Raw genomic sequence first — 113,567 nt, forward strand, 5'->3', positions numbered from 1 at the left:
CTGCAGCCCGCGCCAGACGCTCAGCCTCGCCAAAATTGCCGACCTGGCTCCGGTTCTTAACGAGCTTCCGTAAGGCCGACGTGTCGCCCGCATCCGCCGCAGCCCGCGCCAGACGCTCAGCACCGACTGCATCCCCAGCTCTTTCACACGATTGAGCTAAGGTCACCAACGCTAGAGCGTTGCCAGCATTGGCCGCCTTGCGTGCTATGAGCTCAGCCTCCTCATAATCTGCAGCCTGTGCCCGCAACTTCGCCAAACTAGGCAGCGCCGCGGCGTCGCCGGCTCTTGCGGCCAAGCGGTAGAGCCTCTCGGCATCGTGCAGGTCTCCAGCCTCCTCACGTAACCAAGCCAGACTTCGTAGCGCTGTCGTATCGCCTGCGTCAGCAGCCATGCGGTAAAGCCGCTCCGCACCCTCAAGATCCCCAGCTTGCCCACGTAACCAAGCCAGACTTCGTAGCGCTGTCGTATCGCCTGCGTCAGCAGCCATGCGGTAAAGCCGCTCCGCACCCTCAAGATCCCCAGCCTTCTCACGAGACCAAGCCAGAGTTCGCAGAGCCGAAGCATTGCCAACATCAGCGGCCGTCCGTGCAAGCCGTTCCGCCCCCTCTGTGTCGTCTCTACGCTCACGCGCCTCTACAAGGTCGATCAGCAGTGCAGCGTCACCTGTAGCGGCGACTACACGAACCAATTGCTCCACTTCTTTGTGCTTCCCTGCACGCTCACGCGACCAAGCAAGATCCCCAAGGGCCAATATGTGCCCGGCATCGGCTGCCTTGCGAGCAAGACGCTCCGCGTCATCGTGATCCCCAGCCTGCTCGCGCAATCTAGCTAAGCGCAGCAGCGCTGAAGTGTTACCGGTATCCGCGCCAACACAAGCGAGCCTCTCTGCCGCTTCTCCATCCCCCATGAGCTCATGCGCTTCGACTAACTCCGCCAGGAGCGTGGCGTCTCCAGCTTCGGCGGCTGCGCCAGCCAGTCGGTCTACCTCCTCGCTATCTCCGGCCTGCGCTCGTAGTCGGGCCAGGTGCAGAAATGCCGACCTATCGCCGGATTGAGTAGCTCGATGCCACAGAGCGAAAGCGTGGCGATACCGAGCCCGACTGCGTGCCGCTCGTGCCAGCGACGTGTAGCTGCTTGAGGAACCAGCATGACGGATGGCTGCGTCCCAGAACTCAACTGGGGGACATATGAGACGGCGGTCCTGCGTACCATGCTGCTCTAAGTAGTCAGCAAGTCGATACCCTTGCTGGCGGACTTGATATTCTCCGCGGCGATTACCATCGCCGCGGGGGCGAACAGGCATCAAAGGAGCTGACACTCCACGACAGGATCGGTGATCGGTGAGATAGCTGAAGGCCTGCTGTACCCAATCTTCAGACAGCAGATTCCATTGCTCCTCGGAGAAATATCCGGCCGCGGCTTCCTCTAGGAATAGGCGCGACATGACAGGATCATGCCCGAGCCGGCGAGCATCCATCGCAGCGTGCAGCACCGCCTGGGACGGTACATCGGCCGCGTGATAACGCTCCAGCAGGGCCGGCCCTCCCGCTAGATATTGCGTCAGCTGCCCGGCGGGGGCTTTCCGTAGAGCTTCAGCAAGTCTCGGGTCCGATTCTGCGCCACGTGCAGCATCAGCCAATTCGCCAGTGCTGAAGGCGGCAGGAACACGCACAGCGGAACCGACCAACAATGTGCGCGCCTGAGCGTGTCGGTCGTTGTCATCACGGTCGGGGCCAGCCGTAAGAATATCCCAATACCGCGGCCATAGCGTGCCCAGGATTAGAATGGGCCCTCGTGCTTGAGTACGTAACAGGTCGCGAAGTCCAGCAGCAACCTGCTCGCCGACTGTGCTGACAGGCGTGAGCAGGTAGTGTTGAGCTTCATTTAGCCATATCACCGTGTAGGGACCAACTGCCTGCAGTTCAGCCAGCGCCGCCTCTGGTCGACCGGGATTGATCGGATGCCACAATCGCCATGGGTCCTCTAAAGCACGTACAGCTTCCCAACATGAACGCGTCTTACCAGTGGATGAACCGCCAACTAAGGTCAGTATCTGACTGGCGCCGTCTCGTGCTGCGGCGACTCGCTGCGTTAGTACATCATCATGGTTGCGCCGCACGTAATGAGGCAGCTCGTTATGGCTAATTACTGTAGTGCCTACGTCGATCGCTGGGTGCACTTCCAGATCCAAGGGACGTAGCTCCCGGATCGGCTGTCCCAGCCTAGGCAGGGCCAGTTCAGTAAGACAGCCTGCATCACGCTGATCGGCCGACCTGGAGGCAGACACGGACAGTGGTAGCGGACAGGTGAGCGGCCGCCCGCTTTGCGCATCATCATAGGCCCGTTTCCAGGCCACCATGGCGCCTAATACCAAGTCAGAAGAACCTCGCCTGTCGTCTTCCACTTTTCGACGGTAGGCCTGCAACAGAGGCTCAACCTGGGTATTCCAATCCGGCAGGCGGCTACGTCGCCCTCCGATGAGACCTTCCACGGTGCTCTGCGCGATGCCCGAGTGACGAGACAACCAGAGAGCAGACGGATTCCAAGCTGCCTCACGGGCCTGCTTCAGATACCCGATGAAGATCCTTTGGATCTCTTGGGCTGAGGGTTCCTGCATTGCCACACGCCCGCCTCTTCGCTGCTGAGATGACTGCGCCTAAGTCGCTGACCTGCATTTCCTCAAGATGAGAACCCTCCTGAAGGCTGCCTCACTCCCACTACCCCCGTTGATCACGTGATCAGATTGCACCCGGGGTTACCCCGGGTCACCCACATGCCGGGACGCCCCACATCCAAGGCCGCTGACATGGGACACATGCCAAGAACAACGTCGAGCCATAAACGCCAAACAGCCATTGCGGCAGCCATAGTAGGTACTCCAGCGGCATCATCGGTCGTTCACCCGACGCTCGCCATCGCCATCATCACCCTAGAAATATCTCTCTGTCTCCTGGTCATGGGTCTAGCACTGTTAGGGTCGGACCGCTTGAGTGAGCGCGCCTTCCGCTTGCTGCGCTGGATTGCCGACAAGCCCGAACCTCCCCGCCAACGCAAATAATGAACTGCATATGGCCCGCTTGAGGCCTAGGGCCCTTATGGTGAACGCTTAGGCAAGCGGCAGGTTGTCTCAGGCACCGCAGCGAGCAGTCAGGGGATTTCCATATCCTTGCACATGCCACCGCAACACCTCCCTCTCTCACGGAAATACGCACCTCAGTCCATACCTGCCACCATTTCAGCAGCACATGAAGCGTGCTCCAAGAATTCCGAGAATGCTTCAGATCCCGCGCCGGCCGCGCTCCTGAATGCCGCCAAGAACTCCGGATTGAAGGGTACATCCAACCCCTCCTCCGCCCAATCAATCCCGAACACAAGAGGCCCCGCTCTCAGCCATGCATCGATTTCATCGAACAACATACAGAGTTGGTCGAAGCTCATCTCACGATCTGGCACAAGGCAAAAGGTTGGATGCGTGCGAATATCCGAGAGCAATACTGACAGAGCCCCCACTTCGGGGATATGGAAGAAAATGGAGCCATGGGACTTATCGAAACCACCGTGAGAATACGGGTTCCTCCAGCGCTCGGCAGCATCGTGCAAGCGTTTACGATAGAGACTTGCGGGGTGATTGCTTGGGTCATTGAACACTCGATCGTACTTGTCAAATAGACGCATGCCTATAAAGTCAGTAACTAGTTCTTGCGCTGGATCGAAATCTGTAGCGGGCAGGACCAGGACAAAAAGATGCTCCAATAGGCTGAAGTACGCGCTCGTCATCGCAACGGTGCAGAAGAATCCTTCTGTCTCGATATCCATGCGGTCGAATATCTCAGCGAAGATGGCTGGCTCACCAGCTATACGTCCAGAAGAGCGTTCATGCTTGCTGGTCCCGTTGTATGTATCCGTGGCCATCTGCCGGAAGTACAAGTACATCCGCCGCAAGCTTGACATCTGATTTCTGACGGTTATACGCCCTGCGGCGACCTGCTGACGGCCGACATCTCGCAGCAGCTTATTTTCAAGGCAGCGTGATGCTACCGACAGCTTTGAGATTACCTCTTGGGAGAGCATCTCCGCAGACTCGCCAGATCTTTCTAATGACGCCTGAGCGATGTAGAGCCTGATCCCAAACTTCTCCTGCGTTAGAGCGCAGTCATGTCCGCGAAACTTGAACGGATACTCCCAGGCGAGTTTGTCAGATCTCCCGAGGTCGTGCGCACGAATCAGAAGTAGCATGACAAGGACAAGCGACCCGGGTACCGGAAGTCGTTCAGAAGCAATGGCAATCGCTACCGCCGACCGGCCGCCTCGCGCGAGGCCGATACGCTCGTCCGGCACTGCCTCGAAGTCGCGCAGAGGCGCCTCACACGACTTGAGTAGGTCCCTGACATTGGGGGCAGCGCCAGTGGGTGCAGGCTCGCCTGCTCGTGAACGCCTTCTAGTCATAGGGATATTATGAGGATCAGCGATCCTTTTTGCTCAAAATCACGAAGAAGCCAAGACTCTGCACAGCGCCTGCCTCACACCTAGTCGCCGCCCCATGGCCTTCTTGATGAAAGCGCTGCTGGAGAGCATCTGTGCTGAGCGAAGGCGAAGGGCACCGATGTGAGGCATCAGTGTGCTCCTAGTAGGCATCCGATTCGGCACAGCGTGCACAGTGGCTTCCCGTAAGCCCACGCGCCTGTTCGGCGCATGCTGTGATCAGGGGCGGGATCAGACCATGCTGATCGCACTGCTCCCCCACTGCCCTCCGATGACCACTCCTCAGGCGCCAGTCTGATCTCCTGTCCCAGGATCTGGTGGAAGAACCGGCCGAAGCAAGGGGCCTGAAAGCTTGATCACGTACCAGAGACGTACGGGTGTGCATCCATCGTTGATGTTATCGCTGGTCAAGAGCGTGATTCAGACCGGCCTCCGGAGCCGGGTGCGTAGGTTCGAATCCTACAGGGGGCACAAGATCTTGATCAGCGGTTCAGGCCGCTGACCAGCGCACACATCACAGATACGGGCGGGCCTCCAGTCTCACGGAGCCCCGCCCCTTCTCGTTAACGCTCGCGGGTTGTGGGCCAGGATCGGACTTCCATCGATCCCTAAACAGCGACGTGCCTCATGCGACCTGTGGCTTCCTCACACGCAATTGAGATCGGTAAGGGTCACGCCTCAGGGCCGGATCAACCAGATACTGACCGATGTCGGCGTCACGACGAGCCCGAAATGAGCCGTGATGTGCTGGCTGCGATGAGAACCCATGACCACAAGCGGCCCCTCTGCGGCGACGTGGCTGGCCGGCCGCGGAGTAGCCGAGCGCATGCTGAGCATCGGCATGCCCATCGACGACTGGGTGGAAGAAGTCGGGGCGCGACCTGGGACGGCTGAGGAATGCGAGCGCCTACGGCACGCGCCGGGCTCGACCATGGTGACGGTACAACGCATGTACTACTCGGGGGAGACGCGGGTCGAGACAGCCGACATCGTGGTACCGGCCGACCGGTTCACGCTGCTCTACAGCGGCATGATGGGACGCGCCTCCGGCCGCGACAAGCCATCGGTCGAGGAGAACGCCTAACCCTGTCTGGCGCCCCGGCTCCCCGGGAATCGGGGCGACCAGGTGCATGCGTGGAGTGCTGGGACACGCGCCGACATGGGCACCGTGAAAGAGTCCTTGCGGCTGAGCCGTCGATACGATCTGTAGCGACGAGCTTTCCTTGGTATTGAGGGACCGGTGTTGCGCTGGACCGAGGAGTCAATCTGTCACCGCCGGATTGCCGCAACCATCAGGGACAGGCGACCCGCTCGACGTTGCATGCGAGATCTGGACGTTCGGCCTGAACGGTGTCACGTGCCCGGACGCCGGAGACCGCCAAGTCGACGGACGACACGAGCGCGGCTGGCGGCCAGTTCCCCGCGACGCCATCCGACTCGTGCGTGGGTTGCCGATCAGCATGAACAAGTGGCGGGCCTGTCCTCCGGCATCACCGGGAAGAGTACTAGCGCACTAGGCTAAAAGATGTATCTTGACATCGCCTCGCTGTCAGAAATATGTAGATCGGCCATCGACATGAAATGTCGAGGACTCTCCAAGAGTTGCCGCTCGAACGGGACGTTAACAAGCTGAGCGGCAACGGAGATTGTCCGCAGAACCCTGTCTATTCCCTCACTTTCCCCGCCTTCCTCTATCTCGCCTTCTTCATCCTCCCATTCCTGTGCTGAGCGATCTACGGGCAGGAGATTTGCGGCCATCAACTGAGGCAGTAAAATGTCAGGAGAGCTACCCTCCCTCCCCTCTGGATCCATGATATGAAAGCCGCAGACAAGAGTCCCGTTGTCCACGTATGCGAACTTTGGTGACCCGATGATGAAGTAAACGATTATGGCAATACAGGTATCCAGGGACAGCAGGGCGGCAATCTTCTTCATATATCCCGCATGTCCCCCGCGTTCGAGCATTATTGAGCCATTCCCAGCCTCATATAGGCTTGCAATGAAGAGCTGATCTTCATCTTCCACGTCAATGATCTGCGCACTGGGAGAAGAAACCAGCGCATCCTTGACCACGTCAGCAGGCTTGTCGGCGATGAAGGTGAGACAGAAGCCCTCAATCCAGCAGTGGCTGAACTCATCTGCGAACCATCGATAGTTGCCACCGGCCACCGGCCACCTCACCTCTGATTAAAGTCGGATATGCTGGAAGTTCCGCACCTTGACACGTTACTTCCAGCATATCGCAAGTGCGACTATAGCGACTCGATTGGCCTCTCAGTCGCCATTAGCAGAAAAGGATAGACCGCTCTTATAGAGCCACAGCGTATCATTGTCCAGAATTCGTTCATTTCCGAGCCAAACACCCAGACGGCCGATCCCCATCAGCCGTTCTGTTGACCGTCGATTACCAGAACCGACCAGTTGTTCGAAAGCTTTCCATTGCCAAGCGCGGACACGGCTCCAGAAGACTGCCAGGTCGGCGTGGATCCACGTTCCGTGGCGGCTCGCCCTCCGTGGACCGTGATCGATGTCGAGTGGGACCGTCTTCAGTCGCGCAGGCCCACCACGGGCACGGCTGCCAGTACAGGCTGATCCGCCATGGGCGTCCGGCTGCCCTTGGTCACGATGCCTGCCTCCGCGCAGGGTCGCCCATCTTCCCGAGCAGTACGCCATGCGCGTGTTCTCAACTCGGAAGACGCCAGTGGCAGACCTCGCCGTTGATGCACAACTCAGTTGTCGTGTCGCGAGGGTTCGGCGGCTTGACGGACACCTTTTCACCCCACCCCTGGTACTGGGTGTCGACGGAGAAGGTTCTGCCCACCAATTCATCAAGGCCGCCGGCGAGGGTGTACCTGCTCTGCACTCTGCTGATCGATCCCGTCGGGGTGAGCGTGAGGGTGTAGGAGACTTTCGTACCGACGAGGCCCCACGAACCCTGGGTGGAATGGCCGAACCAGACGGAGCGAGCCTTGCCGAGCTGCTTGAAGGTGATCACGCCGGTGACGCTGGTCCCGTTCCTGTGGCCGTTCTTCAGCAGGGCCGCCACGGTGGCCGGCTCTGTCGGATTGAGAAGCTGCTCATCGTATCCGAGCAGCTCGGTGTGCCAGAGGTACAACCGGTGAGAGTTCTCCCACCAGACCTTGCCGTCTTTCAGCCACTTCCCGATGAGCCCACCGGACTGGTAGCTGGTGCCGCCGGGCTCGTGATTGAAACCAATGCCGCGTTCGGTTCCATGAGCGCCTCCGGTCGTGGTGACGTCCAACGCCTTGACGCCTCCGTTGGGCGCGTTGAATTCGAAGGCGCCTTCACGTCGGCGTTCAGTGACTTTCTTCGTGCCCTTCGAGACGATGGCAGTTTCGGTGAAACGCACGCCGTGTCCGCTTGCCAGAACGCTTTTCAGTGCCTGGACGGGATCTCGGGAGACTTCTCGCTCCGAGGAAGCCTGGGCTGGAGCAATCCCTGCCAGCAGAGCACCGCAGGCCACCAACGTCATGAGCGTGTTTCTCATGATGAAGAGAATGCCTCCATCAGGACACGCGCGGAACACGGACCGGATGCGACTGCCGAAACGCGACGGGGATGCTGGTGGACGTGCTGGGTTCGGGGCGCCGATCGCCTTGAGGTCTTGCCCTTCTCCGCAAAGCGGGACACAGCGGGAGGTCCATGTCAGTATGACCATGGGTCCCCTCCGAGGAGTGTCCGATGTGTGACGATGCGTTGCTTCCTGGCCCTGTATCCGCTGCCCTGGCTGACTACCGCGCGCTCCGTGACGCGCACGGTCCCTGTTGGGGCGAACCGTCTCTGTCCTACGTCGTCCAGGCATGGGCGACCGTCTTCCTCGACCGCCGCTACGACTTCTACAACACCGGCCTGCGCCAGCTGGCCGGACGCCACCCCGACGTGCCCCCCGCCGAGCTGGAGGATCACCTCGGCGAGGTGGACCCCGACCGGGTGGTGCGTGACGCGCTCGCCGGCGACGTCGTGGACAACCTGCCCGTGCTGCGCCTGACGCCCGGCGGCTGCGCGGTGGAGGCAGTCACGCGCATCGTGCTGGAGGGCGAGCCGTTCCGTACGGCGTTGTTGCTCGACTCCAGCCGGGACGAACCGGTCACCGTGCTCGTGGACGGCACCCGGTACACGGTGGAGGCGCGCGGGGCCAAGGTGGTCGAGGTCGCCGAGTCCGTCGTCGTCGACGGGCGGGCGGTCGACCTGGCGCCGCTGAGCAGGCGGGTGGCGGCGGCCGGTGTGCGATTGCGCGCGGGGTTCCCGTGCCGGTGGAGCGTGACGAGCGCGAACGGCCAGGGCTGGTACCCCGGCGGCGCGCCGCCCAAGCTGGACGCGCACCGCCGGCCGTTCTTCCACGGCGACGACCTCGTGGTCCCCGTCCCCGCCGAGCCCGTCACCGTGACCGTGGCCAGGGGGATGGAGTACGGCACCGCCGACGTGACCATCACTCCGCAGGCCGGCGCGGAGACGCTGGTGGAGCTGGCGCCCGAACGGCTGTACGACGCGGCCGCCCGCGGCTGGTACGGCGGCGACCTGCACGTGCACCTCAACTGGATGGGCGAGGAGCCCGCGGCGCCCGAACTGGCCGCCGCCGCGCAGCTCGGCGAGGACCTCCACGTGCTCAACCTGGTGGCGGGCAACGTGGCGAGCGAGCGCGTCTACGACGTGGAGGCGCTGGAGCAGTGGGTGGGCAAGGATTTGCCGTGGTCCGACGCCCGGCACGTGGCCAGGATCGGCGTCGAGTACCGCAACGACGTGCTCGGCCACTGCACGGCGTTCGGGCTGCGCGGGCTGCCGGGCCGCTACCACACGGGCTTCGGCGGCACGGCCGACTGGCCGCCCAACGCGGCGGCGTGCGAGGAGCTGAGTGCGCTCGGCGGGATCGTCTCCTACGGTCACCCGTTCCACACCGCGTTCGGCGACGACGACCCGCCGGACGTCGTACTCGATCGCGGGCGGTCCTGCGCGGCCAGGGAGATCGTGGCCGACGCCGCGCTGGGCCTGATCGACTCCCTTGACGTGCTCAACCACTCCTCCGTCCTGGCCACGGCGGCCGTGTACCGCCGTCTCATCGGCGCGGGCAACATGCTGGCGGTGACGGCGGGGACCGACGCCGTGCTGTCCTTCTGCCGCCGCGGCACCGCCTCCGCCCCGCCCGGCTGGGAGCGGGTGTACGCCAACGTCGCCGGCCCCCTCACCGCCGAGTCCTACGCCGAGGCGATCCAGCTCGGGCGTACGTTCGCCACCACCGGGCCGTGGCTGGAGCTCACGGTGGACGGGCACGGCCCCGGCGACACGCTGGAGCTGCCGCCGGGCCAGGAGGTGGAGATCGTGGTCTCCACGATCGGGCCGGAGGTCGAGGAACTGGAGATCCGCACCGCTGCCGGCGTGCTCGCGCAGGGGCCACCCGGGCGGCTGGTCGCCACGCTGACGGCGGACGAACCGACGTACGTGGTGGCTGTGGCGACCGGCGGGCCGCATCCGCGCTCCCAGCACCGGCGCGGCGCCTACGCCCACACCAGCCCCGTGTACCTGGACGTCGCCGGCGGCCACGTGGCCAGGGAGGCGGACGTGCGCTGGTGCCTGGCCTGGCTGGACCGGCTGGAGTCGATCCTGCGCGAGTCCGGCCGCTTCGACACCCCCGCCCAGGTGGACGACCACCTGGCCCTGTACGAGCGAGCCAGACAGGTCTACCGCAACCGCCTGCCCTGACGTCGCCTCTCAGGAACACGCCCGGCGGTCGCAGAGGCGGGTGTCACCTCGGCATCCTGGCGGTGACCGCTTCGAGCGCCTTCCCGGCCGCGATGAGCTCCTTCATGGACGTGATGAAGAGGTCACCGTTCTCGTCCCCCAGGCCCTTACGGCAGTTCCGGCCTCCGTTGCCGGCCTGGGTGATGAACGTCCGCCAGAAAACCTGGGTCGCGGGGTCGGGGGCGGCGAAGTAGCGGCCCGCGTCTCGGGCGATCTCCTCCATGTGAGCGCACAGGGGGCCGAAGATCGCCTGGTCGACGGAGCCGCGCCCGGTCTGGGCGGCGTCGTTCAGGCTCTTGGAGAGACGTGCGACATCGGCCCTGTAACGTTCGCGGAGATCCCATCCGCCGTGCGCCCACCAGGCCTTCACCTGCAGCTGCCGGATCTCGGCGGACGCCGCCGCATCGTCGAGGCCCACCACCCGCTGGACCTGGGACAGGGTGGCAGGTCCTGGCGATTCCTGCTGTGCGGCCGCCACGAGGGGTGCCGTCACGGCCGCCGCGCAGAGCACGACCGTGCCGGCCCGCCGCGCGACGAGCCGGCCGCTCGGCCGCGGGCCGGGAGGGAGCTCGCGCGGAGGGAGCTCGCGGGCAGGGAGCTCGCGGGCAGGGAGCTCGCGGGGCGCGCTTCGGGTCTGGGACCGCAGCCTCCGGGCCACCGACACGATGCCGGCCGCGATGCCGGCCACGATGCCGGCCGTCAGGACGGCGGCAACCGCGGCGAGCACGAGAACGTACCCCATGATGTTCTGCACGAGCGTCCAAGCAGGGTCCGGCAGCCAGTGGCAGCGCACCGCCATCGTGTTGAGCGGCGGGAAACAGCCGTCCGCGGCGGCGAGCACGAAGCGGCCGGCCAGGCCGCCCAACGCCACGACCTCGGCGGTGATCAGCGCGACGAGCAGCCGGTAGCGGTCCGCCGCAACGCTCGCGACGGCGGCTGCCGCCGCGGCCGCAGCCACCAGGGCCACGAGCGTCCACGCCTGGTAGACCAGGGCGTAGAGGCCTCCCCGTTCCGCCGGCGGAGGCTGCCAGGTGTGCATGTATCCCATCACGATGGCCACGGCGGTCCAGCCCGTCAGCACCCCCAGCAGGACGACCGACAGCAGCCGCCACCGGGGCGGCACCCCCTCGTCCGGCGCCTCCCACCGGCCGGGGTCGGGCAAGGAGCCGAGCGTCCACAAGGGTGGAGCGGTGGCCGGGCGGAACGTCCAGGTGAGCAGGGGCACCGCCCACAGGGCCATGACCGCGGAGAGGACGAGTGGCGTGTCGAGGCTGGTCAGGACCGGCCACACCGCGCCGATCGCGGACTGCACGGCCGGATGCTCGGCCGGCGAGGCGCCGTACAGGTCCCGCAGGATCAGGCGCATCCCGGCGGGGTCGACCGTTCCGGTGCTCGCCAGCAGCGCGCCTTCGCTCTGCCACCACACGTACCACGAGAACAGCACCAGCCACGCGGCCGCGAGCCCCAGCAGCATGGCCGGCCGGATCGTACGCCCCGGCCAGGCCCTGACCCACAGTTCGGCGCATTGGGCGGTCCACCAGGCGAAGGCCACCCCGGCGCACAACACCAGCGCCAGAACCAACGGGTGGTCCGGCAACCACCGCAGGACCGTCATCCGGTTCAGCACCAGTTCGCCGGCCACTCCACCGGCTCCCAGCCACAGCCCCGCGCGCACACCGGACGGCGCACGACGCCCGGTCAGCACCGCGTGGACCACGGCACGCCACAGCGCGATCCCGGCCACGCCGGTGACCAGACCCGCCACCAGCAGGGCCGGCAGCCGGCCCATCCAGGTGCCGCTCGCGACGAGCGGCAGGTAGTCCGCCACCTGGACGTCGATGAGCGGAGCGGCGGCCCCGGTCAGGAACATGGGCAGCGCCTGCACGCCGAACAGCGCCGCCGGGTCGGTGACGGCGTCCCGGCGCAGCGTCCAGCGCGGGTGCATGCGCCACAGCTCGGCGAAGGAGCCGAGCGCCCGCCGCAGCCGGCCCGTGGCGGGGGCAGGCGCCGTGAACGCCAGGGAGCGCAGGTCGGCGCCCCAGCGCGTGGCGGCGAGGTCGGCGTGGATCTCCCGGCTGCGCAGCACGTCCGAGCGGGCGAGATAGACCAGGAGGATCATGCAGACCGGCAGCAGCAGGCTCCGGGTGGTGAACGCCGTCTCGCCGGGCCAGAACGGCGACCGCGCGGAGGCAGGGATCGCCGTGAGGTACCAGACGACGTACGGGATGAGCACGAGGACGACGAACACCCGCCACACGACGACGGTGGCGTAGGTGATGGTGAGGTCGCGGTTGCGGATGTGGGCGAACTCGTGCATCGCCCTCGCGCGGAAGCCGTCGGGATCGGTGGTCCTGCGGGCGAGCAGCCCGCCGTGCAGGCACACGATCGGGCGGCGGTCGCTGCCGAACACCACGGCGTCGGTCGTGACCGCCGTCGGGTCCACGACGATCCTCGGCACGCGGGCCAGGCCGGCCACGGCGGCGAGCTCCGCCATCCTGCGCCCGATCTCGCCGTCGTGGTCGATCGTGTCCAGCGGTACGAGGCGGCGCCGCCGGATCTTCCAGTGCGGCAGGCACCGGAACAGCGCCACGGCCACCGCCGCCACCAGGACGAGCCCCAGAAGGGGCAGCCACCAGGGCGCCGCGGGCTCGTAGCGATCGACGCAGGCCCAGTAGGCGTCGTGGGACGCGATGATCCGCGCGGAGACGGCCCGGTCGGTGCCCCGGGTGGGATCGCCGCCGGCGGCGAGCAGACAGCCGTATCCGTAGCCGCCGTAGTATCCGCGGGCCACGATCTGCATCATCGAACCGCTGCTCACCAGCAGCAGAGTCAGCAGCAGCACGAAACGCACGGTCGTGCCCGCGCCCATCGCCCGCTCGTCGATCCGCGGGGCGGAGGCCGTGGCCCGCATCACTGGTTCTTCGTCAGCGGGGCGCCGTCGTCAGGGCCGTCCGGTTCAGGTGCGGCCAGTGCGAGCCTGCCCACCACGGCGTCGGCGATGAGCCGGGCGCGACTGTCATCGAGCCCGTGCTCCACAGCGGTCTCCAGCACCCTGCGGTGGACCTGGGCGAGCTCGTCACGGGACAGGTCAGGGACGAAGACGGCCGCTGCCGGCCTTCGGAAGACCTTGCGCAGCACGGTCTTGGTTCGCGCCGCCGCGCCGTCCACGGCGGCGGTCCCCGCCCGCCGGGCGGCCTCGTCGATCACGAGCCACACCACCGGAGTCACCAGGGCCGCGATCTCGCCCAGGCCGAAACCCAACGGCTCACGCCGGGTGCCCCGCCGGCCCAGCCGCCGGATCACGAGGCCGTCGTCGAGCCCGGCCAGCCCGTCCACGAGCAGGAGTTCCTCCGGGGCGGTCGCCGCCACCACATCGCGCACGACGTCGCGGACCCTGGTCGTCGCCGCCCTGCTCGTAGGACCGCCGTTGCCGGGCGAAGCCGTTCCAGGATTCATGACGCCCCTCTCCGCATCGCGTTCTGTGACGCACTCGCCACGCTGTGCAGGATCTCCATCCTCACGGAAGGAGTTCGGGCGATGGAGGTGAACGCGGAAAACGGCATGAATGACGTGTCCGGGAACGGCTCCCTCGTCAGGGCGTCATTCGCGCAGGAAGGCCAGGAGGGAGGCGGCGAGTTCGTCCGGGGCCTCTTCGGCCACGTGGTGGCCGCTGTCGATCGGGTGGCCGGTCACGTCGTCGGCCCAGGTGCGCCAGATCGCCAGCGGGTCGCCGTACAGGTCCTCCATGTCGTCCTTGGACGTCCAGAGGAACAGGGTGGGGCAGGTGAGGCGGCGGGAGGCGGCACGGTCGGCGTCGTCGGCCGCGCGGTCCACGGTCAGGCCGGCGCGGTAGTCCTCGCACATCGCGTGGACGGTCGCCGGGTCGTGGATGGCCCGGCGGTAGTCCTCGTACGCCTCCTGGCCCATCTGCTCGGCGCTGCCCTGGTACCAGGCGTCGGGGTCGGCGTTGATGACGCGTTCGGCGGGTTTGGCGGTCTGGCCGAGGAAGAACCAGTGCCACCAGGCCGCCGCGAAGCGGGCGTCGGCCCTGGCCAGCGCCTCGCCGATGGGGATGCCGTCCATCACGACCAGGCGGGTGACGGCGTCCGGGTGGTCGGCGGCCACGCGGTGGGCGACGTAGGCGCCGCGGTCGTGGCCGGCGACGGCGAAGCGTTCGTGGCCCAGCGAGCGCATGAGGGCGACCATGTCGCGGGCCATGGCGCGTTTGGAGTAGGGGGCGTGGTCGGGGGTGGTGGGCGGCTTGCCGGAGCGGCCGTACCCGCGCAGATCGGGGCAGACCACCGTGTGGTGGGGGGCCAGGAGGGGCGCGACGCGGTGCCAGGTCGCGTGGGTGCGGGGGTGGCCGTGGAGCAGCAGGAGGGGCGTGCCGGTGCCGCCGTACCGGACGAACAGCTCGGTCTCGCCTACGTCGATCATGCCGGCCGTGAAGTCGTCGAACATCGGCCCCCTCTACCCGGGACCGTCTTGGATCAACACCGGCGTTCCGCCGCATCAAGGGACGTTCTAGGATCGGGCCATGCCTTTGACCGTGGACGACGTCGACCGGTTCGTGGCCGCCAGACCCCGCCTGGAGGCCATCGCCTACCGCCTGCTCGGCTCGGCCGCGGAGGCCGAGGACGCCGTGCAGGAGACGTTCCTGCGCTGGCAGTCCGCCGACGCCGGCCACATCGAGGTGCCCGAGGCGTGGCTGACGAAGGTGCTCACCAACCTGTGCCTCAACCAGCTCGGCTCGGCGCGGGCCCGCCGCGAGACCTACGTCGGGGAATGGCTGCCCGAGCCGCTGCTCGCCGGCGACCCGATGCTCGGCCCGGCCGAGACCGCCGAGCAGCGTGAGTCGGTCTCGTACGCCGTCCTCACGCTGATGGAACGCCTGTCCCCCAGCGAGCGGGCGGTCTACGTGCTGCGGGCCGCCTTCGACCACTCCCACCGGGAGATCGCCGAGATCCTCGACATCACCGAGTCGGCCAGCCAGCAGATCTTCCACCGCGCCAAGAAGCACGTCGCCGACGGCCGGGCCCGCACCGAGGTCGACGAGGCCGCCGCCCGGCGGATCGTCGAGGAGTTCCTGGCCGCCGCCACCAGCGGGCAGACCGAGCCGCTGGTACGCCTGCTCACCGAGGACGCCGTCGCGATCGGCGACGGCGGCGGGAAGGTCCCGGCCCGCGCCAAGGCGTTCGTGGGCGCCGTCGCGGTCGCCAAGTTCCTGTGGGGCCTGGTCAAGCCCGGCAAGGCCAAGCGGGCCATCATCGGCGGCTCGCCCGAGATCTACCCCTGGACGGCCAACGGCGAGCCGGCCGTCGTCGCCGTCCTGGACGGCCGGGTCGTCTGCGTCATGTGCCTGGAGGTCACCGCGGAGGGCATCGCCGCGTTCCGCAACCAGGTCAACCCCGACAAGCTGGACCGCGCGACCGCGCGCTGGGCGGCCAGCGACCACGGGGAGCCGGTGTTCAGAGCCTTCTGAGACGCGGTGTGACACGGTGTGACGCGCTTCACACCGTGATCCTGTCAGGAAAGCGCGGGCCGTCCGGTTCAGGTGGCGAACCCGCGTCAGACAGGAGCGAGGAAATGCAGCACCGCATCATCGTCCTCGGAGCCGGCTACACCGGAGCCGTCGCCGCCGGCCGCCTGGCCAGGCAGCTGAGCCGCGAGGACGTCGCCATCACCCTCGTCAACGCCGAGCCCGACTTCGTGGAGCGCGTCCGGCTGCACCAGGTGGCGACCGGGCAGGACCTCAGGCCCAGGCCGTTCCGCGAGATGTTCGCCGGCACCGGCGTCGAGCTGCGGCTCGGGACGGTCACCGGCCTCGACGCCGACCGCGGGACCGTCACCGTCACCGGCGCGGACGGCGCCGAGGAGCTGGCCTACGACACGCTGGTCTACGCGCTCGGCAGCGGCTGGAACGCCGAGGGCGTGCCCGGGACCGCCGAGCACGCCTACGACATCGCCGGCCGGCCGGGGGCGCTGCGGCTGCGCGAGCGGCTGGCCCGGCTCGACGCCGGTCAGCGCGTGGTCGTCGTCGGCGGCGGGCTCACCGGGCTGGAGGCCGCGGCCGAGATCGCCGAGGCCCGTCCCGACCTCGACGTCGCTCTCGCCGCCCGCGGCGCTCTGGGCGACTGGCTCTCGCCGAAGGGCCGCGCGCACGTGCGCAAGGTCCTGGACGGTCTCGGGGTGAGCGTGCACGAGCACACGGTCGTCACCGGGGTCGAGGCCGACCGCGTCACCACCGACGGCGAGCCCATCCCGGCCGAGGTGACCGTCTGGACGGCCGGCTTCGCCGTGCACCCGATCGCGCGCGCGACCACCCTGGAGGTCGCCGGCACCGGCCAGATCGTGGTCGACGGGACCATGCGCTCGGTCTCGCACCTGAACGTGTACGCCGTCGGCGACGCCGCCATGGCGATGGGCCCCGGCGGCAAGCCGCTGCGCATGTCGTGCGCGTCGGGCATCCCGACCGCCTGTCTGGCCGCCGACTCGATCGCGGCCCGGCTGACCGGCGGGAAACTGCCGAACACCACGCCGCACTACTTCAACCAGTGCGTCTCGCTGGGCCGGGGCAACGGCCTGATCCAGTTCGTCACCGCCGACGACCGCGCCCTGCCCAGGGTGCTGACCGGGCGGGTCGCCGCCGTCTACAAGGAGCTGATCTGCAAGAGCGCCGCCTGGGGCGTCGCCAACCCGATGATGGGCAAGCCGGCCCGGCGGCGCCGCGTCGTCCGCCCGAACGCCCCGGCCGGCCCCGCCGCCGCCAGGGCGCGTGCGTGACGACGGACGGCCCGGCGCACCCGGCGGCGGGCCCCCGTCAGGGGGTCGTGAGCACGACGAGCTGCCGGGTCGCTCGGGTCATCGCCACGTAACGGTCGACAGCGCCCTCGACGCCCCCGCCGCCCCCGCCGCCCTCGCCGCCCTCGCCGAACCGGTCCGGATCGACCAGGACGACCAGGTCGAACTCCAGCCCCTTCGACAGCTCCGGCGTCAGCGACCGGACCCGGGGCCGCTCCCGGAAGGCCGGGTCCCCGATCACGCAGGCGATCCCCTCGGGGTTCGCGGCGAGCCAGGCGTCGAGGATCGCGTCCAGCTCGGCGACCGGCCCGCGCGTGACCGGGATGCCGCTCTCCCGGATGGAGACCGGCACGTTGGCGTCCGGCAGGGCGGCCCTGATGACCGGCTCGGCCTCGGCCATGATCTCCGCCGGGGTCCGGTAGTTGACGCTCAGGCCGGCCAGCTCGACACGGTCGATGCCGACCCGGGCGAGCCGTTCCGCCCACGACTCGGTGAACCCGTGCCTGGCCTGGGCGCGGTCGCCGACGATGGTGAAGCTCCTGGACGGGCAGCGCAGCAGCAACATCTGCCATTCCGCGTCGGTCAGCTCCTGGGCCTCGTCCACGACGACGTGCGCGAACGGCCCGGCGAGCAGGTCCGGCTCGACGGTGGGCAGCTCCGACTCGTCCACCAGGTTGCGCTGGAGGTCCGCCCGGCGGAGCTGGGTCACCAGGCCCTCGCCGTCGTCGTCGGCCTCGATCAGGTTGTCGACGACCTGGGCCATGCGCTCGCGCTGGACGGCCAAGGCGGCCTCCTGCCGGCGCTGCCGGCGGGACGCCTCCGGGTCGCCGAGGCGCTGGCGGGCCGCGTCCAGGAGCGGCAGGTCGGAGACCGTCCAGGACTGCGCGTCGGCGCGCTGGAGCCGCCGGATCTCCTCCGGGGCGAGCCAGGGGGCGCACAGCCGCAGGTAGGCGGGGACCGTCCACAGGTCGCCGACGAGGTCGGCGGGCTCGATCAGCGGCCAGGCGCGGTTGAAGGCGGCCAGCAGCTCCCGGTTCCCCCGCAGCGACCTGCGCAGCAGCTCCGGCGAGACGACGTCCTCGCCGTGCCGGTCGTGCGGGTCGTGCTTGTCGTGCTTGTCGTGCTTGTCGATGAGGATCGTGAGCAGTTCCTCCCAGATCTGGTCGCGGGCCTCGTTGTGCGGGGTGCCGGGGTCGGGGGCCTGGAACGCCTCGATCCAGTCCTCGGCGCTCAGCCAGACGTCCGACCAGTGCGTGCTGACCGTCATGCCCTTCGCGGGCGGGTTCTCGTAGAACCGGACGGCCGGCTCGATCGCCTTCACCATGTCGGCGGACGCCTTCAGCCGCGCCACCTCCGGGTCCCGCTCGGGGGCCGCCGCCGCCCCCTCGGGCACGAGGTCGCGCAGGGTGCAGGTCCGCACGCCGTCCTCCCCCAGGCTGGGCAGCACGTCGGCGACGTAGGCCAGGTAGGGCTGGTGCGGGCCGACGAACAGCACGCCGCCCTTGTTGTGGCCGAGCCGGGGGTCGGAGTAGAGCAGGTAGGCCGAGCGGTGGAGGGCGACGACGGTCTTGCCGGTGCCGGGGCCGCCGTCCACGACGAGGGCGCCGCGGGAGCCGGCCCGGATGATGGCGTCCTGGTCGGCCTGGATGGTGCCGAGCACGTCGCGCATCCTGGACGAACGGTTGCCGCCGAGGCTGGCGATGAAGGCGGACTGGTCGTCGAGCGCGGCGTGGCCGTCGAAGCCGTCGGGGGTGAACACCTCGTCCCAGTAGTCGCTGATCCGGCCGCGGGTCCAGCGGTACCGGCGGCGGCTGGCCAGGCCCATGGGGTTGGCGTGGGTGGCGCCGAAGAACGGCTCGGCCGCGGGCGAACGCCAGTCGAGCAGCAGGCGGCGGCCGTCTTTGTCGGTGAGGCCGAGCCGTCCGATGTACACCGGTTCGGGGTGGTCGGCGGTGACCATGTGGCCGAGGCACAGGTCCAGGCCGAAGCGGCGCAGCGTCCGCAGGCGGGCGGACAGGCGGTGGATCTCCAGGTCGCGGTCGAGCGCCTGCCGGCCCTTGCCGCCGGGGGCCATGCGTTCGGCGTCGAGGCGGGCGGACAGGTCGGCGATCGACTGCTCCAGGCTCTCGGCGAGGGCCGCGAAGTGTCGCTCGTCGACGGCGATCAGCGCCGGGTCGGCCTTGGCGGCGAGGTTGCCGGGCAGGTCGAACACGCCGGTGGTCAGGGGATTCATGTATGTGGCTCCGCAACGAGGTCGGTCTTCGCGTGGCAAGGCTTCTGGCCTCGGCGGACGATTCTGCGCCACGACGGGGGTCTTGCCGCAAGCCCCCCGGTGCGCTATACGTTAAGAGTGGAAAGGAGTAGAAGCTCCTTTTTCTGCCACTTTGCTCCGCGACACAGGCCCTGCCCCGGCGATGCCGGCTTCGCTTCGCGGTCCAGGCTTCGCTTCCCGGTCCAGGCTTCGCTTCCCGGCACGGCGGAACCGGGGTGACCCGCCCGTGACGGGCGGATCACCGGTCGAGCGTCACCAGTCGCCGTCGCCGCCCTCGTCCTCGTCGCCCTCGAAGATCTCCTCGACGATCTCGCCCGCCACCAGGCCGCCGACCACGCCGGCGGCGCCGGCCGCGGCCACCGCGCCCCAGCCCGGCCCGCCGTGGTGCTGCTCGTGATGGCCGTAACCATGGTGACCGTGGTGGTCGCCGTACCCGTGGTCGCCGTGGCCGTGGTGGTCACCGTGCCCGAAGCCGCCGTGGGCGTGCGCGGCCAGGCCGGACAGCCAGCGGTCGAGCTCGGCGGCCCAGTCCGTCTGCAGGGCGTCGGCGTGGCTGACGGTGAAGCGGCCGATCGCGTCGCCGGAGTAGCGGCCGGCCCGCTTGTCGGCCTCCAGGACCACCTCCAGCCCCGCCGGGTCGGCCACGAAGGTCACTTCGAGCTCGCCGAGCACGCCGGCGTACCGGCCGGCCGGGTAGAACTCGATCTCCTGGTAGAACGGCAGCTCCTGGCGCACGCCGTACAGGCGGCCGGCCTCCAGGTCGGCGGACTTGAACGCGAAGCCGAGCTGCAGCAGCGCCTCCAGGATGCGCAGCTGGGAGGGCAGCGGCTCGACCGCGACCTCGTCGAGGTCGCCCTTGTCGACCGCCTTGGCGATGGCGAGCTCGGTGCGCACGCCCAGCGCCATGCCGTGCAGCGGCTGCCCGCCGATCTGGCTGATCGGCGCCTCCCACGGCACGCCGAACTGGAACGGGATGGTGCGCTCCTCGCCCTGACGCAGCACGAACGGCCCCGACACCTGGACGCGGGAGAACTCCCCCGCCCCCGCGTGCTCGCCGTCGCCGTGCTCGAACTCCACGCGGGCGACCAGGCCGAGGGTGACGTGCTCGATCTCGGCGTCGAAGTCGCCGCCCTTGAGCCGCACCTCGCCGGACAGCGTGCCGCCCGGCTGGACGCGCGGTGTCGCCAGAACGGTGTCCACCGAAGGCGCGCCGACGCCGAAGGCACCCAGCATGCGTTTGAAGACCACGGCTTGTTCTCCCTGTCGAAGATCGAATGTGTGCAGCCGACCCGCACAACGATCTCCGTCCGGCCCCGGTTCCGACCATGCCGAAAACGTCATGCCGAAAACGTCTGCCGCGCAGGGGGCGGGAACGGCGGGATCCCGGAGTGCGGCGCGTTCGCCGCTCTCCGGGATCCCGGCGCGTTCCGCTCTACCGGACGCTGCGTCTGCCGTAGAGGCCCGCCGCCAGGGCCACCCCCAGACCGGCGAGGACCACCTGGATGACCAGTTCGATCCAGTCGATGCCGCGCGTGTCCGCGACGCCGACCGCGGCGGCGATCGCGGTGCCGATGAGGGCGGCGACGATGCCGATCACGATGGTGAGCCAGATGGGGATGCTCTGACGGCCCGGCACGACCAGCCGGCCGAGGACGCCGATGACGAGCCCGATGATGAGGGCGGAGATGATGCCGGTGACTTCCACGCTTCACACTCCCGTTCTGCCGCGCCGGGTGTCGCCACCCCTCGTGGGGGAGGAGTGCCCCCGGCCTGACAGGGCCATTGCTTCCCAGCAGCATCACGAAGAAACCGCACCACTCAGCCTGATATCGGTTCATGACGGACGGGTTCCATGGAGGTGTGCCGTTCGCGGTGGTGGCGCGGGCGGCCTCGCGGTGCCTACACTGCGGGCACACCCCACGAACAGCAGACGCGAACGAACGGCGCACCGAACCCCCCTCAGGAGCCCTTTGTGACCGTCAGACGAATCGTGCTGCACGCCCTGCTCGCCGTGACGACCGCCACCGCGGTCACTGCCGCCGCTGCCGTCACGACGACCGCCGCGACGCCGGCGAACGCCACGGCCTTCACCCTCACCAGCACCGCCTTCCCCCAGGGCGGGATCATCCCGAAGGTGCACGAGTGCACCAGCGGCGGCCAGACCGACCCCGGCCGGCGCAACGAGTCACCGCCCCTGACCTGGAGCGGCGGCCCGGCGGGGACCCGCGGCTACGCCCTGGTGATGCGGGACCTCGACAACAACAACCTCATCCACTGGGTGATCTACGACATCCCGGCGGACGTGACCTCGCTGCCGCAGAACGTCGAGCACGCCTATCGTCCCGCGGCCCCCGCCGGGGCCCGGCAGATCTACTACCGCGGCAGCGCCAGCCTGTACGGCTACCAGGGGCCGTGCTCCCCCTGGTCGGTCAACACCTACCAGTTCACCGTGCACGCCCTCGACCGGGCCGCCCTGACCGAACTGGGCTCCGGTTCGTCCACGACGACCGCGGCGAGGGTGATCTCCAGCGCGTCCCTGGGGACGGCCGTGCTGTCCGGCGAGTCCTGAACGTTCAGGAGCGCCAGGTCCAGCCCGGCAGACCCGGCGCCGGCCCGGCCGGACGGCGAGGCCCGGCGGTGAGGCCCCGGGCGGGCGGCACCGCCGGGCAGTGGGCGCCGGGGGCGGGCAGGGCCAGCGTGGTCAGGTAGCGGTCCACGGCCCCGGTCAGGCAGGGGCTGCGGCCGTAGGCGCCGTGGCCCCAGCCGTCGTACGTCAGCAGCCGGGCCTCCCGGCCGATCTGGCGGGCGGTGCTCAGCGCCCACGGGTAGCCGGTCGCCGGGTCGTGCAGGCCGTTGACGAGCAGCAGCGGCGGCGTGCCCGAGACGCGCAGCCGGTGTTGCGGGTCGGGGATCGGCGTGGGCTGGCCCAGGCAGGCGACGGTGAGCGAGACCGAGATCGGGCTCATCCGCATGTCGGGCGCGATGGCCGCCAGCCGCCGCAGGTGCCGGTCGAAGGCCCGCTGGTCGCGTACGGGAAGCAGGTAGTCCTGGCAGATCACCTGCGTGACGTCGTTGAACACCTCCTGGTCAGGGCCGGGCGGCGCGAGCGGCGGCACGGCGGCGGAGCCGGCGTCGAGGTCGCGCAGGAACGTGGCCAGGCCGGCCCAGTCGGGGGCGTAGAAGGTGCTGAACGTCAGGTAGAGCAGCGTCGACGGGGTGAGCGGGCCGTCGGGCAGGCGCAGCTCGCCGCGTCCGGCCCGGGCCAGCAGGTCTTTCAGCAGCGCCCGCACGTCGCGTCCGCGCAGCACGCAGGCGGGGGCCGTCGCGCACCATGAGACGAACGCGTCGAAGGAGTCCTGGGTGGTCCAGGTGTCGGTGTCGAGCATCTCGGCGGTGCCGAGGCTGTGGTCCATGTTGCTGTCCAGGGCCAGCGCGCGGACCCGCCCGGGGAAACGTTCGGCGTAGAGCTGGCCGATGAGGGTGCCGTAGGAGATGCCGTAGAAGGTGAGGCGTTCCTCGCCGAGCGCCGCCCGCAGCGCCTCCAGGTCGCGGACGACGGACGCGCTGTCCACGTGGTCGTAGAGCGGCCCGGTACGGGCCCGGCAGTCCTGCCGGTAGCGGGCGTTGTACGCCAGCCGCCGGTCGAAGCCCGCCTGGTCGCGCGTCAGCGGGTCGGGGGCCTGCCGGGCCAGCGGCAGCGAGCAGAGCACCGGATGGCTGCGGGCGACGCCGCGCGGGTCGAAGCCGACCACGTCGAAGCGGGCCGTCAGCTCCGGGCTGAGCCGCAGGGCGTCGCGCAGGACGGCGTCCACGCCCGAGTTGCCGGGGCCGCCCGGATTGATCACCAGGGAGCCGATCCGGGCGGCGGGATCGGTGGCCGGACGCCGCGCCACGGCCAGGTCGAACGCCGGACCGCCGGGGCGGGCCCAGTCGACCGGCAGGGTGAGCCGGGCGCACTGGGCGGCCGGGTCCTCCGGGCACGGGGACCAGCCGGCGCCCGGGGTGGCGGCGGCGGGCGGTAACGGGACGAGCACGGCCACGAGGAGGGCCAGTGCCGCAAGGATCGGTCGCAGCATGAGATGTCCCATCGGGTCGGGGGGTGACACCGATCATGAGCTTCCGGCGGCTCCCCCGGTACCCCCGGGTCACGCCTTGGGATCCCCGCGGTCAGCCGAGGGCGCGGTCGAGGTTGAAGGCGGCGCTGATCAGGGCCAGGTGGGTGAACGCCTGCGGGAAGTTGCCCTGCTGCTCGCCCGTACGGCCGATCTCCTCGGCGTACAGGCCGAGGTGGTTGGCGTAGGTCAGCATCTTCTCGAAGGCCAGGCGGGCCTCCTCCACCCGGCCGGCGCGGACCAGCGCCTCGACGTACCAGAAGGAGCAGATGGAGAACGTGCCCTCCTGGCCGCGCAGGCCGTCGGGGCTGGCGTCCGGGTCGTAGCGGTAGACCAGCGAGTCGGACACCAGGTCGGCGGTGAGCGCGTCAAGCGTGGACAGCCACTTCGGGTCGGTGGGCGAGACGAACTTGGCCAGCGGCATCATCAGCAGCGCCGCGTCGAGCACGTCGCCGTCCTCGTGCTGGACGAACGCCTGCCGCACGTCGGACCAGCCGTGGGCCATGATCTGCCGGTAGAGGTCGTCGCGCGCCCGGCGCCAGTGGGGGATGTCGGCGGGCAGGCCGCGGCGGGCGGCCATGCGCATGGCGCGTTCGATGGCGACCCAGCACATCAGCCGGGAGTACAGGAACTTCTTGCGCCCGCCCCTGGTCTCCCAGACGCCCTCGTCGGGCTGGTCCCAGTTGTCGCAGACCCAGTCGACCAGGGCGCAGACGGCGTCCCAGTGGTCGCTGGAGATGGGCTTGCCCCATTTGTCGTAGAGGTAGACGGAGTCGAGCAGGGCGCCGTAGATGTCGAGCTGGAGCTGGCCGGCGGCGGCGTTGCCGACGCGTACCGGGGCCGAGCCGCGGTAGCCCTCCAGGTGGTCGAGCTGCCGTTCGGGCAGGTCGGTGCGGCCGTCGATGCCGTACATGATCTGGAGGGGGCCGTTGGGGCCGGCGGGGCACAGGCTGACGTGCCGGGTCAGGAACGACATGAACGCCTCGGCCTCGCCGGTGAAACCCAGCCGGAGCAGGGCGTAGACGCAGAAGGCGGCGTCGCGGACCCAGAGGTAGCGGTAGTCCCAGTTGCGCTCGCCGCCGATCAGCTCGGGCAGGCTGGTGGTCGGGGCGGCGACGATCGCGCCGGTCGGCGCGTACGTCAGCAGCTTGAGCGTCAGGGCCGAGCGGTGGACCATCTCCCGCCACCTGCCCCGGTAGCGGGAGGCCGACAGCCACTTGCGCCAGAACGCGACCGTGGCGGTCAGCTCCTCCTCCGCCTCGACGTGCGGGCAGCCGCGGGGCGGGATCTCGGCCTCGACCCGGTCCAGCGCGAAGACCTCCGACTCGCCCTCCACGAGGGTGAAGCACGCCCGCACGTCCCGGCCGTCGCACTCGACCGGCACGGTGGCGCTCAGCGCGAGCGTCAGGTCGGCGGACTCGAAGACGGTCAGGCCGTCGGCCTCGCGCACGACGTGCGGCTGGGCCCCGTAGCCGAAGCGGGGGGCCACCCGCGCGTGGAACGGCAGCGAGCCGCGCACGCAGAGCACCCGGCGGATCAGCCGCTGCCGGCCGCTGCCGCCCGGCTCGCCGATGATCGGCATGAAGTCCTGGATCTCGCCCACCCCGCTCTCGGTGAAGAAGCGGGTGATGAGCACGTTGGTGTCGGGGAAGTAGAACTGCTTGGTGCGCGCCGGCACGTCGGTGGCCAGCTCGAACGCCCCGCCGCGGTCGGCGTCGAGGATCGCGGCGAACACGCTGGGCGAGTCGAAGGCCGGGCAGCAGTACCAGTCGATGGTGCCGTCGGTGCCGACCAGGGCCACGCTGCGCAGATCGCCGATGAGGCCGTGCTCGGCGATCGGCAGGTAGCGGTCACCGTCTGCTCCACCCATCGCAGCAGTTCTCCCTGGTCAGGGCGGTGCTCAAACCTCGTGCCCGGCCTCCTCCAGCGCGGCCAGGCGGCGGCGGACGTGGGCGCGCTCGGGCTCGCTCCCGGCCGTCCGGAGCGCGGCGCGGTACGCCTCGGCGGCCTCGGGCAGCCGGCCGAGCCGGTGCAGCAGGTCGGCGCGGGCCAGCAGGTACGGGTGGTAGTCGCGCAACCGCCGCGCCCCGGCCGGCTCCTCCAGCAGCGCCAGCCCGGCCTCGGGCCCGTCGCGCATGGCCACGGCCGCCGCCCTGTTCAGCGCCACCACCGGGGAGGGGTCGAGCGCGAGCAGCACGTCGTACAGGGCCACGACCTGCGGCCAGTCGGTCGTGGCCAGGTCCGGGGCCTCGTCGTGCAGCGCCGCGATCGCGGCCTGGACGCCGTACGGGCCGGGCGGGCCGCCGCTGAGCGCGGTCACCACCAGCGCCGAGCCCTCCTCGATCATGGCCCGGTCCCAGAGGCCGCGGTCCTGCTCGCCGAGCAGCACCGGCTCCCCCTCGGGCCCGGTACGGGCGGCGCGCCGCGCGTGCACCAGCAGCAGCAGCGCCAGCAGCCCGGCGACCTCCCGCTCGGCGGGCAGCAGCCGGTGCAGGATCCGGGCCAGCCTGATCGCCTCCTCGGCCAGGTCGAGCCGCTGGAGGAAGGGCCCGGAGCTGGCCGCGTAGCCCTCGGTGAAGATCGAGTAGATCACCTGGAGCACGCCGGGCACCCGTTCCGGCAGCTCGTGGGCCTCCGGCACGCGGAACGGGACGCGGGCCTGCCTGATCTTCTTCTTGGCCCGGACGATGCGCTTGGCCATCGTCTGGGCCGGCACCAGGTAGGCCCGCGCCACCTCGGGGGTGGTCAGGCCGGCCAGGCAGCGCAACGTCAGCGCCCCGCGGTCCTCGGCCGGCAGCGCGGGGTGGGCGCAGGTGAAGAAGAGCCGCAGCCGTTCGTCGGGCAGGCCGCCGTCCTCGCCGGGGGGCGCTTCCGGAGCGGCCCGCTCGGCCTCCGCCGCCAGGACGGCCAGCCGGGTGGCGAGCGCCTGCTCACGTCTGAGCCGGTCGACCGCCTTGCGCCGCGCGGTGGTCATCAGCCACGCGCCCGGGTTGGGCGGCACGCCTTCGGCGGGCCAGTGCCTCAGCGCCGCCTCGACGGCGTCGGAGGTGACCTCCTCGGCGAGGTCGAGGTCGCCGAAGCGGCGGACGAGCGCGGCCAGCAGCCGGCCGCGCTCCTCACGGAAGACGGCCTCGATCTCACGCATCGAAGTCGGCGACCGGGCGCACCACCACCGAGCCGCCGCCGCGCGCACCCGGGCAGCGCACGGCCCAGTCGAGGGCGGCGTCGAGGTCGGGCACGTCGATCACGTAGAAGCCGCCCAGGACCTCGCGCGTCTCGGCGTACGGGCCGTCGGTGACGGTGGGCGTGCCGTCGGCGCTCACCCGTACGGTGGTGGCGGTCACCAGGTCGGCCAGCGACTCGCCGGAGACCAGGATGCCCGCCTCCCGGACGGACCTGTCGTAGGCCATCCACTCCTGGAAGTCGCCCGGCTCCTGCTCGTCGGAGGTGCCGGCGTTGATCAGCAGCATGTACTTCACGATGTTCCCCTTCACGGTCGGCGTACGGCGGGGCCGCCGTACGCCTTCACCACGAACGGGACCCGCCCGGATGGACACGCCACGACGATGACTTTTCCGGGTCCGTCCGGTCATTGTCACGACACGTCACATCAGGTGGACCGACGAGCGTACTGCGAGCATGTCCGGACCGTGACGTACACCTCCGTCGACCAGCACCTCAGCCCGTTTTCCGGCAGATAAGGTTGACATACGGCGTTTCGGGGGTTTCGCCGCTCACGATTCTGAGGGGGACGGGTGGCGGAGTCGTTCGGCACGATGCTGCGGAGCCTGAGACACGCCGCCGGGCTGACCATCGAGGAGCTCTCCCACGCCTCCGGCGTCAGCGTGCGCGCCATCGGCGACATGGAGCGGGGGGCCAGCCGGGGCCCGCAGCGGCGCACCGTCGAGGCCCTGGCCGAGGCGCTGCGGCTGGACGAGCCGCGGCGCACGGCGCTGTCCGACGCCGCCCGCGCCGGCCGCCCCCGCCAGGACGCCGCGCCGGGCGCCTGCGAGCCGCCCCGCGGCGTGGGCGACTTCACCGGCCGCGAACGTGAGCTGCGCCTGCTGCGCGACCTGGCCGCCCGCACGGCCGAGAACGCGCCCGCCGTCGTCGCCGCCGTCTCCGGGGCCGCCGGCATCGGCAAGACCGCCCTCGCCGTACGCGCCACCGCCCACCTGGCCGACCTGTTCCCCGACGGCCGCTTCTACCTGGACCTGCGCGGCATGGACCCGGTCCCGCTGGACCCGGGCACGGCGCTGTCCCGGCTGCTCAACGCCCTGGGCGTGGCCGAGCGGCGCATCCCGGCCGACGAGGAGGACCGCGCCGGCCAGTACCGCGCCCTGCTGCGCGGCCGGCGCTGCCTGATCGTCCTGGACAACGCCGCGCACGAGGCCCAGGTGCGCCCGCTGCTGCCGGCCGAGGGCCCGGCGATGACGCTGGTCACCGGCCGCCGCCCGCTGGCCGGGCTGGAGGGCGTGCACCAGGTGCCGCTGGCGCACCTGGCGGCCGGGGAGTCGGCCGCGCTGCTGCGCGCGATCGTCGGCGCCGAGCGCGCCGACGCCGACCCGGACGGGGTCGCGCGGGTGGCCGACCTGTGCGGGAACCTGCCGCTGGCGCTGCGCATCGCCGGGAACCGGCTGCAGAGCAGGCCCGGCTGGACCGCCGGGCACCTGGCCGCCCGCCTCGGCGACGAGGGACGCCGGGTGGAGTCGCTGGCCGCCGGCGACCTGTCGGTGGCGGCGGCCTTCGCGCTGTCGTACCGGCAGCTCTCGGCGCCCGCGCGGCGCGGCTTCCGGCGGCTGGCGCTGGCCGCCGCGCCGGACTTCGGGGTGCCGATGACGGCCGTCCTCGCCGAGCTCGGCCCGGACGAGGCCGAGGACGCCCTGGAGGAACTGGTCGATCTCGGGCTGCTGCAGTCGCCGTACCCCGGCCGCTACCGCTTCCACGACCTGGTACGGCTGTTCGCCCGCGCCCGGCTGTCCGACGAGGAGCCCATGACGGCCCAGCGGCAGGCGCGGCGGCGGATGGACGACTGGCTGCTGGAGGTCGCGACCGTCGCCGGGCGCTGGTTCGAGCCGGCCTACGGCGCGCCGCCGTCCGGGTGGAGCTCGCTGGTCGAGCTGGACAGCGCGCGGCAGGCGCAGGAATGGCTCCAGGCCGAGGGCACGGCGTGGCTGGCCGCGCTGCGGCAGGCGGCCCGCGCCGGCGAGCACGCGCGGGTCGTCGAGGTGGCCGAGGCCATGCACTGGTTCTCCGACCTGTGGATGCACTGGGGGCACTGGCCCGAGGTGTTCGAGCTGTCGTCCGGCGCGGCCCGCGAAGCGGGCGACCGTGCGCAGGAGGCGGTTCATCTCAACTACCTGTCCTGGGCGCGCACGTACTGCCAGGGCCGCCACGACGAGGGCGAGCGGACCGCGCTGCGCGCGCTGGAGCTGGCCCGCGAGGTCGGGGACGTGCGCCAGCAGGGCTGGGCCCTGACCTACGCCACCTGGGCGCTGTGGGGACGCGACGAGCGGCGCGCCACGGAGACCGGCCTGGCGCACGCGCGGCGGGCGGCGGAGTGCTTCCGGCAGGCCGGCGACCCCGAGGGGTACGCCCAGGCCATGCTCAGCGTCGGCAACGGCCTGCGCCGGCTGGGCCGCATCGAGGAGGCCGTACGGCACGGGCTGGAGCTGCTGGAACGGCTGCGCGACCCGGCGTTCGGCGGCACGCCGGTCATCGTCGCCCACGCCGTCGGGGCGGCGCTGGACCTGCTGAGTGACGGCTACTTCGCGCTCGGCCGCTGGCAGGAGGCCGCCGACCACTACCGCGAGGCCCTGGTCGAGCTGCGCAAACGCCCGATCAACCGGGCCACCGCCCAGACCCTGACGAACCTGGGCCGGGCGCTGGTCGAGCTGGGACGGCGGGAGGAGGCGCGCGAGGCGTTCCAGGAGGCCCTGGAGCTGTACGAAGCCTCCGCCGACGCCGTCCGGGCGGCCCGCGTGACCGCAGAACTCACCCGCCTGGCCCTGGCCGGGACCACGGTGACGACCCCGGAAGGCGCCCGCTGAGCGGGCCGGTCAGGGGTCCACGAACCGTTCGATGAAGGTCAGGGCGGTGCCGCAGACCTCGCGCCAGCCGCTGTCCACGGTCATCGAGTGCCCGCGCCCCGGCAGCTCGACGATCTCGGTCAGATGGTGCCGGTTGCGCGCCTGCCACAGGTAGGAGGCGTGCGCGGCGGCCCACGGGACCGTGCGGTCCAGCTCGCCGGCGACCAGCAGCAGCGGCCCCCGGTCCGGCGCGGCGCCGTCGAGGCCCCACGGGTCGGCCGCCTGCGCCGCCTGGACGGCGTACGTCTCGTACAGCCGCCTGGCCTCCTCCTCGCCGACGGCGTTGGCCACGGCGTGCCGGAAGCGCCCGTACGTGAGCGCCCCGCGGAACGGCGCCGGGCTGATCGCCACGCAGGCGCAGGCCAGCCCGCGCCCGGCCAGGATCTGCGCGACCAGGCCGCCGGCGGCGTGGCCGACCAGGGCCGGCCGGCGCGCCAGCCCGCCGATCAGCCCGGCGAAGTGCCCTGCGGCAGGCCCGGCGAACTCGCCGTCCTCGGGCCAGGCCGGGACGACGGGGACGAACCCCGCCTGCCCGAACACCTCGGCCCAGGGCTCCCAGCTCTCGGCCAGCAACCACGGGTCGTGGACGAAGACGACCGGGACCCGCCCGGTGGCGTTGGCGTGCCGCACCTGGTCGAGGTCGTAGGCGGAGGGCATGGCGCGGGCGGTCAGCTCTCGTGCAGGGCCCGGCGCAGCGTGCCGGCGGCCAGCTCGATCGCCGACCCGGCCGCGTACGTGCCGCGCAGCGCGTTGAGCATGACGAAGTCGTGGATGATGCCCTGGTAGCGGACGGCGGTCACCGGCACCCCGGCCGCGCGCAGCTTGGCGGCGTACGCCTCGCCCTCGTCGCGCAGCACGTCCGCCTCGCCGGTGATGACCAGCGCCGGCGGCAGGCCGGCCAGTTCCTCGACGGTGGCCCGCAGCGGGGAGGCGGTGATCTCGGCGCGCTCGGCCTCCGAGGTCGTGTACTGGTCCCAGAACCACTGCATGCCGTCCCGGCGCAGGAAGTAGCCCTCGGCGAACTGCCGGTAGGACTCGGTGTCGAAGGACGCGTCGGTCACCGGGTAGAACAGCACCTGCGTGCGCAGCGACAGCCCGCCGCGCCGCTTGGCCATGATGGTCAGCGCGGCGGTCATGTTGCCGCCCACGGAGTCGCCGGCCACCGCGACGCGCGTGGCGTCCAGGCCCTTGGCGGCGCCGTCGGTGACGATCCAGCGGGCGACCGTCCAGTTCTGCTCGATGGCGACCGGGTAGCGGTGCTCGGGCGACAGGTCGTACTCGGGGAAGACCACGGCGGCGCCGGCGCCGGTCGCCAGTTCGCGGACCAGCCGGTCGTGGGTGTGGGCGTTGCCGAAGACCCAGCCGGCGCCGTGGATGTAGATGATCACCGGCAGGGCGCCGGTGCTGCCGGCGGGCCGCACGATGCGGGCCCTGACCTCGCCGGTGGGGCCGCCGGGGACCGTCACCCACTCCTCGTCCACGGCGGGCAGCTCGGCGGGGCCGGACTGCACCTCGTTCACGGCCTTGCGGCCCTCCTCCGGCGGGAGCTGGAAGAGGTACGGCGGCTCGGCGGTGGCCTCGGCGAACGCCTGAGCGGCGGGTTCCAGGACGGGCTTGATCATGATCGCTCCAGGAAGGAAGGGGTGGGAAGCAGGGGGGCCGTTCCCCATCCAAGCGACGGGCCTGGGGAAAGACGAGGCGGAACCACAGGCAGAAGTACGTTTCCGCCTCGTGCGCGCGAGCCGCCCGGCGGTTGGATCGCCACCGGGGCCGACCGGTCCCTTTCGCCCCGAGAAGGAGTTTTTCCCATGACGGAGAGCACCACCCCGACGGTCGTCCTCGTGCACGGCGCGTTCGCCGACGCGGCCAGCTGGTCCGGCGTCATCGCCGAGCTGCAGCGGGACGGCGTCCCCGTGGTGGCCCCGCCGAACCCGCTGCGCGGCCTGGCCTCGGACGCGGCGTACGTCGCCTCCGTGGTGGCCCAGATCGACGGCCCGGTCGTGCTGGCAGGCCACTCGTACGGCGGCGCGATCATCACCGTGGCCGGCGCGGCGGACAACGTCGTCGGCCTCGTCTACGTCGCCGCGTACGTCCTGGAGGAGGGCGAGAGCCTGGGCGAGCTCCAGGGACGCTTCCCCGAGCCGCCGCTCGGCGCGAGCCTGCGGCAGGCCGCCTACCCGCTGGCGGACGGCGGCGCCGCCGTCGAGTTCACCATCGCCGCCGACGCCTTCCCCCAGGTCTTCGCCGCCGACGTGCCGGCCGAGGTCACCCGGGTCCTCGCGGTTGCGCAGCGGCCCCTGGCGGCCGGGGCGTTCACCGAGACGGCGGCCACGGCGGCCTGGCGGACCAGGCCGTCGTGGGCCGTCATCGCCGACGCCGACCAGGCCATCAACCCCGACGTGCAGCGGTTCGGGGCCGAGCGGGCCGGCGCGACCGCCGTGGAGCTCGCCGGCGCCTCGCACGCGGTCGCGGTGTCGCGGCCGAAGGAGGTCGCCGACGTGATCCGGGCGGCCGTCCGGGCCGGCGCCTCCTGATCGCCTCCTGACGGCCTGCCCGGCCGCCAGGAGGCCGGGCGGTCAGGACTGCTTGCCGAGGCCCTGGAAGCGGCTGTCGATGAAGTCGCCCCAGGTGGCGTTCAGCGACATCAGCTCGCCGTCCACCATCTTCCACTGGCGGGCCTTGTGCTGCGGGTAGGCGAAGAGCACCGACGACAGGCGCTCGTAGCCGGCGGGCATCGGCTTGGTGTGCACCCGGTGCGTGGACGGCCGGAACCGCCCGTCGGAGGCGCTGGTGAGCATCCGGCCGATGTTGCACAGCACGACGTCGGTCCCGGCGATCACCGGCTCGACCCAGGTGCCGTCGTGCAGCACGTACTGCAGGCCCTGGTCGGACGGGGGAAGCTGGAGGCCGAGCATCTGGATGCCGGAGTGCTCGTGGGCCAGCACCTCGCGGTCGCCGACGTCCCGGTAGTGGATCACCCGCAGGTTCGTCGCGTCGTGCGAGAGGTCCAGCTCGGGCGTGCCGGGCGGCATCATGCCCCGGACGACCTCGCCGAAGAGCGAGATCAGCCGGAAGGCGATGTCGAACACCTCGGCGGCGCGGGCGCCGAACTCCGGGAAGGCCCGCAGCACGTCACCCGCCCCGGGCGGCTGATCGCCGATCATGGCGCCGCTGACGTGGATGAACTCCTTCGGGTCGGGCACGCCGTTGGCCAGGCGCGGGATCTCCGAGTTGTACGGGAAGAACCCGTGCGTGCCGCCGACGGCGAGCTGCGGGACGACGTCGTAGGCGTAGTCGGACAGGCTCGGCCCGGTCGACCGGCAGGCCGCGGCGAACTCGTTCATCATGGCCTCGACGCGCTCGCCGATGCCGGGCACCTCCGCGGCCATGAAGCCCCATCCGGTCAGCTGCGACCTGATGGCTTCGGTGGCGGCGGCCATGTCGGCCTCGATGTCATGCAGCCTGACGACGGGGGCGCGGCCGCTGAGTTCCATGAGAGGGACGTCCATTGTCACTCCGTTTCTCGATGACCGTTCGGGGATGGTTCGTCGTACGTGCTACGTGCCGGTGCTGCTCAGGTGGCGCGGGTTGCGGACGGCGGGGTCGAGGCCGAGACGCTGGGCGACCAGGGCGACCTCGGTGCGGTTGGAGCAGTTGAACTTGACGAGCAGGTTGGAGATGTGGCGCTTGACGCCGTGGATGGAGATGCCCATCGAGCGGGCGATCTGGTGGTTGCTCATGCCGCGCAGCAGCAGCGCCAGCACCATGTGCTCGCGCTCGGTCAGGCGGCCGAGCAGGTCGGGGCCGCCCCTGGACGGGACGGGCGCGTCGCCGCGCAGCAGCCGATCGAACATGCCCGACAAGCCGGCGACATTGATCTCCTCCCACGGCAGGCGACCGGCCAGCCCGTAGCGCTGGGCGACGCAGGGGGCCGGCTCCTCCCCCTGACGCACCATGGCCAGGATCTGCGGGCGGGCCCGGCGGGGGCGTCCGCCGAGCACGTCCGGCAGCACGGCGAGCGGGATCACCGCGACGTCGAAGTCCTCGCCGGCCAGCAGCAGCCTGGCCTCCGCGCAGCTGCGCACGACCGCGACCCCGGCCACGTTCGGCACCTTCATCAGCAGCGGCGGGAGCCCGTAGAAGGAGACCTCGTCCTCGGCGAGCCAGAAGACGGACAGCCTGGAGCACCTCGCCCGGAGGCTGGAAGGGGAGGCCGGGATCGGCTGGGCGGCCTCCAGCGTGATGGCACTCATCGCATGATCCTCTCTGCGTCGGCGAACGGCGGTCGGTCGGTACGCGGCGGCGGCTCACTCAGTCGCGGCGTCTCACCAGGTGGAAGGAGAAGTCGGTGCCCCTGTGGTAGTCCTGCGAATACAGCACCGGCCGTCCGGCGCTGTCGTGGTGGGTCTGGAGGAGCAGCAGCCAGGCGCCGCCGTCCTCGTGGGTGCCGATGCGCTCGGCCTGGGCGTGGCTGAGGGTCACCGCCCGGACCTGGGCGACGGCGTAGGCGATGGTGTGGCCGTGCTCGGTGAGGAGCTGGAACAGCGAGCCGGTCCAGTCCACCTCGTCCATGGGGCGGCCGATGAGCGAGCGCGGGAACAGGTCGATGGAATACAGCAGCGCGTCGTCCCGGTGCCGGCGCAGGCGTTCCAGCCGGACGATGGCCTCGCCGGGCGGCAGTTGCAGCAGCTCGCGCTGGTGGCGGTCCGGCTCGGTGGCCACGACGTCGAGGACGGTGTTGTCGGCGGTGAACCCGCGGCTGGCCAGCATCTCGGTGACGCCTTCGAGGCGGGTGAGCGGCCGGTCCAGGCTGGGCTGCGAGGTGAGGTAGCGGCCGTCGCCGTGCCTGGCCTGGATGAGCCCCTCCTGCTCCAGGAGCTTGAACGCCTCCCTGATGCTGGTGCGCCCGACGTCGAACAGGGTCATGAGCTCGTTCTCCGACGGCAGCCTGTCACCGGGGCGCAGCCCCTGCTCGACGATCAGGGCGTGCAGCCGGTCACGGATCTGGATGGCCAGGGTGGGATGACGTCGTGTCACGCGGGTCTCTCCTGCACGGACGGACCGCGGAGCGGGGCGATGCCGAGCTCGGCGGCCGATGGGTAGCTGGGGGCACAGAACCGGCGCGTGACCGAGACGGTCGCCACCTGGCAGGCGAGCCGGACGCCGCGCTCCAGGCCCGTGCCGGCGCAGAGGGCGGCCGCCAGGGCGCCGGTGAAGGCGTCACCCGCGCCGGTGGTGTCCACAACGCGCACGCTGGGGACGCCGATCAGCATAGTGCCGCCGTCGTCGGCGATCTCGGCGCCGTGCTCGCCGCGGGTGACGACGACGGTGCGTCCCCTGGTCCGGCCGCGCAGGTCGTCCAGGTCGCCGGGGGTGTCGCCGGCCAGCGCGGCCAGCTCGCCCTCGTTGAGCACCAGCACGTCGGCGCGGGCCAGCAGCTCCTTCCCGGTGCCCTCCAGGAACGGTCCCGCCGGGCTCGGATTGAGCAGGACGCGCACGCCCGGCGGGGCCGCCGTCGCGGCGGCGTACGAGATCTCCAGCGGGATCTCCCCCTGCAACACGAGCACGGCCCCGGCGGGCAGGCCGGCGGCGACGGCGGCCGCCTGGGCGGGCGGCAGCAGGTCGGCGGCCCCCGGCCAGGTCATCACCAGCTGCCCGCCGCCCGCGTCGACGTAGACGAAGCTGCGCCCGGTCGCGACGCCGACGGCCGTGGTGCACTCGCCCACCTCGATGCCCTCGGCGCGCAGCTCGGCCAGCGCCACCGGCCGGGCGGCGTCGTCGCCGAGGCAGCCGACGAAGCGGGCGGCCGCGCCCAGCCGGGCCGCGGCGACGGCCACGTTCGCGGCCTTGCCGCCGTGCGCGGTGGCGTAGTCGGCGGCGTTGACGCTCTCGCCCGGCTCCGGCAGGTGGTCGCCGAACATGTAGAGGTCGACGATGTAGGCCCCGACCGCGACGACGGTCACGAGCCCAGCCCCAGGGCGCAGGGCGCGATGCTGTCGGCGTCGACGGTCACCCGCACGTCGGGGTGGTGGTGCGCGAAGGTCACCGGGAGCAGCACGTCCGGCTCGGTGGTGAGCAGCAGCACCCGGACGATGTACCGCTTCCAGGCGCCCCCGTCGGTGATCAGGTGCAGCCGGCGGGCGGAGAGGATCTCCGACATGCCGACGGTGATCGCCATCCGCGGGATCGCCTGCGTGTAGCCGCCGGTCACCCGGTGGGAGTGGGCCACGATCGTGTCGTCGAGCAGGGGGACGACGCGCGTGGTCGAGGCGGCGAACTCCGCGGCGGTGTACTGGTGCCAGCGCGTGGACGGCGGCTCGTTGAAGGCCAGGTGCCCCCGGTAGCCGAAGCCCGCGTAGCAGGTGTCGGCGCCGCCCTCGGCGCGCAGGCGCTCGCCGAACGCGTCGGGGTCGAACACGTCGGGGAAGACGACGTTGCCGGGGTGGGGCCGCAGGTCGGGGTCGAGGAGCTGGTAGAGGTTGCGGTCGCAGTAGCCGCGGAAGCTGAAGGGATGGGAGGGGTCCACCGGCCGGCCCTGCCAGTCGAGGAACTCGTCCATGTGGAAGGCGAAGACGTCGGCCCAGCTGATGCGCTCCTCGTTGCAGATGCGCGCCAGGATCGGGTACTGCGCCTTCGGGCCCACGGGCAGGATCCAGCGGGTGGGCTCGCCGCGCATGTTGCGGGCGCGTAACTCGTCGGCCATCTCCCGGGCCAGCCGGTAGTAGAGCTCGGTGGTGTCGGGGTAGACGGTCAGCGGGTGGCGGGCGATGGCCGCCAGTTCCTCGGCCGGCATGGACAACATCTCGTCGGTCAGCTCGGCCGACGTGCGGGGATAGGGGTAGTCGAGGTGCCTCGCGCTCGCGGTGGTCACGTCACTCCTCCTCACAAGCTGCGGGTTGCAGGAATCGGGACAGGACGTTTCGGGTGATTCGCCTGATGTCACCGTCACAGCAGGCGAGGCTGGTCACCCAGTTGACGGATCCGGCGGCGAACACCGCGCCGCCGGATCCGAGCAGTCGCAGGGTCATGTCGGCGCGTACGGCCCCCGCGCCCGAACCGGCCTCCTCGGTGGGGGGCCGGTAGTGGTGGCTGTGGCCGCCCGCGGAGGTCGCGAGCACCAGGGTGTCCGGCGGGGTGCCGAGCTCGGGCGCGGCCCGGTCGATCTCGTCCCCCGCCGCACCGCCGAGCGCGAGGCCGCAGCAGCCCACCGGGTCGGTCCCGACGCCCTCGAACACCCAGGACGCCTCCTCCCGGCGGCTGTCGGGCAGGCGGGTGTAGCCGGGGGCGGGCCCCCAGCCCTGGGCGGCGAAGCCGACGCCGAGCAGCTCCTGCGGCGCCAGGCCGCGGTGCCGCCAGAGGCCGCCGGGCTCGCCGGTGGAGGTCAGCACGTCCTCGCCGGGCTCGTCGTCCCACCAGTCGCCGACGTGGCCGCGGCGGACCTCGATGGCGTGCGGGTGACGGGGGTCGACGCCGGTCACCCAGTAGAACCCGTTGCCGCCCAGGTACATGAGCCGGCCGCCGCCGGACACGTACGCGCCGAAGGCCGCGCGTTCGGGGGCGGTGACGTACTCGGGGTGGCTGCCGGTCAGCACGACGCGGTAGGCGGACAGCAGGTCGGCGCCGCCTTCGTGCACGTCCTCGTCGGCCAGCACGTCGAAGGCGAAGCCCGCCGAGTTCAGCCAGCGCAGCAGCAGCAGGTCGGCGGCGACGTGGCGCGGCGCGCCGGTCATCCACCAGCGGTAGTCCGGGGTGAGGTTGAGCACCGGGCGGCGTCGGGAGGAGTGGGTGACGTGGCCGCCCTCGCGCCGCTGGTCGTACAGGGACAGGCCGAGCTCGCGGTGCTCGTTGAGGTAGGCGTCCACCGGGGAGAGCGTGATCACGCGGTCGGTGACCTGCCGGTAGTCGCCGAAGTACTCGGCCTCGCTGGACTGCCGGTGGTTGGCGTAGGCGAGGTAGGTGAACGTGGGCAGGACGACCGCGACCGGGTTCCTGCGCGTCGCGTCCGGGCGCAGCACCACCGGCAGCACGCACGACTGTCCCCGGGTCCGCAGGCGGACGCCGAGCACGGTGGAGCCGGCGTCCCGCGGGACGGTCAGCTCGCAGGTCACCGGCCAGCGGGCGTCGTCGAGGTCCTCCGGGCTGACCTGGAGCGCGGTGCGGGCGCCGCCGCCCGGCCCGAGGAGCCCGGCCAGCGGCCGGTTGACGGCGTTCGCGTGGCGCCCGTTGCCGCTGACGTCCGGGACGACGGGCGCGCCCGGCCCGGCGGACGGGTCCCACAGGGCCAGCAGCTCCGGGCCGAGGTGTTTGACCAGCTCGGGCCCGGTGGTCAGGTCGGTCAGCGGAACACGGCCGGGCATGGCGAGCGGGCCTTCGGTCAGCATGGGCAGGGCGATCCTGCCCGCGTACGGATGCTCGTCGCCCGCCCCGATCCGCAGCTCGCCCGACGGGGACGGCAGCGGCAGGCGGGCCCGCCCGGCGCTCACGCCCGTGGTGCGGAAGTCGTTCAGATGCAGCACGGTCATCAGCGGCGCCGCCTCCCACGCCACGGCCAGCAGCGACCACTCCCCCGCCGGGACGGCCGAGCGCAGCCGGCAGCCCATGCTCCCCGACGGCGTCAGCACGGTCGCCTCGGGCCGGCCCTCCTCGTCGAGCGCGAGCAGCAGCCGCCATCCTGCGGCGCCCAGCCGGGCCACGACCTGGCGCGGCCCGAGCCGCTTCGGCCGGATCCAGAGGGCGAGGCCGCCCCTGGCGGGCGTCGGCACCGAGGCCGCCTCCAGCCGGGAGCCGGGCCGCAGGGGCCGCGGCGCGACCGTCACCGGCACGGCCGGGGTCAGGTCGCTGTCCCGGACGAGGTCCACGAGCGCGGCGTCGGCGTCGCCGTCCGGGCCGGAGGCGTGCACGGCCAGCCGCTCGCCGGGCGCCGCGGACCAGCGGTCGGCGTACCCCATGAGGCGGGGTTCCCGGTCGACGGCCATCACGCGTCTCCTCGCCGGTAGGGGATGCCGACGTAGGCCGGCATGCGCAGCCGTTGGGCGACCACGGCCAGCACCAGCAGCGTGGTGAGGTACGGCGTGGCGTACACGAGCTGGGTGGGCACCGAGTCGGTGCCCTGGAAGACCGCGAAGGCGGCGGCGCCGAGCAGCGCCAGCGTCGCGGCCGCGCGCAGCCGCGTGCGGACGAGCGCGACCGCCGCGACCCAGGCCAGCACGGCCCCGAGCAGCAGCAGCACGTGCACCGCGCTCGCCTGGCGCAGTTGCAGCGCGTCGGCGTAACCGAACAGCAGCGCCCCCGCCGCCGTGCCGGACGGCCGCCAGTTGCCGAAGATCATGGCGGCCAGCCCGATGAAGCCCCGGCCGCCGGTCTGGCCCTCGCGGTAGACGGTCGAGGAGACGGTGACCAGGTAGGCCCCGCCGAGCCCGGCCAGCCCGCCGGAGACCAGCACGCCGTAGTACCGCATCCGCAGCACCGGGACCCCGAGCGAGTCCGCCGCCGCCGGGTGCTCGCCCGCCGACCGCAGCCGCAGCCCGAACGCGGTACGCCACAGCAGCACGAAGGTCAGCGGGACCAGCGCGACGGCGACCACGGTGAGCAGCGAGACCTCGTGCAGGAAGCCCCGCACGATCCCGGCCAGGTCGGACACCAGGAAGAACCGGCCGCGTTCCAGGGCGCCGAGCAGGTCGGCCGTGCCCCCGCCGCCCGCCAGGACGGGCACGCTGACCGTGCCGATCGACCCGCTCACCGGCGGCGACTGGGTGGCACCCGCGCCCGGCAGGCCGCTGAAGGCGATGACCGACATGAACCGGGCCACGCCCACCGCCAGGATGTTGATCGCGATGCCGCACACCACCTGGTCGACCCCGAAGGTGACGGTGACGACCGCGTGCAGCAGCCCGGCCGCGACCCCGCCGAGCGTGCCGGCCAGCACCCCGGCCCAGACGCCGAACCCGTACCCGGCCCAGGCGCCGCAGACCGTGCCGATGATCATCATGCCCTCGATGCCGAGGTTGGCGACGCCCGCCCGCTCGCTCCACAGGCCGCTCAGCCCGGCGAGCCCGATCGGGACCGCCAGCCGCAGCGCCGCCCCGACGACGCCCGACCCGGTGAGCTCGTCGGCGCCGGTGAACACCCTGACCACCGACATCGCCAGCAGCAGGACGAGCGCGGCCCGCCACCACCGGTACCGTCCCGCGCTCATGCGGTCGGCTCCAGCGCCGGGGACGCCTGCTCCCGTACGAGCCGCTCGGCCCGCCGGCGTTCCATCCGCCGCGCCACCTCGTAGGCCACCACGACGCTGAGCACGATGACGCCCTGCATGATCGTGACGATCTCCTTGGGGATGCCCTCGATGTCGAGGATCAGCGCCGACCGTTCCAGGAACCCGAAGAGCAGCGCGGCCAGCGCGATGCCCGCGGGCGTGTTGCGGCCGAGCAGGGCCACGGCGATCCCGGTGAAGCCCGCGCCGGAGGGGAAGTCCATGCCGTAGCGGTAGGTCTGGCCCAGCAGGTCGGGCAGCCCGGCCAGGCCCGCCAGGCCGCCGGAGAGCAGCATCGTGACGAGGATCATCCGGCGCGGGTCGATGCCCTGGACGCGCGCCGCCACCGGGTTCAGGCCGCCGGCCCTCAGCTCGTAGCCGTAGCGGCTGCGGGTGAGCAGCACGTGCACCGCCACCCCCAGCACGACCGCGCCCAGCGTGGCCGAGCCGAGCTGGTCGCCCGACGGCAGCGTGAGCTGCGGCAGCCGGGCCGACGGCGGCAGCTCCCGCGTCGAGCCCGAGGTGCTGCCGGCGGCGAAGACCTCGGCCAGCAGGTAGGCGACGACGGCGGTGGCGACGTAGTTCAGCAGCAGCGTGGACAGCACCTCGGAGACCCCGCGCCACACCTTGAGCACCGCGGCGATCCCCGCCCACAGCGCTCCGGCCAGCACCGCGACCAGGCAGACGAACGCCAGGTGCAGCGGGCCGGGCAGCCGCACTGCCGCCCCGGCGACCGCGGCGAACAGCGCGGCCACGTGGTACTGGCCCTCGACCCCGATGTTGAACAGCTTCATCCGGAAGGTGACGGCCACGGCGAGGGCGGCGAAGAAGTAGACGGCCGCCCGGTTCACCGCGGAGACGAGCGAGTCCGGCCGGAGCCCGAACTCCAGCATCGTCAGGTACGTCCGCCCCGGCGCGGCCCCCACCGCGGCCAGCAGCGCGGTGGCGACCGTGAGCGCGATCAGCAGCGCGAGCGCCGGGACGGCGAGCACGCCCAGCGCCTCCCGGCCCGCCGCCCGCGCCCGGCTCACCGGCTCTCCGCCGGCCTGGCGGGCACCTTGATCTCGCCCGAGACGATCCGTTTGCGCAGCTCCTCCAGCCGCGGCTGGATGTCGGCGAGCTCGCCGCCGCTGGTGGCGTAGCCGACGCCGCCCTCCTTGAGCCCGAACTCGCGCACCCCGGCGATCGGCCGCCCCGCCACCGCGTCCCGGACGATGCTCAGCACCGCGACGTCGAGCTGCTTGGTGGCGCTGGTCAGGATCACCCCGGCGAGCCCGGGATCGACCGTCTTGCGCTGGTCGACGTCGACGCCGATCGCCCACTTGCCGGCCGCCTTGGCCGCCTGGAAGACGCCGAGCCCGGACGCCCCGGCGGCGTGGTAGACGACGTCGGCGCCGCCGTCGTACATGCCGCGGGCCGCCTCCTGGGCCTTGTCGGGGGCGGAGAAGCCGCTGAAGTCGGGCGGCTGGGACATGAACACGCTGGACAGCTGGATGCCGGGTTTCACCGCGCGGGCGCCGGCCGCGTACCCGGCGAGGAACTTCTCCTGCGGCGGCGTCTGCACCCCGCCGACGAAGCCGATCTTCCCGCTGGCGGACTTGAGCGCGGCCGCCGCGCCGACCAGGTAGCTGGCCTGCTCCTCGCGGAACACCACGTTGGTGACGTTGGGCAGCTTCACGGTGGCGTCGTCGATGATGACGAACTGGGTGCGGGGGAAGGCGGGGGCGACCTTCGCCAGCGGCTGGGCGTAGAAGAAGCCGACGGCCAGCACCGGGTTGTGACCGGTCTGGGCCAGCAGCCGCAGGATCTCCTCCAGGTCGGACCCGGCGGCGTTGGGGCTGAGCTCCTTGGCCGAGACGCCCAGCTCGGCCTTCGCGCGGTCGACGCCGGCCCCCACCGAGTCGTTGAAGGATCTGTCGCCGCGCCCGCCGCGGCTGAAGGCCACGCCGACCGAGGTGGCGCCCTTCTTCTCGGCGGCGGGGCTGACGGCGGTGCAGGCGGCGAGCGAGCACAGCGCCGCGAAGAGTGCGAGGACACGGACGAGCACAGGGGCAACGGCTAATCGGGGCACTGGGGCACCTCTCAGACGGGACGCCCGCGCCCGGCGCGGGCCCTGGTGGCCTGCCTCCGCAGGCCGATCCTGGCCGGTGCGTTCCCGGCTCCAGCGACCATCATGAATAGTCGTCAGACAAGCGTCAATACTTCTCTGAGAAATCGGCCGTGGCGTGCCGTTCGAGCCACGCGGCCACCCCGTCCTCGTCGTTGGAGGCGGTCACCTCGCCCACCGCGCCGAGCACGGCGGGATGGGCGTTGGCCACCGCCACCGCGGTTCCGGCCCAGGTCAGCATGGGCAGGTCGTTCGGCATGTCGCCGAAGGCGATCACGTCCGCGCTGCCGATGCCGAGCCGGGACGCCATCGACTCCAGGGCCGCGGCCTTGGTCACGCCGGACCGCATGACCTCGCAGAACACGTCGGCCGAGATGGTGACCTCGCAGCCGGTCAGCAGGCCGCGCACGGTCTCGTAGTACTGGCGGGCGGCGCCTTCGAGCTGGACCATGAGCTTGCCGACGTCGTGCCGGTCGATCTCGTGCTCCAGGCGGGGCACCCGGCGCGCGTCGCGGGCCAGCGGCTCGGGCAGGTGGAAGGCGTCCTCCAGGAGCAGTTCGAGGCGGCACTCGGCGCCCAGGCGCACGCCGGGGAACCGGTCGCGCAGCAGCGCCAGCGTCGCGGCGAGCGGCTGCCGGTCCAGCGGGCGGTAGTCGACCACCTCCTCGCTGCCGAAGTCGAAGGTGATCGAGCCGTTGCCGCAGACGGCGACGGCCGCGTGGTCCAGGGCCGCGGCCACCGGGCGGGTGTCGCGGACCGGCCGCGCGGTCGCGATGACGAACACGTGCCCGGCGGCGCGGGCGCGGCGCACGGCGGTCCTGGTGCGCTCGGAGACCTGGCCGCGGGAGTCCAGGAGCGTCCCGTCGAGGTCGCACACGATCATCCGGCGGCTCACGGCATGACGTCCTTCCCGACGCGCGACTCGATGACGTCGAGCGCCCCGGCGGCCAGGATGCCGCCGATGGTCTCGGCCAGGCCGCGCCGGGCCGCCAGCCCCTGCACGACCACCAGGCTCTCCGTCAGGCCGGTGCCGGCCCGCCAGGACCGCTGCGGCATCGACCCGGCCACCCGCGGCAGGTCGCGCGTGGTGGTGCGCACGGTCAGCAGCACGTGGGCCGCTCCCCCGTCGACCGAGGTCAGCAGCCGCGCGACCCGCTGGATCGCGGCGCGTCTGCGGGCGTCCCGCCAGGCGGCGGGGCTCGCGACGACCTGCGGGAAGCAGGTGCGCAAGGTGGCGACGACCCGCAGGTCGTGCTCGTCCAGGGCGGAGCCGGGGCCGTCGGTCTCGATGACGGCGTCGGCCAGCTCGGGCACCTTGGCCTCCGTGGCGCCGAACGACGGGACGATCCGCACCGGCAGCGGCACGCTCTGGAAGAACTGCCGGGAGATCTTCGGGAAGCCGGTCGCGATCCGGGCCCCGGCGGGCAGGCCGGCGGCGTCCACGGCGGGATGCCCGGAGGGGACGGCGAGCACCAGCCGCCAGGGCGGCACGCACCCGCTCGCCTCGACCAGCTCGACCTTCGCGCCGGTCTCCTCGATCCAGTCGGCGCCGGTCACGCCGAAGTCGAAGACGCCTCGCTCCACGGCGAGCGGGATCTCGCGCGGCTTGTGGAAGGCCACCTCGACGCCGCCGTCGTAGGCGATGCTCGCCCGGTAGCTGCGCTCGGACGGCCGGCGCACCTCCAGCCCGGCCGCGGCGAACAGGTCGAGGACGGGACGCTCCAGGAACGTGCCCTTGGGCAGCGCGAGCGAGACCATGCAGTCCTCCTCGGAACAGGGGGACCGGCCCCCGGCGGCTGGGCGTGCGGCGCGCACCGGCAAGCGTCCCCGTCCGGCCGGGCGGCGGCAAGTGAACCATGGTGGTGGCCGAAGGTTGACTTCGATTCCTGACCGGTGTTCGCGATGATGGAAAAGGGGGGTTCACGGGAGAGGAAACGACGAGTGTCCACATGCCTGACCCTCCTGCCCGCCGTCGACGTGCGCGGCGGCCGGGCCGTCCGCCTGCTGCGCGGCGAGTCCGGGTCCGAGACCTGGTACGGCGACCCGCTCGACGCGGCGCTGGCCTGGCAGGACGCGGGCGCCGACTGGGTGCACCTGGTGGACCTCGACGCCGCCTTCGGCACCGGCTCCAACCGGGCGCGGATCGCCGAGGTCGTCGGCGCCCTGGACATCCCGGTCGAGCTGTGCGGCGGCGTGCGCGACGACGCGAGCCTGGCGGCGGCGCTGGCCACCGGCTGCGGCCGGGTGGTGCTCGGCACCGGCGCGCTGGAACGTCCGGCGTGGGTGGCGCAGGTCATCGCCCGGCACGGCGACCGGGTGGCCGTCGAGCTGGACGTCTGGGGCACCACCGTGCGCAGCCACGGCTGGACCCGCGACGCCGGCGAGCTGTACGAGACCCTGGCCCGCCTCGACGCGGCCGGCTGCGCCCGGTACGTCGTCACCGACATCGCCAGGGACGGCACCCTCGGCGGCCCCAACCTGAAGCTGCTGCGCGACGTCTGCGCCGCCACCGAGCGGCCCGTCGTGGCCTCCGGCGGCGTCTCCAGCCTGGACGACCTGCGCGCCATCTCCTCCCTGACCCCGCTGGGCGTCGAGGGCGTGGTCGTGGGCAAGGCGCTGTACGCCGGCCGGTTCACCCTGCGACAGGCCCTGGAGGCGGTACGCAAGCCGGAGCCCTAGACCGGCCGCATGGCCAGCGCGCGCAGGGCCAGCTCGACCATGCCCGAGCCGGGCGACTCGGCGGCCAGGCGGCGCAGGGCGTCGCCGTCCAGCCAGCGGGCCTCGTCGAACTTGTCGTGCTCGATCGCCGGCCGGGTCAGGTCGCCCTCGACCGTGGCCAGCACGTCGATCTCGCGCCGCAGGCGGCCGTCGCCGCCGGTCCAGTCGAAGACGTCCACCAGGCCGCCCACCCGCAGCAGCCGCCAGCCGGTCTCCTCCTCGATCTCCCTGGCCAGCGCCGCGCACAGCGTCTCGCCCCGCTCGACGTGCCCGCCGACGATGTCCCAGCAGCCGGGGAAGAGCCGCACGTGGGCCGACCGCCGTTGCAGGAACACCTCGCCGAGCGGGTTGAACAGCACGGCGCCGACCACGCAGCGCACGCCCGTGGCGGACGCCTCCCGCTGGATCGGCTCGAACTCCGCCGGATGGGGGGCGCAGGTCATGCGGTCTCCTGGTGCGCGTAGTAGGTGGCGTAGAGCGCCGCGAACGGGCCGTCGCGGCGCAGCAGCTCGTCGAAGCGGCCCTGCTCGGCGATCTCGCCGTCGTGCAGCACGAGGACGCGGTCGGCGCGCCGGATGGTGGACAGCCGGTGGGCGATCACCACGACCGTGCGCCCGGCGCACAGCCGGGCCAGCGCGTCCTGGATGCCGCGCTCGGTCAGCGGGTCGACGCTGGCGGTCGGCTCGTCCAGCAGCAGGATGTCCGGCTCGCGGACGAACATCCTGGCCAGGGCGATGAGCTGCCGCTGCCCGACCGACACGCCCTGCCCGCCGGCGGCCAGGCGGTCGTCCAGGGACATCGGCATGCTGCGGTCCCACACGCGGCGGCCGATCCGCTCGACGGCCCGTACGACGTCGTCGCGGCCGGCGCCGGGGCGGCCGTAGGCGATGTTCTCGGCGAGCGTGCCGGCGAAGATGAACGGGTGCTGCGGGACGACGCCCACCCGCCGCCGGTAGGCCCGCAGGTCGAGGGCGCGGATGTCGCGGCCGTCGACCAGCAGCTCGCCGCCCTGGAAGTCGTAGGCGCGGGCGATCAGCTTGGCCAGCGTGGACTTGCCGCCGCCGGTGTGCCCGACGACCGCCACCGTCTCGCGGGCCGCGAGGCGCACGTCGAAGTCGCGGAACACGGCGGCGCCGGAGCCGTACCGGAAGTGCAGGCCGCGCGCCTCGATCGCGCCGGTCAGCGCGGTCACCGGCGCGTTCCCGCTCTGGACGACGGCGTGGTCGCTGTCGATCAGCGCGAACACCCGCTCGGCGGCGGCCAGCCCCTGCTGGAACAGGCTCCAGAACGAGGCCGCCTGGGTGACCGGCTGCCAGAGCATGCCGAGCGCCTGGAGGGCGAAGTACCACTCGCCCGCCGAGAGCCTGCCGATCGCCGCGAAGCGCCCGCCCTGGTACAGCACGACCGCCGTGGCCAGGCCCGCCAGCAGCGTCAGGACCGGCAGGATGACCGCGTAGATGAGGCCCTGCCGGACGTAGACGCGGTACGACAGCCGGTTGACCTCGTCGAAGTCCTCGTGGACGGCCCGCTCGCGGCCGAAGCTCTTGGCGACCGCGATGCCCAGCATGGTCTCGTGCACGTTGGCGTTGACCTTGGCCATCACCCGCCGCGTGGCGGCCGCCGCCGTGCGGGCCACCCGGCGGAAGGCCAGGGCGGTGCCCAGCAGGAACGGCAGCGCCGCCAGGATGACCAGGCCGAGGCCGGGGTCGATCCAGAACACCACGCCGCCGAGCAGCACCACCAGGAAGAGCTGGCTGATCAGGTTCAGGGTGAGGGTGAGCACCGAGCCGAAGCCCTCGGTGTCGCCGGTGACCCGGCTGAGCACCTTGCCGACCGAGTTCTCGTCGTAGAAGGCGACGTCCTTGGCGAGCGCGGCGTCGGCGGCCTCGCACTGCAGCCGGTAGACCATGCCGCCCACCAGCCGCGCGGTGATCGCCTGGCGGGCCCAGTTCATCGCCCAGGCCAGCACCGCCGCCGCCACCACGAACAGGCACAGCAGCAGGCCGGGGCCGCTGCCGCCGCCGGCCTGGTCGATCAGGCGGGAGACGACGATCGGCACGGAGGCGGTCAGCAGCACCGAGCCCGCGACGAGCAGCGCCGAGCCGATCATGCCGGCGCGGTGGGCGCGCAACTGCCGCAGGATGCGGGCCAGCAGGCGGCGGTTGCCGTACACGCGGTCGTAGGCGTCGGCGTGCAGGCCCGCGAACAGGTCGCTCACGGGCGCCGCCGATCCTGGGCGTCAGCCACTGTAGATCTCCCGGTAGAGCGCGCAGCGCGCCATCAGTTCGTCGTGCGAGCCCTGGTCGACGACCCGGCCGCCGTCCAGCAGCAGGATGAGGTCGGCGCGGCGGATCTGGCCGGGGCGGTGTGAGACCAGCACCGTCGTGCGGCCCGCCGTCGCGCGCTCGATCGCCTCGGTGATCGCCGATTCGGTACGGGCGTCCACGGCGCTGGTCGCGTCGTCGAGGGTGAGGATGCGCGGCTCGGTCAGCAGGGCCCTGGCGATGGCCAGCCGCTGCCGCTGCCCGCCGGACAGCGTCGTGCCGCCCTCGTTGAGCACGGTGGCGTAGCCGTCGGCCATGCCCTGGACGAACTCGTCCGCGCACGCCTGCTTGGCGACGCGCAGGACGTCCTCGTACCCGGCGGCGTGCGGGGCGCCGAAGGCGATGTTGTCCAGCACGCTCTTGGAGAACAGGAAGATCTCCTGGTCCACGTGGCCGATCTGGCGGCGCAGCGCGCCGGGCTCCCACTCGCGCACGTCCCGCCCGTCGATCAGCACCCGGCCCTCGGTGGCGTCGTACATGCGGTTGACCAGTTTGATCAGCATGCTCTTGCCGCTGCCGGTGGGGCCGACGACGGCGAGCGTGCGGCCCGCGGGCAGGTGGAAGGAGACCTCGCGCAGGATGTCGCGGCCCTCGTGGCGCAGTGACACCCGGTCGAAGGTGATCGTGCCCTCGACGGCGGCCGTGCTGCCGCGGGTGTCCTCGCGCTCGCCGGGGGCGCCGTCGATGATCTGCCGCATGCGCGCGGCGGCCGCGAAGCCCTCCTGGATGACCGGCACGGCCTGCTCGGACATGGTGACGGGCTGCGCGAACAGCAGCAGCCAGCCGAGGTAGGTCACCACCTGGGACAGCGCCAGCTCGCCCTGCGAGTAGAGGTAGAGGGAGTGCAGGGAGCCGGTCACCATGGCCAGGGCGAAGCTCAGCGCGGGCAGGTAGACCGCCTGCGCCCGGCCGCGCCGGACGAAGGCGTCCCGGTAGGCGGCGGCGGCCGATCTCAGGGCGTGCCGCTCGAAGTCCTCCTGCGTGGCCGCCTTGACGGTGGCGATGCCCGACAGCGTGGTGGAGAAGCGTTCGTTGAGGTCGGCGAAGGTCTCGCGGGTGCGCATGACCAGCGGGTAGAGCCGGCGCAGGTGGTAGCGCAGCGCGTAGGCGAACACCAGGACCAGCACGCCGGGGGCCAGCAGCAGCCGCGGGTCCAGCGAGGCGATGAACAGGATCGGCACCAGCAGGGCCAGCACGCCGTTGGCGGCGGTGGCCGCCCCCGGGCTGAGCATGTAGTCGACGAGCCTGGCGTCGTTGATGGCGCGGGCCAGGATGTCGCCGATGCGCTGCTGGTCGTGGAAGGCCATGCGCTTGGTCAGCAGGCTGCGGTACAGCTCGTCGCGCACGTCCCGTTTGACGCGCTGGGCGACGACCTCCATCGAGCCGTTCGACAGCAGGTCGGCGACGAACCGGCCGGCCGCCAGCAGCGCGGCCGCCAGCGCCGCCACCCCGACCGCGCCGAGGTCGTGGCGCGGGCCGGTGGCCTCGGCGAACGCCGCGCCGATCTGCACGGGGACGAGCGTGGAGCACAGGCTGGCCGCCGCGGCGGCCACGGTGAACAGCAGCAGCGACAGCCGGTGCCGGCGCAGGTGACCGGCGATCCACCGGCCCACCCCGCGCGACGCGGCCGGATCAGCCGGCCCGGCCTGGTCCGGTGCGGCGGCCGGATCAGGCGACCCGGCCGGATCCCGCGACGCGACCGGCCGCCCGCCCGCGGCCGGTCGCGCCCGCTCGGTCATTCCTTCCCCTCCTCGTCGGCGGCCCGGCCTAGGCCGAGGCCCGGACGGACCCGGTCAGCAGGCCGAAGCCGTTCGTCGCGGCGGTGTTGAGCTCGGCCATCACCCGGTCGCACAGGGCGGAGGCGGCCAGCGCGTCGGAGACCGACGGCACGCCCTTGACCGCGGGACGGCCGCCCGTCTGGGGCTCGGCCGACCGCTGCGCGCAGGCGTCCACGAACGCCTGCAGCTCGGGCCCGAAGCCGCTGCGCCCCCAGCCGTGGTCCAGGTTGCGGGTGGCGTGCAGCTCCTGGCCGTACGGCACGCCGTCGGACAGTTCGAGCGTCACCCGTTCCAGCGACGGCGCGCAGTACCGGCTGCCGTCCATGCCCTGGACGGTGACGCCCACCATGAACCGCTTGACGTGGTTGCCCATGCGCAGCGTGGACAGCGAGCCGTCGTGGTGCCGCAGGAACAGGTTGATCTGGAACCGGTCGGCGTCACTGGCGATGGCGTGCGCGTCCACCTGGACGACCGGCGACGGCACGAACCAGCGGGCCAGGTCGAGGGCGTGCACCCCGTTGTGCCGGATCCACGCCTCCAGGGTGGTGTCCACCCCCCACTGCGGCGCGGACGGGTGGCGGCTGTAGAAGTCGATGGTCACCGAGCACGGCGTGGCCCGGATCTCCTCGCTCAGCTCGTGCAGCCGCTGCAGGGTCTCGGCGTAGCGGAAGTTGAAGCCCACCTGGACGTGCCGCCCGCTGCGGCGCACCACGTGCTCCAGGTCCTGGAGCGCGGGCGTGGACGGCCCGGCCGGCTTCTCGACGAAGCAGTCCACCCCGCGCTCGGCGAGCTGCCGGACCAGCAGGTAGGACGGCTCCGGCGGGACGGCCAGCACGGCGGCGTCCACCATCTCCAGGTCGAGCTCGTCCACCGAGGAGACGCAGGTCGCGCCGCCGGCCAGCGACTGCACGTCGGCGGCCAGCGACAGGTCGGGGTCGACGCAGGCCACGACCTGGTGGCCGCGGATGCGTTGCAGGAACGGGAACAGGTTCTGCTGCATCTGGCGGCCGCAGCCGACCAGGGCGAGGCGCAGGAGGTCAGCCACGGCCGGCCCCCGCGGACGCGCTCCACGCCTCGAACGCCTGCCGCACCCGGTCGCGCAGGTCGTCCCAGACGATGTCGCGGTGGGCCAGGCACACGAAGGACGGGTGCCCTTCGAGCAGCAGGATGCCGACCCCGGCCAGCTCGGCCAGCAGCGCCTCGCGACGCTCCTTGTCGCCCAGCAGCCCCACGTCGTGGTAGACGAGCTCGAACATGCCGCCGCCGAGCACCGGGCGGGCGCCCACCAGGGCCTCGACCCCGGCGTCCGCGGCGGCCGCGGTGAAGGCGGCGGCGACCTGCGTGCCGATCCGGCCGAGCTCGGTCCAGCCGTCCGGCGAGTCGCCGACGGGCTTCTCCAGGATGTCGCGGGTGGCCAGGGCCGCGTAGACGGCGATCATCTCCTTGGAGAAGGTGCCGCTCAGCCGGGCCTTCTCGGCCAGCGCGAGCAGGTCGGCGTCGCCGGCCAGGATGCTCAGCGGGGCGCCGTTGGCCAGCGCCTTGCCGATCACGATCAGGTCGGAGCCGAGGGCGTTGTCGTGGTCGTAGCCGAGGGCCGAGATCCGGCCGCCGGTCTTGGTCTCGTCGAAGACGGTGAGCAGGCCGGCCTCGCGGCACATGGCCACGGCCTGGCGCAGCACGTCGGCCGTGGTGAAGGAGGCCAGGTAGGCGTCGAAGACGAAGCAGCCCAGCCGGCCGCGGTGCCGTTCCAGCAGCTCGGCGAGCGATTCCAGGCGCAGGTCCACCCAGTTGGCCACCGGCTCGGACTCGCCGACGCCGCGCATGCCGTCGGTGTAGCGCAGCTTCTCCCGCAGCGGGGAGTGCAGCGGCTCGTGCCACTTGAGCGAGTCGGCGATCTGGGAGTCGTGCCAGCCGACGTAGCCGCTGCGGATGATGCCGAGCCGGCCGGTGCGCATCGCGGCCAGCCGGAAGGCGGCGGTGACCGCCTCGGAGGCGGTCTTGAAGAACGCGCCGCGGTCGCCGGGCCGCTCGCCGAGCAGCCGGTCGAGGTATTCCTGGTGGAACGTGGTGTAGCCCGGCAGCATGACCCCATTGCCGAGATAACCGCAGAGAATTTCGTTGAACTGGGCGTCCGCGTGACCGATTATCACTGGGCCATAACCCATGACGAAATCGATGTACGGCACGCCGTTCGCGTCGGACACCTCGCCCCGCCGCCCCCGCGAGAACAAGAGCTGCTGCCCCGCGGACCTGAACTTACGGGTGATCTTCGAGTGAGCTATGCGCTCATATTCCGACAACGATCCTCCCCCCATTGGGATTCTAATTAGGCTCGGGAATTTCAATTTCTGAAGACAGTACCGTCCGGTCGCCGGGCCCCGTCAAGTACTCTTTCTTCCAGTGCTCCAGGCGCGGACGGACGACATATCAAGACCGCGAGAGCCCCGTCAAGTGCACCTTTTTCCAGGGTCACGCCGCCTTGACAGCGAGGCGCCCGCAATATCAAGTTGTGTGGGCCATTGTCGGCGGATGGAGGCGGCGTGGATAACGGATCAGCTCCGGGAACTCCGGCCGGCCGGGGAGAGCCGGATATCGTCGGGCGCAGTAAGCGTCTGTGGCTGCTGCCCGAGGGGCGGTGCCTGGTGCAGATAATCCCCAGCCTGCGCAGTTTCACGTACCACCGTGATGAAATCGTCGAGCGCACCGGGCCGCTCCGGCTCGATTTCTACGAAAGGGCGGCGGCCCGGCTGGCCGACGCCGGCGTGCCGTGCGCGTTCCGGGAACGGGTCTCGGCCGACTCGTACGTGGCCGACTACTGCCCGGCGCCGCCGTTCGAGGTGATCGTGAAGAACCGGGCCACCGGATCGACCACCCGCAAGTACCCCGGCCTGTTCGAGGACGGCGCCCCGCTGCCGCGCCCGGTCGTGAAGTTCGACTACCGGACCGACCCCGAGGACCAGCCGATCGGCGAGGACTACCTGCGGGCGCTCGACCTGCCGGTGGAGGAGATGCGCGAGTTGTCCCTCGCTGTCAACGACGTGCTGCGGTCCTGGCTGCGCCCGCTGGAGGTGTGGGACTTCTGCCTCATCTTCGGCCGGACCGCCGACGGCGGGCTGACCGTCATCTCCGAGATCTCCCAGGACTGCATGCGCCTGCGCCACCAGGACGGCTCCCCGCTGGACAAGGACCTGTTCCGGGACGGCGTGGCGGGCGAGGAGATCGTGAACCAGTGGAGCCGCGTCCTCGATGTCATCACATGAGACCCCCGTCGCGCTGGTCACCGGCAGCAACCGGGGCAGCGGGCGGGCCATCGCCGAGGAGCTGCGCGAGCGCGGCTACCGCGTCTACTCCCTGAACCGCTCGCTCGCGGGCGAGGACTGGCTCGGCGAGCACAGGTGCGACCTGGCGGACCCGGCGCAGATCGCGGAGGCGACCGCCCAGGTGCTCGGCGCGGCCGGCCGGCTCGACGTCTGCGTGTCCAACGCGGTGGACCGGGTGCTCGACCCGATCGCCGACCTGCGCGCGGAGGACTGGGAGCGGCTGGTCGCGATCAACCTGAGCGCCTGCTTCCACCTGCTCAAAGCCGTCCTGCCGGCGTTGCGGGCCGCCGGCGGGATGTTCGTCGCCATGGGCAGCCACGCCGGGACGCGGTACTTCGAGGGCGGGGCCGCCTACAGCGCCACCAAGGCCGGGCTGAAGGCGCTGGTCGAGACGCTGCTGCTGGAGGAGCGCCGCAACGGGGTGCGCGCCTGCCTGGTCTCGCCCGGCGCCATCGCCAACCTCGACGGCGACGGCTCGCCGCACAAGATGAGCACCCGGTCGGTGGCCCGCTGCGTGGCCACCATCGTCGACTCCTGGCCGGACGACCTCGTGGTGGGCGAGATCGAGGTGCGGCCGTCGTGCCTGCCCGAGCCGCCCGTCGTCGGCATCGACCGGCTGCTGCACGTGTGACCCCCACGCCCCCGCCCGCCCCCTCGCGCCCGTCAGGAGGAACCATGATCTCGCTCGCCCTGCCGAAGGGCTCGCTGGAGCGGCGGGCCCTGGAGCTGTTCGCGACCGCGGGGCTGCCCGTACGGCGGCGCTCGGAGCGCTCCTACCGCGGCACGGTGGACCACTCCGGCGTGTCGCACGTGGCCTTCTACAAGCCGCGCGAGATCCCCCTGGTCGTCGGGGACGGCACCTTCGACCTCGGGCTGACCGGCGCCGACTGGGTGGAGGAGACCGGGGCCGAGGTCGAGGTGGTGGAGTCGTTCGACTACTCCAGGAACACCGAGCGGCCGTGGCGGCTGGTGCTCGCGGTGCCGTCCGGCCACCCCGCCCGCAGCGCCGCCGACCTCGACGACGGCGTCAGGGTGGCCACCGAGTACCCGAACATCGGCCGCCGCTTCTTCCGCGAGGCGGGACGGCGGGCCGAGGTGATCGTCTCCTACGGCGCGACCGAGGCCAAGATCCCCGAGCTGGCCGACGCCATGATGGACGTCGTGGAGACCGGCCACTCGCTGCGCCAGAACGACCTGCGCGTCATCGAGACCGTCCGGACCTGCGGCGCGCAGCTCGTCGCCAACCCGGCCGCCTACGCCGACCCGGCCAGGCGCGGCGTGATCAGGAACGTCGCCCTGCTGCTGCGCGCCGCCTGGGTGGGCCCGGCCCACGTGCTGCTGACCGTGCGCGCCCCCGCCGACCGGCTGGCCGAGGTGGTGCCCGCGATGCCGGGCCAGTCGTGGCGCGCGGGCGCCGACCTCGCGGACGGGACCATGGTCGTGCTCCAGGGCGTCCTGCCCAGACGGGAGGTGCCCGAGACGATCGACGCACTGCTGTCGGCCGGGGCGGTCAACGTCACCGAGTCGGGCATCGGCATCTTCGCCACCGGGGAAGCGGGTTGATCGGCGCCGCCGGCATGGCGAAGATCGGACGTGGGAAGCCTGACCCGCGGAGCGCAGTGCGAAGGAGACTCATGGACCCCCGGCCGGCGGCAAAGATCACGGAGGCGTCCCCCCGGCGCTCCCCCTGGCTGACGATCCTGCTCGTCTACGTCGGCGGGGTGGTCGGCGCGATGAGCCTCGGCAAGTTCTCCTCGGTCGGGCCCGCGATGGCGGCCCAGCTCGGGCTGACCCTGTCGGAGCTGGGCTGGGTGATCTCGGCGGTGGTCGGCGTCGGGGCCGCGGTCGGCCTGCCGGCGGGCTATCTCGTCCGCCGGTTCGGCACCGGGCGGTCGCTGGTCACCGGGCTGGTCCTGATCGCGGCGGCGGGCGCGGCGAGCATGGCGGCGAACGACTTCGCCTGGCTGCTCGTCGCCCGCGGCGTCGAGGGCGTCGGCTACGTCCTGGTCACCATCTCCTGCCCGGCGCTGATCCTGCGCCTGGCCCACGAGCGCGACCGGGGCACCGCCCTGTCGGTCTGGGCGACGTTCGTCCCGGTCGGGCTGGGGGCCAGCACGCTGGCCGGCGGCGCGGCCGGCGACGCGCTGGGGTGGCGCGGCTGGACCGGCCTGATCGCCGGGCTGACGCTGCTGATCGCCGTGGTCACGTGGGCGCGGCTGCCGCGCGGCGGCGCGGCGCAGGCGGCCGGGCCGGTGCCCCGGGCGGGGGCGCTGGCCTGGCCGGGCGTGCTGGCCGCGGCCTTCTGCCTGACCGCGCTGGTGACCATCCCGGTGATCGTGCTGCTGCCCACGCTGCTCATCGAGCAGTACGGCCGCTCGGCCGCCGGCGCGGGCGCGCTCACCTCGGTGATCTCGCTGCTCGGCGTGGCCGGCGGGCTGGCGGTGGGCGTCCTGCTGCGCAGGGGCGTACGGGTCGGCGTGCTGGCCCTGTCGGGCCTCCTCGTCGTGCCGGCCGCCTGGATCCTGTACGCCGGCGGCTCCGCCGGGGGCGCGCTCACCGGCGCGGGCGTCATCTCCATGGAGAACGGCTTCCTCGGCGCCCTCGTCTTCGCCGCGCTCCCCCTGGTCCTGGAGCGCCTCGACCACGCCGACGTCGGCAACGGCGTCATCGCCCAGGCCGGCAGCCTCGGCTCCCTGCTCGGCCCCCCGCTGTTCGGCCTGGTGGCCGGCGAGATCGGCTACCGGGCCCTGATCCCCGTCATCGCCGTCGGCATCGTCGCCGCCGTCGGCGCCCTGCTGCTGATCGGCCGGCGGGCGGCCCGGCCGCTCCCAGCCGCCGACTGACCCGGCGAACGGGCCGGGAGCCCGTCGCGGAGTACGCAGGAAGGTGCGACCATGCGCGGACACGACCCGCTCGACGACACCGAACAGGCCCTGCTGCCCGCCCCGGCCCGGGGCCTGGCGGTCGCGCTGCTGCTGATCGCCGTGGCGGGCGTGTCGATGGTGCTGGTGTTCGGGCCGGGCGCGCAGCCGCCGGGGCATCCGGCGGCGCCGGCCGCGCAGGTCGCGCCCGCCGGGATGCCGCCCGTCCAGTCGATCCTGCGGCTGTTCCTCGCGGTGGCGGTCATCGGCGGGCTGGCCTCGCTGGGCGGCGTCCTGGCGCGCCGGGCGGGGCAGCCGTCCGTGGTGGGGCAGATGGTGGCCGGGCTGCTGCTCGGGCCGTCCGCGCTGGGCTCGCTGGCGCCGGGGGTGTCCGCGCTGATCCTGCCCGGCTGGGTCGCGCCGCAGCTCGAACTGCTGGCCCAGGCCGGGCTGGCGATCTTCATGTTCACGGTGGGCCGGGAGTTCGACCCGGCCGCCCTCGGGCGGCAGCGCGTGGTCGTGGGGGTCGCCGCGCTGGCGATGACGGCCGTGCCGTTCGCCCTGGGGGCGGTCGCGGCGGTCCCGTTCGCCGGCGCGCTCGCCGGGCCTTCGGCGTCGGGCACGGCGTTCGTCCTGTTCGCCGGGACGGCGTTGAGCGTCACCGCGTTCCCGGTGCTGGCCAGGATCCTCCAGGAGGCCGGGCTGACCGTCACCCGGCTGGGCTCGCTGGCGATCCTGTGCGCGGGGCTGGCCGACGTGCTGGCCTGGTGCGCGCTGGCCGCGGTGATCGCCCTCGCGCACGCCGGTTCCCCGGCCGGCGTGCTGACCTCGCTCGGGCTGGCCGCCGCCCTGGTCCTCGCCGTGACCCTCGTCGTACGCCCCGCGCTCGCCGCGCTGGCGGCCCGGCACGCCGCCCGCCGGCTGCCCGCTCCGGCCGCGCTCGCGCTGGTCCTGGGCCTGATCTTCGCCCTGGCGGCGGCGACCGACGCCATCGGCGTGCACGCCATCTTCGGCGCCCTGCTGGCCGGGGTGGCCTTCCCGCGCGAGGCCCCCGTGCTCTGCGCGGTGCCCGAACGTCTCGGCTCGCTCAACCGCGCGATGTTGCTGCCGGTGTTCTTCGCCTCGATCGGGCTGCGCACCGACGTGCACCTGGCGTTCGGCCATCCGGTGGTGCTGCTGGGCGGGGCGGTGCTGCTGGTGGCCGCCGTGCTGGGCAAGCTGGGCGCGGCCGGGGTGATCGCCTGGGCGGGCGGCATGCCGGGGCGCCTGGCGCTCGGGCTCGGCGTGCTGATGAACGCCCGCGGCGTCACCGAGATCGTCGTGCTCAGCACCGGGCTCGGCATGGGGCTGATCGCGCCCGGCACGTTCACGGTGCTCGTGCTGATGGCCCTGATCACCACCATGATGACCGCGCCGGCCCTGCGCCGCCTCGGCCTCTACGCCCCCGCGCGGGCCGAGCCGCGGACGCCGCAACCGGCCTGAGCCGACCGCGGCGTCCTCATGACGGCGTCCTCATGACTGGGCCCTCATGACTGGGCCCTCATGGCGGGGTCAGTAGACCTCGCTCCGGTTGTTCACGATCTCGTCGAGCATCGAGGTGGTGTCGGAGTAGCGCCCGGCCGCCGCGCCGCCGGGCGGCAGGGCGAGGGTGGCGAAGGCGTACCTGACGGCCTCGCCGACCGTGCGCACCCCGAGCCGCCGGACGAGCGGCGAGTCGAGCCGGGTGCTCGCGTTGATCTGCCTGGCCGCCAGGTCGAGCAGCGTGGCCAGGAGCTGGAACCGGGCCGGTCCCGGTTGCGGGCCGCCGGCCGACAGCGCGGCGACGGCCTCGGCGTCGGCCAGCTCGCCGTCCCCCTGGCTGTCGAAGCGCTGGTCGGTGGCCTGGACGCGGGCCAGGAACTCGGCGGTGCGCGCCTCCTGGTGGGTCTTCCAGTAGCCGTGCGAGCGCGGGTCGCGGGTGGGGGCGACCTCGGTGACGGTCGTCGTGGCGGACGCCGTGGCCGGCTCGTAGACGCAGCCGTTCGCGTTGCGGTACGCGGCGGCCGCCGTGTCGGGCAGCTCGGCGCCCTTCGTGAACAGCAGGCCGGGCCGGGCCGTGAACCCCACCGACACGTCCGCGCCGGGGTCGAGGGGGCCGAGCGTCCAGGTCAGGGTGGTGGTGCCGTCCGGGTTGCGGGTGACCGTGCCGGGCCGGGGGCCGGTGCCGCGGTCCAGCGCCTTGCTGTAGTAGACCTCCTTGGGCAGCGTGTCGGTGAGGACGACGCCGGTGGCCCTGCCGCTGCCGACGTTGGCCGCCCGCAGCCCGACGGTCATCGCCTCTCCGGCGTTCACCGTGGCCGGTGCGGTCTTGGTCAGGGTGAGCCGGGGCGCGTGCACGGTGGTGGCGGCCTTGGCGGTGTTGTTGCCCGTCTGGGCCTCGGGGCCGCCGGCGGTGTCCGTCGCGGTGGCGGTGGCCGTGTTGGTCAGGACGGCCGCGTCGGCCGTGTCGCACGGCACCTGGTACGTGAACGTCTCGGTCGCGGACCGCCCGGCGCCCAGGTAGGGAAGCTGGCGGACCTGGGCCGGCCCGGTGGGCGGAGTGTCGGTGACGCCGACGGACGCCGCCGGGCCGGTGCCGACGTTGTCCAGCTTCACCTGGTAGGTGAGGGTGTCGCCGGGTTCGGCGTCGGGCTTGTCGACGCTCTTGGCGGTGACGATGTCAGGGTCGTAGAGGTTGAAGAACGACATCTCCTGCCGTACGACGGCGGTGAAGTCGAGCTCCTTGTCCGGCTCTGCGCCCGAGCCGCTGCAGGTGGGCGCGGACACCGGGAAGCTGCTGCAGGCCCAGCCCTTGGCGTCGGGCGAGAGCGCGGCCCGGTACTTGACGGCGGCCCAGTCGTCGTGGTCGCGCAGGGGCGTGCTGCCGCCGCTGGCGTTGACGTCCACGTTCACCGTCCCCGTGTCGATGAGCGGGGCGCCGGTGCCGGGGGCGGTGTTGTCGTTCCAGTTGATCGGCGCGTTGCCGGCGGCCGACCGCAGCGGCCGGAACGTGCTGGTTGGGTTGGCGAGGTTGTCGGTCCACCAGAAGGTGTGGTCGGTGCCGTCGCCGATGCCGGCGGACTCGTTCAGCGTGCCCTCGGTGAGCGGGGGCAGGCCGCCGCTGGAGTAGCCGACCCGGACCGCGCCGATCTTCCAGTCCCTGAGCTGGTTGACCAGCAGCGGCGGCGGGCCCGTGGGGATGCCCGACTGGAAGAAGTAGTTCATGACGCTGAGGTAGTTGGGCTTCCACTGGTCGTTGACGTCGCCGCCGTGCCGCAGGCCCAGGGCGTGCCCGAGCTCGTGCATGATGGTCCCGGCCTGGTCCTGGACGGTGCCGACCTCGGCGTCGTCCCGGCCGGTGCCGACGGTGAGCACCTGCCGGTCGGTCGGGTCCGCGCTGGTGGTGTCGCACGTACGGTCCGGGCCCACGTGGATCTGGGTGCCGATCACCACGTCGTCGCCCGCCGGGGTGGTCTGGAGCCGGCCGTCGCCGCCGTAGTCCACGCCGAAGTCGGCCACGCACATCGTCCGCCACGAGCCGAAGGTGACGATGAAGTCCTTGTTGTTGTCCCTGGTGGGCTCGCAGCACTGCCCCGACGTGCCCGGCGACGTCGAGCTGCCGGTCGCGGTGGTGACGACGAGGTCGTGGGCGAAGATCGCGTAGTGCGCGTACCGGGCCAGCTCGGCGGGGAAGTCGGCGGTGCGCGCGTCGCGGAAGTCGCTGTCGTCGGCCAGGCCCATGGCAGGCTGCTCGGGCAGTTGCGTGCCCTGGAGGTAGACGAAGTCAACGCCGTCCCGGTGCGTCCCCGGGTACGGGCACGCGTTCTCCGCCTTGACCGGCGCGGCGTCGAAGGCGTTCCTGACCAGGGTGATCGCGTCCGGCTTGGGCCGGTGGGAGTGCCTGGTGTCGGCCATGTAGTCGGCCTGCAGCACGATCGTCTTGCGGCAGGGGTCCGCGCCGAGCGCCGGGAGGTCGGCGATGACCCCGCCGTTCCGGTCGCGGATCCCGGACAGCTCGACGAGGTCGGGGATGCCGTCGTGGTCGGTGTCGGGCATCACGGTGGAGACGGTGAAGCCGATCCTGGTCTTCCTGCCGTCGTTGTCCCGGGGGAAGCCGTGGTCGCCGTCGCCCTCGGCGCACGTCTGGCCCTTCTGCCGCCCCTGGGAGTCGACGCACGGCGTGCCGAACTGCACGCCGTCGCCCGACAGCGTGCCCGAGCGCACGTCGTAGACGAGGTCGAGGTCGAGGTCGTCGTTCTGGGGGCTGATGTCCATGCGGTCGTCGTTGGTGTTGAGGCCGCCGTCATAGTCCCAGAGGGCGACGGTGATGTTCACCGTCGGCTGGTCGCCGGGCAGGTCGGACTTGGTGAAGACCCAGCCGTTGGGCGCCTCGGGCAGGCCGAGGGGCTCGAACTCGTCGTCCTCGATGCGCGGGCCCGTCTCGAGCGGGCCGTCGGCGATCCTGACCTTCGGGTAGTAGTCGCCGTCGCCGACGCCTCCGCTGTCCGGGTCCTCGATCTGGCGGAGATAATCGATGGAGAAGGTCAGCGAGAAGCCGGGGACCGCCGCCGACGCCGGCGTGGCCAGCGCCGGTATCAGGGCGGCGACCAGCACGCCGATCGCGGCGAACGAGAGCCGCCCGCGCCACCGCGTCGGCCCCTTCCGCCCGGTTCTCATGCCATGTGTGACGCTCACGGTGGTTCCTCCTGGGGTGTCGCTCTGAGGAGGATCGTCCGCGCGCGCTCCCATGACCGCATGAGTAACGGCTACTCAGCCCGCCGGACGGCGGTGAGCACCAGGACGTCGTAGTGGACGGTGAAGGCGCCGCCCACCGCGTCGATCGCGGCCCCGATGCCGGTCAGCAGCTCGCGGCGCCGCTCCGGCGGCAACCCGGTGACCGGGCCGTGCGTGGGCACCTGCGCCAGCCACTCGTCGCGGGTGTAGCGGCGCTCCCACGCGTGATCCCAGCGCTCGGGCTCGCCGAACGCGCCCGCCGCCCGGACGCCGTCGGCGATCTTGTCGAGCAGCGACGTGTACATGCCCACGGCCGGGCCGGCCTGGCCGAGCGCCGGCAGGTCGGGCAGCACCCGGCGGTAGACCTCGGCGAACGGCTCGGCCAGGGCGTCCGGCGTCTGGAAGACGTTCCAGAACAGCGCCAGCCTGCCTCCGGGCCGCAGCACCTGGGCCGCCTTGGCCGCGCCCGCGACCGGGTCGATCCAGTGCCAGGTCTGGCCGGCGACGACCGCGTCGAACGTGCGCCCGGCCGGGTCCCAGGACTCGAAGGCGGACACGTCCACCTCGATGCCGTCGCGCCGGGCCAGGTCGGCCATGCGCGGGTCCACGTCCACGCCGGACACCCGGCAGCCGGCCGCCTGGAACTGGCGGGCCGCGATGCCGGTGCCGATGCCGACGTCGAGCACGTCGGGGCCGGGGCTCGCCTCGACGATGCGGGTCACCATCTCGTCGGGGTAGCGGGGGCGGGTGCGGTCGTAGCGGTCGGCGTCGGCGCCGAAGGACTCGGCCATCCGCCGGTGCAGGTGCGGCTCGTTCCCCGAGGTGTTAGTGGGCATGCGCCCACTCTAATGGGCACGTGCCCACTCGTCTACTCTGAACGGGATTCACCAAGGAAGGAGACCGGCCCGGTGCCCACCGGCATAGCCCTCCGCGACGTGCGCGAACAGCTCTTCGACGCCGCCGAGCGCATCCTGCTGCGCGACGGGCCCAACGCCCTGACCAGCCGGGCGGTCACCACCGAGGCGGGCTGCGCCAAGGGCGTGCTCCACCGCCACTTCGCCGACTTCGACGCCTTCCTCGCCGAGCTGGTGACCGACCGCATCCGCCGCGTCGAGGCCCAGTCCGCCGCCCTCATGGCCGTCGCCGGCACCGGCACCGTCGCGGGGAACCTCACCCTCGCGCTGCTGGAGCTGTTCGGCTCGGTCGCCGTGGCCGTCGTCGGCCTCGTCATCTCCCGCGACGGCCTGCGCGCGCGCCTGCGCCAGGCCGGGTCCACGGGCCTCCCGCTCCTCGGCGAGGCCACGACCATGATCGCCGCCTACCTGACCGCCGAGCGCGAGATGGGCCGCATCGCGGTCGACGCCGACGTCGACGCCCTCGCGCTCACCCTGATCGGCAGCGCCCACCTGCTGTTCGCCGGCCGCGAGGACGACCCGCCGGACGCCGCCGTGGTCGAGTGGATCGTCACCACGGCCATCGCCGACGCCGTCCAGCGCCGCCTCCTGTGAGCCGCCCTCCAGGCCGGTGACGGACGGCGAGGCCGGACGTGGCCCGCTTGGGGGATCTTGGGGCTACGATCTCCCCCGTAGCCCCTTTCGTCCGGAAGGCGTCGCGATGAGCGAACGTTCGCTGAACACCGATGTTCCGAGCCCCGCCCGCATCTACGACCTGTGGCTGGGCGGCAAGGACAACTACGAGATCGACCGGATGGTGAGCGAGCAGATCCTCGCCGCCGTGCCCGACCTGCCGGTGCTGGCCCGTACGAACAGGGAGTTCCTCGGCCGCGCGGTGCGGTACATGGCCGGGGAGGCGGGCATCCGGCAGTTCCTGGACATCGGCACCGGCATCCCCACGGCGGACAACACCCACCAGGTCGCCCAGGCGGTCGCCCCGGACAGCCACGTCGTGTACGTCGACAACGACCCCATGGTCCTGGCCCACGCGCGGGCACTGCTGCGGGCCGCCCCCGCGGGGACGACCGCCTTCGTCGACGCCGACCTGCGCGAGCCCGGCAAGATCCTGGCCGCCGCCGCCGAGCACCTCGACTTCGACCGGCCGATCGGGCTGACCCTGCTCGGCGTCGTGGACTTCCTCCCCGACACCGGCCAGGCCCGCTCGATCATCGCCGAGCTGCTGGAGCCGATGGCGCCGGGCAGCCATCTCGCCATCTCCCACGGCGTGGTCGGCAGGCAGCTCGAAGAGGGCGTCCGCCACTGGAACGAGAGCGGCGGGGCGCCCATGACGCTGCGCAGCCTTGAGGAGGTCACGAGCTTCTTCGACGGGCTGGAACTGCTGGAGCCGGGCGTGGTGCCGCTGCCGCGCTGGCGTCCCGTCCCCGGGACGCTGTACGCCGACCGCGAGGCCGTCTACTACGCGGGCGTCGGCCGCAAGCGCTGACCGTCCCTGGCTCCGCGCCGATCTCGCGCGATGCCGCCTTCCCGACCGGCGTACGCCGCCCGGCGGGCCCGCGTACCCTGAGTCCCCGATCGACTTCGCGGAGTGACGGGAGCGGGATGGGCGACGGGTTCGGCGCGGGGCTGGGGAGCGAGCGGGACCGGTGCGCGCGGGATCCGTGCCCCTGGCCGCCGGGTCCGTTCACGACCGGGGACGCCAGGTGGTTCTTCGGCCGCGAGCGGGTCGTGTCCGAGCTGGTGGGGCTGCTCGCGGAGCCGCGCGCCGCCCGTCCCGTGATGCTGGCCGGGGCGGCGGGGGCGGGCAAGACGTCGGTGCTGGCCGCCGGGGTGGTGCCGGCCATCCTGGCGGGTTCGCCGGCGGGTCGCGCCGGGGTGTTGTGGCGGACGCCCGGCTCGCCGGTCCGGGGCGGGGGGCGGCCGGTGGAGCAGTGCGCGCTGCTGGTGGTCGACCGGTTCGAGGAGTTGTTCACGGCTCGGGCGGGTTCCGGGCGCAGGGCGTACGTCGAGGAGCTGTGCGCGCTCGCGGCGGGCGGGCTGCCGGTGGTGATCGGGATGCGGGCCGGCTGCTACGAGCGGTGCCTGGGGTTTCCGCCGCTGGTCGAGGCGCTGCGGACGCGGTCGCTGCCGCTCGGGCCGATGACCGGCGACGAGCTGCGCCGCGCGATCACCGAACCGGCCCGGGTCGCCGGGCTGTCCCTGGAGCCGGGCCTGGCCGAGACGATCCTGCACGACCTGGGCGTCCGCGACGACGGCCCGGCGGCGGCCGACGCGCTGCCGCGCCTGTCCCGCGCGATGCGCGCCCTCTGGCACCACCGCGACGGCGACACCCTCACCCACGCCGCCTACCGGCACGCCACCGCACCACCCCCCGGCCCCGCGCCCGCTCCCCCACCTCCCGACCCGGAGAAAACCGCCCTCCTCTCCCCCGACCGGGAGAAACCCGCTCTCCTCTCCTCCAACCCGGAGAAGCCCGGCCTCGTCTCCCTCGACCCGGAGAAACCCGGGCTTCTCTCCCCCGACCTGGAGGAAGTCCCTCTTCCGGAGGGGCCTGTTGGGTCCTTTCCTGATCCGGAGGCCGCGGTGCCCTGCCCCGGCGGGGGGCGCGCGGCTCGTGCCTCCGGCGCCGGTGTGGGCGCCAGGGGATGTCCGGTCGGGCGGAGGGTGCGGGCGCTGGTCGTGGCGCTGGTGGTGCTGGTGGTGGTCGCCGGGGCGGGCGCGGGGCTGGCGTGGCAGAAGAGCGGCCGGGCGAGCGCCGCCCGTGTCACCGCGCTCGCCGAGCGGGCCGCCGTCCAGGCGCGGGCGCTGCGGGCCACGGACCCGGCGCTGGCGATGCAGGTGGCGGTGGCCGCCCAGGGCCTGGCCGACACCCCGGGCACCCGCGGCACGCTCCTCGACACCGCCGAGCCGTACGCCACCCGCCTGCGCTCGGCCGGCGACCGGCTGCGGGCGATCGCCTACAGCCAGGACCACGCCCTGCTCGCCACCGGTGCCGACAACGGCGTGGTCGAGCTGTGGGACGCCACCGACTCGCGCCGCCGCACCCCGCTGGCCACCCTGCCGCGCGCCGCCGGGCCGGTCGGGGCGCTCGCCTTCCGCCCGTCCGGCGGGGACCGGGTCCTGCTGGCGGCCACCCGGCACGGCGTCGAGGTGTGGAACGTCGTGGACCCCGCCCGCCCCCGGCACGTCGCCGCCCTGCCCGGGGCGGTGACGGCGGCGTTCACGCCGGACGGCCGCACGGTGCTCGCCACCGCCGCGCACGGCGTCCGGCGTTGGCGGCTCGCCGGCCGCCCGGTCGCCCTGCCCCCGGTACGGACCTCCGCCCAGGTCACCCGCTTCGCCGTCGGCGACGACACGGTGGTCACCGGCCACGACGACGGCAGCGTGCGCCTGTGGGACCCGGCGCGGCCCGCCTCCCCTGCGGACACGATCGCGACCGGTCTCCAGGACGGCCCCGCCGCGCTCGCGATCAGCCCCGACGGCGGCGCGCTGGCCTGGTCGGCGCCCGCCCGCGGCACCTGGCTCTGCCTCCTGCGCGCCCGCCGCTGCGACCGGCCCGTCCGGTACGGCGACCCCGCCGGCGCCCTGGCGTTCAGCCCGGACGGCACCGTCCTGGCCGCCGCCGGCGACGACCGCGCGGTGCGGCTGTGGAACGTGGCCGGCCGCGCGGTCCGGCTGTGGAACGTGGCCGGACGCGCCGAGGTCGCCTCGTTCCCGCACCCCGACCGCGTGCTCGGCCTGGCCTTCACCGCCGACGGCCAGGCGCTGGCCACCGGTTCGGCGGCCGGCGCCTTCTACCAGTGGCGGCACCCGGTCCGCGTGCCCGACCCGGTGACCGGGCTGGTCCTGAGCCGGGACCGGACGCTGATGGCCACGACCGGCCCGCGCGGCGGCGCGCTGTGGGACGTCCGCGACCCCCGACACCGCGTGCTGCTGTCGCGCTGGAACGTTCCAGCAGCCGCCGATCCGGCGCTGAGCGGCGACGGCCGCCGCCTGGCCACCGTCGAGCGCGGCGTGGCCGTGACCGTGTGGGACATCCGCGACCCCTACCGCCCGGCCCGGCACGTCCGGCTGCCGGTGCGCGGCCTCGCGGTCGCCGCACTCAGCCCGGACGGACGCGTCCTGGCCACCGGCGACCACGGCGGCCGGCTGCTGCTCTGGGACGTCACCGGTCGCCCACGCCGCCTGGCCGCCCGCGACGGCTTCGGCGACGTCGGCGCGCTCGACTTCAGCCCCGGCGGCGGCCTGCTGGCCAGCGGCGGCGCCGACCGCGGCGTACGGCTGTGGGACGTGCGCCGCCGCGCCCTCGACCAGGTCGCCCACCACGAGGAGCACGCCGACGCGGTGGCCGGCGTGCGCTTCGGCCCGAAGGGCGACGTGCTGGTCAGCACCGGCCACGACCGGACCGCCCGCGTCTGGCGGATCGCCGACCCGGGCCGCGCCCCCCGTCCGGCGGCCCTGCGCGGGCACGGCGACACCGTCCTGATCGCCGGGTTCAGCCCCGACGGCGCCGCCCTGGCCACCACGGACGCCTCCCGCACCACCCTCCTGTGGGACCTGCGCTCCCGCCGGCCGATCGCCGAGCTGTCCCACCGCGACCTCGGGACCGTCCTGTACGCCGACGAGCACACCCTCGTCTCGGCCGCCGGGCGCGACCTGCGGCTGTGGGACCTGCGGCCGGAGTCGGTGGCCGCGCGCGTCTGCGAGGCCGCCGGGATGCCGCTCACCCGGGCCGAGTGGCGGCGCTGGTTCGACGACCTGCCCTACCGTCCGCCCTGCTCGTGACCCCCGGCAGGGCGCTGACAGCGATCCGGCAGCGGCTCCTGGCACGGTCGCCCCATGACGGACAAGACGGACGTGCTCATCGTCGGCGCCGGGCCCACCGGCCTCACCCTCGCCGTGGAGCTGGCCCGGCGCGGGATCGCCCACCGCGTCGTCGAGCGGGCGGCGGCGCCCTCGGCGGGCTCGAAGGGGAAGGGCCTCCAGCCGCGGACGCTGGAGATCTTCGACGACCTCGGGATCGTCGACCGGGTCCTGGCCGGGACGACGCCCTACCCGCCGATCCGGGTCAGGATCGGGCGGCTGCCGGTCTACCAGGGCCGCATGCACCGGCCCGCGGCGGCGAGCGAGCAGGTGCCGTACCCGATGGTGCGGATGCACCCGCAGTGGCGCACCGAGGCGGTGCTGCGGGAGCGGCTGGCCGAGCTGGGCGGCGCGGTCGAGCACGGCGCCGAGCTGACCGGCTTCGAGCAGGACGCGCACGGCGTGACGGCCCGGCTCGGCACCGGCACGACGCTGCGGGCCCGCTACCTGGTCGCCGCCGACGGCGGCAGGAGCACGGTGCGCAAGGCGCTCGGCATCGGGTTCACCGGCCAGACCCGCGAGGAGGAGCGCATGGCCCTCGGGGACGTGCGCGTCGAGGGGCTGGACCGCGAGCACATCCACGCCTGGGTGCGGCCGGGCAGGGGGATGGTCGCGCTCTACCCCATGGCCGGCACCGACGCCTTCCAGTTCATGGCCCCGCTCCGGCCGGGCACGACGCCGGACCTGACGCTGTCCGGCTTCCAGCGGCTCTTCGCCGAACGCTCGATGCTGCGCGCGGCCCGCGTCACCGAGCTGCTGTGGGCCTCGCTCTACCGGGTCAACATCCGGCTGGCCGACGCCTACCGCGCCGGGCGCGTGCTGCTGGCCGGGGACGCCGCCCACGTGCACTCCCCGGCGGGCGGCCAGGGGCTCAACACCGGCGTCCAGGACGCCTACAACCTGGGCTGGAAGCTCGCCCGCGCGCTGACCGGCGGGCCGACGTCGCTGCTGGACACCTACGAGGAGGAGCGCCGCCCGGTCGCCGCTCGGGTGCTCGGCCTCAGCACGGACCTGCACGACCGGCGGTCGTACCGGCGGGACGAGGAGACCTATCAGCTCCGGGTCGGCTACCGGGGCGGCTCGCTGGCCCGCGCGGGCGGCGAGCGGGTGCCCGACGGGCCGCTGCGGCTGGCCGACGGCTCCCGGGCGCGCCTGTTCGACCTGCTGCGCGGCCCGCACTTCACGCTGCTGTCGCCGGACCCCGCGCCCCGAGTGCCGGGCGGCCCGCAGGTGCGGGCGTACGCGCCGGCCGAGCCGTACGGCGGGGTGCGGCACACGCTCGTGCGCCCGGACGGCCACGTCGGGATCGCCACGGACTCCGCCGCCGAGCTGGGCCACTACCTGACGCTGGTGTGAGGCCCTTTGTAGTGGACCTGTAGTGGCTCTCTTGCGCCCCCGCACATCCTTGGATCTCAGCGGGCGCCACCCGTGCGCCCCGAGCAACCAGGGAGATCCTCATGGTCAAGACCGCTCGCCGTTACGCCAAGTACGCCGTCAGCGCCCTGTCCACCGCCATTTTCGTGCTGAACGGCTGATCACCCTCGCGTGCACCCCCGGGGGACCGCGTCTCCCGGGGGGCCACCCCCCACACGAGCGGAAGGACGAGGCGTGTTCGGCACCGCGGTACGCCAGCTCGGTTATGCCTGGTCGATGATGTCGGGCCGCAGGTTCCGCCTGCGGGACGTGAACGCGCTGGCCGACGACATGCGCGTGACCCTGGAGACGTTCGGGTCCCCGGGCGAGGGCGCCGACGACATGCTCGCGGGCAGCGACCCCGAGCTCCAGGAGGACCTGACCCGGCGGCGGCTGCGGCGCACGGTCCGCCACGCGGCCGCCGAGAGCCCCTACTACCGGCGCTGGTTCGAGGCGAACGGCGTGGACCCCGGCTCCATCACGCCCGCGACGCTGTCCACGATCCCGCCCACCACCAAGGCCGACCTGCGCGGCATGCCCGCCGCCTTCGTCTCCGACCGCGCCCGCCCGGTCGTGCTCGCGCACACGACGGGGACGACCGGGACGCCCACCATGGTGTGGTTCTCGGCGTACGAGATCGAGCTGATGTCCTCGATGTCGGCGCTGGCGCTCATGCTCGCCGGCAACCTGCGCTCCGCCGACCTGTGGGCCAACGCGATCAGCTCGCGGTCCATCGCCCAGATCCTCACCGAGCGGGCCGTCACGCGGACCGGGGCCGCGTTCGTGCACCTGGGCGCCGTCGATCCGGCCGTCGCGCTCGACCGGCTGGCCACCCCGATGCACGTGCCCGGCAAACACCCGCAGATCACCCAGCTGAACGTGACCGCCTCCTACCTGGCGGCGCTGGTCCAGGAGGCCGAGCGGGGCGGCTGGCAGGCCGGCGACTTCGGCCTGAGCACGATCTGGTCCGGCGGCGAGGTGCTGACCGACGCGCTGCGCGTGCGCGCGGAGCACACGTTCGGCGCGCAGGTCCGCGACGGCTACTCCATGACCGAGATCGCCCCCGTGGGCGGCCGGGTCTGCGCCGACGGCCACCTGCACCTGCCGGCCGACCAGGGGCTGGTCGAGATCCTGGACCCCGTCACCCTGCGGCCCGCCGAACCGGGGGCCGTCGGCACGATCGTGGTCACCCCGTACTCCACCTACCGCGACACCACCCTGCTGCTCCGGTACGTCACCGGCGACCTGGTCAGGGTCCTGCGCACGGACGAGCAGCCGTCGTGCGCGCTGGCCGCGCTGCCCGCGACCTCGCGCGTGCTCGGGCGGGTGTCGCCCGGCGGGCTCACCACGCGCGACGTCCTGGACGTGCTGCAGGCCGAGCACGCGCTGCCGCTGCCCACGCGCTGGTCGCTGGAGGGCTCCCTGTTGTACGTCGTGGCCGGCAAGTCCGACGCGGGCCTGCTCGGCCGCCTGGAGGAGCGGGCGCACGGGCTGCCCCTGGACGGCATCGTCCTGGTCGAGACCGCCGAGGACCTGCCCACCCCCTGCCGGCTCCGCGCCGACCTGCTGGAGCTCAGCTTCGAGCGAGGACTGTGATGACCCCGTACGTGCCGGCGCTGTACGCGCTCGTCGCCCTGACCGTCGCGCTGACCGCCGCCTACCTGGGCCGCTACGTCATGGCCAGGCCGCCGGTGGGCCGGATGGTGGGCTCCGACATCGCGGTCATGGTCGCCGCGCTGGTGGTGATGCCGTTCGCGTACCTGCACCTGCCGACCGGCGTCGTGGTGTCGGTCTTCGGGCTGGTGGTGCTGACGCTGGGGCAGCTCACGCTCGCCCCCGTGCTGGGCGGCCGGTGGGCGACGGCGGCGGTGCTGCTGCTGTGCGCCGCCGACGTGGCCGTCTACCTCGCCGGATGGCCGGCGGGGGTGCTGGTGGTCAACGACGTGCTGCTGATGCTGCTCGTCGTCGGCGCGGTGAACCTGTGGGTGCAGGCGGCGGTCACGCCCGGCCAGGTGGCCGCGCTGGCGGTGGCGCTCACCGTCTACGACACGCTGGCCACCGGGCTGTCCTCGCTGACCCTCGACTTCGTGCAGCGCATGCAGGGGCTGCCGTTCGCTCCCGTGCTGGCCACCTCCTACGGGGAGGACCCCTCGCTGATCGGCCTCGGGGACTGCCTGATGTTGTCGCTCTGGCCGGCGGTGGCGGTCCGGGCGTACGGGAAGGCGGCGGCGTGGTGGGCGGCGGGGCTGGAGGCGGTGCTGCTGGCGGTCTCCATCGCCGTCGTGCTGGGCGGCGGGCGGCCGATCCCGTTGCTGACCGCGCTCGGTCCGCTGATCTTCGTCCAGTGGCTGTACTGGCGGCGGTGGTCGGCCCGGCGCACGCCCGCGCCGGTCCGGCCCGCGGTGAACCGGGCGCTGGACGTCCCGGCCGGCGCGCCGGAGGGGGTGTGGGCCGCGCTGGACGACGGCGGCGCGCTCGTCGGCGAGGGCGCCACCCCGGGCCAGGCCCGCCGCGCGGCCCGGCTGGCGGGCGCGACCGGCGCCCCGGTCGTGCGGTGGCTCCAGAACTGAGCCGAAGGCCCGCCGTCAAGGCTGTTCGCGGGGGTGGTCCGCCAGGTGGGCGGCGAGCTGGCGGCCTTCCGGGGTGTCGCCGAACAGGGTCAGGGCCTGCCGCCACGCCGCGGCCGCCTCCTCGTGCCGTCCGAGGCGGGCGTGGGCGCGGCCCATCTCCGTGAGCGTGCGGGCCCGCCACACCTGCGGGCCGTCGCGGCCGAGCCGGTCCAGCGCGGCGGCCAGGTGCCGCAGCGCCTCGCCCGGCTCGCCCTGGCGCAGCCGGACCACGCCGAGCGCGTGCCCGCTCAGCGCCTCGCCCAGGACGTCGCCGCACTCCACGAACAGCCGCAGGCTCGCCGCCAGCGTCTCGGCCGCCTCCTCGAACCGGCCGAGCGCGCCCAGCGCCTCGCCCAGCCTGCGCAGCACCTTGCTCGTCTCGACCCGGTCGCCGAGGGCCTGGGCGGTCAGCAGGCTCTCGCGGTAGCACGCGACCGCCTCGGCCGTCTCGCCCGCCTGGTAGCAGGCGGTGCCGAGGGCGCGCAGCAGGTTGCCGCGGGTGCCGTGGTCCTCCTCGCCGGTCTCCGCCAGCCGGGCACGGGCGATCTTGACGGCCTGGTCGTACTCGCCGCGTTCGATGTGGATCCAGACCGGCCACGTCCAGGCGTAGGCCAGGCCGGCGGCGTCGTCGTGCGCGGCCAGCAGCTCGATCGCCGCGTACGCGTCGGCCAGCGCCTCCTCCAGCCGGCCCGAGCCGTGGCGGTCGGCGGCCCGGCTGATCAGCGCGTACGCGGCCCCGTGCCGGTCGCCGACCCGCTCGAAGGCGGCCAGCAGCTCCCCGCAGGCCGCGTCGGCGGCCGGGAAGCGGCCCCGCTCGATGTCCATGTTGACCAGCAGCAGCCTGGACCGCAGGGCCGTGCGCTCGTCGCCCGCCGCGGTGGCCGCCGCGATCACCGCGTGCTGGACGCGCTCGGCGTCGGCCAGGAATCGTTCCATCGTCAGGTAGCCGGTCAGGTGGTGGGCCAGCTCCGCGGCGGTGGCGACCTGTCCCAGCTCGGCGGCGGTGGTGACGGCGAGCACCAGCGTGCGCCGCTCGGCCGACAACCACGCCGGGCCGGAAGCCGGGCCGGAAGCCGGGCCGGAAGCCGGGCCGGCGGACGCGTCGGGGCCGGGCTGCCCGCGTTCGTAGGGCGGGGACAGCGGGATGGGCAGCCCGCGGGCGGCGGCCCTGGTCCTGCGGAGGCTTTCCAGCGCGAGCCGGGTCAGCGCGGCGCGCCGCTGCCCGGCGGGCTCCTCCGCCTCGGCGCGTTCCCTGGCGTAGACGCGCAGCAGGTCGTGCAGCCGGTAGCGGGGCTGGCCGGCGGCGTCGATCTCGGTGGAGGTGAGCATGCCGCGCGCGACCAGCGTCTCCAGGACGGCGTCGGCCTCCCGCGCGGGCAGGCCGAGCAGGGCGGCGGTGGTCCACTCTGCGACGCTGTCCAGCCCGGCCAGCCCGAGCAGGCGGAAGGCGTGCCTGGCCCACTCCGGCAGCGCCGCGTAGCCGGGCTCGAACGTGGCCCGCACGTCGAGGCCGCCGACGACCAGCTCGTCCAGGTCGTGGCCGGCCAGGCGGGTGGCCAGCTCGCGGACCGGCCAGACCGGGCGGATGGCCAGGCGGGCGCCGGCGACCCTGAGCGCCAGCGGCAGCCGGCCGCAGGAACGCAGGATCTCCTCGGCGGCGTCCGGCGCGGCGCCGATCCGGTCGCGGCCGGCCACGCGTTCGAGCAGCAGCCGGGCGTCCCGCTCGCCGGGGAGGTCGAGCGGGAGCCGGACGGCCCCCTCCAGCGCGGGCAGCGGCGAGCGGGAGGTCACCAGGACCGCGCCGCGCGGCGTGCCCGGCAGCAGGTGGCGGAGCTGCGCCTCGTCCACGGCGTCGTCGAGCACGACCAGCACCGCCCGGTCGGCCAGCCGCTGGCGGAGCAGCCCGGCGCGTTCCTCGGCCGAGGCGGGGATCATGGCGCCGTCCAGGCCGAGCGAGCGCAGCAGTACGTCGAGCAGTTCGCCGGGGTCGCGCGGGCCGCGGGCGTCCTGGCCGAGCCGGACGAACAGCTGCCCGTCCGGGTAGTCGGCGCGCAGCAGGTGGGCCAGGTGCACGGCGAGCGTGGTCTTGCCGATGCCGGGCAGCCCCGACAGGATCGCGATCGGCGGGCTGAGCCGGTCCGGCCGCGCCCGTAACAGCGGCAGCAGCTCGGCGATCTCCGGCTCCCGGCCGACGAAGTCGGCGGTGTCGGCGGGAAGCTGGCACAACGCCTGGAGCGGGACGGCCGCCGCGGGCCACTGGTCGGCCGCCCCGGTCGTTCCCGGCCGACGGTCGAGGTCGGGATCGCCGGCGAGCAGCGCGGCGTGCAGGCGGCGCAGCTCGGGGCCGGGTTCCAGGCCCAGCTCGGCCACCAGCAGCTCGCGGGCCTCGCGGAACGCCTCCAGCGCCTCGTCCCGGCGACCGCCGCGGTGCAGGGCGATCACGAGCTGCTCCCACAGCCGCTCGCGCAGCGGGTGGGCGGCGATGAGGGCGCGCAGCTCGGCGACGAGGTCGTCCTGCCGGAGGGCGAGCCGGGCGTCGATCCACTCCGACCGGGCGACCGCGAGACGTTCCTCCAGTTCCAGCAGCCGGGGGGCCATCGCGCCGGTGAGCGGCACGTCCTCGGCGGGCGCGCCGCGCCACAGGGCGACGGCTTCTGCGTAGGCGCGCTCGGCCGCGGCCAGGTCGCCCGCCGCCCGCTCGCGCCGGGCCAGCCGCAGGGTGTCCTCGAACACCAGCAGGTCCAGGCTGCCCGGCGGGACCTCGCAGACGTAGCCCGACCCCTCGGTGCGCACCCGCAGGCCGCCGCCCTCCAGGGAGCGCCGGAGCTGGTGCACGTAGGTCTGGATGTTGGCCAGCGCCGAGCGCGGCGGATGGTCCCAGACGGCGGAGATCAGGCGCTCCCTGGAGACGGTCGCGTTCGGGTGGAGCAGCAGGACGGCGAGCACGGCCCGCTGCTTGCGGCTCAGGTGCACCCGCCCGCCGGGGCCGTTGACCCGGATCGTGCCGAGGATCGCGAAGTCCACCGTGCCTCCCTCGTGGCCGAACGGAAAGATCGGCTTTCCGGACGGCAGTACATCCCCCGCGACGGCGTTTTGACAATCCCGGGTGAGGGACCCTGACCCGGGCCCGCCCGGTCAGCCGCAGACGGGCCGGTACGGCAGGGCGGGCACGTACGTCCGCCACTCCCGCTCGGTCAGCGCCCGCCCGGCGCGCGCGCAGACCGTCTTCGCCACCAGTTCGGCGGCGGCCGGGAGGCGCCCGACGGTCCCGCCGGCGTCCACCGTCAGGACGTGCGAGCCGTCGGGGGCGAAGGCGATCGACAGCAGCTCGCCCTCGTCACGGTCGAGGCCGCCGCCCGGGTCGGCGGACAGGCCGAGGTCGCCGCCCGTCCTCGGGTCGATCAGGCGGACGCGGCCCTGCCCCGCGTTGACCGCGACGAGGTCCTCGACCGGCGAGTACGCCGGCGTGCCGATGACGGGGAAGCTCTGGGTCTCCTCGGTCAGCCGCCGGCCGCCCGCGTCCCAGGTGCTCAGCCGGCCGCGCGAGTCGAACACGACCACCCCGTCCCCCGCGTGGGTGAAGCGCACCCAGGAGCCCAGGACGTCCTGGCCGAAGACGCTGAACGGCGAGCCCGCGACCCGGCCGTCGGCCGCCCGCAACACGCGCACGTCCAGGCCGGTCACCGCCAGCCGTCCGCCGTCGGGCGCGAACGCCAGGTCCACGACCTGGCTCAGCGCCGTGCTCCACAGGCGGCGGCGCGCCCGCCAGTCCCACAGCTCGACCGCGTCCTCGCCGCTTCCCGGGGCGTCGAGCACGAGCGCGAGCCAGCCGCCGTCCGGGCTGAAGCGGACGAGCTCGGGTTGCGCCCGCCCGGCGCCCGCGGTGAACCCGCCCGCGGGCTTCCTGGTCGCGGTGTCCAGGACGCTGACGTCCTGGCCGGACAGCAGCGCGAGGCTCCGGCCGTCGCGGCTGAAGGCGAGCGCGCGCCCGGCGGGCAGGCGGCCGGACGTCCCGCCCCCGACCTGGCGGAGCGCGCCGTCCACGACGAGGTGCAGGCCGTCCTCGCCGAGGTCGGCCCGCTCGTGCGGCGGGCCCTCGACCGGCTCGTTCACCAGGTCGGCGACGTCCACGGCGAACACCTGGTCGCCGACGAGGTAGCGGAAGGTCGTGCCGTCGAAGGCGGCGGCCGGGCGGCTGCCGGCCTCCACGTCCCCGCGCACCGGCACGGCGCTCAGCAGGTGGCTGTCGGGCAGCCGCCAGAACTGGACGGTGGCGTCGGTGACGGTGGCCAGCAGCCGTCCCGCGTGGTCGAAGACGGGATCGCCCTTGTTCCAGACGCCTTCCGTGCCCTCGCCGACCTCCTCGGTCCAGCCTTCCTCCGTCTGCCTCAGGGTCAGGGTGCCGTCGCCGGAGGTGGCCAGCCACCGGCCGTCGGGGCTCAGCGTGCCGCGCCGGGCGGCGGGGTCGGTGACGTCCCACTGCTCGCTGTCGTCCGGCTTGACGATCACCTTGCGGCCCTCGTGCCGGCGGACGACGTCCTGCCAGCCCTCGACCAGGTCCCTGATCCGGCGGACCGGCCAGGCGCCGACCGGGCGGCCGGTGCCGGCGTCCCAGGCGCGGGCGCGGCGGCCGGTGGCGGCGACCAGCGTGCGGCCCGAGGGGGACAGCCCGATGTCGGACACCCGGTCGCGGCCGAGGCCCAGGCCGGAGATCAGCGTGAGGCGCCGGCCGGTGCGCAGGTCCCACAGCCGCGCCTGGTCCTGGCCGACGCTGAGCAGCGTGCGGCCGTCGGCGCCCAGCGCCCGCATCGTGCTGCGGGCGGCGGCCGGGTCGCGGAACATGCCGCGCTCGCGCTGCGCGAGCGCCGCGGTCAGCGCCGCCCTGGCCTGCGGCGTGGGACGCAGCCGCCAGGCGGCCACGGCGAGCAGCCCGACGAGCACCGGATCGCTGCGCCTGGTCGCCTCGGCGCGCGCGGCCAGGCGGGTGGACTCCGACGTCGTCAGGCGGTCCTGCAGCTCGTCGGCGCGGGCGGCGGCCAGCCTGCTCTGCTGGACCGCCAGACCGCCCGCGGCCAGCGCGGCGACCAGCAGCCCCGCCAGGCTCAGCGTCAGCAGCCGGGCGCGGCGGGCCCGGCGTTTGGCCAGCCGCGCCGAGGACTCCAGGAAGTCGCGCTCGGCCTGGGACAGCCTGATGTCGCGGCGGGCGGTCGCCGCCCAGCTCAGGGCCTCGTCCAGCATCGTGCCGTGGAACAGGCCGCCGTCCCTGCGGCCGCCGTCGTCCCAGCGCCGGACGGCGGCCAGGATCGGGCCGTGCACGGCCAGCCCCTCCCTGTTGGCCTCGATCCAGCGGCGCAGCCGCGGCCAGGCGTGCGGCAGGGCCGGGCGGGCCAGCCAGACCTCGCGGCCGTCGCGGCCCAGCAGGTACGCGAACACCTCCAGGATCCTGGTGACCGCCGGAATCTCGGCCGCCGGCCGGCCGGCCACCAGCTCGTCCAGGGCGGCCTTCCTGGTGGCCAGCTCGCCCATGCCGTCCACGGTGAACAGGCGCAGGAACACCTCGGGCGCCAGCTCCCGCTCCGCGGGGGCCAGCAGGGTGTAGGAGTCCTCGGCCAGCGTGCCGAGCGCCGGGTCGGCGACCGTCCCGGCGACGTGGGCGGCCTGCCGCCCGCGTTCGAGCAGCCGCGCGGTGTCGAGCCCGCCGTCCCCGCTGACCAGCGCGAGCAGCAACTGGCGGGCCTCGGGACGCCGGCCCGGCTCCTTGCTCAGCGCCGCCGACACCAGCGGGCGCAGCGAGTCGGGCAGCGCGGCCAGGTCGGGCGTGGCCGACAACACCCGGTGCATCACCCCGCCCAGGCTCTCGGCCTCGAACGGGTCGGCGCCCGTGGCCGCGTACAGCACGACGCAGCCCCAGGCGAACACGTCCGCGGGCGCGCCGGCCCGCTGGCCGCCGAACACCTCGGGCGCCATGTACGTCGGCGTGCCGGTGACCAGGCCGGTCGCGGTCAGCGACATCTCGGCGGTCCGCGCGATGCCGAAGTCGATGACCCGCGGGCCGTCCGGGCCGAGCAGCACGTTGTCCGGTTTGAGGTCGCGATGCACCACGCCGGCCTCGTGGATGGCGGTGAGCGCCGTCGCCACCGCCGTGGCCAGGCGGTGCAGGTCGCCGCCGGAGAAGCGGCGTCCGCCGGCGACCGCCTGCCGCAGGCTCGGCCCGGCGACGTACTCGCTGACGATGTAGGGGCGCGGGCCGTCCAGTTCGGCGGCGAGCACGCGGGCGGTGCAGAACGAGGCGACCCGCCGCGCCGCCTCGGCCTCCCTGGCCAGCCGGCCGGCCTCGTCGCCGTGCAGCACTTTGATCGCCACCCGGGCGCCGTCCTCGGCGTAGGCCTCGTAGACGACGCCCTGACCGCCGGCGCCCAGCCGTCCGGCGAGCCAGTAGCCGCCCAGGCGTTGCGGGTCGTCGGAGGTCAACGCGTTCACGGCTGGTTGGATGCGGTGATCGTCGGCAAAGTTGCGGGGATTTTTGTCGATTTATCGGTGCTTGACATTCCAGCGGCGTCAGGACCTAGGATCGCCGCCGTGCTCATGACCTTGACGCTCAGCGCGGCGCTCGTCCTGACCGGAACGCCCGCGCAGGCCACCAAACCCGTGTCGTTCCGGGGGTTCACCCTCCAGATACCGGTCTCCTGGAAGGTGAAGAAGGACCCGATCGGCGGGCTCGACGTGGTCACCGGGACCTGCTCCAAGCGGGCGACGGAATGCCCCGGCTTCTCCCTCGGCGGGCCGCGGGCCATCGCCTACGCGTCCGAGGGCGGCACGTACCGGCCGGGCCAGCCGTACCACCCCAGCAGCGGGGTCGTGGAGTGCGTCCCGGACCGGCGCTACCTGGAGGGCGTGCCGCCCCTCCGGCCGTCCCGCGCCGCGACCGTGCAGGTGGGGGCGGGGCACCCGGCCCGCTTCACCGAGTGGAGGCTGGGCTGCCAGACGAAGACCAGCAAGCCGGCCCCGGTGTCCTTCACCCAGCGCGTCTGGTACCTGCGCAAGGAGAAGGTGCTGGTCGTCGACCAGTGGAAGACCCCCGGGCTGGGCGACATCCTGGCCAGGGCCGTCTGGAAGTGACCGGGTTGCCCGCGCGCCCTGCGGGCAGGAGATCGTCATGCGCAGCAAGCGGCTCTCCACCGTGGAGGAGCAGACGTACGCGGTGGTCCTCGACCCCGGTGACGAGGTGGTCGAGAGCCTGACGCAGTGGGCGGCCGACAACGGCGTCCGCGCCGCCCGGCTGACCGGCATCGGCGGGTTCCGGCAGGTCACGCTGGGCTTCTTCGACCCGGAGGCGCTCCGCTACGACCCGATCCCGGTCGACCGCCAGACCGAGGTGCTCTCCCTGATCGGCGACTTCGCCATGCCCGACGACGACGTACGGCCCCACCTGCACGCCCATGCGGTCGTGGGCCTGCCCGACGGCACGACCCGCGGCGGCCACCTGCTGGCCGGGCAGGTCTGGCCGACGCTCGAAGTGATCGTCACGCAGTCCCCCCGCTACCTGCGGCGCCGCCACGACCCCGCCACCGGCCTGGCCCTCATCGACCTGCGCTGACCCCTCGGGCGGCGGCGGTCACTCGAAGTCGTCCGGGTTCAGTTCCTTCATGTGCTCGAAGCGCTCGCGCTCCTCGTCGTACTCTTCCTCGCCTCCGGGGCCTTCGAGGTCGGCCGCGGGCGTCTCTTCGTCCTCGGGCTCTTTGCGTCGCATGGTCATCCCCCTCCCGGGCGGACCGGGCACGGGGGCTCCCCCGGGCCCATCGCTCCGGCTACCCCTCTGACCTGCGGGCAAACGATCGCGGGCGGCGGATGTTGACCGGCTCTTGTGCGGGCTCGTGGGGGCGCTTGGCGCGCCGGAGGGGAGGTTTCCGGGCGATTGTTCCGACTATCTGAGGAGATGTACGTGCCCACCAAACGGTCCGCCAAGCCGACCCGGTCCAAGCCCGACAGCCAGCCGTGGCTACACGTGAACGGCGTGGAGATCCAGGAGTACGGCACCGTGCGGATGTTCCCGCTCGGCCTCTCCCGCGACGCCCGCGAGTACTCCTGCCAGCGCCTGAACCAGATCCTGGCCGACACCCAGATCCTCTACAGCCTGTACAAGAAGCACCACTGGCTGATGCGCGGCCCGACCTTCTACCAGCTCCACCTGCTGCTGGACAAGCACGCCTCGGAGCAGATCGCGCTGGTGGACGCGATGGCCGAGCGCGTGCAGACGCTCGGCGGCGTCGCGGTGGGCGACCCGCGGCACGTGGCCGAGATCACCGTGATCCCGCGCCCGCCGAACGGCTGCGAGGAGGTGCCCGCCATGCTCTCCCGCCTGATCGAGGCGCACGAGACCATCCTCGTGGCCGCCCACGACGCGGCCGGCCGGGCGCAGGAGATGGGCGACGACGGCACCAACGACCTGCTCGTCTCCGACGTCATCAGGACGAACGAGCTCCAGACCTGGTTCCTGATCGAGCACCTGGTGGACACCCCGCTGGTGGAGAAGCCGGACAGCTGACCGGCCCGCCCGATGTCCGGTAAGCCGGAAATCGACGCCAGGTGAAGGAAATGTCTGGATTTAGGCGGACATCGCACACCGGGCGTAACGGTTCATACCGGGCGCGGTAAGGCACCGCATCGAGCCCGCACCGCCGGGTACGCCAGAAATTGCGGGCCTTCGGGGCCGCCGGCGACCCGCCAGAGCGCGCCGCCACGAAGGCGTGCCTCACCAGCGGGACGCCCTCTGACCAGGGCCGGCCCCGACCGGGCCGCCCTGACGGGGGCTACTTCTGACCGGGAGCGACGGAGAACGACATGACCGAACCGCTGACCTCACCGCCCGCCCCCGCCCACGGCGTCGCGGGACGGGAGCGGCGGCCATGAGCCTGTCGGACCGCGAACGCCGCATCCTGGCCGAGATCGAGCAGGATCTGCGCTGGCAGGACCGCGACTTCGCCTGCCGCATCGACGCGCTCAACGCCAAACCGGCCCGGCGCCGCCGCTGCCCGGTGACCCGCAGGGAGATGGCGTTCATCCTGGTCATCGTGGTCGCGATGACCCTGCTGTCGGCCGTCGTGTTCGTGGCGGCGGGCCGTCCGCGCACCCCGCCCGCGCCGCGCCCCTCCCGCGAGGTGGTGACCACCTCGCCCCAGGTCACCCATCCCTGACCGTCCCCTGACCGCCGGCCGCCCGATCAGGACGGCGGCGGGGCGACCGAGGCGCGGGTGACCAGGCGCGAGCGCAGCGTGTGCACGTCGTGCCGCGGCTCGGCGCCGTCGAGCACGTCGAGCAGCACCTCCGCGGCCTTCGCGCCGAGCTGGTGGACCGGCTGCTCGATCATGGTCAGCGGCGGGTCCATGACGGCCGCCCAGGCGCTGTCGTCGAAGCCGATGAGCGAGATGTCGGCCGGATAGGACAGCCCGGCGGCGCGGACGGCCCGCAGCGCCCCGGTCACGGCGTCGGTCTCCGTGCAGAACAGGGCGGTGGTGCGGTCGGGCAGCGCCAGCATGCGGGCCACCTCCTGGGTGGCCCACTCCTCGGTCTTCGGGCCGGTCATGACCAGCTCGGGGTCGAAGGGGATGCGGGCGTCGTCGAGCGCGTCGAGGTAGCCGCGCAGGCGCTCGCCGTCGGTCCACACGTTGCGGGCCTTCTCCAGCAGCGCCCGCCTGGTCACGGGCGGATCGACCGAGGACGGCCCCCACACGAACCCGATGCGCCGGTGACCGGCCGCGATCATCACCTCGACCGCCTCGCGGGCCGCGCCGCGGTTGTCGATGACGACGGTGTCGAGGTCGAGCGGCGCGACCGCGCGGTCGACCAGCACGATGGGCATGCCCCGGCCCATGGCCGCCCTGATGTGCTTGACCTCGTCGCGCCCCACGGCCGCCGAGGCGATGATGACGCCGTCGACCCGCTTGTCGATGAGCACGTCGGTGGCCGCCACCTCCTCGTCGAGCCGCTCGTACGTGCTCAGCACGATCGTGTCGAACCCGCGGGCGCGCGAGGCGTCGGAGATGCCGCGCATGACGCCGGCGAAGAACGGGTTGCCGATGTCGGCCAGGATCACGCCGAGGGTGTGGCTGACCCCCGTGGACATGCTGCGGGCCAGGGCGTTGGTGCGGTAGCCGAGCTTCTCGGCCGCCGCCAGCACCCGTTCGCGCAGCTCCGGGCTGACATAGCCGTAACCGCCGAGGGTGCGGGCCGCGGTGGCACGGCCGACGCCGGCCTCGGCGGCCACCTCCGAGATCGTCGGCCGGCCCGACTGGCTCCGGTCGGCTGCCATCGAACGGGTTCCTCGTTTCTGGGGGGTCGCGGGCACGCCCATGCTAGCCGCGCGGGGCGGGCCTGCCGAAGCCGAAGGCGCCTTCGACGAAGCACTGGTCGTAGGCGGTCTCCGCGCCGGCCAGCAGCGCCCGCAGGAGCGGCCCGCGGCCGGGCGCGGCGCCCTTGCGCCAGCCGTCGCGCAGCAGGGAGACGGCGAACCCGGCGAGGAACGCGTCCCCGCAGCCCATGGTGTCGACGATCTTGCCCGGGTCCTCGACCAGCCGGGCGGGGGCGGTGACCAGGTCGTGGCCGTCGTAGGCCATCGCGCCGTCCACGCCCCTGGTGCCGAGCGCCAGGCGGGCGCCGCTCGCCACGGCGCGGGCCAGCAGGTCGCGGGTGCCCGCCTCGTCCAGGTGGGAGCAGGACAGGAGCACCAGGTCGGCGTGCGGGCAGACGCGGTCCAGGTAGGCGGGGGTGCGGTAGTCGTCCTCGCTGGACAGGTCGAAGCTGACCAGGGGACGCAGGCCGGCGAGCCGGGGCAGCTCGTCCTCGCTGCCGGAGTAGACGCTGGAGTGCACCAGGTCGAACGAGCCGGCGTAGGCGAGCAGGTCGCCGGTCAGCGCCAGCGGCTCCCGCACGGTGACGCCGCCGCCGTTCCAGCCCAGGAAGACCCGGTCGCCGTCGTCCACGCGCAGCCGGGACACGCCGCTCTCGCCGGGACGCACCACGCAGCGGTCGACCGCGACGCCCTGCGCGGCGACGGCCTCGCGCAGGAAGCCGCCGAGGTCGTCGTCGCCGAAGACCCCGAGGTAGGCGGCCTCGACGCCGAGGCGGCCCGCGTAGACGGCGACGTTCACGCTGTTGCCGCCCGGATAGTCGATGCCCCGATCGACGAACCGGTCGACGATGTTGTCGCCGAAGCCGAGGACTCTCATTGTTCTCCTGAGTCGGGGGTGGGCCGCTCCCGCCGCCGGGGACGGGAGCGGAGGCGGTGGCCTAGTAGTCCATGACCCGGTAGTAGCGGCGCAGGTCGAGCGAGTGGTCGCGGACCCGCTCCAGGTGCTTGCTGACCCGGCCCATCACGGTGTCGAGGACGATCGGGGCGAGCAGGCCGCGGAACTCGGGACTGATGCCGTCGAGCGGGTAGTCGCGGGTGTCGAAGACGGTGACGTCCTTGGAGATGCGCTTGGCGAACGCCTCGGCGCGGTCGGTGAGCGCGCGGGTCTCGTCCTCGCCCTGGAAGATGATCACGCTCGTGTCCTCCTCCAGCAGCTCAAGTGAGCCGTGGAAGAACTCGGCGCTGTGCACGCGGGTGGTGCGCAGCCACTGCATCTCTTCGAGGATGCACATCGAGTACAGGTACGTGAATCCCCACAGGTTCCCGCCGCCGATGAGGAAGTGGTAGTCGGTGTCCTTGTGGGCCTCGGCGAACGCGGCGGCCACCGGTTCGGCCTGCTCGGCGACTTTGAGCATGACCTCGGGCAGCTTGGCGAGCTCGTCCGCGAGCTTGCCGTAGCCCTCGAACTCGCCGCGGCGGGACAGCAGGCGGCCCATGAACAGCAACATCTGCTGGTCGAACGGCCACGCCTTCGGCTCCGAGACCAGCACGGCGTCCACGGCCTTGGCGATCGGCGAGTCGGGGTAGCCGGTGAAGCCGATCGTGTAGGCGCCCCTCTCCTTGACGTACTCGATCGCGCGCAGGCTGTCCTCGGTGGTGCCGGAGACCGAGGTGAAGATCGCGACCGTGCGCTCGCCGAGCCGGGCGTCGCCCGAGACGACCAGCTCGGCCGCGATCGCGGCGCGCACGTCGAGCGTCGAGTTGCGCCTGGCCAGGTGCTCGTAGGGCCACATCTGGGCGTACGTGCCGCCGGCGCCGACGAGCAGGAGGGTGTCGAACCCCTGGTCCACGAGCCGATCGACGAGCTTCTCGATCTGGGGGCGCAGGGCCACGGTGCTGGCCAGCTGCGACAGGAATTCCGGCTCGTTGAATCCGAGCATCTTCGCGTCCTTTCGGGAAAGCTTGCGGGCCGGCGGCGTCCAGCGGCCTGATACCGGTATCACGCGGAGGTCACGCTGGCACAGGATCCGGCCGCGCGTCAACACCCGACCTGCGAGAACTAGCCGCATGCTGCTGTTTCATCGCAGGAAAAAGCCCGCTGGAAGGCGCCGGGAAAGAAAATCTTGCTTCCCGCTCTGGTACCGGTATCAGTTCATCTGTACAGTCAGCCAACACCCCCACCGCGGACCGGCAGGTCCCCCTCTCCCTCCGAGAGAAAGGAAGCCCATGCGCCCTCGCGCAATGACGTCGTTCGCGGCGCTCCTCGGGACGCTCGCCCTGGCCGGCTGTTCGGGCGGCGGCGACGGAGCGGCCAAGGCCCCCGCCGCCGACCTGTCCGCCAAGCCCGACTTCTCCGGCACGCTGAGCATCCTCACCAAGTTCGCCGGCGACCCGCTGCAGCCGTACTTCGAGGACCTGGCCGCGGCGTACCAGAAGCAGCACCCGGGCGTGAAGGTCGAGCTCATCCAGGAGACCGACCAGAGCATCAAGGACAAGACCAAGACGCTGACCGCCTCCGACGCGCTGCCCGACGTCTTCTTCACCTGGAGCGGCAACTGGGCGGAGAACTTCGTGCGCGGCGGCCGGGCCGCCGACCTGAGCAAGGTGATCGGCCCGGACACCGAGTGGGGCAAGACGTTCAGCCCCGGCTCGTTGTCGGCCTTCGCCTACGACGGCAAGTACTACGGCATCCCGCTGTACGGCAACGGCAAGTTCATGGGCTACAACAAGACCGCCTTCGACAAGGCCGGCGTCAAGGTGCCCGGCACGTTCGAGGAGCTGGTCGGGAGCTGCGCGGCGCTGCGCAAGGCGGGCTACGAGCCGATCGCCTTCGGCAACAAGGACGGCTGGCCCGCCCTGCACTACCTCCAGCAGCTCTTCGCCTACGACGTGCCGGCCGACGTCCTGCAGGCCGACTTCAGCCCGAAGACGGCCAAGCTCGACAACCCGGGCTACGTGACCGCGCTCAACCGGTTCAAGACCCTGGTCGACACCTGCACCGACACCGGCAAGGGCACCAACGGCGTGCTCTACAGCTCGGCGCAGCAGGCCTTCCACGACGGCAAGGCGGCCATGTACTACCAGGAGGTCCTGGAGTTCGACAACGCCACCGACAAGAACGGCCTCAAGCCGGACGACTTCGGCATCTTCCAGCTCCCCGTCCCCCAGAACGCGGCCGGCGACCCCAAGACCATCGAGGGCGCGCCCGAGGGCTACCTGATCAACGCCAGGTCCCCGCGGGCCGCGCTGGCCGTCGACTTCATGAAGTTCGTGACCTCCACGCAGAACGCCAAGACCCTGTCGGCGCCCCCGTACGGGCAGCCCAGCACGGTCGTCGGCGCGGTCAGCCCCGAGACCTCCAGCAAGGCCGTCTACGAGGGCATGGAGCAGGTCAACAAGGCGCCGCGGCTGGCCGCGTGGCTCGACACCGTCACCGTGCCCGAGGTCGCCGACGCCTGGCTGGCCGGCGGCGAGGCGCTGATCAGCGGCGGCTCGACCCCCGACAAGGTGCTGGCGAGCGTCCGCGCGGCGTCGGAGTCGGCGAAGTAGGCCGGGCGGGCCGGAGGGAGGGCATGCCGGTGCGTGCCATACGTCAACGGGCGCTCGGCCTGGCGTGGGTGGCCCCCGCGCTCGCGCTGGTCGTGGTGTTCGTCTACCTGCCGCTGGTGCAGAACTTCCAGTTCAGCACCCTCAAATGGGACATCTACAGCGGCACCCAGGAGTACGTCGGACTCGACAACTACCGCAAGCTGATCGACGACCCGGTCTTCTGGTCCGCGCTGGGCAACAACGTCCTGTACGCGGTGGTCTCGATCGTCTTCCAGGTGTTCGGCGCGCTGCTGCTGGCCGCGCTGATCGAGGGCGTACGCAGTGAGCGGTGGCAGCGCGGCCTGCGGGCGGTGTACTTCATCCCGTCGGCGATCTCGATGACCGTCGCCGGCCTGCTCTTCTACTTCATCTACGAGCCCAACCTGGGCCCGCTCAACCACCTGCTCAGGGCGGTCGGCCTGGACGGCCTGGCCCAGGCGTGGCTGGGCCAGGAGAGCACCGCCATGTCGGCGATCATCGCGATGAGCCAGTGGCAGGGCTTCGGCTACTCGACGCTGCTGTTCGCGGTCGCGATCCAGCGCATCCCGCGGGAGATCTACGGCGCCGCCGCCATCGACGGCACCGGCCCGGTCCGGCGGTTCTTCCACGTCACCGTGCCGCTCGTCCGGGAGATGACCGGGCTGATGATGATGGTCACGATCTCGGGCGCCTTCCAGGTGTTCAACGAGGTCATGGTGATGACCAGCGGCGGCCCCGACAACTCCAGCCAGGTCCTGGGCACCTGGCTCTACCGCAGCGGCTTCGTGCGCAACAACTTCGGCTACGCCGCCGCCATCGCGACGGTGATCTTCGTCATCACGCTCGGCATCGCCGTGGGACAGATGTGGGTCACCCGTAAGAGAAGGGTGGAATGGTGAGTCGCCGCGGCTTCCTCGGCGTGATCGCGCGCGTGTTCCTCTGGGCGTTCCTGCTCTGCCTCGCGGTGGTCGTGCTCTATCCCCTGCTGTGGATGGTGCTCAACGGGTTCAAGTCCAACAGCGAGCTGTTCGGCAACCCGTTCGCGCTGCCGTCGAGCTGGAGCTTCGAGAGCTACCAGAAGGCGTGGAACCGGGGGGTGAGCGACTACCTGACGACGAGCGTGCTGGTCACGCTCACCTCCACGGTCGCCACCGTGTTCGTCAGCGCGTGGGCGGCCTACGGGCTGACCCGGGTGGACATCCCGCTCAACCGGTTCGTCACGACGGGCATCCTGGGCGGGCTCATGCTCGCGCCGACCGTGGCGCTCGTGCCGCTGGTCAAGATGTTCCAGGCCATGGGGTTGTACAACAGCTTCTGGGCGCTGCTGATCCTCTACACCGCGTTCCGCATCCCGTTCACCACGTTCCTCATCCGGGCGTACATGATCGACCTGCCGCGCGAGGTGGACGAGGCCGCCGAGATGGACGGGTGCAGCCGCTGGACCGCGTTCTGGCGGATCATCCTGCCGATGTGCAAGCCGATCCTCACCTCCACCGTGCTGCTGCACATCCTGTTCGCCTGGAACGAGTACCTGTTCGCGATGGTCTTCACCAGCGGCGCCGGCGTGCAGACGCTGCCGGTCGGCCTGACCAGCCTGATGAGCAAGCACGGCACGGACTTCCCCGTCGTCTTCGCTGGGATGGTCATCGCGGCGCTGCCCGTGGTGCTGCTGTTCTTCCTCGGCCAGCGCTACATCGTCAAGGGCCTCGCCGACGGGGTCGGGAAGTGAGTCTGATGTCGTTGTCACTGCGGCAGGTCACCGGTTCGAACTTCGCCTACCAGCACCTGCCCCTCGACCGTTTCCTCGACGACGCCGCCGCGCTCGGGCGCGAGCACCTGGAGCTGTGGGGCGTCGCGCCGCAGCTGCACGTGCCGTGGCTGAGCGACGCCGAGGCGCGGGCGATCCGCCGGCGCGCCGCCGGGCGGGGGCTCACCGTCCGCTGCCTGACGCCCGAGCAGGTGGCCTACCCCGTCAACCTGGCCTCGCCGGACAGCCGGCTGCGGGCCGCGAGCGTCGCGATGTTCCGCCGGGCCGCCGAACTGGCCGCCGAGCTGGGGGCCGAGCTGCTGCTGCTGACCCCGGGCCGGGGCTTCGAGGACGAGCCGGTCGCCGCCGCCTGGCGGCGCTCGGCCGACGCGATCGGCGAGATCTGCGCCTACGCCGGCACGCTCGGCGTGTCGTGCGTGCTGGAGGCGTTGCAGCGGGTGGAGTCGAACCTGGTCAACGACGCGCCCACGCTGGCCCGCATGATCGACGAGGTGGGCGCCCCGAACCTGGGCGCGGTGCTGGACACCGTGGCCATGGCGGCGGCCGGGGAGGGCGTGGACGACTACTTCGACGCCCTCGGCGACCGGGTCAGGCACGTGCACCTGATCGACGGCTCCCCCACCGGGCACCTGGCCTGGGGCGACGGCGAGCTGCCGCTGGCGGCGTACCTGGCCGCGCTGGACCGCAGGGGCTACCGGGGGGCCATGACGTTCGAGCTGTTCGGGGCCGGGGACTACGCCTTCGACCCGCGTCCCGTGGTGGAGCGCTGCCTGGCCTCCGTACAGGCAGCGCTCCCGGGAGCCTCATAGCCCGCCGGCGGCTCCGGGCATGACCAGCTGTCCCTTGAACCCGCCGGGATAGCTGTTCACCAGCCTGGCCCGGCCGGTGCGGACGTCCACCGCGTAGGCCCGGGTGCTGTTCCCGACCTCGACGGTGAGCGTGACCTCCGACGGGCTCTGCCAGATCGTGGTGCCGTCGATGCTCGCCCTCTTCGGCAGGCCCTTGACCGAGACCTTCCGCACGGTGCGGCCGGTCCTGGTGTCGAGCAGGGTGAGCCGGCGGGTCATGTACTCGGGCGGGACCTTCTTGCCGGGCGGGAACTCGAAGGCCGCCACCGTCCGGCCGTCCGGGGCGAGCTCGCTGAACATGATGAAGACGCCGTCGAAGCGCACCGGCCGGCCGCCGCCGGCGACCGGCATGAACAGCAGGTCGGTCTTGCGGTAGCGGACCAGCTCGGCGACGCCGTCCTTGATGGCGACCGGCTCGTACACGCCGGGGACGGACACCGTCGCGCCGGTCCGCACGTCGATCAGCAGGCCGGGGTCCTTGGTGCCCTCGCGCGGGTCGAAGGCCAGGTGGCGGCCGTCGTCGGAGACCACCAGCATGGAGCCCATGCCGAGGCGTTCCTCGGCCACCTTCGCGGCGGAGACCGTCTCCGCGCCGGTCACCATGTCCCGGACGACGTGCGCCCCCGCGTCCTTGTCGTAGTAGGCGAACATGCGCCCGTCGCGGCTGAGGGCGACGGGCACGCGGTCGTTCCTGGCGGTCGTCCCGAGCGCCTGGGGCACCCGGTACGTCGTGCCGTCGCCGGTGACCACCCGCCATTCGCCGTCCACGCAGCCGGGCGGCGCGCTCTTCCCCTTGGGAGGCAGGCAGCTCTGCGGGTAGGCGTGGCTGAGCGTCCCCACCTTCCCCGCGGGCAGGACGGGCACGGCCGCGGCAGCGGCCTGCGGCGCGGCGGCGGGCACCCGTCGCGGCCCGGTCACCAGCACGGTCGCCGTCACCCCGGCCAGCACCGCGATCGTCGCGGCGGCCGCCAGCGTCGCCGAGGCCCGGCGTCTGCGCCGGTACCCCGCCACCGCCAGGTCGGCCAGGTTCACCGGCGGCGCCTCCTCGGCGATGCCGTTCAGTGCGTCACGCAGTCTGGTCATCGGGCCGCCTCCTGAGCGGGTCGCGAGTCCACGAGGTCGGGGGCCAGCGCGCGCAGGCGCGCCAGCGCGTGATGGGTCTGGCTCTTCACCGTGCCGACCGCGCAGCCGAGCACGTCGGCGGTCTGGGCCTCGGTGAGGTCCTCCCAGAAGCGCAGGACGATCACCGCGCGCTGCTTGCGCGTCAGCTTGTCCAGCGCCTGGCGCAGCACGATCCGGTCGAGCGCGTCCTCGTCGTAGGTGACCGCGCGCTCGGGCGGGGCGGCGCTGGGCAGCTCGGGGTTCGGCCGGCGCCGCCACGAGATGTACTGGTTGACCAGCGCCTTGCGCAGGTACGCCTCGGGATTGCCGTCCCGCGCCAGCTTGTGCCAGTGCCGGACGACCTTGACCAGCACGCTCTGGAGCAGGTCCTCGGCCAGGTGAGGGTCGCCCACGAGCAAATAGGCGGTCCGCATCAGCGCCTGTTGCCGGGCGATGACGAACTCGCGGAAGCCGTCATGAGCGTCCAATGTGATGATCTCCCTTCGCCCGTTCCCAACGCGACCGGCCGGACGGAGGGTTGCAGGGGTCGTCCCAGAATTCCCTACGGCCTCACCGGGCGCGCTGGGCGGGGCGGCGGCCCCAGGTGGCCCAGCGCCACAACCATTCCAGCGGGCCGAAGCGGTACCGGCGCAGCCAGAGGGTGGACCACACCCACTGCAGAGCCAGGATGACGGCGGCGATCCCCGCGATCGTGGACAGCGTCCAGCCCTCCGGCGGGCCGCCGGCCAGCTTGCCGAGGACCAGGACCAGGACGGTGGCGCTCAGGTAGTTCGTCAGCGCCATGCGGCCCAGCGGGGCGAAGACGGCCCGCAACACCGGCCGCAACGGCGTCCTCAGCAGGACGAGCAGGACGCACACGTACAGACCGGCCATGAGCAGCCCGGACGCGGCCATCGGCAGGGGCACGGACGTGCTTCCGGCCTGCCACATGAGCGCCGGGACGGTGGCCGCGGCGAAGCCCAGGGCCAGCAGCGCCGGGACGCGGGTGGAGCTGTCGATCCGGTCGATCACGCCGTACCTGGTGAGGGCCGAGCCCAGCAGGAACAGGCCGGGCACCAGCATCGTGCCGCCGCCGAAGACGACCAGCGCCGCGACGACGAGCACGGCGGCCAGTCCGGCCACGGCCCAGCGCGGCAACCACGTCGAGGGCAGCAGCACCACCAGGCCGACGACCGCATAGACGGTCAGGATGTCGCCGCGCCACAGCAGGAACATGTGCGCCAGGCCCATGCAGGCCAGCAGGAGGAGCCTGCGCAGCAGCAACGCCCGCGGGTGGGGCACGCGGGCGGCGGCCGAGTCGAGCAGCAGCGAGAAGCCGACGCCGAACAGCAGCGAGAAGATCGGGAAGAAGCGCTGCTCGACGAGCAGGCCCAGCCAGCGGGCGGTGTCGTCGAGCGTCGCGTGCTGCGCGGTGACCGGGTCGGTGCCGACGTGCGAGATCGGCTGGACGTTGGCCAGCAGGATCCCGCACAGGGCGAAACCGCGCACGACGTCGAGCGCGATGATGCGCGACCGCCCGGGGGCGGCGGGCGGTGTGCGGTCCTGGGGCAGGGCGCGGGCGGGCCGCGGGTCGTCATAGGGCATGGAACCTCATCGTGCGGTGGGCGGCGGGGCGCGGGGAGGGTCCAAAGCAGGGTTCGGGCCGCGGCGACCGTACTTTCGGCCGGTGTGCCGGGCGGACCGGCCTCCCTAGCCTGGGTGCGTGAACGTGCGGAACCGGCCGGAGCTCGCCTGGCCCGACGGGCGGCGGGCCGCGGCCGTGGCGGCGGAGGCCGCGCTGGCGGTGGCGGCCGTCGCCGTGCTCGTCTTCTGGGCCGGTCTGATCGCCGGCAGCTGGGGCGGCGGCTACTGGGTGTTCGACTGCGCGGCGGGGGCGGCGGAGTGCGCGCTGGCCCTGGCGCGCCGCCTGTCCCCGGTGTGGACGGCCGTGGGCGGGCTGGCGGTGGCGGCCGCGGCCGTCGTGGTCGCCGCGTGGGCCGGGCTGCCGAACGAGCCGGGACCGGCCATGGTGCTGGGCCTGTCCGTGCTGGTCGGGTCGGCGGTCAGGACGCTTCCCGCACGGTCCGCCTGCGCCGTCGCGGCCGGCGGGCTCGCGGTCGCCGCGGCGAGCGTGCCCGGCGCGCACAACGGCGCCACGGTGGGGCTCAACGTGGCCGGCTGGCTGGCCGCCCTGGGCGTCGGGGGCGGCCTGCGGCTGCTGGCGGCGCGCCGCCTGTCGGCCGCCGATCACGTCCGGCACGACGAGCGCCGCAGGCTGGCCAGGGAGCTGCACGACGTGGCCGCCCACCACCTGACCGGCATCGTCCTGCAGGCCCAGGCCGCCCGGCTGCTGGCCCGCAGGGGGTCGGGCCCGCTGGAGGAGTCGCTGGAGGACATCGAGGACGCCGGCGCCGGAGCCCTGGCCGCGCTGCGCCGCGTCGTGGGCCTGCTGCGCGACGCCGGTGACGACGTGCCGGGGCCGCCCGGCCGGCTCGCCGACCTGGTCGGCGGCTTCGACGGCCCGCCCGTGACCCTGCGCGTCCCCGGCGAGGCCGAGAGCTGGCCGCCGGAGGTGACCAGCACCGTCTACCGGATCGTCCAGGAGTCGCTGACGAACGTCGCCCGCCACGCGGCCCGCGCCCGCACGGTCACCGTCGAGGTCACGGTCGAGGGCGCCGGGCGGGACGGCGCGGTCGTGGTCGAGGTCGCCGACGACGCGCCGCCCGCGCCGCCGTCCCGGGGCCGCGGCGGCTACGGCCTGCTCGGCATGCGCGAACGCGTCGAGGCCCTCGACGGCACCCTGCGCGCGGGCCCCCGGCCGGAGGGCGGCTGGTCGGTCCACGCGACCCTGCCCCTCACGGGGCCTCTCACCAGGTCCCTCAGGGGGCGGCGATGACGATCGGCGTGCTGCTGGCCGACGACCAGGCGATGGTCCGCCGGGGCCTGCGGCTGATCCTGGAGGACCAGCCCGACATCCGCGTGGTGGCCGAGGCCCGGGACGGCGCCGAGGCCGTGGAGCTGGCCCGGCGGGTACGCCCCGACGTCTGCCTGGTGGACATCCTCATGCCCGGCATGGACGGCATCGCGGTCACCCGCGCCCTGGCCGGCGCCGGCGTGCCCAACCCGCTGCCGGTGGTCGTGGTCACCACCTTCGACCTGGACGAGTACGTCTACGACGCGCTGCGCTGCGGCGCGGCCGGGTTCGTGCTGAAGGACGCCGGCCCGGCCCTGCTCGCCGAGGCCGTACGGGCGGCCAGCACGGGGGACGCCCTGATCTCGCCGTCGATCACGCCGCGCCTGCTGGGCCGCCTGGCCAGGCGGGCGCCGCGCGCGGCGGGGGCGGTGCACCCGCTGTCGGAGCGGGAGACCGACGTGGTGCGCGCCGTGGCCGCCGGACGCACCAACCAGGAGATCGCTGCCGCCCTGCACATCTCGCTGAGCACCGTGAAAGGCCACATCTCGGCCATCCTCGACAAGCTGGGCGTACGCAACCGGGTCGAGATCATCGCGTGGGCCTGGGAGAACGGGGTGGCGGGCTAGGGACGTCCTCAGCGCGGCTCGTCGCCCAGCCGCACGCTCGCGCGGGCGATGTCGGCCAGCGTGATGTCGGCCAGCATCATCTCCTCGTGGTCGCGCAGCGCGCTCCACACCTCGGCGAGCGGGCTGGCCACGCCGGGATAGCCGCCGTGGTCGCCGCCCTCGGAGACGCCTTCGACGATCAGCACGATGTCGGCGAGGGTGATCTCGCCGGCGGGCCTGGCCAGCCAGTAGCCGCCGTCGGGGCCGCGCTGGCTGTGCAGCAGGCCCGCCCGGCGCAGCTGCAGCAGGATGTTGTCGAGGAACTTGCGGGGGATGCCCTGGGCCGTGGCGATCTTCTCGGCGGGCATGGGGCCCGGCGGCGCTGCGGCCAGCTCGGCCGCGGCGCGCAGGGCGTACTGGGTTCTGGCGGAGATCCGCATGACCGTCTACTGCTCAGGTGCTCACCTGGTGCAGGCCCCAGCGGCGGCGCAGCGCGTCGTCCGCCAGGCCGAAGACGCGGTCCACCACGATGCCGATGACCAGGATGACGATCATGGTCGCGAGCAGGCCGGGCGAGTCGGCCAGCTCGCGGGCGTAGTGGAGCTGCTCGCCCAGCGAGGCCTGGTTGGCGATGATGACCAGCAGCTCACCGGCCATCAGCGAGCGCCAGGCGAACGCCCAGCCCTGCTTGAGCCCGGCCAGGAACGACGGCAGCGAGGCCGGCAGGATGACGTGCCGGTAGAGGGCGATCCGGCGGAAGCCGAGCATGTGCCCGGCGCGCAGCAGGATCGGCGGCGTGTAGTCCACCCCGGTGATCAGGCCGTTGGCGATGGACGGCGCCGCGCCCAGCACCACCACGAACAGGATCGCGCTCTCCGACAGCCCGAACAGCAGGATGGCCAGCGGGAACCAGGCGATGGACGGCATCGTCTGGAGGCCGGTGATCAGCGAGCCCGTGGCGCGGCGCAGCGGCCCGATCCGCGAGACCAGCGCGCCGACGACCAGCCCGACCGCGATCGCCAGGGCGAACCCGGTGACCGCGCGGCGCATGGTGACCGTCAGCGCGGTGTAGAACTCGGGGTCGCCGAGCCGGTGCCCGAGCTCGGCCAGCGTGGTGACCGGCCCGGCGAAGACGTACTCGGGCCACCAGCCCGCCCACACCACGGCCTGCCAGACGGCCAGCACGATGAGCACGGCCGTGGCGATCGGCCACAACCCCGCCCACAGCCGGGAGGCCGGGCCGGCGCGGTGGCCGGTGCCCAGCTCCAGCGCGTCGAGACCGGCGAGCTGCTGGGCGTGGGTGTCCGTCGTCGTCATGCGGGCTCCTCCTGACGGGCGTGGCGCAGGACCTCCTGGCGGAGGCGGCCGGTGATCTCCCCCGCCAGCTCGGCCACCTCGCCCGAGTCGGTACGGCGGGGCCGCGGCAGCGCGACGGGGAAGTCCTCGACCACCCGCCCCGGCCGGCTGGACAGCAGCACGACCCGGTCGCCGAGCCGGACGGCCTCGCGCACGTTGTGGGTGACGAACAGGACCGACAGGCCGCGTTCCCGCCAGATGCGTTCGAGCTCGTCGTGCAGCAGGTCGCGGGTCATGGCGTCCAGGGCGCCGAAGGGCTCGTCCATCAGCAGCACGTCGGCGTCCTGGGCGAGCGCCCTGGCCAGGGCGACGCGCTGGCGCATGCCGCCGGACAGCTCGTGCGGCCGTTTCCTGCCGAACCCGCCCAGGTGGACGATGTCGAGGAACTCGGCGGCCCGGTCCCGGCGTTCCTGCTTGCTCACGCCCTTGGCGCGCAGCGCCATCTCGACGTTGGCCGAGACGGTCAGCCAGGGGAACAGCGCGGGTTCCTGGAACATGAGCGCGACGCGGGCGTCGTCCACGTCGATCCGGCCGGCCGTGGGCCGGTCGAGCCCGGCGACCAGCGACAGCAGCGTGCTCTTGCCGCAGCCGGACGCGCCGAGCAGGCAGACGAACTCGCCGGGCGCCACCGACAGCGAGACCTGGTCGAGGGCTTGCAGGGCCGTCCGGCCCTGACCGTAGAGCTTGGAGACGGCCTCCAGCCGGATCGCGGGGTTCTGCCCCTCGACCCGGCCGGTGACCTGCTCCGTGAGCGGAGCGGACATCGCGTGCGCCTCCTACTTGTCGGAGATGGCCTGCTGGCCCTTGGCGGCGAGGACCTCGTTGAGGACCTTGAGGTCGTAGATGCCGTTCAGGTCGACCGGGTCGAGGAGGCCGACCTTGGTCGCGTGCTCGGCGCTGCCCACCAGCGACGAGGCGATCGGGTCGTTGGTGAACGTGATGTTCTTGAACGCGCTGTCCAGCACCTCGGGCTTGAGCGCCTTGCCGGTCAGCTTCTGCAGGGCGGCGTTGGCGGTCTGCGCGGCGCCGGCCGGGTCCTTGGCGATGACGTCGTTGGCCTCGACGTGCGCCTCGATCAGCTTCTTGAGCAGGTCGGGGTGCTCCTTGGCCCACGCCTGGCGGACGATCAGGTGGGTGATCACGAACTGCTTGTTCGGCCACAGGTCGCGCTCGTCGACCAGCACCTTGCCGCCGCTCTCCTTGATCAGGCGGCTGGCGAACGGCTCGGGCACCCAGGCGCCGTCGATGTCGCCGGTGGCGAAGGTCTGGATGGTCTGGGAGTTCTCCTGGGGCACGATCGAGACCTCGCCGCCGCCCTTGGTGTCGGTCTTGATGCCCTTCTCGGTCAGCCAGTAGCGCAGCGCGACGTCCTGGGTGTTGCCGAGCTGCGGGGTGGCGATCTTCTTGCCCTTGAGGTCCTCCACCGAGTTGATCCCGGGCTTGACCACGAGGAACACGCCGCCGGACGCCGCGCCTGCGACGATCTTGATGGCCTGGCCCTTGGACTTCGACCAGGCGTTGATGGCCGGGTTGGGGCCGACGTAGGTGGCGTCGATGGCGCCGGAGAACACGGCCTCGATCGCCGCCGGGCCGGCGTTGAACGTGCTGGTCTTGGGCGCGGTGCCGAGGTGCTTGGCGTAGATGCCCTTCTCCACGCCGACCAGGGCGGTGGCGTGGGTGATGTTGGGGAAGAAGCCCAGACGCACCTGCGTGGCGCCGGCTCCCCCGCTCTTCGCGCCGCTGTCCGCAGGGCTGCCGCTGCCCCCACAGGCGGCCGCCATGGTCGTGAGCGCCAGGGCGGCCAGGGTGGCCACCGTTACGCGAACCCTGCGAGCGTTCATCTCTTCTCCCTATTTCCCACTTATTTAGTGGCTTTAGAGTGTTTATAGGAGCAAGGGAGGGTGCTCGTCAATCCCACTCTGGGTCACAGACTCTTCACGAAAGGCAGCGGGCCGCGCTTCGGACGGTCGTCCGGGTCGAAGCGCGGGGTGTAGCCGCCGGCCAGGTACAGGGCGACGGCCTCGGGCTGGCGGGGGCCGGTGGTCAGGTGGATCCGCAGGTAGCCGCGGCGGGCGGCCTCGCGTTCCAGCTCCCGTACGACGACCGCGCCCAGGCCGCGCCTGCGGTGGCCGGGATGCGTCCACACCCGCTTCAGCTCGGCCGTGTCGGCGTCGTAACGGCGGAACGCCCCGCCCGCCACGGTCTCGCCGCCCACCACCAGGACGAGGAAGGCCCCGTCCGGCGGCGTGAACTCCTCGGCCGGGTACCGGTTCAGCTCGTCGTTGGCGCCGTACCGGCTGGTGTACTCCAGCGCGAGGTCCGCCAGCAGCGGCCGGACGGCGGGATCGTCCGGCGCGACCAGGCGGACCTCGAAGGCGGGCGCGCTCAACCGCGCTGCCTCGGCAGGCCCGGCGGGTTGACCCTGGACTCGGGGACCGCCTCGTTGGCCAGCCCCCACCGGTCGAGCACCTGCCGGTACGTCCCGTTCCCGATCACCGTGGCCAGCGCGTCGTGCACCGGCCCGACCAGGCCGTTGCCCTTCTTCGTCATCGCCGCGATGAGCCCCTGCAGGCCCGGCCCGGCGCCCGAGGCGGTGCCCACGATCCTGGAGCCGCCGCTGACCGCGACGTTGTAGGCGATGGTCGGGTTGGGGCCGAAGTACGCCTGCACGCGCCCGGACTTCAGGGCGAGCAGCACGTCGCCGTACTTCTGGTAGTAGAGGATCTCGACCGGCTTCAGGCCGGCCTTCCGGTTCTGGGCGTCCCAGTCGAGCAGGATCTTCTCCTGGTTGGTGCCCGAGCCGACCGAGACCCGCAGCCCGGCCACGTCGGCGGGCCCGGCGATCCTCCTGATCGGGCTGGAGGCGGGAACCTGCCAGGCGAGCTGGTCGATCCGGTACGTCGCGAAGTCGTAGACGTCCTTGCGCTCCTCGGTGACGGTGACGTTGTTGAACACGGCCTCGTACTTGCCGGACTTGGCCCCCAGGAACAGGTTCTCCCAGGAGGAGCTCTCCGGCTCCAGCTCCAGGCCGAGCACGTCCGCCACGAGCTGGGCGAGGTCGGTCTCCACGCCGATCAGCGTGACGTCGTCACTGGCCGGGAAGACCAGCGGCGGCGAGCTCTGGACGCTGAAGCCGACGGTGAGCCGGCCGTCCCGCGCGATCTCGGCGGGCACCCGGGCGGCGATGCTCGCGACCTTGCCGGTGCGCACCCGTTTCTGGTCGGGACCGGTGTCGACGGCGCGGCCGGTGACCGCGCCGTCGGCAGCGGTCCCCTCGCCGGCTCTGGGGACGAGCGCGGGTTCGGCCGCGCAGGCGGTGGTGGTGACGGTGGCGGACAGGATCAGCAGGAGTGCGGGCACGGCGGTGAGACGCATGGGGGTTCCTTGTGATCAGAGGACCTTGCCGAGGAAGGCGCGGGTGCGCTCGTGGCGCGGGGCGTCGAGGACCTGCGCGGCCGGGCCGCGCTCGACGATGCGGCCCTCGTCCATGAACACGACGGTGTCGGCCACCTCCCGGGCGAAGCCGATCTCGTGCGTGACGACGATCATGGTCGTGCCGCTGCGGGCCAGGTCCTTCATGACCTCCAGGACCTCGCCGACGAGCTCCGGGTCGAGGGCGGAGGTGGGCTCGTCGAACAGCACCACCTTGGGCTCCAGGGCCAGCGCCCTGGCGATGGCGACGCGCTGCTGCTGGCCACCGGAGAGCGTGCGCGGGTAGGCCGCCGCCTTGCCGGCCAGCCCGACCCGGTCGAGCAGGCGCGCGGTCAGCTCGGCCACCTCGGCGCGCGGCCGGCGCTGGGCCGACAGCGGGGCCTCGGCGATGTTCTGGCTGACGGTGAGGTGCGGGAAGAGGTTGAAGTTCTGGAAGACGAAGCCGATGCTGGTGCGCTGGCGGAGGATCTCGCGTTCGGGCAGCTCGTACAGGTGGTCGCCGGCGCGCCGGTAGCCCAGCAGCTCGCCGTCGACCGTGACCGTCCCGCGTTCCACCTTCTCCAGGTGGTTGATCACGCGCAGCAGGGTGGACTTGCCCGAGCCGGACGGCCCGAGCACCACCGCCACCTCGCCCTGGCGTACGCGCAGGTCGATGCCCTTGAGCACGTGCAGCGCGCCGAAGCTCTTGTGCACGCCGGCCAGTTCCACCATCATGAGCGGCCCCTGCCGTAGTGGCGCTCCAGGAAGTGCTGCCCGACCGAGAGCGTGGTGGTCAGGACGAGGTACCAGACGGTCGCGACCAGCAGCAGCGCCATCACCCTGCCGTTGCGGTTGTAGATCACCTGTACCTGGTAGAACAGCTCGGGCAGGGCCATGATGTAGACCACCGAGGTGCCCTTGACCAGGCTGACGATCTCGTTGCCGGCGTTCGGCACGATCGTCCGCATGGCCTGCGGCAGGATGATCCGGAAGAACCGGCGGGCCCTCGGCACGCCCAGCGCCGCCGCGGCCAGGCGCTGCCCCGGATCGACCGACAGCAGGCCGCCGCGGACGATCTCGGCGGCGTAGGCCGCCTGGTGCAGCGCGAGCCCGAGCGCGGCGGCGGTGACCGGCCCGATCAGGTCCATCGTGCCGACGTCGAAGAAGGCCGGCCCGAACGGCACCCCGAACGACAACCTCGGGTACAGCAGCGCCAGGTTGTACCAGAACAGCAGTTGCAGGATCAGCGGCACCGAGCGGAACAGCCACACGTACCCCCAGGCCACCGAGGCCAGCAGCCGGTTGGCCGACAGGCGCATGAGGGCGAGCAGGGTGCCGAGCGCGAACCCGAGCCCGATGCCCAGCGCGGTCAGCTCCAGCGTGAGCAGCACCGAGCGCAGGACGGAGGGCGCGAACAGGTACATGGCGACGACGTCCCACTCCCAGGCGGGGTTGGTGACCAGGGCGTTGGCCGCCATCGCCAGCAGCACCAGCACGCCGAGGGCGGCCACCGTCCGTAACGGGCGGCGGGCGGTCACGACCTTCGGCGCGGGCTCCTCCCGCCCGGCGGCGGGCACGGCCGCGGCCGTGTCACGCAGCGCCATGGCCCGCACGCACGTCGTCGTCACGACCCGAACCGACGGCGTCGGCGGCGTCGTCGCGGGCGACCTTGTCACGGACGGTGTCGGCAGCGGCGTCGCGGGCGGCCTTGTCGCGGGCGGCGTCGCGCCGGGCCACTTCCGCGCGGACCAGCGGGATGACGTGCCGGCCGAAGTCGACGGCGTCGTCCAGGATCGCGTAGCCGCGCGCCGAGAGGATCTCCACGCCCAGGTCGTAGTAGTCGAGCAGGGCCTGCGAGACCGTCTCCGGGGTGCCGACCAGGGCGGTGGAGTTGCCCGCGGCGCCGGTGGCCGCCGCGGTGGGCGTCCACAGGGCGCGGTCGTGCCGCTCTCCCCTGGCGGCCACCTCCAGCAGCCGCAGCGACCCGGCGTTCTGCGGCGACCCCCCGGGACGCCGCCGCGGGTTCGCCCGGGACTGTCGTAGCTCGCCCAGGATCCGGTGCGCCTTCTCCCAGGCCAGCTCCTCGGTGGGCGCGATGATCGGCCGGAAGGCCACCTGGATGCGCGGCACGTCGGCCCGCCCGGCCGCGCGGGCCGCCTCCTTGACCGAGGCGATCTGCTGCGCGGTCTCGGCCAGCGGCTCGCCCCACAGGCAGTAGACGTCGGCCTCGGCCCCGCCGGCCGCGTACGCCGCGGGCGACGAGCCGCCGAAGGACACCTGCGGCCGCGGCCGCTGGACCGGGAAGACGTCGGAGACGAAGTCCCTGAAGGAGTAATGGGCGCCCTCGTGGTCGAACGGCTCCCTGGAGGTCCACCCCTTCTTGACGATCCGGATGTACTCCCTGGTCCTGGCGTACCGCTCGTCCTTGGTCAGGAGGTCGCCCTCCCTGCCCTGCTCGTGGTCGTTGCCGCCGGTGATGAAGTGCACGGTCAGGCGGCCGTCGCTGATCTGGTCGAGCGTGGCGAAGGTCTTGAGGGCGTACGTCGGGTACGACACGTTCGGCCGGTGGGCCAGCAGGATCCCCAGGTCCTCGACCCGGCTCGCGACGTACGCGGCCACCTGGGCCGGGTCCGGCGAGCCTGAGCCGTAGGCGAACAGCACCCGGTCCCAGCCGTGCTCCTGGTGGGCCCGCGCGAGCCGGAGCGTGTACTGCTTGTCGAAGGAGGGGCCCGAGCGGGGCGAGGTCTCCGAGCCGTCGTTGGTGCCACCGATACCGAGGAACTCCACAGGCATGTCGCGGCCTTTCTGGCGTCGTGAACGCCTTTCACCCCAGCACGGCGATCCTATTCCGTCAAGCCCTACCAATTTAGTTGGTTTTTATCTACGGTGGAGGCGTACGGAAGGAAGGACACCATGCCATCCCTGACCATCACCCCCGTCGCCGGCCGTATAGGAGCCGAGATCACCGGAGTGCGGCTCGCGCCCGATCTGCACCCCGATGTCGTGGCCGAGCTCCGCCAGGCCCTCCTCACCCACAAAGTGATCTTCCTGCGCGGTCAGGAGCACCTCGACGAGCAGAGCCAGGTGGGCTTCGCCCGGCTGCTCGGCGAGCCGACCGCCGCCCACCCGACCGTGCCCGCGCTGCACGGCAACGCCCACATCCTGGACCTCGACTACAGCAACGGCCAGAAGGTCGACCGCTGGCACACCGACGTGACGTTCGTGGACCGGCCGCCGCTGGCCTCGGTGCTGCGCGCGGTCGTCGTGCCGGAGGCGGGCGGCGACACGTTGTGGGCCAACACCGTCAGCGCGTACCAGAACCTGCCCGCCGAGCTGCGCGACCTGCTCGACCGGCTGCGCGCCGTGCACACCAACCAGTACGACTACGTCCGCACGGCCACGATCGACGAGCGCGCCCGCGAGCACGCCGAGGTGTTCGCCTCCACCCTGTTCGAGACCGAGCACCCGGTCGTGCGCGTGCACCCGGAGACCGGCGAGCGCTCGATCCTGCTCGGCGACTTCGCCAAGCGGCTGAGCGGCCTGTCGGGGCACACCTCCGGGTCGATCATCCGGCTGGTCCAGGAGCACGTCACCGAGGTGGAGAACACCGTCCGCTGGCGCTGGTCGCCCGGTGACGTGGCGATCTGGGACAACCGGGCCACCCAGCACCGCGTGGTGCACGACTTCGGCGACCGTCCCCGCCGCCTGCACCGGGTCACGATCGCCGGGGACGTGCCGGTCGGCGTGGACGGCCGGACCAGCACCGCGCTGAGCGGTGACGCCGCGACCTACTCGCCGATCGCCGCCTGACCCTCCCCGGGGCTGCCCCGGCCACGAACGTCGCCGTGGCCGGGGCCTCGCGGATCGGCCGAAGCCAGTGCGGGCGGGGTTGGCTGGGCCCCGCCCGCACCTCCCATCCCCCACCTGAAAGGCACGCCCATGAGCACCGGCGAATCCCCCACCGGACGCGAGAGCCGCGTCGCGATCAACGAGGACTGGGCCGCCACGGCCGTCGGCCTGGTCCTGCTCGTCCTCGTCCTCACCGGCGTCATCCCCGTCGGGCTGGTGCCCTGATGAGCGCCGAGACCGTCACCGCCGACCGCGCGACCTGGCGAGGGACGGCGCTCGGCGTCCTGGTCGTCCTCGTGCTGGCCGCCGCGACCCGGTTCCTGGAGAAGGGCGTGCCCGGCTGGTTCCCGGACTCCGGGCTGGCCAAGGCCGTCGAGTTCCCGATCTACGCGATCGCCCTCGGGCTGCTCGGCAACGCGCTGCTGACCGCGGCCGGGCTGCGGGAGCGGCTGGCCGGCGGGTTCCGCACCGAGTTCTTCATCAAGACCGGCCTGGTGCTGCTCGGCGCGTCCATCAACCTCAAGGTGATCGTGACCGCCGCCGGGCCGGCCGTGCTCCAGGCGATCGTGCTGATCAGCACGGTGTTCCTGTTCACCTGGTGGCTCGGCGGGCGGCTCGGGCTCGACGACCGGCTGCGCGCGCTGCTGTCGTCGGCCGTGTCGATCTGCGGGGTCAGCGCGGCCATCGCGGCGGCGGGGGCCGTCCAGGCCAGGAAGGAGCAGCTGGCCTACAGCGCGAGCCTGGTGATCGCGTTCGCGCTGCCGTCGATCTTCATCCTGCCCGCCCTGGCCTCGGCGTTCGGGCTGCCGCCCGAGGTGGCGGGGGCCTGGATCGGCGGCAACATCGACACCACCGCCGCCGTCACCGCCGCCGGCACGATCGCGGGCGAGGACGCCCTGGCCATCGCCACGATCGTCAAGGTCACCCAGAACGCGCTCATCGGCGTCGTCGTGGTCGCGCTGACCGCCTGGTTCGCCTTCCGGGTCGAGCGGCGGGCGGACGCCGCGCGGCCAGGGGCGGCCGAGCTGTGGCGGCGTTTCCCGAAGTTCGTGCTCGGGTTCGTCGCCGCGTCCGTGATCGCCACCTGGTGGCTCACGACGGTCCCCGCCGGTGAGGGCAAGGCGGTCATCGGGGTCGCCAACGACCTGCGGACCTGGTTCCTGATCCTGGCGTTCGTCAGCATCGGGCTGGAGTTCCGAGTGGCGGCGCTGCGGGCGGCCGGCTGGCGGCCGGTCGTCGTGTTCGCCGCCGCGACGGTGGTGAACGTGGTCGTCGCCCTGGCCCTGGCGCTGGCCCTGTTCTCCGGCTTCACAGCCGGCTGATCGGGCCGTCCCCCTGGGTCCAGGCCGGAGTTCCGCCGAGGACAGGGCCGGTGTTCCGCTGAGGACAGGGCCGGTCAGGCGGCGCGTTCAGCGCTGGGACAGGGCCTTGCCCGCGTGGGCGCGCACGTCGGCGTCGGTGTCGGCGAGCGCGTCCCGCAGGGCGGCGGCCACGTCCGGCGCCGCCGCCCAGGGGGCCAGCGCGAGCACGGCGGCCTTGCGCACGTCGAGGTTGCCGTCCGACAGCGCCGCCACCAGCGGTGCCGCCGCCGTCCGCGGGCCGGTGGCGGCCAGGCAGCGCGCCGCCCCCACCCGCACCTCCCACGCCGGGTCCCGCAGCCCTCGTACGGCCTCCCGCTCCAGCGGCTCACCCACCGCGCCCGACGCCTCCAGCGCGGCGGCCCTGACCAGCGGGTCGCCGTCCCCGGCCAACGTCGCCAGCGCCGCCGACGGCTTCCCGACCGCCCCGATGCCCTTGGCCACCCACACGCGCACCTCCCGGGAAGGATCGCCGGCCGCCCCGGCCAGCAGGACGGACTCGTCCAGCGAGACCAGCCCGCGGACGGCCGCGATCCGCACCCGGTGGTCGCCGTCGGCGAGTGCGGCCGCGAACACCTGTGTGCCGCCGAGCCGCAGCGCGCGCAGCACGTCCAGGACCGCGGCGCGGACCAGGGCGTCGCCGCCGGTCAGCGCTCCGGTCAGCGCGCGGCCCAGCTCCGGGGTGGCCGGCAGCACCTCGACCAGCTCCACCAGGCCGGTCGCGGCGGCCCTGCGCACGGTGCCGTGCGGGTCGGCGAGCGCGGCGGCCAGCGCGGCGCCGGTCCCGTCCGGCACGGTCTCGGTGAGGGTGGCGATGGCGGCCCTGCGCACCTTGGGGTCGGGGTCGGCGAGGTAGGGGGCGAGGTCCTCGGCGGACGGCTGCTCCTCGGCCAGCCGGTTCAGCTCCAGGATGCGCGGCGAACGGCCGACGGCGGCGTGGCCCCGACGCGCCCGCGGCGCCCGTCGCACAGCGGCGGTGGCCGCGACCTCCAGCGTCACCGGCTCGGCGGCGACGGGCGCGAACTCCTCGACGGGCACCAGGTAGGGCTCGACGGGCCGCTTGACGAACTCCGTCGCGCCGTCCGGGCGCCTGCGCACGTTGAGGTGGAACAGCCAGCCCGCGTCGTCGCGGCCGGGCCGGTCGGCGCGCTCGTGGTAGAGCCCCCACCGGCTCTCGGTACGGGTCAGCGAGGCGCGCGCGGCCAGCTCCGCGCAGTCGCGGATGAAGTCCACCTCGACGCAGCGCATCAGCTCGTGCGGCGTCCGCCCGCCCATGGCGGCGATCTCCGCCCGCATGCGCTCGAACGACTCCAGCGCGATCTCCAGCTTCGCCCCCGTCTTGGGCGGGGCCACGTAGTCGTTGACGAAGCGGCGCAGCTTGTACTCCACCTGCTGCTGCGGCGGCCCGTCCGGGTTGCGCAGCGGCCGGTAGACCAGCTCGTGGGCGGCGGCCACCTGGTCCTGCGGCAGGGGCGCCCCGGGCGGCCCGTGGTGGGCGGCGGCGTGCTCCCCGGCCAGGTCGCCGAAGACGAACGCGCCGATCATGTAGTTGTGCGGCACGCAGGCCAGGTCGCCCGCCGCGTACAGGCCGGGGACGGTGGTCGCGCCGTGCTCGTCCACCCACACGCCCGACGCCGAGTGGCCGCCGCACAGGCCGATCTCCGAGATGTGCATCTCCACGTCGTGGGTGCGGTAGTCGTGGCCGCGCCCGGCGTGGAAGGTGCCGCGGGTGGGGCGTTCGGTCGAGTGCAGGATGCCCTCGATGGCGCTGACGGTCTCGTCGGGCAGGTGGGACAGCTTCAGGTAGATGGGCCCCCTGGCCGAGGCGATCTCGGCGGAGACCTCGGCCATCATCTGGCCCGACCAGTAGTCGGAGTCGACGAACCGCTCCCCCCGGTTGTTGACCTGGTACCCGCCGAACGGGTTGGCCACGTACGCGCAGGCCGGGCCGTTGTAGTCCTTGATCAGCGGATTGATCTGGAAACATTCGAGGCCGCTCAGCTCGGCGCCGGCGTGGTAGGCCATGGCATAGCCGTCCCCGGCGTTGGCCGGGTTCTCGTAGGTGCCGTAGAGGTAGCCGCTGGCGGGCAGCCCGAGCCGGCCGCAGGCGCCGGTGGCCAGGATCACCGCTCCCGCGCTCACGGTGACGAACCGTCCGGAGCGGGTGTCGAACCCGGCCACGCCGACCGCCCGTCCCTGCGAGGTGAGCACCCTGACCGGCATGACCCGGTTCTCGATGCGCACCTTGTCGCGGATGTGCCGCTGCCGCAGCACCCGGTAGAGCACCTTCTTGACGTCCTTGCCCTCGGGCATCGGCAGGACGTAGCTGCCCGAGCGGTGGACCCGGCGGACGGCGTACTCGCCGTGCTCGTCCTTCTCGAACTTCACGCCGTAGCGTTCCAGGCGGCGGACCATGGCATGGCCCCTGGTCGCGGTCTGGTAGACGGTCCGCTGGTTGACGACGCCGTCGTTCGCCCTGGTGATCTCGGCGACGTAGTCCTCGGGGGTGGCCTTGCCGGGGATGACCGCGTTGTTGACGCCGTCCATGCCCATGGCCAGGGCGCCGCTGTGCCGTACGTGGGCCTTCTCCAGCAGCAGCACCCGCGCGCCGCGCTCGGCGGCGGTGATCGCGGCCATGGTGCCCGCGGTGCCGCCGCCGACGACGAGCACCTCGCACTCCAGGTGCAGGCGGTCCTCGATCGGGGGGATCTCCATTCACAACTCCTTGAGGATCTGGTCGCGCAGGGCCGCCCGGTCGGCGCCGGGCTCGCGGGGGCCGGGCACCTCGATCACCGCGCGCACGCCGCCGTGGCCGAGCACCACGACCCGGTCGGCGAGCAGCAGCGCCTCGTCCACGTCGTGGGTGACGAAGACGACCGTGGCGCGGGTGTCGCGCAGCACGTCGAGCAGGAGCGCCTGCATGCCGGCGCGGGTCTGGGCGTCGAGGGCGCCGAACGGCTCGTCCATGAGGACCGCACGCGGCGTCCCGGCCAGGGCGCGGGCGAGCTGCACGCGCTGGCGCATGCCGCCGGACAGTTCGCGGGGAAGCCGGTCGCCGTGCCCGGCCAGGCCGACGCGGGCCAGCCACTCCTCCGCCGCCGCCCGCCGTTCGCGCCTGGGCAGCCCGCGGATGCGCAGCGGCAGCTCCACGTTGCGCCGGACGGTACGCCAGGGCAGCAGGGCGTCGTCCTGGAAGACCATCGAGCGGTCGGGCGAGGTCGCGGCGATCTCCGTCCCGCCGGCCACGATCCGGCCGGCGTACGGGCGCAGCAGCCCGGCCAGCGCCCGCAGCAGCGTGGACTTGCCCGACCCGGACGCGCCGACCACGACCAGCACCTCGCCCGGGCGCACGGCCAGGTCGACCTGGCGCAGGACCGGTTCGCGGGCGTACCCGAGCGATAGGGACTCGAGCGTGATGCCGAGCGTCATGACCCGCCTCCGCCGGCGCGCGGCAGCCACCGCGTCACCCTGCGCCCGGCCAGCTCGACGGCGGCCGAGGTGAGCCAGCCGAGCAGGCCGATGGTGACCATGCCGACGATGACCGCCGGGTAGTCGACGATCGTGTACGACATCCAGGTGCGGTAGCCGACGCCGAACTCGCCGGAGATCATCTCGGCCGAGATCACGCAGATCCACGCGACGCCCATGCCGACGGACAGCCCGCCGAAGACGCCGGGGAGCGCCCCGGGCAGCACGACGTTCACCAGCACGTGACGGCGCCGGCCGCCGAGCGTCCTGACCGCGTCCTCCCACAGGGTGGGCAGCGCCCGCACGGCGTGGCGGGTGCTCACCATGATCGGGAAGAAGGCGGCGGTGAACGTGATGAACACGATGCCCTGCTCGTCGGCCGGGAACAGCAGGATCGCCATGGGGACCAGCGCGATGGCCGGCACCGGGCGGACGGCTTCGAGCAGCGGGCCGAGCACGTCGCCCGTCCTGGGCGACCTGGCCACCAGCACGCCGACGGCGACCCCGGCGACGGCGGCCAGGCCGAAGCCGGTGAGGATCCTGATCAGGCTCTGGAGGAGGTCCAGGTGGTAGGTGCGGGTGGCGAGCTGGCGGGCGGCCTGGGCGGCGATCTCGTCCAGGCTGGGCAGCCGGTCGAAGCGCAGCCACAGGCGGGCGTCGGTGACGGTGAGCACCTGCCACGTCGCCGCGGCCACCGCCACCGAGGCGGCCCTGACCGCCCACCGCGCCCCTCTCCCGCCCCACGGGCCGGGCTCCTTCCGGGGAACGGCGGCGCCCGGGGAGGCGCGCCCTTCTGCAGGCACGCCCACGACGGCCGACGCGCCGGAACCGGCGGGCGAGGCGGCCGGCGGGGTGACCAGCGGGGTAGCGGGCGGGGTGGCGGGTGGGGTTTCGGTGCTGGTCATCGGGGGTCGCCGGCCTTTCCGGCGGCCTTCAGGGCGGCCTCGTAGGTGACGGGCCGGGTCCTGGGGTGGGCCTTGCGGTAGGCGTCGGCGCCGTCCTGGGTGGTGAACGGGAGCAGGCGGGCGGTGGGGGCGGCGGCCGGGTCCGCCAGCCACACCGACCGGTCGGCGAACCACCGGGTGCCGGTCGCCGCGTCCGGGACGTACGCCGCGCGCACCTTCCCGCCGGCCCCGGCGACCTGCCGCAGCAGGCACGTGGGCGTGGCCGCGGGACGGGTGTCCGGCTCGCCGGTCAGCCAGAGCTCGGAGGCCGTCCGCGGATCGCCGGCCGGGATGCCGCAGGCGGCGTCGTGCCCGGTGACGGCGGCCGGGTTGGCGGTCGAGGCCCGGTCGGCGTCGTAGGCGGGCCCGTACGCCTTGCGCAGGTAGCTGTCGTCGACGAAGGAGGCGACGTCCACGCCGGAGAAGTCGGGGCTGATCCGCTTGAGGTAGGTCACGTCGTGCTCGTGCGCCGCCTGGAGCCGCTGCTTCAGCGTGACGTCGAAGGTGGCGATGCCGCCCCGCCCGTTGTAGAGGTAGACCACCTCGGGCGGGAGCCCGGTCGCGGCGGCCACCGACTCGGCCGCCGCCAGCGGGTGTTCGTGCAGGTAGCGGGTGGCGTCGATCTGGGCCTTGAGGAAGGCGTCCACGACCTGCGGATGCTGCGCGGCGTACGCCTGCCGCACCACCACGCCGTGGAAGGTCGGCACGTCCAGCGCGGAGCCGTCGTACAGCAGGCGGCCCTTGCCCTGGAAGGCGAGCAGGCCGGGCCAGGCCACGAACTGGGCGTACCCCTGGACGCCGCCCGACTCCAGTTGCGCGGCCCCGACCGCGGGCGTGTGGTTGACCGTCTCCACGTCCGTGACGCCCGCCCGCTCCAGGGCCTGGACCAGCGTCCCGTGCCCGGCAGAGCCGACGCTGGCCGAGATCTTGGCGCCGGCCAGGTCGGCCAGCGTCCTGGCCTTGGACGCGGGCGGCACGAGCACCATGTTCAGCCCGCCGCGCAGGTTGTAGCCGGTGACGGAGACCAGCTCGGTACGCGCCTCCGGGACGGCCTGCGTGCGGGCGGCGTTGATCAGCAGCGGGTAGTCGCCCATCGAGCCGATGTCGATCTTCCCGGCGACCATCTTGGCGGTGATGGGCGCCCCGGTGTCGTAGTCCTGCCATTCGACCGCGTATCCCGGGCCGAGCCGCTTCTCCAGGTAGCCGAGCGAGCGCAGCAGCGTGCCCGCGGTCACGGTGTTGATGGTCTTGGACTGGTAGCCGACGACGATCCTGATCCGGTCCTCGCCGCCGGTCGCGCCGGAGACCGAGCAGCCGGCCGCCGTCAGCGCGACGGCCGTCAGCGCGGCCGCCGTCAGAGCCTTACGCAGCATCGCGCTTCCTTCACCGCAGCAGGTAGGGGATGTTGATGGTGACCGCGTCCACCGGGCACCTGGCCGCGCACGGCCCGCAGTACCAGCACTCGTCCACGTGCATGTACGCCTTGCCGGTCGCCTCGCTGATCGCCAGGGAGTCCAGCGGGCACGCCTCGACGCACAGGGTGCAGCCGTCGATGCACAGGGCCTCGTCGATCGTCACGGGGACCTCGACGCGCTGGTTGACCAGGGTCATGACCGTTCCTCCTCCGGGGTTCTGCGCAGGTGCCCGCGCATCGTGAGCCGGTCGCCGCGGAAGCGCACGAACTCCAGGTCCACGGGCCTGCCGTCGGCCAGGTGGGTGAGCCGTTCGACCATGAGCAGCGCGGCGCCGCGGGGCGTGCCGAGCGCGGCGGCGGTGTGGGGGTCGGCGTTGACGGCTTCGAGGGTGAGCTCGGCCACGCCGAGGGGCTGCCCGGCGATCCGCTCCAGCAGCACGAAGATGTCGTTGTTGACCAGGTCTGCGGCGAACAGCGGCTCGCCGGCGTCGCGGACGAGGTAGGTGAGGTCGAGCGAGAGCGGCAGGCCGTTGAGGCTGCGCAGCCGTTCGAGGTAGACGACCTGCTCGCCGGGGGCGAGGCCGAGCCGGCGGCTCACCGGGGCGGGCGGCTCGATGAGGGTCATCGTGCGGACCTGGTTGACGACCTGGCCGTGCTCGTGGAGGGTCTCGGCCAGGCCCAGCAGGCGGTGCAGGCCGTGCGGGTACTTCTCGGCCGCGACGGTCGTGCCGACGCCGGGGCAGCGCTCGACCAGCCCTTCCGCGCGGAGCAGGTCGAGCGCCTGGCGTACGGTGTTGCGCGAGGCGCCGAACTCGCGGGCGAGCGCCGCCTCCAGCGGGAGCTGGCCCTGGGGGAAGCTGCCCTGGATGATCTGTCTTCTCAGCAGGTCGGCGACCTGGCGGGCACGATCCGCCCGAGGCCGCCGATCGTCGAGCGCCACCGGTTCCATGCCTTCAACCTAGTTCGCAGGTAGGTAAAAGGGGATAACGGTGGGATTGCGCCACTCGCGCCGGGCCGGAACCCGGCGCTGACCTGCTACGCGACGGGCAGCTGGGCGGGATCCGCCACCCGGACGATCGAGCCGCTGATCTCCTGCGGGTTGCGGATCAGGTTGAGGATCGGGCACACCCGCTCGACCTCGGCGTGCAGCTCGGCCAGCTGCTCGTCGGAGGCGGGCGAGCCGATCTGCACCTCGTAGCGGAAGTTGTGCGGGTACACCGGGACGCCCTGGTCGCCCGGGAGCTGGGCCCTCGGGTCGTACTCGGCGCGGACGTCCACCTCCAGGGAGTCGATCGGCACCTCCAGCTCGGCCGCCTTGATCAGGAAGATGTGCGTCACGCAGCTCCCCAGGACGCCGGCCTGCAGCTCGGGCGAGCCGGGGCCGAGGTCGTAGCCGGCGAAGTCGGGGCCGCTGTCGCTGATGATCTGGAAGTCCCTGATCCTGATGCGCCGGATCCCGCTGCGGCCCTCGGCCGTGACGTGGGCGTGCAGCGGCACCGGGCCGCCCGCCGGGGCCTCCCGGCGGGCCAGCAGGGCGGCGCGCTTGTGCGACAGGTACTCGCGAAGGGTGCTCATGGGCCTTTCTCTCTCGAACGGGGTTCAGCTCAGGGTCACGTGGCCGAGCGGGGTGTCGACGACGGCCCGCAGCGCGGGCTCCGGCCCCTCGGTGACGTCGAGCGTCACGTCCAGGGCGGCCAGGTCGCGGCGGAGCGCGCCGGGGTCGGGGTGGACGGCGGCGAAGGAGACCAGGCCGAGCTGCGGCAGGTCCGTGGCGGCCGGGTGGGTGGTCGTCCCCCAGTCGATGAGGAAGGGCACCGGCCGGACCGCGGCCGGGTCCTCGCGCCGGGTGAGCCGCCACTCCAGCAGCTCGCCGGACGGGGTGCGCCGGGACAGCGGCTGCACGTCGCCGGGGTCGTAGCCGCGCTCGCGGGCCAGCTCCACGGTCTTGTCCAGGTCCTGCGGATGCACGGCCCAGGCGGCCAGTCGCGGCTCGGTGAGCGTCGCCAGCCCGAACGCCCGCGGCCGCACCTCCGACTCGGGGTCCGGCCCGATGATCTCCAGGTACGCGGTCGGCCCGAAGCGCACCAGGTAGTTCGCGGTGCCACCGGGATGGCTGCCGCCCCGCACGGGCCGCACGCCGGTGCGCGCGGCGAAGTCCTCGACCCCCGTGAGCAGGTCGGGAACGGCATAGACGAGGTGGTCGAGGTGACGGTCGGTCATCGGTGGTCCTCCGGTTCGCCGAGGGAGAGCATGAGCCGGTTCGCCCAGTTGAAGAAGGCGGCGGCGTGGATGGTGTCGCTGATCGCCAGGTCGTCCAGCCCGGCCGCGCGCAGCGCCGCGATGTGCTCGGGCCCGAACTCCACGGGCGTGGCGGCCAGCGCGACCGAGGCGTCGACGACCGCCCGCCAGGTGCCGTCCTGCGGCGCGTCCACCCCCTCGTCGAGCAGGCGCTGCACGTCCTGGGGGCGCTTGGAGTGGTGGGCGGCGAAGCGGGCGTGCACCGACGCGCAGAACACGCAGCCGTTGCGCCGCGAGGTCGCGGTCGCGGCCAGCTCGCGCTCGGCGCGCGGCAGCCCGCCGTCGGCGTTGTAGAAGATGTCGTTGTCGGTCTTGGTGCGCGCGTGCAGGATCTCGGGGTCGCGGGCCAGCAGCAGGAAGTACGGCGACGACGCCCGCGCCCGGTCCACCAGCGCCTCGTAGTGGGCCTCGGTCAGCTCCTCCGGCGCGAGCGGCGGCAGCCAGGGCCGCCAGCCGAGCTGTTCCTGGGTGAATCCGATGCTCACGCCGCCACCTCCGCGTTGAGCAGCCGCAACCCGCCGACCACCCGGACCTGGAAGGCGAGGAAGGCGACGAGCTGCGACAACGTCACCACGCCCGTCGGGCTCCAGCCCGCCGCGGCCAGCGCCTCCAGGGCCTGCCCGCTGGCCTCGCGGGGCCGGAACACCAGCAGGTGCGCGTGCTCGAACGCGGCGGTGAGCCGGACGCCCAGCTCGTCCGGGTTCCGGACCCGGTAGCGCAGGCCCTCGTCGCTCTCGGCGGCCAGCGGCGCGGGGTAGACGCCGTACGGGCCGGTGGTGGCGCCCGCCTCGACCTCGGCCTCGACGGTCTTCAGCAGGCCGGGGGCCAGGTCGGCGAGCCGGTCGGCGTAGAAGCCGGCGACGACGGCGTCGCGGTGCAGCCCGGTCACGAAGGCCGCGACGGCGTCGCGTTCGACGAGGGTGACCTCGCCCTCCTCGTCGGGCGTGAAGAGCGCGTCGAAGCCGCGCTGGGCGTGCTCGCGGGCGGCGGGCCGCAGGTCGCGCAGCTTGTCGAGGCGGGAGCCCGGTCTTATCCCGGCCAGGTGGTCGATGACGTCGTCGATCATGTGGAGCTCATTTCGGTGGAGGGAAGCCAGCCGAGCGCGGGTGCGACCTCGGTCGCCAGCAGCTCGGTCGAACGCAGGATCAGCGGGTGCGGCGGGTCCACCGAGTGCACCTGGAAGACCAGGTCGGTGACCCGTTCGAGGGTCGGATCGGCGCGCAGGCTGTCGATGACGTCCTGCGGGGTGCCCACGTGCACGTCGAAGGCGGCGATGCGGCTGTCGAGGTCGCCGCCGGGCAGCTCCCACGGCAGCCGCCCCCGCCCGAGCCCCCGCTCGGCCCAGCGCAGCGCCTCGGCCCGGCTGTCGGCCACGAACGCGGTCCGCGAGGCCACGATGCGCGGGACGACGCCCGCCGGCAGGTTCTCGTAGTAGGCGTCCACGATCGGCCGTTGCAGGTCGGCCAGCGTCGCCTGCGGGTCGTCGGCCGGCCGGGGCTGCGTGCGCGAGAGCATGAGCCCGTTGCCCGCGCGGCCGGCGCGCGCTCCGCCGGAGGGCGAGAACGTCGCCTCCCAGATCGCGCCGGGCAGCCGGGGCGCCGGTGGGTAGAGCCGGTTGCCGCCGCCCAGGTCCTCCCCCGACCAAGCCCTGAGCAGGATCGACAGGTGCTCGGCGTACAGGGCGGCGCGGTCGCCGCTGTCGTGCCCGAACGGCCCGAACGACGACGGCGTCCCGCCGCTGCCGACCCCGATCTCCAGCCGCCCGCCGGTGAGCAGGTCGAGCACGGCGGCGTCCTCGGCCACCCGCACCGGGTGCTCCAGCGGCAGCGTGATGATGCCGGTGCCGAGCCGGATGCGGCTGGTCCGGGCCGCCACGTGGGCGAGGAACACCAGCGGCGCGGGCAGCCCGCCCTCCTCGCCGTCGAAGTGGTGCTGGGCCACCCAGGCGGTGTCGAACCCGAGCGACTCGGCGTGCGCGATCTGCTCGGCGGCCAGCCGGTAGCGCTCCGCCGCGGGCGCCTCGTCCAGGACCCGGGTGAAGAAGCCGAGCCTCATCGCACCGGCTCCGGGATGGCGGCGAGCAGCTCGCGGGTGTAGTCGTCGGCCGGGTCGGTGAAGACCCGCCGGGTGGATCCTGATTCCACGATGCGTCCTTTGTTCATGACGGAGACGGTGTGCGAGATCTGCCGCACCACCGCCAGGTCGTGCGAGATGAAGAGGTAGGTCAGGCCGAGGTCGCGCTGGAGCTGTCCGAGCAGGTCGAGGATCTGCGCCTGGACCGTGACGTCGAGCGCCGAGACGGCCTCGTCCAGCACGAGCACCTCCGGGCCCGCGGCCAGCGCGCGGGCGATGGCCACCCGCTGCCGCTGGCCGCCCGACAGCTCGCGCGGCCGGCGCGACGACACGTCCGCGGGCAGCGCCACCCGGTCGAGGAGCTCGGCGACGCGGGCCCTGCGGGCGGCCCGGTCGCCGAGCCGGAAGTTGCGCAACGGCTCCTCCACGATGTCGGCGATCGACTGCCGCGGGTCCAGCGACCCGTACGGGTTCTGGTGCACGAGCTGGACGTGCCGGCGGAAGCCGCGGCCGTCGGGGGCCCCGGCGACGGTGACCGTGCCCGACGTGGGCTCGGCGAAGCGCACCACCATGCGCGCGGTGGTGGTCTTGCCGGACCCCGACTCCCCGACGAGCGCGTGCGTGGTGCCGCGCGGCACCTCGAACGAGACGCCGTCCACGGCCCGGAAGGCCCGCCGGCCCGACCGGAACTCCTTGACCAGGTCGCGCACCACGATCGCGGGCTCGGCGGCCACCGGCTCGCGGAAGGGGCGGGCCGACAGCGCGGGGGCGTCGTGCAGCAGCCGCCGGGTGTAGTCCGCGCCGGGCGCCGCCAGGATCTCCCTGGTCGGGCCCTGCTCCTCGACGCGGCCGTCCTTCATGACGACCAGCCGGTCCGAGCGGCTCGCGGCCACGCCGAGGTCGTGGGTGACCAGCAGCACGGCGGTGCCGAACTCGGCGCGCAGGTCGTCGATGAGGTCCAGGATGCGCCGCTGCACGGTGACGTCCAGGGCGCTGGTGGGCTCGTCGGCGATGATCAGCCGGGGTTCCAGCGCGACGGCGATGGCGATCAGCACGCGCTGGCGCATGCCGCCGGACAGCTCGTGCGGGTACTGGCGGGCCCGCGTCTCGGGGTCGGGCAGGCCGACGCGGGTGAGCAGCTCGACGACCCGGCGCCGCACGGCGGCCCGGTCGCCGCGCTTGTGGATGCGCAGCACCTCGGCGATCTGCGCCCCGACCGTCTTGACCGGGTCGAGCGAGTTGGACGGGTCCTGCGGGACCAGCCCGATCTGGGCCCCGCGGACGGACTCCATCCGCCGCGGCGACCAGGTCGCCAGGTCGTTCTCCCCCAGCAGGACGCTGCCGCGGTCGAGCGAGGCGTTGCGCGGCAGCAGGCCGATGATCGAGTGCGCGGTCGTGGTCTTGCCGGACCCCGACTCGCCGACGACCGCGACCACCTCGCCCGGCTCGACGGTGAAGGAGACGCCGTGGACGGCCGGGCGGCCGTCGTAGGAGACCGCGAGGTCGCGGACGTCGAGCAGGCTCACGAGGACTCCTTGGCGATGGACCGGCTGATCCGGCCGGCGGCGAGCACGACCGCGACCACCACGGCCCCGGGCAGCGTGGTCAGCCACCACGACGTGGCCAGGTAGTTGCGGCCCTCGGCGATGAGCAGCCCCCACTCGGGGGTCGGCGGCTCGGCGCCGTAACCGAGGAAGCCGAGCGTCGAGATGGCCAGGATGGCCACGCCGAACTGCAGGGCGGCCAGCGCGACGACGGGTCCGAGCGAGTTGGGCAGCACGTGCCGCCACAACACGGCGGTGAACCGGCCGCCGCTGCCGAACGCGGCCTCGACGTAGTCGGTGCGGCGCACCCGGACGACCTCCGACCGCGACAGCCGGGCGAACGCGGCGACCGAGCCGACGCCGACCGCGACGGCCACGTTCACCGTCCCCGGGCCGAGCAGGATGATCACGACCAGGGCCAGGAGCAGGCCGGGGACCGACAGCAGCACGTCCACGACCCGCATGACGGCGGCGTCGGGCACCCCGCCGAGCGAGCCGGCCAGCAGCCCGAGCAGCGTGCCGAGCAGCAGGCCGACCGCGACGGCGACGAACGCCCCCGACAACGAGTGCACGGCCCCGTGCACCACCCGCGCGAACACGTCCCGCCCGACGGCGTCGGTGCCGAACAGGTGCTGACCGCTCGGCGCCTGCAGCTTCTCGACCGGCACGCCGGCGATCGGGTCGTACCCGGTGAACAGCCCCGGGACGACCGCCCACAACAGCGCCACGGCGATCACCGTCCAGGACAGGATCAGGCCCGCCCTCACGACGCCGCCTTCAGCCGCGGGTCGAGCACCGGGAACAACACGTCCACCACCAAGTTGACCAGGACGAACACCGCCGCGGCGAGCACCACGACGGCCAGCATCACCGGCGTGTCCTGGGCGGTGACGGCCTGCTCGGTGAGCCGCCCGACGCCGTTGCGGCCGAAGACGGTCTCCGTCACCACCGAGCCCGCGATCAGCTCGCCGAACGTCAGGCCGGCCACGGTCAGCGTCGGCAGGACGGCGTTGCGCGCCACATGCCGCCACAGGATCCACCAGCGGGTGGCGCCCTTGGCCGCGATCACCGGCACGAACGGCTGCGCGTACACCTGGTCGATGCCGCGCGCCAGCACCTGGGCGATGGGCGCCGAGATCGGCACGGCCAGCGTCACCACGGGCAGGACGAGCTGCTGCAGCTCGCCGCCCCCGATGACCGGCACCAGCCGCAGCCGGAAGGAGAAGACCTGGATCAGCAGGATGCCCAGCCAGAACGCCGGGACCGAGATGAACAGCGAC

The 113,567-nt window shown here is 72.8% G+C and carries 98 protein-coding genes (1 of these 98 cut by a window edge); 32 read left to right on the top strand and 66 right to left on the bottom strand.

Annotated features, from left to right (window positions below; genetic code table 11):
• Positions 1-1,969, bottom strand: a 1,969-nt coding sequence (locus tag ACFYYW_RS07900) for a tetratricopeptide repeat protein (RefSeq protein WP_387646314.1), incomplete at its 3' end; no start/stop codon positions are given.
• Positions 1,970-3,213: 1,244 nt separating this feature from the next.
• Positions 3,214-4,071 (bottom strand): hypothetical protein, encoded by an 858-nt coding sequence (locus tag ACFYYW_RS07905; RefSeq protein ID WP_387646316.1) that lies wholly within the window; start codon positions 4,069-4,071, stop codon positions 3,214-3,216.
• A gap of 1,237 nt (positions 4,072-5,308) precedes the next feature.
• Between ACFYYW_RS07905 and ACFYYW_RS07910 the strand changes: the two genes are divergently transcribed.
• Positions 5,309-5,566, top strand: a complete 258-nt coding sequence (locus ACFYYW_RS07910; protein WP_387646319.1) for a UTRA domain-containing protein — start codon at positions 5,309-5,311, stop codon at positions 5,564-5,566.
• Positions 5,567-6,000: 434 nt separating this feature from the next.
• Here the strand turns inward: ACFYYW_RS07910 and ACFYYW_RS07915 are convergent, their stop codons facing one another.
• Positions 6,001-6,651, bottom strand: coding sequence for a DUF6461 domain-containing protein (locus ACFYYW_RS07915; protein WP_387646322.1), 651 nt, complete (start codon positions 6,649-6,651; stop codon positions 6,001-6,003).
• A 514-nt stretch (positions 6,652-7,165) separates the two neighbouring features.
• Positions 7,166-7,990, bottom strand: coding sequence for a hypothetical protein (locus ACFYYW_RS07920; protein ID WP_387646324.1), 825 nt, complete (start codon positions 7,988-7,990; stop codon positions 7,166-7,168).
• A gap of 194 nt (positions 7,991-8,184) precedes the next feature.
• Between ACFYYW_RS07920 and ACFYYW_RS07925 the strand changes: the two genes are divergently transcribed.
• On the top strand, positions 8,185-10,200 hold the full coding sequence (locus tag ACFYYW_RS07925; protein WP_387646326.1) for a CehA/McbA family metallohydrolase: 2,016 nt from the start codon (positions 8,185-8,187) through the stop codon (positions 10,198-10,200).
• A 43-nt stretch (positions 10,201-10,243) separates the two neighbouring features.
• Here the strand turns inward: ACFYYW_RS07925 and ACFYYW_RS07930 are convergent, their stop codons facing one another.
• From ACFYYW_RS07930 to ACFYYW_RS07940, 3 genes are all read right to left on the bottom strand, one after another.
• A complete protein-coding gene (locus ACFYYW_RS07930) occupies positions 10,244-13,150 on the bottom strand; it encodes a M48 family metalloprotease (RefSeq protein WP_387646328.1) in 2,907 nt (968 codons plus the stop codon).
• Entirely contained in the window at positions 13,150-13,695 is a 546-nt protein-coding gene (locus ACFYYW_RS07935) for a hypothetical protein (RefSeq protein WP_387646330.1), read from the bottom strand. The genes ACFYYW_RS07930 and ACFYYW_RS07935 overlap by 1 nt, the downstream gene beginning before the upstream one ends.
• Before the next feature lie 144 nt (positions 13,696-13,839).
• Positions 13,840-14,700 (bottom strand): alpha/beta fold hydrolase, encoded by an 861-nt coding sequence (locus ACFYYW_RS07940; protein ID WP_387646333.1) that lies wholly within the window; start codon positions 14,698-14,700, stop codon positions 13,840-13,842.
• A 76-nt stretch (positions 14,701-14,776) separates the two neighbouring features.
• Here ACFYYW_RS07940 and ACFYYW_RS07945 point away from each other — a divergent pair, with 76 nt between their 5' ends.
• Positions 14,777-15,721 carry an RNA polymerase sigma-70 factor gene (locus tag ACFYYW_RS07945; protein ID WP_387646335.1) on the top strand — a complete coding sequence of 315 codons (945 nt, stop codon included), beginning with the start codon at positions 14,777-14,779 and terminating at the stop codon, positions 15,719-15,721.
• Positions 15,722-15,825: 104 nt separating this feature from the next.
• On the top strand, positions 15,826-17,022 hold the full coding sequence (locus ACFYYW_RS07950) for an NAD(P)/FAD-dependent oxidoreductase (protein ID WP_387646338.1): 1,197 nt from the start codon (positions 15,826-15,828) through the stop codon (positions 17,020-17,022).
• A 37-nt stretch (positions 17,023-17,059) separates the two neighbouring features.
• Here the strand turns inward: ACFYYW_RS07950 and helR are convergent, their stop codons facing one another.
• From helR to ACFYYW_RS07965, 3 genes are all read right to left on the bottom strand, one after another.
• Positions 17,060-19,273: an RNA polymerase recycling motor ATPase HelR gene (gene helR, locus ACFYYW_RS07955; protein WP_387646340.1), complete on the bottom strand. Its 2,214-nt coding sequence runs from the start codon at positions 19,271-19,273 to the stop codon at positions 17,060-17,062.
• Between the two features lie 291 nt (positions 19,274-19,564).
• Complete coding sequence (locus tag ACFYYW_RS07960; RefSeq protein WP_387646343.1) at positions 19,565-20,560, bottom strand: sporulation protein; 996 nt, start codon at positions 20,558-20,560, stop codon at positions 19,565-19,567.
• Between the two features lie 184 nt (positions 20,561-20,744).
• Positions 20,745-21,017, bottom strand: coding sequence for a GlsB/YeaQ/YmgE family stress response membrane protein (locus ACFYYW_RS07965; protein WP_352319599.1), 273 nt, complete (start codon positions 21,015-21,017; stop codon positions 20,745-20,747).
• A 267-nt stretch (positions 21,018-21,284) separates the two neighbouring features.
• Here ACFYYW_RS07965 and ACFYYW_RS07970 point away from each other — a divergent pair, with 267 nt between their 5' ends.
• Positions 21,285-21,881 (top strand): YbhB/YbcL family Raf kinase inhibitor-like protein, encoded by a 597-nt coding sequence (locus ACFYYW_RS07970; RefSeq protein ID WP_387646346.1) that lies wholly within the window; start codon positions 21,285-21,287, stop codon positions 21,879-21,881.
• Between the two features lie 4 nt (positions 21,882-21,885).
• Here ACFYYW_RS07970 and ACFYYW_RS07975 read toward each other — a convergent pair whose 3' ends face one another.
• The 4 genes from ACFYYW_RS07975 to ACFYYW_RS07990 form a co-directional block, all read right to left on the bottom strand.
• Positions 21,886-23,388 (bottom strand): alpha/beta hydrolase, encoded by a 1,503-nt coding sequence (locus ACFYYW_RS07975; protein ID WP_387646349.1) that lies wholly within the window; start codon positions 23,386-23,388, stop codon positions 21,886-21,888.
• A gap of 91 nt (positions 23,389-23,479) precedes the next feature.
• On the bottom strand, positions 23,480-25,294 hold the full coding sequence (locus tag ACFYYW_RS07980; protein WP_387646351.1) for a glycoside hydrolase family 15 protein: 1,815 nt from the start codon (positions 25,292-25,294) through the stop codon (positions 23,480-23,482).
• 30 nt (positions 25,295-25,324) lie between these two features.
• Positions 25,325-26,569, bottom strand: a complete 1,245-nt coding sequence (locus ACFYYW_RS07985; protein WP_364418142.1) for an RNA polymerase sigma factor — start codon at positions 26,567-26,569, stop codon at positions 25,325-25,327.
• Complete coding sequence (locus tag ACFYYW_RS07990; RefSeq protein WP_387647290.1) at positions 26,562-26,894, bottom strand: YciI family protein; 333 nt, start codon at positions 26,892-26,894, stop codon at positions 26,562-26,564. Before ACFYYW_RS07990 ends, ACFYYW_RS07985 begins: the two co-directional genes overlap by 8 nt.
• A 285-nt stretch (positions 26,895-27,179) precedes the next feature.
• Between ACFYYW_RS07990 and ACFYYW_RS07995 the strand changes: the two genes are divergently transcribed.
• A complete protein-coding gene (locus ACFYYW_RS07995; protein ID WP_387646353.1) occupies positions 27,180-29,474 on the top strand; it encodes an ATP-binding protein in 2,295 nt (764 codons plus the stop codon).
• A 9-nt stretch (positions 29,475-29,483) separates the two neighbouring features.
• Here the strand turns inward: ACFYYW_RS07995 and ACFYYW_RS08000 are convergent, their stop codons facing one another.
• Both ACFYYW_RS08000 and ACFYYW_RS08005 read right to left on the bottom strand, forming a co-directional pair.
• Positions 29,484-30,170, bottom strand: coding sequence for an alpha/beta hydrolase (locus ACFYYW_RS08000; RefSeq protein WP_387646356.1), 687 nt, complete (start codon positions 30,168-30,170; stop codon positions 29,484-29,486).
• A gap of 11 nt (positions 30,171-30,181) precedes the next feature.
• Positions 30,182-31,135 (bottom strand): alpha/beta hydrolase, encoded by a 954-nt coding sequence (locus ACFYYW_RS08005; RefSeq protein WP_387646359.1) that lies wholly within the window; start codon positions 31,133-31,135, stop codon positions 30,182-30,184.
• Positions 31,136-31,321: 186 nt separating this feature from the next.
• On the opposite strand from ACFYYW_RS08005, the gene ACFYYW_RS08010 reads away from it, so the two are divergent.
• A complete protein-coding gene (locus ACFYYW_RS08010; protein WP_387646362.1) occupies positions 31,322-32,047 on the top strand; it encodes an alpha/beta fold hydrolase in 726 nt (241 codons plus the stop codon).
• A 42-nt stretch (positions 32,048-32,089) separates the two neighbouring features.
• On the opposite strand, the gene ACFYYW_RS08015 is transcribed toward ACFYYW_RS08010, so the two are convergent.
• The 11 genes from ACFYYW_RS08015 to hisG (ACFYYW_RS08065) form a co-directional block, all read right to left on the bottom strand.
• The gene (locus tag ACFYYW_RS08015; protein ID WP_387646365.1) at positions 32,090-33,022 is read right to left on the bottom strand and encodes a 2OG-Fe(II) oxygenase family protein; all 933 of its coding nucleotides are present in this window, start codon (positions 33,020-33,022) and stop codon (positions 32,090-32,092) included.
• Between the two features lie 48 nt (positions 33,023-33,070).
• On the bottom strand, positions 33,071-33,766 hold the full coding sequence (locus tag ACFYYW_RS08020; protein ID WP_352323224.1) for a LuxR C-terminal-related transcriptional regulator: 696 nt from the start codon (positions 33,764-33,766) through the stop codon (positions 33,071-33,073).
• 58 nt (positions 33,767-33,824) lie between these two features.
• The gene (locus ACFYYW_RS08025; RefSeq protein ID WP_352323225.1) at positions 33,825-34,550 is read right to left on the bottom strand and encodes a GntR family transcriptional regulator; all 726 of its coding nucleotides are present in this window, start codon (positions 34,548-34,550) and stop codon (positions 33,825-33,827) included.
• A complete protein-coding gene (locus tag ACFYYW_RS08030) occupies positions 34,547-35,476 on the bottom strand; it encodes a PfkB family carbohydrate kinase (protein ID WP_387646369.1) in 930 nt (309 codons plus the stop codon). The genes ACFYYW_RS08025 and ACFYYW_RS08030 overlap by 4 nt, the downstream gene beginning before the upstream one ends.
• Positions 35,473-36,384, bottom strand: coding sequence for a hypothetical protein (locus ACFYYW_RS08035; RefSeq protein WP_352323227.1), 912 nt, complete (start codon positions 36,382-36,384; stop codon positions 35,473-35,475). The genes ACFYYW_RS08030 and ACFYYW_RS08035 overlap by 4 nt, the downstream gene beginning before the upstream one ends.
• 1 nt (position 36,385) lies before the next feature.
• Complete coding sequence (locus tag ACFYYW_RS08040) at positions 36,386-38,488, bottom strand: N,N-dimethylformamidase beta subunit family domain-containing protein (RefSeq protein ID WP_387646371.1); 2,103 nt, start codon at positions 38,486-38,488, stop codon at positions 36,386-36,388.
• Entirely contained in the window at positions 38,488-39,708 is a 1,221-nt protein-coding gene (locus ACFYYW_RS08045; protein WP_387646373.1) for an ABC transporter permease, read from the bottom strand. The genes ACFYYW_RS08040 and ACFYYW_RS08045 overlap by 1 nt, the downstream gene beginning before the upstream one ends.
• Positions 39,705-40,796, bottom strand: coding sequence for an ABC transporter permease (locus tag ACFYYW_RS08050; protein ID WP_387646375.1), 1,092 nt, complete (start codon positions 40,794-40,796; stop codon positions 39,705-39,707). The genes ACFYYW_RS08045 and ACFYYW_RS08050 overlap by 4 nt, the downstream gene beginning before the upstream one ends.
• Positions 40,793-41,812 carry a BMP family ABC transporter substrate-binding protein gene (locus ACFYYW_RS08055; protein WP_352323231.1) on the bottom strand — a complete coding sequence of 340 codons (1,020 nt, stop codon included), beginning with the start codon at positions 41,810-41,812 and terminating at the stop codon, positions 40,793-40,795. The genes ACFYYW_RS08050 and ACFYYW_RS08055 overlap by 4 nt, the downstream gene beginning before the upstream one ends.
• Positions 41,813-41,960: 148 nt before the next feature.
• Positions 41,961-42,767, bottom strand: a complete 807-nt coding sequence (locus tag ACFYYW_RS08060; RefSeq protein WP_352323232.1) for an HAD family hydrolase — start codon at positions 42,765-42,767, stop codon at positions 41,961-41,963.
• Entirely contained in the window at positions 42,764-43,630 is an 867-nt protein-coding gene (gene hisG / locus ACFYYW_RS08065; protein WP_387646379.1) for an ATP phosphoribosyltransferase, read from the bottom strand. Before hisG (ACFYYW_RS08065) ends, ACFYYW_RS08060 begins: the two co-directional genes overlap by 4 nt.
• Before the next feature lie 183 nt (positions 43,631-43,813).
• On the opposite strand from hisG (ACFYYW_RS08065), the gene priA reads away from it, so the two are divergent.
• Positions 43,814-44,551, top strand: coding sequence for a bifunctional 1-(5-phosphoribosyl)-5-((5-phosphoribosylamino)methylideneamino)imidazole-4-carboxamide isomerase/phosphoribosylanthranilate isomerase PriA (gene priA / locus ACFYYW_RS08070; RefSeq protein ID WP_387646382.1), 738 nt, complete (start codon positions 43,814-43,816; stop codon positions 44,549-44,551).
• Here priA and ACFYYW_RS08075 read toward each other — a convergent pair.
• From ACFYYW_RS08075 to ACFYYW_RS08095, 5 genes are read right to left on the bottom strand one after another with little or no spacing between them, the layout of a single operon-like run.
• A complete protein-coding gene (locus ACFYYW_RS08075; protein WP_364418134.1) occupies positions 44,548-45,033 on the bottom strand; it encodes an NUDIX domain-containing protein in 486 nt (161 codons plus the stop codon). The genes priA and ACFYYW_RS08075 overlap by 4 nt on opposite strands.
• Complete coding sequence (locus tag ACFYYW_RS08080) at positions 45,030-46,808, bottom strand: ABC transporter ATP-binding protein (RefSeq protein WP_364418131.1); 1,779 nt, start codon at positions 46,806-46,808, stop codon at positions 45,030-45,032. The genes ACFYYW_RS08075 and ACFYYW_RS08080 overlap by 4 nt, the downstream gene beginning before the upstream one ends.
• Positions 46,809-46,829: 21 nt before the next feature.
• Positions 46,830-48,653 carry an ABC transporter ATP-binding protein gene (locus ACFYYW_RS08085; protein WP_387646386.1) on the bottom strand — a complete coding sequence of 608 codons (1,824 nt, stop codon included), beginning with the start codon at positions 48,651-48,653 and terminating at the stop codon, positions 46,830-46,832.
• Between the two features lie 28 nt (positions 48,654-48,681).
• Positions 48,682-49,737 (bottom strand): Gfo/Idh/MocA family oxidoreductase, encoded by a 1,056-nt coding sequence (locus ACFYYW_RS08090; protein ID WP_352323238.1) that lies wholly within the window; start codon positions 49,735-49,737, stop codon positions 48,682-48,684.
• Complete coding sequence (locus tag ACFYYW_RS08095) at positions 49,730-50,896, bottom strand: aminotransferase class III-fold pyridoxal phosphate-dependent enzyme (RefSeq protein WP_352323239.1); 1,167 nt, start codon at positions 50,894-50,896, stop codon at positions 49,730-49,732. Before ACFYYW_RS08095 ends, ACFYYW_RS08090 begins: the two co-directional genes overlap by 8 nt.
• 336 nt (positions 50,897-51,232) lie before the next feature.
• On the opposite strand from ACFYYW_RS08095, the gene ACFYYW_RS08100 reads away from it, so the two are divergent.
• From ACFYYW_RS08100 to ACFYYW_RS08120, 5 genes are all read left to right on the top strand, one after another.
• Positions 51,233-51,952, top strand: coding sequence for a phosphoribosylaminoimidazolesuccinocarboxamide synthase (locus tag ACFYYW_RS08100; RefSeq protein ID WP_352323240.1), 720 nt, complete (start codon positions 51,233-51,235; stop codon positions 51,950-51,952).
• Positions 51,939-52,643: an SDR family NAD(P)-dependent oxidoreductase gene (locus tag ACFYYW_RS08105; protein ID WP_352323241.1), complete on the top strand. Its 705-nt coding sequence runs from the start codon at positions 51,939-51,941 to the stop codon at positions 52,641-52,643. Before ACFYYW_RS08100 ends, ACFYYW_RS08105 begins: the two co-directional genes overlap by 14 nt.
• A gap of 44 nt (positions 52,644-52,687) precedes the next feature.
• Positions 52,688-53,575, top strand: a complete 888-nt coding sequence (hisG, locus tag ACFYYW_RS08110) for an ATP phosphoribosyltransferase (protein WP_352323242.1) — start codon at positions 52,688-52,690, stop codon at positions 53,573-53,575.
• 71 nt (positions 53,576-53,646) lie between these two features.
• On the top strand, positions 53,647-54,855 hold the full coding sequence (locus ACFYYW_RS08115) for a CynX/NimT family MFS transporter (RefSeq protein ID WP_387646391.1): 1,209 nt from the start codon (positions 53,647-53,649) through the stop codon (positions 54,853-54,855).
• A gap of 51 nt (positions 54,856-54,906) precedes the next feature.
• A complete protein-coding gene (locus ACFYYW_RS08120; RefSeq protein ID WP_387646394.1) occupies positions 54,907-56,355 on the top strand; it encodes a cation:proton antiporter in 1,449 nt (482 codons plus the stop codon).
• Positions 56,356-56,424: 69 nt separating this feature from the next.
• Here ACFYYW_RS08120 and ACFYYW_RS08125 read toward each other — a convergent pair whose 3' ends face one another.
• Positions 56,425-59,568: a hypothetical protein gene (locus ACFYYW_RS08125; protein ID WP_387646396.1), complete on the bottom strand. Its 3,144-nt coding sequence runs from the start codon at positions 59,566-59,568 to the stop codon at positions 56,425-56,427.
• A gap of 89 nt (positions 59,569-59,657) precedes the next feature.
• Positions 59,658-60,461: a class I SAM-dependent methyltransferase gene (locus tag ACFYYW_RS08130; protein ID WP_387646398.1), complete on the bottom strand. Its 804-nt coding sequence runs from the start codon at positions 60,459-60,461 to the stop codon at positions 59,658-59,660.
• A gap of 72 nt (positions 60,462-60,533) precedes the next feature.
• Here ACFYYW_RS08130 and ACFYYW_RS08135 point away from each other — a divergent pair, with 72 nt between their 5' ends.
• The 6 genes from ACFYYW_RS08135 to ACFYYW_RS08160 all read left to right on the top strand — a co-directional run bounded on the left by ACFYYW_RS08135 (position 60,534) and on the right by ACFYYW_RS08160 (position 69,382).
• The gene (locus ACFYYW_RS08135; protein WP_352323247.1) at positions 60,534-61,133 is read left to right on the top strand and encodes a TetR family transcriptional regulator; all 600 of its coding nucleotides are present in this window, start codon (positions 60,534-60,536) and stop codon (positions 61,131-61,133) included.
• Positions 61,134-61,239: 106 nt separating this feature from the next.
• Positions 61,240-62,022 carry an SAM-dependent methyltransferase gene (locus tag ACFYYW_RS08140; protein ID WP_387646400.1) on the top strand — a complete coding sequence of 261 codons (783 nt, stop codon included), beginning with the start codon at positions 61,240-61,242 and terminating at the stop codon, positions 62,020-62,022.
• Positions 62,023-62,138: 116 nt separating this feature from the next.
• Positions 62,139-65,321, top strand: coding sequence for a WD40 repeat domain-containing protein (locus ACFYYW_RS08145; RefSeq protein ID WP_387646402.1), 3,183 nt, complete (start codon positions 62,139-62,141; stop codon positions 65,319-65,321).
• Positions 65,322-65,375: 54 nt separating this feature from the next.
• Positions 65,376-66,755, top strand: a complete 1,380-nt coding sequence (locus ACFYYW_RS08150) for an FAD-dependent monooxygenase (RefSeq protein WP_387646405.1) — start codon at positions 65,376-65,378, stop codon at positions 66,753-66,755.
• Between the two features lie 252 nt (positions 66,756-67,007).
• A complete protein-coding gene (locus tag ACFYYW_RS08155; RefSeq protein WP_387646408.1) occupies positions 67,008-68,408 on the top strand; it encodes a phenylacetate--CoA ligase family protein in 1,401 nt (466 codons plus the stop codon).
• Positions 68,408-69,382 carry a hypothetical protein gene (locus tag ACFYYW_RS08160; protein WP_387646411.1) on the top strand — a complete coding sequence of 325 codons (975 nt, stop codon included), beginning with the start codon at positions 68,408-68,410 and terminating at the stop codon, positions 69,380-69,382. The genes ACFYYW_RS08155 and ACFYYW_RS08160 overlap by 1 nt, the downstream gene beginning before the upstream one ends.
• 15 nt (positions 69,383-69,397) lie before the next feature.
• Here ACFYYW_RS08160 and ACFYYW_RS08165 read toward each other — a convergent pair whose 3' ends face one another.
• Both ACFYYW_RS08165 and ACFYYW_RS08170 read right to left on the bottom strand, forming a co-directional pair.
• A complete protein-coding gene (locus ACFYYW_RS08165) occupies positions 69,398-72,445 on the bottom strand; it encodes a BTAD domain-containing putative transcriptional regulator (RefSeq protein ID WP_387646414.1) in 3,048 nt (1,015 codons plus the stop codon).
• Positions 72,446-72,556: 111 nt separating this feature from the next.
• Positions 72,557-75,901 (bottom strand): WD40 repeat domain-containing serine/threonine-protein kinase, encoded by a 3,345-nt coding sequence (locus tag ACFYYW_RS08170; protein WP_387646417.1) that lies wholly within the window; start codon positions 75,899-75,901, stop codon positions 72,557-72,559.
• A 99-nt stretch (positions 75,902-76,000) separates the two neighbouring features.
• Here ACFYYW_RS08170 and ACFYYW_RS08175 point away from each other — a divergent pair, with 99 nt between their 5' ends.
• Positions 76,001-76,540, top strand: coding sequence for a hypothetical protein (locus ACFYYW_RS08175; protein ID WP_364413694.1), 540 nt, complete (start codon positions 76,001-76,003; stop codon positions 76,538-76,540).
• Positions 76,541-76,577: 37 nt separating this feature from the next.
• Positions 76,578-77,018: a PPC domain-containing DNA-binding protein gene (locus ACFYYW_RS08180; RefSeq protein WP_387646420.1), complete on the top strand. Its 441-nt coding sequence runs from the start codon at positions 76,578-76,580 to the stop codon at positions 77,016-77,018.
• 18 nt (positions 77,019-77,036) lie between these two features.
• Here ACFYYW_RS08180 and ACFYYW_RS08185 read toward each other — a convergent pair whose 3' ends face one another.
• On the bottom strand, positions 77,037-77,171 hold the full coding sequence (locus ACFYYW_RS08185; RefSeq protein ID WP_352324808.1) for a hypothetical protein: 135 nt from the start codon (positions 77,169-77,171) through the stop codon (positions 77,037-77,039).
• A 186-nt stretch (positions 77,172-77,357) separates the two neighbouring features.
• On the opposite strand from ACFYYW_RS08185, the gene ACFYYW_RS08190 reads away from it, so the two are divergent.
• The gene (locus tag ACFYYW_RS08190; RefSeq protein ID WP_364389175.1) at positions 77,358-77,966 is read left to right on the top strand and encodes a DNA starvation/stationary phase protection protein; all 609 of its coding nucleotides are present in this window, start codon (positions 77,358-77,360) and stop codon (positions 77,964-77,966) included.
• A gap of 361 nt (positions 77,967-78,327) precedes the next feature.
• Entirely contained in the window at positions 78,328-78,615 is a 288-nt protein-coding gene (locus tag ACFYYW_RS08195; RefSeq protein ID WP_352324805.1) for a DUF3040 domain-containing protein, read from the top strand.
• 26 nt (positions 78,616-78,641) lie between these two features.
• Here the strand turns inward: ACFYYW_RS08195 and ACFYYW_RS08200 are convergent, their stop codons facing one another.
• The 3 genes from ACFYYW_RS08200 to ACFYYW_RS08210 form a co-directional block, all read right to left on the bottom strand.
• On the bottom strand, positions 78,642-79,730 hold the full coding sequence (locus ACFYYW_RS08200; RefSeq protein WP_352324804.1) for a LacI family DNA-binding transcriptional regulator: 1,089 nt from the start codon (positions 79,728-79,730) through the stop codon (positions 78,642-78,644).
• 43 nt (positions 79,731-79,773) lie between these two features.
• Entirely contained in the window at positions 79,774-80,646 is an 873-nt protein-coding gene (locus tag ACFYYW_RS08205; RefSeq protein ID WP_387646425.1) for a PfkB family carbohydrate kinase, read from the bottom strand.
• Between the two features lie 61 nt (positions 80,647-80,707).
• Complete coding sequence (locus tag ACFYYW_RS08210) at positions 80,708-81,709, bottom strand: SIS domain-containing protein (RefSeq protein WP_387646426.1); 1,002 nt, start codon at positions 81,707-81,709, stop codon at positions 80,708-80,710.
• A 286-nt stretch (positions 81,710-81,995) separates the two neighbouring features.
• On the opposite strand from ACFYYW_RS08210, the gene ACFYYW_RS08215 reads away from it, so the two are divergent.
• Genes ACFYYW_RS08215 through ACFYYW_RS08230 form a run of 4 tightly spaced genes read left to right on the top strand, consistent with a single transcriptional unit; the run spans position 81,996 to position 85,913 of the window.
• A complete protein-coding gene (locus ACFYYW_RS08215; RefSeq protein ID WP_352324801.1) occupies positions 81,996-83,318 on the top strand; it encodes an extracellular solute-binding protein in 1,323 nt (440 codons plus the stop codon).
• Between the two features lie 29 nt (positions 83,319-83,347).
• Positions 83,348-84,235, top strand: a complete 888-nt coding sequence (locus ACFYYW_RS08220; protein ID WP_352324800.1) for a sugar ABC transporter permease — start codon at positions 83,348-83,350, stop codon at positions 84,233-84,235.
• The gene (locus ACFYYW_RS08225; protein ID WP_387646430.1) at positions 84,229-85,065 is read left to right on the top strand and encodes a carbohydrate ABC transporter permease; all 837 of its coding nucleotides are present in this window, start codon (positions 84,229-84,231) and stop codon (positions 85,063-85,065) included. Before ACFYYW_RS08220 ends, ACFYYW_RS08225 begins: the two co-directional genes overlap by 7 nt.
• A gap of 5 nt (positions 85,066-85,070) precedes the next feature.
• Positions 85,071-85,913 carry a TIM barrel protein gene (locus tag ACFYYW_RS08230; protein WP_387646432.1) on the top strand — a complete coding sequence of 281 codons (843 nt, stop codon included), beginning with the start codon at positions 85,071-85,073 and terminating at the stop codon, positions 85,911-85,913.
• On the opposite strand, the gene ACFYYW_RS08235 is transcribed toward ACFYYW_RS08230, so the two are convergent.
• The 3 genes from ACFYYW_RS08235 to ACFYYW_RS08245 form a co-directional block, all read right to left on the bottom strand.
• Positions 85,908-87,035 (bottom strand): hypothetical protein, encoded by a 1,128-nt coding sequence (locus tag ACFYYW_RS08235; RefSeq protein WP_387646435.1) that lies wholly within the window; start codon positions 87,033-87,035, stop codon positions 85,908-85,910. The two genes, ACFYYW_RS08230 and ACFYYW_RS08235, sit on opposite strands and share 6 nt — an antisense overlap.
• Positions 87,032-87,541, bottom strand: a complete 510-nt coding sequence (locus tag ACFYYW_RS08240; RefSeq protein WP_387646438.1) for a SigE family RNA polymerase sigma factor — start codon at positions 87,539-87,541, stop codon at positions 87,032-87,034. Before ACFYYW_RS08240 ends, ACFYYW_RS08235 begins: the two co-directional genes overlap by 4 nt.
• 82 nt (positions 87,542-87,623) lie before the next feature.
• Positions 87,624-88,658, bottom strand: coding sequence for a DUF418 domain-containing protein (locus tag ACFYYW_RS08245; RefSeq protein ID WP_387646441.1), 1,035 nt, complete (start codon positions 88,656-88,658; stop codon positions 87,624-87,626).
• Between the two features lie 118 nt (positions 88,659-88,776).
• Here ACFYYW_RS08245 and ACFYYW_RS08250 point away from each other — a divergent pair, with 118 nt between their 5' ends.
• Positions 88,777-89,949, top strand: coding sequence for a sensor histidine kinase (locus ACFYYW_RS08250; protein WP_387646444.1), 1,173 nt, complete (start codon positions 88,777-88,779; stop codon positions 89,947-89,949).
• Positions 89,946-90,593 (top strand): response regulator, encoded by a 648-nt coding sequence (locus ACFYYW_RS08255; protein ID WP_387646447.1) that lies wholly within the window; start codon positions 89,946-89,948, stop codon positions 90,591-90,593. The genes ACFYYW_RS08250 and ACFYYW_RS08255 overlap by 4 nt, the downstream gene beginning before the upstream one ends.
• An 8-nt stretch (positions 90,594-90,601) precedes the next feature.
• Here the strand turns inward: ACFYYW_RS08255 and ACFYYW_RS08260 are convergent, their stop codons facing one another.
• The 9 genes from ACFYYW_RS08260 to ACFYYW_RS08300 form a co-directional block, all read right to left on the bottom strand.
• Positions 90,602-91,012, bottom strand: a complete 411-nt coding sequence (locus tag ACFYYW_RS08260; protein ID WP_352324791.1) for an Rrf2 family transcriptional regulator — start codon at positions 91,010-91,012, stop codon at positions 90,602-90,604.
• Between the two features lie 13 nt (positions 91,013-91,025).
• Positions 91,026-91,889: an ABC transporter permease gene (locus ACFYYW_RS08265; protein ID WP_352324790.1), complete on the bottom strand. Its 864-nt coding sequence runs from the start codon at positions 91,887-91,889 to the stop codon at positions 91,026-91,028.
• Positions 91,886-92,692, bottom strand: coding sequence for an ABC transporter ATP-binding protein (locus ACFYYW_RS08270; RefSeq protein WP_387646450.1), 807 nt, complete (start codon positions 92,690-92,692; stop codon positions 91,886-91,888). The genes ACFYYW_RS08265 and ACFYYW_RS08270 overlap by 4 nt, the downstream gene beginning before the upstream one ends.
• 12 nt (positions 92,693-92,704) lie before the next feature.
• Positions 92,705-93,769 (bottom strand): ABC transporter substrate-binding protein, encoded by a 1,065-nt coding sequence (locus ACFYYW_RS08275; RefSeq protein ID WP_387646453.1) that lies wholly within the window; start codon positions 93,767-93,769, stop codon positions 92,705-92,707.
• 83 nt (positions 93,770-93,852) lie between these two features.
• Complete coding sequence (locus ACFYYW_RS08280; protein ID WP_387646456.1) at positions 93,853-94,317, bottom strand: GNAT family N-acetyltransferase; 465 nt, start codon at positions 94,315-94,317, stop codon at positions 93,853-93,855.
• A complete protein-coding gene (locus ACFYYW_RS08285; protein WP_387646459.1) occupies positions 94,314-95,303 on the bottom strand; it encodes an ABC transporter substrate-binding protein in 990 nt (329 codons plus the stop codon). The genes ACFYYW_RS08280 and ACFYYW_RS08285 overlap by 4 nt, the downstream gene beginning before the upstream one ends.
• 15 nt (positions 95,304-95,318) lie before the next feature.
• Positions 95,319-96,071 carry an amino acid ABC transporter ATP-binding protein gene (locus ACFYYW_RS08290; protein WP_364413718.1) on the bottom strand — a complete coding sequence of 251 codons (753 nt, stop codon included), beginning with the start codon at positions 96,069-96,071 and terminating at the stop codon, positions 95,319-95,321.
• Positions 96,071-96,967 (bottom strand): amino acid ABC transporter permease, encoded by an 897-nt coding sequence (locus tag ACFYYW_RS08295; protein WP_387646462.1) that lies wholly within the window; start codon positions 96,965-96,967, stop codon positions 96,071-96,073. The genes ACFYYW_RS08290 and ACFYYW_RS08295 overlap by 1 nt, the downstream gene beginning before the upstream one ends.
• Complete coding sequence (locus ACFYYW_RS08300) at positions 96,930-98,132, bottom strand: LLM class flavin-dependent oxidoreductase (protein ID WP_387646465.1); 1,203 nt, start codon at positions 98,130-98,132, stop codon at positions 96,930-96,932. Before ACFYYW_RS08300 ends, ACFYYW_RS08295 begins: the two co-directional genes overlap by 38 nt.
• 120 nt (positions 98,133-98,252) lie before the next feature.
• Between ACFYYW_RS08300 and ACFYYW_RS08305 the strand changes: the two genes are divergently transcribed.
• The 3 genes from ACFYYW_RS08305 to ACFYYW_RS08315 all read left to right on the top strand — a co-directional run bounded on the left by ACFYYW_RS08305 (position 98,253) and on the right by ACFYYW_RS08315 (position 100,510).
• The gene (locus ACFYYW_RS08305; RefSeq protein ID WP_352330035.1) at positions 98,253-99,149 is read left to right on the top strand and encodes a TauD/TfdA family dioxygenase; all 897 of its coding nucleotides are present in this window, start codon (positions 98,253-98,255) and stop codon (positions 99,147-99,149) included.
• 129 nt (positions 99,150-99,278) lie between these two features.
• Positions 99,279-99,413, top strand: coding sequence for a hypothetical protein (locus ACFYYW_RS08310; RefSeq protein ID WP_352330037.1), 135 nt, complete (start codon positions 99,279-99,281; stop codon positions 99,411-99,413).
• Positions 99,413-100,510 (top strand): YeiH family protein, encoded by a 1,098-nt coding sequence (locus ACFYYW_RS08315; RefSeq protein WP_387646468.1) that lies wholly within the window; start codon positions 99,413-99,415, stop codon positions 100,508-100,510. The genes ACFYYW_RS08310 and ACFYYW_RS08315 overlap by 1 nt, the downstream gene beginning before the upstream one ends.
• 87 nt (positions 100,511-100,597) lie before the next feature.
• On the opposite strand, the gene ACFYYW_RS08320 is transcribed toward ACFYYW_RS08315, so the two are convergent.
• The 14 genes from ACFYYW_RS08320 to ACFYYW_RS08385 all read right to left on the bottom strand — a co-directional run.
• Entirely contained in the window at positions 100,598-103,261 is a 2,664-nt protein-coding gene (locus tag ACFYYW_RS08320; RefSeq protein WP_387646471.1) for a fumarate reductase/succinate dehydrogenase flavoprotein subunit, read from the bottom strand.
• Entirely contained in the window at positions 103,262-103,975 is a 714-nt protein-coding gene (locus ACFYYW_RS08325) for an ABC transporter ATP-binding protein (RefSeq protein WP_352327903.1), read from the bottom strand. It abuts the gene before it with no gap.
• Positions 103,972-104,919 (bottom strand): ABC transporter permease, encoded by a 948-nt coding sequence (locus ACFYYW_RS08330; protein WP_387646474.1) that lies wholly within the window; start codon positions 104,917-104,919, stop codon positions 103,972-103,974. Before ACFYYW_RS08330 ends, ACFYYW_RS08325 begins: the two co-directional genes overlap by 4 nt.
• The gene (locus ACFYYW_RS08335) at positions 104,916-106,331 is read right to left on the bottom strand and encodes an ABC transporter substrate-binding protein (protein WP_387646477.1); all 1,416 of its coding nucleotides are present in this window, start codon (positions 106,329-106,331) and stop codon (positions 104,916-104,918) included. Before ACFYYW_RS08335 ends, ACFYYW_RS08330 begins: the two co-directional genes overlap by 4 nt.
• A gap of 10 nt (positions 106,332-106,341) precedes the next feature.
• Positions 106,342-106,569: a 4Fe-4S dicluster domain-containing protein gene (locus tag ACFYYW_RS08340; RefSeq protein ID WP_352327900.1), complete on the bottom strand. Its 228-nt coding sequence runs from the start codon at positions 106,567-106,569 to the stop codon at positions 106,342-106,344.
• Positions 106,566-107,321: a GntR family transcriptional regulator gene (locus tag ACFYYW_RS08345; RefSeq protein ID WP_387646481.1), complete on the bottom strand. Its 756-nt coding sequence runs from the start codon at positions 107,319-107,321 to the stop codon at positions 106,566-106,568. Before ACFYYW_RS08345 ends, ACFYYW_RS08340 begins: the two co-directional genes overlap by 4 nt.
• Positions 107,322-107,407: 86 nt before the next feature.
• On the bottom strand, positions 107,408-107,947 hold the full coding sequence (locus ACFYYW_RS08350; RefSeq protein ID WP_352327898.1) for an OsmC family protein: 540 nt from the start codon (positions 107,945-107,947) through the stop codon (positions 107,408-107,410).
• A 24-nt stretch (positions 107,948-107,971) separates the two neighbouring features.
• Complete coding sequence (locus ACFYYW_RS08355) at positions 107,972-108,592, bottom strand: VOC family protein (RefSeq protein WP_387646484.1); 621 nt, start codon at positions 108,590-108,592, stop codon at positions 107,972-107,974.
• Positions 108,589-109,155: an alkylhydroperoxidase domain protein gene (locus ACFYYW_RS08360; protein ID WP_352327896.1), complete on the bottom strand. Its 567-nt coding sequence runs from the start codon at positions 109,153-109,155 to the stop codon at positions 108,589-108,591. Before ACFYYW_RS08360 ends, ACFYYW_RS08355 begins: the two co-directional genes overlap by 4 nt.
• On the bottom strand, positions 109,152-109,736 hold the full coding sequence (locus ACFYYW_RS08365) for a CMD domain protein (RefSeq protein ID WP_352327895.1): 585 nt from the start codon (positions 109,734-109,736) through the stop codon (positions 109,152-109,154). The genes ACFYYW_RS08360 and ACFYYW_RS08365 overlap by 4 nt, the downstream gene beginning before the upstream one ends.
• Positions 109,733-110,725, bottom strand: coding sequence for a putative FMN-dependent luciferase-like monooxygenase (locus tag ACFYYW_RS08370; protein WP_352327894.1), 993 nt, complete (start codon positions 110,723-110,725; stop codon positions 109,733-109,735). The genes ACFYYW_RS08365 and ACFYYW_RS08370 overlap by 4 nt, the downstream gene beginning before the upstream one ends.
• On the bottom strand, positions 110,722-112,269 hold the full coding sequence (locus ACFYYW_RS08375; protein WP_364389192.1) for an ABC transporter ATP-binding protein: 1,548 nt from the start codon (positions 112,267-112,269) through the stop codon (positions 110,722-110,724). Before ACFYYW_RS08375 ends, ACFYYW_RS08370 begins: the two co-directional genes overlap by 4 nt.
• On the bottom strand, positions 112,266-113,054 hold the full coding sequence (locus ACFYYW_RS08380; protein WP_352322612.1) for an ABC transporter permease: 789 nt from the start codon (positions 113,052-113,054) through the stop codon (positions 112,266-112,268). Before ACFYYW_RS08380 ends, ACFYYW_RS08375 begins: the two co-directional genes overlap by 4 nt.
• A protein-coding gene (locus ACFYYW_RS08385; protein ID WP_352322613.1) for an ABC transporter permease crosses the window boundary here: on the bottom strand, positions 113,051-113,567 show its 3' portion. Its footprint extends 413 nt past the window's final position; only the last 517 of its 930 coding nucleotides appear in the window; its start codon lies off the right edge, out of view; its stop codon occupies positions 113,051-113,053. Before ACFYYW_RS08385 ends, ACFYYW_RS08380 begins: the two co-directional genes overlap by 4 nt.

Source organism: Nonomuraea sp. NPDC001831, assembly GCF_042892035.1.
Taxonomy (GTDB): Bacteria; Actinomycetota; Actinomycetes; order Streptosporangiales; family Streptosporangiaceae; genus Nonomuraea.

Coding starts and splice junctions, on each gene's coding strand:
- ACFYYW_RS08000 (WP_387646356.1), bottom strand. CDS start 30,170: ATGCCCTCCGCCTACGACCTCGACCAGGTGCGGCACGCCAACGCCACC.
- ACFYYW_RS08270 (WP_387646450.1), bottom strand. CDS start 92,692: ATGTCCGCTCCGCTCACGGAGCAGGTCACCGGCCGGGTCGAGGGGCAG.
- ACFYYW_RS08225 (WP_387646430.1), top strand. CDS start 84,229: ATGGTGAGTCGCCGCGGCTTCCTCGGCGTGATCGCGCGCGTGTTCCTC.
- ACFYYW_RS08230 (WP_387646432.1), top strand. CDS start 85,071: ATGTCGTTGTCACTGCGGCAGGTCACCGGTTCGAACTTCGCCTACCAG.
- ACFYYW_RS08325 (WP_352327903.1), bottom strand. CDS start 103,975: ATGACGCTCGGCATCACGCTCGAGTCCCTATCGCTCGGGTACGCCCGC.
- ACFYYW_RS08290 (WP_364413718.1), bottom strand. CDS start 96,071: ATGGTGGAACTGGCCGGCGTGCACAAGAGCTTCGGCGCGCTGCACGTG.
- ACFYYW_RS08200 (WP_352324804.1), bottom strand. CDS start 79,730: ATGGCAGCCGACCGGAGCCAGTCGGGCCGGCCGACGATCTCGGAGGTG.
- ACFYYW_RS08140 (WP_387646400.1), top strand. CDS start 61,240: ATGAGCGAACGTTCGCTGAACACCGATGTTCCGAGCCCCGCCCGCATC.
- helR (WP_387646340.1), bottom strand. CDS start 19,273: ATGAATCCCCTGACCACCGGCGTGTTCGACCTGCCCGGCAACCTCGCC.
- ACFYYW_RS08245 (WP_387646441.1), bottom strand. CDS start 88,658: ATGCCCTATGACGACCCGCGGCCCGCCCGCGCCCTGCCCCAGGACCGC.
- ACFYYW_RS07925 (WP_387646326.1), top strand. CDS start 8,185: ATGTGTGACGATGCGTTGCTTCCTGGCCCTGTATCCGCTGCCCTGGCT.
- ACFYYW_RS08145 (WP_387646402.1), top strand. CDS start 62,139: ATGGGCGACGGGTTCGGCGCGGGGCTGGGGAGCGAGCGGGACCGGTGC.
- ACFYYW_RS08040 (WP_387646371.1), bottom strand. CDS start 38,488: ATGGCCGTCGACCGGGAACCCCGCCTCATGGGGTACGCCGACCGCTGG.
- ACFYYW_RS08010 (WP_387646362.1), top strand. CDS start 31,322: ATGACGGAGAGCACCACCCCGACGGTCGTCCTCGTGCACGGCGCGTTC.
- ACFYYW_RS07905 (WP_387646316.1), bottom strand. CDS start 4,071: ATGCTCTCCCAAGAGGTAATCTCAAAGCTGTCGGTAGCATCACGCTGC.
- ACFYYW_RS08300 (WP_387646465.1), bottom strand. CDS start 98,132: ATGCCTGTGGAGTTCCTCGGTATCGGTGGCACCAACGACGGCTCGGAG.
- ACFYYW_RS07940 (WP_387646333.1), bottom strand. CDS start 14,700: ATGTTCGACGACTTCACGGCCGGCATGATCGACGTAGGCGAGACCGAG.
- ACFYYW_RS07930 (WP_387646328.1), bottom strand. CDS start 13,150: ATGCGGGCCACGGCCTCCGCCCCGCGGATCGACGAGCGGGCGATGGGC.
- ACFYYW_RS08125 (WP_387646396.1), bottom strand. CDS start 59,568: ATGAGAACCGGGCGGAAGGGGCCGACGCGGTGGCGCGGGCGGCTCTCG.
- ACFYYW_RS08345 (WP_387646481.1), bottom strand. CDS start 107,321: ATGGAACCGGTGGCGCTCGACGATCGGCGGCCTCGGGCGGATCGTGCC.
- ACFYYW_RS08180 (WP_387646420.1), top strand. CDS start 76,578: ATGCGCAGCAAGCGGCTCTCCACCGTGGAGGAGCAGACGTACGCGGTG.
- ACFYYW_RS08265 (WP_352324790.1), bottom strand. CDS start 91,889: ATGACGACGACGGACACCCACGCCCAGCAGCTCGCCGGTCTCGACGCG.
- ACFYYW_RS08015 (WP_387646365.1), bottom strand. CDS start 33,022: ATGGACGTCCCTCTCATGGAACTCAGCGGCCGCGCCCCCGTCGTCAGG.
- ACFYYW_RS08075 (WP_364418134.1), bottom strand. CDS start 45,033: ATGACCTGCGCCCCCCATCCGGCGGAGTTCGAGCCGATCCAGCGGGAG.
- ACFYYW_RS08310 (WP_352330037.1), top strand. CDS start 99,279: ATGAGCACCGGCGAATCCCCCACCGGACGCGAGAGCCGCGTCGCGATC.
- ACFYYW_RS07950 (WP_387646338.1), top strand. CDS start 15,826: ATGCAGCACCGCATCATCGTCCTCGGAGCCGGCTACACCGGAGCCGTC.
- ACFYYW_RS08195 (WP_352324805.1), top strand. CDS start 78,328: ATGAGCCTGTCGGACCGCGAACGCCGCATCCTGGCCGAGATCGAGCAG.
- ACFYYW_RS08335 (WP_387646477.1), bottom strand. CDS start 106,331: ATGCTGCGTAAGGCTCTGACGGCGGCCGCGCTGACGGCCGTCGCGCTG.
- ACFYYW_RS07985 (WP_364418142.1), bottom strand. CDS start 26,569: ATGCGTGAGATCGAGGCCGTCTTCCGTGAGGAGCGCGGCCGGCTGCTG.
- ACFYYW_RS07910 (WP_387646319.1), top strand. CDS start 5,309: ATGCTGAGCATCGGCATGCCCATCGACGACTGGGTGGAAGAAGTCGGG.
- ACFYYW_RS08305 (WP_352330035.1), top strand. CDS start 98,253: ATGCCATCCCTGACCATCACCCCCGTCGCCGGCCGTATAGGAGCCGAG.
- ACFYYW_RS08330 (WP_387646474.1), bottom strand. CDS start 104,919: ATGACCAGCACCGAAACCCCACCCGCCACCCCGCCCGCTACCCCGCTG.
- ACFYYW_RS08115 (WP_387646391.1), top strand. CDS start 53,647: ATGGACCCCCGGCCGGCGGCAAAGATCACGGAGGCGTCCCCCCGGCGC.
- ACFYYW_RS08260 (WP_352324791.1), bottom strand. CDS start 91,012: ATGCGGATCTCCGCCAGAACCCAGTACGCCCTGCGCGCCGCGGCCGAG.
- ACFYYW_RS07975 (WP_387646349.1), bottom strand. CDS start 23,388: ATGCTGCGACCGATCCTTGCGGCACTGGCCCTCCTCGTGGCCGTGCTC.
- ACFYYW_RS08085 (WP_387646386.1), bottom strand. CDS start 48,653: ATGACCGAGCGGGCGCGACCGGCCGCGGGCGGGCGGCCGGTCGCGTCG.
- ACFYYW_RS07945 (WP_387646335.1), top strand. CDS start 14,777: ATGCCTTTGACCGTGGACGACGTCGACCGGTTCGTGGCCGCCAGACCC.
- ACFYYW_RS08190 (WP_364389175.1), top strand. CDS start 77,358: ATGTACGTGCCCACCAAACGGTCCGCCAAGCCGACCCGGTCCAAGCCC.
- ACFYYW_RS08130 (WP_387646398.1), bottom strand. CDS start 60,461: ATGCCCACTAACACCTCGGGGAACGAGCCGCACCTGCACCGGCGGATG.
- ACFYYW_RS08005 (WP_387646359.1), bottom strand. CDS start 31,135: ATGATCAAGCCCGTCCTGGAACCCGCCGCTCAGGCGTTCGCCGAGGCC.
- ACFYYW_RS08370 (WP_352327894.1), bottom strand. CDS start 110,725: ATGAGGCTCGGCTTCTTCACCCGGGTCCTGGACGAGGCGCCCGCGGCG.
- hisG (WP_387646379.1), bottom strand. CDS start 43,630: ATGGTCTCGCTCGCGCTGCCCAAGGGCACGTTCCTGGAGCGTCCCGTC.
- ACFYYW_RS08315 (WP_387646468.1), top strand. CDS start 99,413: ATGAGCGCCGAGACCGTCACCGCCGACCGCGCGACCTGGCGAGGGACG.
- ACFYYW_RS08320 (WP_387646471.1), bottom strand. CDS start 103,261: ATGGAGATCCCCCCGATCGAGGACCGCCTGCACCTGGAGTGCGAGGTG.
- ACFYYW_RS08160 (WP_387646411.1), top strand. CDS start 68,408: ATGACCCCGTACGTGCCGGCGCTGTACGCGCTCGTCGCCCTGACCGTC.
- ACFYYW_RS08105 (WP_352323241.1), top strand. CDS start 51,939: ATGTCATCACATGAGACCCCCGTCGCGCTGGTCACCGGCAGCAACCGG.
- ACFYYW_RS08255 (WP_387646447.1), top strand. CDS start 89,946: ATGACGATCGGCGTGCTGCTGGCCGACGACCAGGCGATGGTCCGCCGG.
- ACFYYW_RS08045 (WP_387646373.1), bottom strand. CDS start 39,708: ATGAGCGCGGGACGGTACCGGTGGTGGCGGGCCGCGCTCGTCCTGCTG.
- ACFYYW_RS07920 (WP_387646324.1), bottom strand. CDS start 7,990: ATGAGAAACACGCTCATGACGTTGGTGGCCTGCGGTGCTCTGCTGGCA.
- ACFYYW_RS08020 (WP_352323224.1), bottom strand. CDS start 33,766: ATGAGTGCCATCACGCTGGAGGCCGCCCAGCCGATCCCGGCCTCCCCT.
- ACFYYW_RS08285 (WP_387646459.1), bottom strand. CDS start 95,303: ATGCGTCTCACCGCCGTGCCCGCACTCCTGCTGATCCTGTCCGCCACC.
- ACFYYW_RS08205 (WP_387646425.1), bottom strand. CDS start 80,646: ATGAGAGTCCTCGGCTTCGGCGACAACATCGTCGACCGGTTCGTCGAT.
- ACFYYW_RS08350 (WP_352327898.1), bottom strand. CDS start 107,947: ATGAGCACCCTTCGCGAGTACCTGTCGCACAAGCGCGCCGCCCTGCTG.
- ACFYYW_RS08275 (WP_387646453.1), bottom strand. CDS start 93,769: ATGAACGCTCGCAGGGTTCGCGTAACGGTGGCCACCCTGGCCGCCCTG.
- ACFYYW_RS08150 (WP_387646405.1), top strand. CDS start 65,376: ATGACGGACAAGACGGACGTGCTCATCGTCGGCGCCGGGCCCACCGGC.
- ACFYYW_RS08365 (WP_352327895.1), bottom strand. CDS start 109,736: ATGATCGACGACGTCATCGACCACCTGGCCGGGATAAGACCGGGCTCC.
- ACFYYW_RS07935 (WP_387646330.1), bottom strand. CDS start 13,695: ATGAATCCTGGAACGGCTTCGCCCGGCAACGGCGGTCCTACGAGCAGG.
- hisG (WP_352323242.1), top strand. CDS start 52,688: ATGATCTCGCTCGCCCTGCCGAAGGGCTCGCTGGAGCGGCGGGCCCTG.
- ACFYYW_RS08340 (WP_352327900.1), bottom strand. CDS start 106,569: ATGACCCTGGTCAACCAGCGCGTCGAGGTCCCCGTGACGATCGACGAG.
- ACFYYW_RS07990 (WP_387647290.1), bottom strand. CDS start 26,894: ATGCTGCTGATCAACGCCGGCACCTCCGACGAGCAGGAGCCGGGCGAC.
- ACFYYW_RS08235 (WP_387646435.1), bottom strand. CDS start 87,035: ATGACCAGACTGCGTGACGCACTGAACGGCATCGCCGAGGAGGCGCCG.
- ACFYYW_RS08355 (WP_387646484.1), bottom strand. CDS start 108,592: ATGACCGACCGTCACCTCGACCACCTCGTCTATGCCGTTCCCGACCTG.
- ACFYYW_RS07980 (WP_387646351.1), bottom strand. CDS start 25,294: ATGGGTGGAGCAGACGGTGACCGCTACCTGCCGATCGCCGAGCACGGC.
- ACFYYW_RS08215 (WP_352324801.1), top strand. CDS start 81,996: ATGCGCCCTCGCGCAATGACGTCGTTCGCGGCGCTCCTCGGGACGCTC.
- ACFYYW_RS08210 (WP_387646426.1), bottom strand. CDS start 81,709: ATGCTCGGATTCAACGAGCCGGAATTCCTGTCGCAGCTGGCCAGCACC.
- ACFYYW_RS08120 (WP_387646394.1), top strand. CDS start 54,907: ATGCGCGGACACGACCCGCTCGACGACACCGAACAGGCCCTGCTGCCC.
- ACFYYW_RS08185 (WP_352324808.1), bottom strand. CDS start 77,171: ATGCGACGCAAAGAGCCCGAGGACGAAGAGACGCCCGCGGCCGACCTC.